We start from the raw sequence: 115,343 nt of genomic DNA, 5'->3' as shown, positions 1-115,343 counted from the left end.
CGGTCGCCCACTGTCTGGCCGCCGCCACGCTCGCTGCCGTGGCCGTCCTCTGCCTCCTGCGACTCCCCTTGTGGAGAGGAAGGACACGCTCGTGGTCCGTTCCACTGGCCGCCGCGACCTGGGCCGGGGTCGCGGTGGCCGTGGTGCTGCTTGCCCTGCCCCGGAACCTGTGGCAGGAGAATCGCGGAGCGCCCTTCACCTACACCCGTCCCGCCGTGCTCGCGAGCTGGTCGGCCGTTTTCCTGCTGCTCGCACCGTGGGTCGTGACGCTGGTGGCGCTGGGCGGCCCACTCGTGTCCCGAAGGCTTCCGCATCGACGGGGCCAGGCGGCCGTCGTGGGTGTCCTGCTCTGCGGGGCGCTGCTCCCCTGGTGGACCCAGTTCCACAAGGAGGTGTATTACGACCTCCCTGCCACTTCCGCCCTGTTCCTCCACCTCACCGGTCAGAGCCCGGGCGACCGGCGGCTTCTCGGCGTACAGACCGTGGCACCCGCCCTCCAAGTGATCTGGCTGGTCTGCACCGTTCTCCTCCTGCTCCACCTCCGCAACACCGGACGGGAAAGCGGCCGTTGGCACACCAGCGCCCGCGGCGGCTGTCTCGCCCTCCTCGTCCTCGCCGCGAGCGCCACCGTGATCGGCGCCCCCGAGAGCTGGCTGCCCTACTGGACCACCGGCGCCGCCCTGTCGACGGCCTGGGCAGGCGGCGCCCTCCTCCTGCTGCCCACGGCCCGCGCGCAACGCGCCGCCCGCCTGCACGCCCTGTCCGGCGACGCGCACGCCCGGCTCGTGACCTTGCTGGCGAGGGCGCTGCTCTTCGCGGAGGGGCGGCACCGCTTCCTGACGTCGTCGCGCGCCACCCTCGCCGACAGCTCACTGCCCCCGGACGACTGGGACGCGAAGTGGCAGAGCCTCAAGCGGCCCACGGCCGCGGACGCATCGGACGAGACCACGCGGCTGCGGGCCGACGCGCTGGGCGGCTCGGCCGGGCGGGACGCCTGGACCAACGGCGTCACGGCGACAGCCGCCACCGCGCTGCTCGCACTGCCCTGGACCGTGTGGACCGCGGTGCAGGCACACGGTTACAGCGGGCTCCCCCAGGCGGTCACCGTTGCAGGCGGGCCGACCTGCGTGTGGCTCGCGCACGGGTTCACGTACGGCTATCTGTATCCGTGGCTGCGCGGCAACAGCCCGGTGGCGAAGGCGGGTTGGCTGTGGTCCGTGATGACGACGGTGCAGTTGCTGCTGCTGGTGCCGAAGCTCCAGGTGCCGGGCGATGCACCCACCCTCTCGGTGTTCCTGCTCCTGGCCCAGAGCACCGTCATGGCCCTCTGCCTCGGACTGTTCTGGGAGATCCGTCTGGTGCGCAGGGCGGATCTCCTCTGGGGGCACATCCGCAACTTCCGCCGACTGTCCTCGCTCGCCACCCCGGCCGCCACCGTCCTCGTGGCGGCGGTCGCCGCGGCGGTCACCGTCCTCGCGACCGCCTGGGCGAACGACGTCACGGCACCCGTCGAGGCCCCGCGCCCTTCGTCGTCGTCCCCGTCGCCCACGCCGTCACCCGGCGCTCCTCCGTGAGGGCAGCCTGCCCGTCTCCGGATCTCGGCCCGTCAGGCAGTACGTCAGACCGGCCGGGTCGCGCATCACGAGCCAGGTCGCGCCGCGCGACACGAAGACGGCGCCGTGGCTCTCGTGCCAGGTGCGCACCGCGTCCGGGTCCGAGCAGGCCAGGTCGAGGTGGGCACCGGCGGGTCCCGCGGATGCCAGGCGCTGGAGCAGGAGGCGGACCGGCAGGTCCGCGGGTGGCGTCACGCGGTGGAACTCGGGGAGGACGCCCACGGTGGACTCCCAGCCCGTGAGCGCCGTCCAGAAGGCGATCTCTGCGTCGTACGACTCCGACGGGACGTCCAGGCACAGCTGGTCGAGGCGGCTGACCGCGCCGTCGGGGGCGGTGACCGGCGCCGGGCGGGACTTCTCGCCGGACCAGGGCACGACGCAGAACAGCACGCCGCCCGGTGAGCGCAGCACTTCGAGGCCGTCCTCCGCGAAGACCGCGGCGGCCCCGAGCGCACGGGCCTCACCCGCGGTCACCGCGATGTCGTCCACGGCGAGGTCGAGGTGCGCGCCGCCGGGCCCCGCCACGGCCTGCGCCTTCACACACGCGTCGGCGCCGCCGTGCGGCAGCAGCGTCACGAACTCGCCCGCCGCGCCGCGCGGTTCGGACAGGCGCGTGCCGGTGACCGCCGACCAGAAGGCGCACGCCTGCGGGAAGCGGCCGCGCGGCCGGTCGATGAACGCGTACGCCCAGCGGATCACCGCTCAGCCCGTCGCGTCCGCGAGAGCCAGTTCGTGCAGTCGGTCCGGCGGGCCGGGGCGCGCGTAGTACCAGCCCTGCGCCGTGTCGCAGCCGAGCTCCCGCAGCTGGTCCGCCTGCGCGCCCGTCTCCACGCCCTCGACGGTGACCGTGAGGTCGAGGCTGTGCGCGAGCGCGACGATCCCCTCGACGATCTTGAGGTCGACCGGGTCGGCGGGGAAGTGCTGCATGCCCTGGGTGAACGAGCGGTCGAGCTTGAGCACGCTCACCGGCAGGCGGCGCAGATTGGCGAGGTTGGAGTAGCCCGTGCCGAAGTCGTCCAGCGCGATGTCCACGCCCATCTCGGCGAGCCTGCGCAGCGGCTTGAGCAGGTCGTCGTCGGCTCCTATCAGAGCGGACTCCGTGACCTCCAGGCACAGGGCGCCCGGCTCCAGGCCCTCGCGCTCCAGGATGTCGACCGTGTCGGAGACCAGGCCGGGGTGCGTGAGCTGCATGGGCGAGAGGTTGACGTTGACGCGGAGCGGGCCCGCCTCGGCGTGCCGCGCCTCCCACCTGCGGGCCTGACGCACGGACTCCTCCAGGACCCAGCGGCCGAGCGGCACGATCAGGCCGGTGTGCTCGGCGAGCGGGATGAAGCGGTCCGGGCCGATGGTGCCGTGCTGCGGATGCAGCCAGCGCACCAGCGCCTCGGCGCCGCGCACGCTGCCGTCACCGAGGTGCACGAGCGGCTGGTACTCGATGAAGAACTCCCCGCGCTCCAGGGCGGCGGGCAGCGCGGTGGTCAGACCGTGCCGGGTGATGGCGCGGGCGTCGGCCTCGGGGTCGGCGAGCTCGTAGCGGTTGCCGCCCGCGGACTTGGCCCGGTACATCGTGATGTCGGCGCTGCGCAGGACCTCCGCGGCGCCGCGCTCACCGGCCGGGCCCTCGACGATGCCGATGCTGCCGCGCACGGTCAGCTCGCGCCCGTCGACGCGGACCGGGCTGGCCAGCGCGTTCATGATGCGCCCCGCGAGCTCGTCCACCTCCGTCTCGGTGTCGGGCCCCGTGGTGAGCGCCACGAACTCGTCGCCGCCGAGCCTGGCCACCATCTCGCCGGGGGCGGTCGCGCAGGACTGCAGCCGGTCGGCGACCTCGACGAGCAGCCGGTCGCCCGCGGCGTGCCCGAGGCTGTCGTTGACGGTCTTGAAGCCGTCCAGGTCGAGGTAGCAGAGCCCGAACCGGGCGTTCTGTCCCGCGGAGAGCGCCTTGTCCAGGCGCTCGAAGAACAGGGTGCGGTTGGGCAGTCCGGTGAGCGCGTCGTGGGTGGCCTCGTACCGCAGCCGGAGGTTGAGGAGGCGGCGCTCGGTGGTGTCCTCCATCAGCGCCAGCTGGTACTGCGGCACACCGTCCGCGTCACGCAGCAGCGACACGGTCAGATTGGTCCACAGGACCGTTCCGTCGGGCCGGTAGAAGGCCTTCTCCACGCGGTAGTGCTCACGCTCGCCGCGCACCAGCTCCTCGTAGAGCTTCCAGACGTGGGGCGAGTCGTCGGGATGGGTCCACTCCCCCACGTTGCGTCCGCGGAGCTGGTTCTCCAGGCCGCCGAACATCCGGATCAGCGCGTCGTTGACTTCGAGGACCGTGCCGTCGAGGTCGGCGATGCCGATGCCGATGGCGGCGCCGTGGAAGACGGCGCGGAAGCGCGCCTCACTGGCGTGCAGGGCCTCGGCGACGGCGCTGCGCGCGCTCAACGCGGCCCGGGAGATCGCCTCCTGCTCGGCGAGGGTGCGCTCGCGCAGCGCCTGGGCGAAGCCCGCGGCCATGGCGTGCTGGATCCGGGCGGAGCGGGCCCGCAGCTCTTCCCGCGGTCCGTCGCCACCGCAGTACAGGACCAGGTAGGCGTCGACGCAGTCGAGCGTGCGGCTGAGCGCCTCGGGGTCCGTGCAGTGCGTGCCGATGAGCGCGGCACCGAGGGCCTGGCTCTCCGCCGCGTCGAAGATCCGCTCCTGCAGCGCGTCGTTCAACCGCCTGGCGAGCGGCACCAGTTGCTGTTCGAATTCGGGACGGGTCAGCGAGGTGGCCGTCACGGGGAAGATCGCACGGCTCCAGATGGTGGCGAACCGGCGAAGTCTGTCCTCGGGTCCGTCCTGCTCGCCGCTCAACGCTTCCGTCCCACGCCCGCGAATCCCGAGAAGGAGTACGGATCCTCCTCCTCGGGCGCAGTGTCGGGCCGCCAGTGCGGCATCGGCACCAAGCCGGGTTCCACCATGTCGTATCCCTCGAAGAACCGCGCGATCTGGTCGCGCGAGCGCATGATCAGTGGATTGCGGATGTCCTTGTATACACCGACCGTCCGGCCGGCTTGTTCGGGGGGAACGGGGATCCCTTCGTACGAGGCGTGGCTGAGGACGACGAGGCTGCCGGGCGCGAGTGCGTCCCGCAGTTCGGCGACCGCCGCGTAAGGATCGTACGCGTCCTCGACGAAATGCAGGACGGCGACGAGGAGAAGAGCCACCGGGCGGTCCAGGTCGAGGACCGAGGCGACCTCCGGACTGCCCAGAATGTCCCGGGGTTTGCGCAGGTCCGCGGCGACGGCCGCGGTGCGCTCGGTACCTTCGAGCACGGAGCGGCTGTGCGCGACGGCGACCGGGTCGTGGTCCACATAGACGACGGCGGCGTCGGGGCTGGCCTGCTGCGCCACCTCGTGGACGTTGCCGAACGTCGGGATGCCGGAGCCGATGTCGAGGAACTGGGTGACACCCTCCCCGACGGCGTGATGCACCGCCCGCCGCATGAAGGCACGGTTCGCCTGCATGATCTTCGGGAGCCCCGGCATGAACTCCATCGCCTTGCGGGCCGCCTCCCGGTCCACCTCGAAGTTGTGCGAGCCGCCCAGGTAGTAGTCGTAGATGCGGGACACGCTGGGCATCGAGAGGTCGATGCCGGGCGGTGCCCAGGCGGGACGCTCCATCAAGACTCCAAGGCGTAGGGGGACGGCGCAGGCGATCCGGTGTTCGAGGGTGAGGCTACTGATCGTCCGCCAAGGGAGCGAGTCAAAACGGAAATTGGCGGTCCGTTCTCGGTCACTGCCTTTGGCAAGTGCCTTATCCCACACCGTCAACCGGCCCGCCCCCTCCATGTGATATGGGAGGGGACGGGCCGGTCTGTCCGTCTGCCGAGCCTGCCTACTTGGCAGCGCCCACCGGCTTGCCCTGCGGGCTCGCCGCGTACCAAGTGCCGCCGACACCTTGCCCGTTGGTGTCGCCGGGCTTCTCGTCCCCGGAGAAGGTGTACATCGGCCAGCAGTCGATCGTCTGCTGCTTCTTGCCGTCCGGCCGGTCGAACACGGTGAAGCCCTTCTTGAGGATTCCTCGAGTGTCGTTCTTGGCCACGGGCGCCACCACGGGCCACTTGTCGAGGCAGGCACCGGTGCAGGCGGACTTCATCGGCCAGGCGGAGTCCTTCGTGAAGCGGTAGACGGTCATTCCGTTCTTGTCGACGACGATCTCGCCGAGCTTCGGGTCCTTGCGGATGGACAGGCCCGCGGGGTCGACGGGGGCGGTGTCGGCCGCGGCGGGCGCGGCCTTCTTGCCGTCGGGGGCCGCGGCGTACCAAGTGCCGCCCACTCCCTGCCCCTTGGCGTCGCCCGCCGCCGCGTCCTGCGCGTACCGGTACATCGGCCAGCCGTCGATGGTCAGCTGCTTGGTGCCGTCAGCGGCGGTGACCTCGCCGAGCAGGGACTCGTCGACGCCCGGGGCGGCCTTGGCGCCGTCGGCGGCGACGGCGGGCCATGCCTTCAGGCAGGCGGTGTCGCAGTTGGACTTGGGCGGCTGGGCGGTGTCCTTGTCGAAGCGGTAGAGCGTGCGGCCCGCGCTGTCGGTGACGACCTTCCCGAGCTTCTTGCTGTCCCACACGGCGAGTTGCCCGGCCGCCTTCGCCTTGTCTCCCGCGCCCTTGTCCGCGGCGTCGGAGCCGGCGCCGTAGCCGTCGTCCCCGCCGTAGCCGTCGCCCTTCGCCGGCGCTTCGTTGCCCACGTTCTGGCCGTTCGGGGACTGGTCGCCCTTCTCCTGGCCGCACGCCGTCGTCAGTGCCAGCAGGGCCGCGGCTGTCGCCACGAGCGAGGCGCTCCGCCAGGCCCTGGGGGAAACCCCACTTGGATACAGCATCGTTGACTCCCACTGTCCGCAGAGGTGTCGTGGCGCCCGTCTGCGTCACGACATGGCCCTAGGTACGGGGCGGCACGGCCGACGCGTTCAACACGGCACAAGATTCTTTGCGGAACGCGTGGTGCGGTCGTGGTGCGCGGCGGGCTCAGTTCGAACACAGGGCGGGCGCGAGGCACCAGGTGTCAAACACGTGTCGCGTGCGGATCCTTCCTTCGGGTCATTCGGCGGCACGCCGGGCGTGGCGCGGGCGCGCGCGGCTCATGCTCCCCGTCGTGCACGGAACTCCGCGAGCCCTATCACCCCTCGTCACACGCGTGTTGGCGCTCCTCGCACTGGCCCTGCTGCTCGGCGCTTCGTCGGCTGTCGGCTCGGCGTCCGCCGACGACTGCGCCTACGCGTCGATCCAGCAGGGCGGCGCCACGAGTGGCGACACGGTGGCCGTCTCGGGCGACGGCGCCGACTGCCACGCCGGTCCCACGCATCGCCCGAAGCCACCGCCGCCACCTCCGAAGCCACCGCCTCCGCCCCCGAAGCCACGCGCTCCGGAGCCGCCCCCGCCGCCCCCGGCCCCCGCGCCTCCCGAGCCGACCGTCCGGCCCACGCCGCCCCCGCCGCCTCCTCCGCCACCCACGCGGGCCGCGGCACCGGCGCCCGAGCCGAAGCCCGAGCCCTCCGTCCGCCCGCCGAAGCCGAAGGCCCCCAAGCCCGTGTCGTATCCGGCGTACCACGCCCCGCCCCACAAGCAGCCGCCCCGCCACGGCCCGTCCCTCGTCTCGCTCACCCTGCTCATCACGGCACCCGCGGTGCTCGCCGTCGCCGCGCTCCGCCCGCGCTGACCGCCGGAGGTTTTCATGTCGGAATGGCTTGTTCTCACCCTCGCGATGGTGGCCGCTTGCGGTGTCGTGCTCATCGTGACCCTCCTGCGGCACCGCAGGACCGGCGCGGACTACGACTCGTCCGAGACCCCGGACGTCATCGAGTACATGACGATGATGATCGGTGTCGTGTACGCCATCGTGTTGGGCCTGGCCATCGCGGGTGCCTGGGAGGCCCGCGGCGGCGCCCAGGATCACGTCCGCAACGAGGCCCAGGCGCTGCACGAGGTCTCGGAGCGCGTGCGCATCTATCCGGAGGACGTGAGGGAACGGATTCGGGACGACGTCCACACTTATGTCAGCCATGTCGTCAGCACGGAGTGGGACTCCATGAAGTCCAAGGGGGAACTCACCGACCGCGGTACGGAACTCCTGTCCCGCGTGCGTCACGACGTGACCGACTACGAACCGAAGTCGGACTTCGAGGCACAGGCGTATCAGCCACTGGTCGACTCGGTGGCGGCCGCCGAAGACGCGCGCAGCGCCCGCGCCGACAGTCTCGGCGCGACGATGCCCGGCGTGGTCTGGTTCGGCCTGATCGCCGGTGGGCTCGTCACCATCGGCATGATCTTCGCGCTGCAGATCCGCCGTACGCCGCGTGAACTCGTCCTCGCCGGACTGTTCTCCGCCCTCTTCGCCTTCCTGCTCTTCCTCATCTGGGACTTCGACGCCCCCTACAGCCGCGGTGTCGCGGTGACAGCGGATCCGTTCCTCACGCTGTTCCCCGGCATCGGAGGCTGATCCCGGTCCGACGTCCGGCGCGGGGAGCCGTCAGCTTCCCGCGTCGCGGCGGCCGAACCGCAGCTTCCACGGGGTGATCGCCGACTCGGCCTGCACGCGCAGGCTGAGCTTCGACTCGCCGTTGACGCGCTCTTCGAAGGTGATCGGCACCTCGACGATGCGCAGGCCGCGGCGGATCGTGCGGTAGTTCATCTCGACCTGGAAGGAGTAGCCGTTGCTCCGGACCGTGGGCAGGTCGATCGCTTCGAGGGCGGCGGCGCGCCACGCCTTGTATCCGGCCGTGGCGTCCTTGACGCCGAGCCGCAGGACGGCGTTGACGTAGAAGTTCGCCCAGGCGGAGAGCGCCCTGCGGTGCCAGGCCCATTCGGTGGCGAGCGCGCCGCCCGCCACATAGCGCGAGCCGAGCACGACGGCCAGGTCGTCGTCGCCCGCGAGCAGGGTGCGCACCATCAGCGGCAGGGTCTCCGCCGGGTGCGAGAGGTCGGCGTCCATCTGGACGACGACGTCCGCGCCGTCGGCGAGGGCGCGGGTCATTCCGGCGACGTAGGCACGGCCGAGGCCGTCCTTCTGCGTCCGGTGCAGGACGGTGACGGTGCCCCCTGACTCCTCGGCGATCCGGTCCGCGAGGGCGCCGGTGCCGTCCGGCGAGCCGTCGTCGACCACGAGGACGTGCAGGTCCGGCATCCCGAGCGCCGTGAGCAGGCCGATGAGGAGGGGCAGGTTCTCGCGTTCGTTGTACGTGGGGACGACGACCACGACCTTCGGGGAGGGCGCGTCGGCAGCTCCGGACACCTGTTCCACGTTGATTCCCCCGTGCGATGCTCCGTGCGGTCGGCTCCACCCTACGGCAGAGATCATGGAATGCCGTCAACACCCGCCCCTGGAGGGCCTGTTGGGGAGATCTACGCCCTCGTTGGCCGTGAACCGTGCTGCGCGGTGCCGCCGGACGGCGCACTCTGGTCCCATGGCCTGGCAAACACCGATCGTCGTCCACCCGCCCGCCGCCGACGGCGGACGGCAGGTCACCGTGCGCGGACAGGACGTCGGCGTCGCGCACAGCGACCGGGAGCTGACGGACCTCCTGCTGGGGGCGGGGCTCGGCAAGGCCGACATCGCGCTGGACGACCCGCACCTGGTCGAGTGGCGCGGCGGCCCGCACGCATGGACACGCGATTGAGCAGTTGACCCGATTTGCGGGCCTCATCCCGATTGCTATCGTTTTGGGACGGGACCGAACGGAACGGGGACGCGCGTGGAGCGGGTGCCGATGGCCGCCGGGCCGCTGGACTGGTCGCTGGCCGACGGAGCGGTTCCGCTCGTCGTGCAGATCCTCGGCTGCCTGGCCCTCGTCACGCTCCTCTTCTCCCGCGACCGCCGCTGGTGGACCCGTCTGCTCCCGCTGGCCGCGGCCGCGGCGGCGCTCCTGACCCTGCTGGTCAAGCTCACCGTCGACGACTGGTGGCAGCCCTTCCCCGACCAGCTCCCCGGCGATGTCGTCGGGTGGATCGGGGTGGCGATCCTCGGGGTGTCCCTGGCGCTGTTCCGGATGCCGGTGCTGCGCTGGCGCGGCCGCGCGGGCGCACTGCTCGCGGGTGCGCTCGTCGTCGTGCTCGGCCTCTCCGAGATCAACATCCACTACGACAACTACCCGACCCTGCGGACCGCGCTCGGCCCGCAGGACACCGTCAGCCTCAAGGACGCCACGGGCAAGAAGGAGCCGACGCTCGACGTACCGGAGGGCAAGGCGCTGTCGGAGGTCTGGCAGGCACCGGGCGGGCTGCCCGCCAAGGGCACCGTGTCGACCGCCTCGATCCCCGGCACGAAGTCGGGGTTCAAGGCCCGCGACGCGTACGTCTATCTGCCGCCCGCCTACCGCGCCTCGCCCCGCCCACTGCTGCCCGTGCTCGTCCTGATGGCGGGACAGCCCGGCGCCCCGCAGGACTGGATCACCTCGGGTCAGCTGCCCGACATGATGGACGGGTTCGCCGGACGGCACGCGGGGCTCGCGCCGATCGTGCTGGTGGTGGATCCGCTGGGGTCTTCGTTCGACAATCCGCTGTGCATGGACTCCAAGCTCGGCAAGGTGCAGACGTATCTCGCCGACGACGTCCCCGCCTGGGCGGCCGACCATCTGCAGACGGCCGAGGGCCGGGCGCACTGGGCGGTCTCCGGGCTCTCCAACGGCGGCACGTGCGCCCTGCAGATGGCGGTGAACGCGCCGCAGCGCTACGGCGCCTTCCTCGACATCTCCGGCCAGGACGAGCCGACCCTCGGGAACCGCAAGAAGACCGTGGACGCGGCGTTCGGCGGCGACGAGGCGGCGTTCGAGAAGGTCAACCCGATGGACGTGATGGCGCGGCAGAAGTTCCCGGACACCGCAGGGACCTTCGTCGCGGGAACCGACGACTCGACGTACCGCCCGCAGGCACTCAAGGTGTACGCGGCGGCGAAGAAGGCCGGGATGCAGGCCGAGCTCGTCGAGCTGCCCGGCGGGCACAGCTGGCAGGTGTGGCGCCCCGGTCTGGAGAAGCAGCTCCCGTGGCTGGCGTCCCGCATCGGCCTGACGCCCTGACACGTCCCCGGGCCCCGACGACGACGCCGCGCCGCCCGGTTCGCCCGACCGGCCCACATGATTGCCCCGTTCGCGCGACACAGATCGCGGCGCCCCGGGGCCGTACCTAGCGTTCTGGGCATCGAGGTGCATTTCAGGCGCCAGCGGAAGAAGGTCCGCAGCTGCTCCTCGGAGACCCGGAGGATTCACCATGCGCGCGATACGCGTTGCTTCGGCCGCTCTGCTCACCGCTTCCGCACTGGCCCTCACCGCGCCGACCGCGTCCGCAGCCGCCGTGGACGAGGAGAACGTCACCGCGTTCGGCTTCAGCATCTCCCCCAAGACGATCGCCGCGGGCGGCCAGGTCACCCTCAACGTCGACGGATGCGACGACGGCGACACCAAGGTCACCTCGGGCGTCTTCGACGACACCACCATCCCCAAGGGCCAGAAGTCCGCCACCGCCCAGGTGTTCTGGGACGCGAAGCCCGGCGCGATGTACGAGGTGACGTTCACCTGCAACGGCAGCAACCCGGGCAGCGACAAGACGGACCTGACCATCGCCACCGGGCGCCCCGACAACAACTCGCACCACAAGGGCGTCAAGGCGGGCATCGGCGGCAGCTTCGGCGGCTTCGACCTGCACGAGATCGCCCTCGGCAGCGCCCTGATCCTGGGCACGCTGGGCGCCGCGTACTACAAGACCCGCCGCCGCACCGGCGAGGACAACTCCTGATCTCCGCCGGGCAGCGCCTCGCCCCCGGGACGTCTCCAGGTCCCGGGGGCGAAGCGCTGTTCACCTGCCGTGCGAGCAGGGTGGTGCCGGGGGCGGGGCGGAAGGGGGTCGCACCGGCCCGACCGCGGGGTCAGACCCGGTTCTCGGAGCGGCGGCGCATCCAGAAGACGCCGCCACCGAGCAGTGCGGCGGTGACCAGGGCGCCGCCGATCGCCATGTCGGTCCCGGTCGCACCGGCGTTCGCGGTGCTGCCGACGCCACCGCGCACACCGCCGTGGATGACGGTGAAGGCGGCCGGGCGGACCAGCGTCTTGCCTCCGCAGTGGGCGGTGATGTCGTAGGCGCCGGGGTTGGCGTGCTGGTGGACGACCGCGGTGCCGCTCGCGGTCGTGCCGCCCGGGATGGCCTGCAGGGGCGTGTCCGGGAAGGCGGGCGACGTGACCTTGCCGCCCGACTGGCAGGAGGACCCGTCGACGGTGACCGTCAGATGCCCCCCTCTCGGGATCACGCTGGGCATCGCCACGATGTTGGTCGGGTCGGCCCAGGCGGACGCGGCCGGGGCGGCGAGCCCGACGACCCCGACGGCCGTGGCGGCGACCGCGAGGGCACGTGTGGTCCGCATACGGGAAGTACGCATGGCAATCCTCCGCGGAAGACGCCCCGGGGATACCGTCCCCGGTCGATCGGCGAGAGCGCCTCCCAGACTGACCCTCAGATGCCGTGCACAGGCCCGCATTTCGGCGATCCGCCGTCCTGGTGAGACGACACGCCGAGGCGCGTCCGCGCAACCTGACATCACCGCAGGTCACGGACCGTCAGAAATTTCCTGTCCGGCGCGACCCGGATGGCGCACGCCCGCCTCCGCGCCACCCGTTCGCTCCCGCCCTTTCGCACGCCGCGCGCCCCGCGCTTAGCGTTTCGGTACGCGCAACGGACACGGCTCTCTGCCGCGTCCGAGAGGGGATAGAGCATGCCTTCGTCCCATCCGGCCGACGATTTCGAATTCCAGGACCACCCGGATCTCCAGGAGGAGGAGAAGCAGAGGAAGCGCGCCCCGTGGGGCGTCATGGCGCTTGTCCTGCTGACCGGACTCGCGCTGATCCGCAATGGTTCCGGGGAATTCGACGTGGGCCCGCCGCAGCCCGCTTCCGCCGCGGCCGCGGACCGTGCGCCCGACGCGGGAGCCGCCGCCCCGGTGCCGCTGGCGTTCTCACCGGCCCAGCGCGTGCGCATCAAGGGCATCCGTGTGGACGCCCCCGTCATGCAGGTGGGACTGGACGCCGAGGGCTGGGTGGATGCGCCGCCGCCCGAGGACCCGAATCTCGCGGGCTGGTTCACCGGCGCCGTCTCGCCCGGCGAGAAGGGCACGGCCGTGGTGGTCGGCCATGTGGACAACCAGCAGGGCCCCGCCGTCTTCTACGGCCTCGGCTCGCTGAAGAAGGGGAACCACATCGAGATCAAGCGCGCGGACAAAAAGACGGCGATTTTCAAGATCTACGGCATCGAAGTCTTCGAGAAGAGCAATTTCCCCGGCAAGCGGGTCTATGGAAACAGCGGAACTCCCGAATTGCGGGTCATCACCTGCGGCGGCGGTTTCTCCAAGCAATCCGGATACGACGGGAACGTCGTGGTGTTCGCCCGTCTGGTCGCCGTGCGCTGAGTGCGCCGGGGACCGGACGGGCGGGGCGCTCGCGACGACCGCGCTCAGGACATGTAGCGGCTCGGCACGGTGAGGCGGTAGCCGGAGTCAAGCAGCTCCGGCAGATACGTGTGCAGCGCCTCGACGCTGCCCGAGCGGTTGCCGCCCGCGTCGTGCGAGAGCACCACGACACCGGGCCCGGCGCCCGCGCGGACGCGCCGCACGATGGTGGCCGCGCCCGGCTCGGTCCAGTCGAGGGTGTCGACGGTCCAGGCGAGCGGCTCCATGCCCAGTTCGGCGCCCAACTGGAAGGCATTGCGGTTCCAGGCGCCGTACGGGGCCCTGAACCACGCGGGGGGCTCGCCGGTGGACTCCTCGATGACGTCGCAGGTGCGCTCGATCTGCTCGCGCATCGCGCGTCGGCCCAGGCGGGTCAGCTGCGGGTGGCTCCAGGTGTGGTTGCCGATCAGATGCCCGTCGTCGGCCATTTCGCGCAACAGGTCCGCGTTGTCGACGGCCATCTCGCCGCAGACGAAGAACATCGCGCGGACGTCGTGCTTGCGCAGCGTCCGCAGGATGCGCGGGGTGTAGCGCGGGTCGGGCCCGTCGTCGAAGGTCAGCACCATCGACCGGTCGCGGCCCGGCATGCGCAGGATCGGCGCCTTGCGCACGTGGGGCAGGGCCCGCTTGGCGCGCTGCGGGCCGTATCCCGCGATGGGCTGCAGGCGGTACGCGGAGGGCTTGAGGGCGCGTGCGGCGGGCGGACCCCCGGCGGGTGCGCCCGCCGAGGCGGAGAGGGCGGGGGTGGACGGCGGCTCCGTTCCCGCGCACGCCCCGGTCGCGGCCAGGCCGAGGACCGCCGCGGCGCGGAGCAGGACCCGCCGCCCTGGAGTCAGCTGATCATCTTTCATGACTAATCCGTCGCATGGCGGAAGCCCGGCGCGGAACATCAACACTGGAGCGGCCCCCGAAAGCACCCGATCAGACGCGGCGGACGAGGGGGAAGGGCAGGGTCTCCCGGATCGTCAGGCCGGTGAGGAACATGACGAGCCGGTCGACTCCGATGCCGAGACCTCCGGTGGGCGGCATCGCGTACTCCAGGGCGTCGAGGAAGTCCTCGTCGATCTCCATGGCTTCGGGGTCTCCCCCGGCGGCCAGCAGCGATTGCGCGGTGAGGCGGCGGCGCTGCTCCACCGGGTCCGTCAACTCCGAGTAGGCCGTGCCCAGTTCGGTGCCGAAGGCGACGAGGTCCCAGCGTTCGGCGAGGCGCGGGTCGGTGCGGTGCTGGCGGGTGAGCGGGGAGACGTCGGTCGGGAAGTCCTTGTAGAAGGTGGGCAGCTGCGTCTTCTCCTCGACGAGCCGCTCGTACATCTCCAGGACGACATCGCCGCGGCCGTCCTCCGTCGTGTACGGGACCGCGGCCCGGTCGCACAGCCGGTGCAGGCCCTCCACCGGGGTGTCCGCGTCGATCTCCTCGCCCAGCGCCTCGGAGATCGCGCCGTACACCGTCTTGACCGGCCAGGGCCCGGAGATGTCGTGCTCGACGCCGTCCTTGTACGCCACCGCCCTGCCGAAGGCGGCGGTCGCGGCGCCCTGGATGAGTTCGCGGGTGAGGTCGAGCATCACGTCGTAGTCGGCGAAGGCCTGGTAGGCCTCCAGCATCGTGAACTCGGGGTTGTGCTTGTAGGAGACGCCTTCGTTGCGGAAGGTGCGGCCCATCTCGAAGACCTTCTCCATGCCTCCGACGCAGAGCCGCTTCAGATACAGCTCGGGGGCGATGCGCAGATACAGGTCGAGGTCGTAGGCGTTGATGTGGGTGGTGAAGGGCCGCGCGTTGGCCCCGCCGTGGATCTGCTGGAGCATCGGGGTCTCGACCTCCAGGTAGCCGCGGTCGAGCAGGCCCTGGCGCAGCGCCTGCACCGCGGTGGAGCGGGCCCGGACCACGTCGCGGGCGCCGGGGCTCGCGACCAGGTCGAGGTAGCGTCGGCGGACCTTGGCCTCGGGGTCGGTGAGGCCGCGGCGCTTGTCGGGCAGCGGGCGCAGGCACTTGCCGGTGAGCAGCCAGTCGGTGACGAAGACGGTGAGCTCGCCCCGGTCGCTGGTGCCGACCGTGCCGGTGGCGGTGATGTGGTCGCCGATGTCGGTGCCGGTGGTGAAGCGGTCCAGGACGTCGGGGCCCGAGGCGTCCCGGGTGAGGGCGAGCTGCAGGTCGCCCGACCAGTCGCGGAGCACGACGAAGACGACGCCGCCGAAGTCGCGTACGAGCATGACGCGGCCCGCGACCGTGACCTGTGTGCCCGTCAGCTCCCTGTTGATTCCGGAGAGTTCGTGGGTGCGCGGGGCCAGGCCCACCGGATAGGGGTCGATACCCGCCGCGCGCAGGCGGTCGAGCTTGCGGTGCCGGATGCGGATCTGTTCCGGGAGCTTCGACGTGGGGTCCGCGTCGGCGTCGGCATCCCGGCCCGCGAGGCCGAGCGCGGCGATCGGCGGGAGGCCCTCGGTGGTCGCGGGCTGGGTGACGCCCCGGGGCTTGTGGCCCTTGCCCCAGAGCTGGCGCAGGGAGGGCACGGAGACGAAGCCCTCGGCGATGCCGGACGCCAGGCTGATGCGGGCGAGGGCGCCGCTGTCGCCGTAACAGATGAACCGCGGGTACCACTCGGGGTGGTACTTGGCGTTGGAGCGGTAGAGCGCCTCAAGCTGCCACCACTTGGAGAAGAAGAGCAGGAGCTTGCGCCACAGTCGGAGCACCGGGCCCGCGCCGATGCGGCCGCCCTCCTCGAAGACCGAGCGGAACACCGCGAAGTTCAGGGAGATGCGGCGCACCCCGGAGCGGGGCGCGGCGGCGCACAGTTCGGCGACCATGAACTCCATGACGCCGTTCGGTGCGGTGCGGTCGCGGCGCATCAGGTCCAGGGAGATGCCGTCCTTGCCCCAGGGGACGAGGGAGAGCAGCGCGAGGAGCTTGCCGTCGGCGTCCAGCGCCTCGACGAGGAGGCAGTCGCCGTCCTCGGGGTCGCCGAGGCGGTCGAGGGCCATGGAGAACCCCCGCTCGGTCTCGGTGTCCCGCCAGGCGTCCGCCTTGTCGACGATCTCCTCCATCTCCTCGTCGGTGAGGGTGGAGTGGCGACGGATGCGGGTGGTGGCACCAGTGCGGCGGACGCGGTTCACGGCCTGGCGGGTCACGCGCATGTCGCGGCCGTCCAGGTCGAAGTCGGCGACGTGCAGGATCGCCTCGTCGCCGAGTTGCAGCGCGCCGAGCCCGGCGCGGGCGTACGCGGTCGCGCCGTCCTCGGAGGCGCCCATCACGGCGGGGGCCCAGGCGTACTGCCTTGCCACGTCCTGCCAGGCGCCGATCGCGTGCGGCCAGGCCTCGCGGTCGCCGACGGGGTCGCCGCTGGCCAGGCAGACGCCTGCCTCGACGCGGTAGGTGACGGCGGCCTTGCCGCTCGGTGAGAAGACGACGGCCTTGTCGCGCCGGGTCGCGAAGTAGCCGAGCGAGTCCTGCTCGCCGTAGGCCCCGAGGAGGGCGCGGATGCGGGGTTCCTCGTCGCCGTGCAGGGCCGCTTCCATGCGCTGGGAGCGGAAGAGCGTGGCGGCGGCGTTGAGCAGGGCGAGGGCGCCGAACAGGCCGAGCCAGAAGAAGAGGCCGCGCGGCGGTGTGCCGTCGAAGTAGTCGTGGCCGTGGATCAGCCCGCCGCAGACCCGGTTCGCCGCCCAGAGCAGGCGCTCGCCGCGCACCAGCGTGCCGGGGAACAGCTCCACCAGGCCCCAGCCGACCAGGATCGCGACGCCGAGTCCGGCGGCGAGGACCGCGATGGCCCGCCAGACGGCCCCGCGCCGGGAGTCCGCGGAGAACTCCTTGCGGGCCAGGATCAGCAGCACGAAGGCGATGCCGCAGATGATGAAGGAGGGCAGCGAATCCGCCCAGAAGCCGAGGGCGGCGCCGAGCACGTCGAAGGCGAGGAGCAGGCCCAGATAGCTGACGACGAGCCACCAGGCGACCTTCTTGCGTGCGGCGGTCGCGGCGGCGAGCAGGAAGAGGAACACGGCGTACGCGAGGTTCGCGCTGACCGGAACCGTGAGGAGGTCGAGAACGCGGATGACGGGCATGAGGAGGCGGCGGAGCGGCGAGACGACCGCGACGACCGCGCAGAAGATGCCGAGCGTGCCGAAGAAGGCGGCGAACCCCTCCGGGACGCGTCCGAGGAAGCCTCCTCGGCTCCGTATCGGTCCTCTGGCCTCGGGCTCCTCCGTGCTGACCGTCATGAGCACGACTCTAGGAAGAGCCGCGCCGTCGCGCGCGTCGAGAGCGGCGAGGCGGGGCACGGCGGCCCGGAACACAGGCGGTAGCAGTGCCTCCGCTAACCTCTCGGCGTGAGTGAAGACCAGTCCCAACAGTTCGAACGCGGCACCGACGGGCCCAAGGTGATCGTCGCCGGAGTCGACGGCTCCGAATCCTCGCTCAGAGCGGCGGCATATGCCGGAGGCCTGGCCCGGCGACAGCGGGCGCTGCTCGCCGTCGTGTACGTCCAGCCGGTGATGGCGGCGGGCGCCGCGTTCGGCGTCCCGGTGGCCGAGACCACCGACGAGATCGCCGAGGGGCTGATCGCGGAGATCCGGGCCGCGACCGAGCGGGTGAAGGGCATATTCGATGTCCGCTGGGAGTTCCACACCTTCCGTGGCGACCCCTACACCGGTCTCGTCACCGCCGCCGACGACCTGAAGGCCGACGCCGTGGTCGTCGGCGCCTCCGAGCAGGCGGGTCACCGCATCGTGGGGTCGGTCGCCGTACGTCTGGTGAAGGCGGGCCGTTGGCCGGTCACGGTGGTTCCGTAATACCCGCATGACCTGGCCTGGTGTGGCTCCTTCCGTAGCACCCCGCACTGGGCCATCATGATCCGCCATCAGCCGACGGCCGTCTGCGAAGAGGTGGAGCTCATGTCGGGACTACGGATGGGACAGGGCGTACTGCGCCGCAAGCCCATCGAGCAGATCGAGGAGACAGAGGCGGGGGCGGGCGGCGGACTCGCCAAGTCCCTCGGGCTCTGGCAGCTCACCGCGATCGGCGTCGGTGGCATCATCGGCGCCGGAATCTTCAGCCTCGCCGGGGCCGTCGCCAACGGCACGGCGGGGCCCGCGGTGCTGGTCTCCTTCCTGATCGCGGGTGTCGCGAGCGCGGCCGCCGCCTTCTCGTACGCCGAGTTCGCAGGCATGATCCCGAAGGCCGGCTCCGCATACACCTACGGGTATGTGGTGCTCGGCGAGCTGACCGGCTGGTTCATCGGCTGGGACCTGCTCCTGGAGTACACCGCGATCGTCGCCGTGGTCGCGATCGGCATCTCCGGCTACTTCGGCTTCCTGGTCGAGGAGATGGGAGCCGAGCTGCCGAGCTGGATGATGGGCGCGCCCGGCACGGGTGACGGGCACAAGGTCGACCTGTTCGCCGCGGTGCTGTGCCTGTTCATCGCGTACCTGCTCACGCTCGGCATCAAGAACGCCGCGCGCTTCGAGATGATCGTGGTCGTCCTGAAGGTGATCGTGGTCCTCGTCGTGATCGTGGTCGGCTTCTTCCACATCGAGACCGGGAACTACGATCCGTTCTTCCCCTACGGGGTCAGCGGCGCGTTCACGGGCGCGGCGACCGTCTTCTTCGCCGTCTTCGGGTACGACGCGATGAGCACCGCCGCCGAGGAGTCCAAGGACGCCCAGCGCCACATGCCGAAGGCGATCCTGTACTCCCTCGCCATCTCCATGGTGCTGTACGTCCTCGCGTGCCTGGTCCTCACCGGCATGCAGAGCTACAAGGACGTCGACCCGGAGAGCGGCTTCTCCACGGCGTTCAAGTCCGTGGGGCTCGGCGGCCTTGCGGACGTCATCGCGGTGGGCGCCATCATCGGCATCCTGACCGTGATGTTCACGTTCATGCTCGGCTGCACGCGCGTGTGGTTCTCGATGAGCCGGGACGGCCTCCTTCCCAAGTGGTTCGCCAAGACGCATCCGACCCGGCACGTGCCGACGCGCGTCACGTGGATCGTGGGGTTCGCCTCGGCCGCCATCGCCGGTTTCCTGCCGATCGGCGAGGCGGCCGAGCTGACCAACATCGGGATCCTGCTGGCGTTCGTCGTGGTGTGTGTCGCGGTGATCGTGCTGCGCTACAAGCGGCCGGAGCTGGCGCGCACGTTCCGCTGTCCCGGCATGCCGGTGGTGCCCGCGATCGGGGTGGTCTTCTCCATCTGGCTGATCACCTTCCTGGAGTGGCAGACCTGGGTGCGGTTCGCCGTGTGGTTCGTGATCGGCCTCGGCGTGTACTTCGGCTACTCGTACCGGAAGTCGGAGCTGGCGAAGACGGACCAGGGCACCTAGGGCGCTGGGCGTGCGGCGGGTCAGGAGCTCCGTTCGATGGACTTCTGGTACTCGCGGGCCATCTGCTCCAGGCCCTTATTCTTCCACTCGGCCCAGAACGGGCGCCACTCGCCGATCTTCTTGCGCCCGCTGACGATGTCGTTGACCAGGTCGGTCGCCTCGGTGGACATGCGCCCGTAGTGCTGGGTGTACGCGTCCGAGTAGTGGCCGACCGTGGGGTTGCGGATCGCGGTCTCCAGGAGCTTCTGCTCGGCGGCGTAGACGTCCTTCACGTCCTGGGCACGGTCCGTGCCCGGGAAGCTGGACGCGATCAGGGCGAAGGGCGAGGTCGTCGACGTCTGCAGCCCGCTGAAGAGGCCCTCGACCTGCTGCTTGCCCTGCTTGGTGCGGTCGGGGAAGCCGTTCTTGTCGTACGTGAAGTCCTCGCCCTCGGTGCCGTACTCCAGGAACTCGCGCTCCTTGCTGCCGAACGGCGCGGCCAGGTAGTCGAGGACGCGAAGGAGCATGCGCACCCGCTTCTCGTCGCCCTTCTTGATCGCGGTGTAGCCGATGGTGCCCAGGTGGTAGTGGTGGTTGGGCTTCTTGCCGCCCGCGGCGAACGGGAGCAGGATCTCGGCCGCGATGGCGGGGTCCTGGACGCGGATCTCCTTGCGCGCGTTGTAGGGGTTGGCGTGCACGGTGGCGCCGATCGTGCCCTGCGCCATCTTGATGTACGCATCGGCCATCTTGGGGTTGCCGGGGTAGAAGACGCCCGCCTTCTTCAGCTTCAGGACGAAGTCGAGGGCCGCCTCGTACTCGTCGGTGTCCTGGAACCAGGTCAGCGAACCGTTTTTGTTCTGCCGCCACTTGTTCGGGGCGCCGAAGCACTGGCTCAGCACGCTGACGGCGTTGACGTAGATCGGCTCCAGGGCCCAGGTCTTGCCGCCGGTGACCTCCTTGCACTTGGCGAGGAACTCCTCGGGGCTGCTCGACGCGATGCCGTCCGCCTTCTCCCAGACCTTCGGGTTGCCCGCGTAGACTTGGCCGAACGCCGGGTAGGGGACGGGCGCGCCCCAGATCTTGCCGTTGACGACCGCCGTCTTCCAGTGCGCGGGGGTCATCGCGGCGAGGTTCGGGTACTTCTTCACCGCGTCACCGGAGACGTACTCCGTGATGTCGGCGCACTTGGCCTCCAGGAGCTCGGCGACGTGCTGGATGCCCTGGTTCGGCGGTATCCACAGGAGGTCGGGCAGGTCGCCGCCCGCGATGGTCGCGGAGAACTTCTCCTCGTAGCCGGGGTCGGTGCCGAGGATGGCGGTGAGGTCGACGCCGAGTTCCTTGTTGAGCTTGCCCCAGTACGCGTTCGAGCCCTTGGGGGTCGGCGGCTGCGTCCAGATCTCCGTGAGCATGGTGATGCCCGAGCCGTCGCCGGGGGTCTTCGCGACGCTGCGGACCAGGTCCTTCGGGTAGGAGAGGAAGCCTGCCGAGAGGCCCTTCGCATTGGGGGCGAGGTCGGGCTTGATCTTGCTGAAGGGGATGTGGGAGGGCAGCTTCACCTTCGACGACGCCGCCTCGCCCGTCTTCTTCGTGCCGGAGCCGCAGCCCGTCAGGGAGGTGACGGCCGCGCCCGCGGCGACGGAGGTGGAGAGGCTGAGGAAGGTGCGTCGGGACATGCCAGGCATGGGAATCTCCGCGGATGAGGTCGTGGTGGGGCGGGGTGGGGTCAGCCCTTGACGGCGCCGGTGAGCACGCCCTTGGTGAAGTACTTCTGCAGGAACGGGAAGAGCGCGAGGATCGGCAGCAGCGCGAGCATGACCACGGCCATGGACAGGGACTGCTGCGGCGGCATGTGGGCGATGCCGAGCTGGTCGCTCGTCATGGACTTGTTCTGGACGACGTACGTCCGCAGGACCAGCTGGATGGGCCACTTGCCCGAGTCGTTCAGGTAGAGCATCGCGTTGAAGAAGGCGTTCCAGTACGTCACCGCGTAGAAGAGGCCGACGACGGCGACGACGCCCTTGGAGAGCGGGAGCACGATGCGGGTGAGGATGCGCCAGTCCCCCGCGCCGTCGATGCGGGCCGCCTGGTAGAGCTCGTCGGGGATGTTCATGAAGAACGCCCGCAGGACGACGAGGTTGAAGGCGTTGATGAGCACCGGGAGGATCAACGACCAGTAGGAGTCGAGGAGTCCGAGCTCCTTGACCACCACGTACATCGGGACCATGCCCGGCGCGAACAGCAGTGTGAAGAGGACCATCAGCAGGATCGGCTTGCTGCCGGGTACGCCTCGCTTGCTGAGGGCGTACGCGAGCGCGATCGTCGTCAGGAGCGAGAGCGCGGTGCCGACCACCGTGATCAGGACGCTCACGACCACCGCGCGCGAGACGATGCCGCCGGACAGGATCGTGCGGTACGCCTCCAGGGTCGGCTCCGTGGGGAAGAGGACGAAGCCGCCGGACTCGGTGATCTCCTTGCGGGAGGCCAGGCTGGTGGAGAGGACCGTGAGGAAGGGCAGGATCATCACGGCGCAGATGACCGTGATGACGACGGCCTTGGCGGCCGACCCGATCTTCGTCGGCGGCTCTTCCCAGGCGGGCCGCTCCTCGGGGACCCGCGGTGTGCGCAGGGGGAATCCGAAGCTGCTCATTTGCTGTACACCCCGTGCTCTCCGAAGGCGTGGGCGACCTTGTTGGCGCCCCAGATCATCAAGGCCCCGATGACTCCCTTGACCAGGCCCGCCGCGGCTCCGACGCCCCAGTCTCCGTAGACGACACCGTGGTAGTAGATGTACGTGTCGAGGACTTCCGCCGCTCTGGCGCCGACCGCGTCGCGCTGGAGCAGGAACTGCTCGAAGCCGACGGAGAGCACGTCGCCGAGGCGGAGCACGAGCAGCATGATCGTCACGCCGCGGACGGCGGGCAGCGTGATGTGCCACATGCGGCGCCAGCGTCCCGCGCCGTCGACGGCCGCCGACTCGTAGAGGCTCTGGTCGACGTTGGCGAGCGCCGCCAGGTAAATGATCATTCCCCAGCCGATGTCCTTCCAGATCACCTGCCCCGTGATCAGGAGCGGGAAGGTGCTGGGGTCGCTCATCACGTCGAGCGGCGACATGCCGTGGTCGCGCAGGTAGTTGCTGAAGAGGCCCGCGCCGCCCAGGACCTGCTGGAAGAGCGCGACGACCAGGACCCACGAGATGAAGTGCGGCAGGTACACGATGCTCTGCACGAACTTCTTGACGCGCGGGCTGACCAAACTGTTGATCAGCAGCGCGAGGGCCAGCGGGGCCGGGAAGAAGAAGATCAGCTGGAGTGCGGCGAAGGCGAGGGTGTTGCGGACCGACTCCCAGAACGCCGGATCGGCGAACAGCTCCTGGAAGTTGGCGAGGCCGACCAGCGGGCTGTCCTTGAAGCCGATGAAGGGCTGGTAGTCCTGGAATGCGATGACGTTGCCCAGCATCGGGACGTAGAAGAACCCGATGAAGAACAGCACGCCCGGGGCCATGAGGGCGAGCATCACCCAGTTGTTGCGCAGCCGGACACGCAGCGGGGCGCGCATGCGCAGCTTCCGACCAGGGTCCCCCGAGGGGGACTTCGACGTCGACTTCGACACGGACGCGGGCGGTGACGCGGCCTGTGGCCTGCGTCGCGTTGCAGGGGATGTCACTCGTTCTCCCTGGCCTGGCGGCACGACGGAATGGGGACACCGGCGAGCGGGCTTCTGGGAGGCGTCCTTGTGGGACGGAATTAAGAAGCCAACTTGCCGAAAGTGAGCCACATCATGGAAGGGCCGCCCGCGCCCGTCAACCACCTGTGAGGCCTAAGGGGTTGGACTTTTCTGCGCGGCGCGTTCGTTGTGTTCCATCTGTTCCAAGTGGTCCAGTGCGAGGCGGGCTGCCCCGGTTGCGGTGGATTCCTCACCCAGCACGGAGGTGCGCACTTCGGGTGCGTACGGGCAGCTCTCGGCGAGGCGCCGGGCGAACGGCTCGCTCAGCAGGGCGCCCGCCCGGGAGATGCCGCCGCCGAGCACGACCGCGCGCGGATCGAGCACGGCGACATGGCGGGTGAGGCTGTCGGCGAGGCATTCGGCGAAGGCCCGCAGGGTGTAGCGGGCGCCGCCGTCACCGGCGGCCGCGGCGGTGACGACCGCGCGCGCCGCGTTCTCGCGGGTGGGCCGCTCCGCGCCCTGATGACCGGCGAACCAGTCGAGAAGCCGCTGGTAGGAGCGTTCCCAGCCGTCCCCTGCGACCATCTCGCCCGCCGCCCCGTGGTGCCCGCGGTGGAGTTCGCCGCGGAGCCACAGACCGATGCCGAGACGGTTGCCGACGTAGAGGTAGACGCAGTCGCGCACGTCGACGCTGACGCCGCCGGTGCACTCGGCGAGGGTGGCCAGCTGGATGTCGTTGCCGATGACGACGGGGCCGTGGACCGTGTCTTCGAGTTCACGGGCCAGGTCGCGGCCGGTCCACTCGGGCAGCGAGTCGCTCACCGCGACGCGCCCCTCGGTGTCGACCATGCCGCTGGTGCCGATGCCGGTGGCGAGCGGGCGCACCCCGGCCGCCGCCGGCTTGGCGAGGCATCCGGCGATCGCGGTGCGTACGGCGTCGAGCCGTTCGCGTGCGGGCAGTTCGGGTGTGACGGCGACGCGCTGGACCGCGACGGTGCGGCCGAGCAGGTCGGCGGCGAGCACCAGGATCTTGTGCGCGCCGATGTCCACGCCGAGGACGTGTCCCGCCTCGGCGCGGAACCGGAACCTACGGGCCGGTCTGCCGACGGCACCGCTGCCCGGGGCCAGCTCCACGAGCCTGCCCTCGCGCAGGAGTTGCGCCGTCAGGTCCTGTGCCGTCGGCCGGGAGACGCCGATCAGCGTGGCCAGCTCGGGCACGGTGATCTCGTCGCGTTCGCGCAGCACACGCAGGGCTGCCGCCGCGTTCAGCCGTCGCAGCAGTGACGGATCGCCACTCAACGGGTCGCCGCTCATGGGTCCCTTCCCCTTGACAGCAAGATCGGTTGCTCCCAGGGTGACCCGGAGCGATTGAGAAACTTACCTAACAAACAGCGCCCTTGGGAGCACAGATGGGTCAGACAGAACCGCAGGCCGGCCATCCCGAGCTGGAGTGCGGCGTCGGCATCTGGGATCAGGACGTCTACGGAAATCATCGCCTGCTGGTGGAGGTCACCGACGCGGCCCCCGCCGTCGCGGCCGAACTCCCGTGGCGCCGCCAGGGCGTGAGCGTACGTTCCGTCATGGGCGACGTGGACGTGATCGTCCTCGCCCCGTCCGGACTGCGGGTGCACAACACGGTGGCCGTCGAGGTGTCCGGCGAACGCGGCCGCATCGCCTTCGAGCCGGTGGAGGGCCCCGGCGCGTACGCCGTGCACTATCTGCCGTACGCACACACGGGCAAGCCGTACTACCCCCAGGCCGCCTACCGGCCGCCGACGCGGACCGCGGACCCTGGGTGGGCGCACCGCTGCGGCCTCGACGGGGGCGGCGTCGAGGGGGCGGGCACCGACGGGGCAGGAACCCCGGGCGAGGGCGACGTCTGGTCGCGGCTCCCCCGCGCCGAGGCGTTCCGCTACGAGGCGGCGAGCGCGGTCGACTCGTTCGCCCCGATGGGCTTCGCCGCGACCGGAGCCGAGTGCGCGGCGCTGCGCCGGGCGCACTCCGGGGAGCGGTTCGTGGTCTTCGCCGAGGATCGCGCGCATCCGCTCGGCCGGTACGGCAGCCTGCCCGCCCGCTGGGCGCGCGCGACGCCGGGCGCGCCCTTCACGGGTACGGCGGACCGTGGCGAGTTCTACGCGGTGCAGATCGGCGTGTACGCGCTCACCGGTCTGACGGAGGTGCGCGCCGAGGTGCGTGGGCTGCCGTTCGCCGTACGGTGCCTCAGCACAGGTGGCATCGACGCGCGCGGGGCCGCCTTCGAACGGCACGTCGAGGTCGCCGAGGGCGGGGTGACCGCGCTGTGGTGCGGCATCGACGTGCCCGAGGGTGCCGACCCCGGCGACTACGAGGGCGAGATCGCCGTCAGCGCCGAGGGCGCCCCGGAACGCACCCTGCCGCTGCGGCTCACCGTCCGCGAGGCCGTCGTCGCCGGGCACGGCACGGGCGACCCGGCGCGGCTCGCCCGGCTCCGCTGGCTGGACTCGACACTGGCGCAGGACGACGAAGTGGTACCGCCGTTCACACCCGTGAAGGTCGACGGACAGCGGCTTTCGATCCTCGGGCGGGCCGTGGAGCTCGGCCCCGACGGCCTGCCCCACCGGATCTCCTCGGCCTTCACCCCGTCCGTGACCCGCGCCGACGGACCCGAGCGTGAGCTGCTCGCCGCGCCCGTCGCGTTCGATGTCGGCCGCGTCCTTGCGCACGGTCCGCTCACCGTCGACCAGCCGGGACCGGCCCGCGCACGCTGGACCACGACGGCCACGGGACCGGACGTACTCCTGCACACGGAAGGGGAGTTGGAGTCCGACGGCTTCCTCGTCCTGCACGCCACCGTCGAGGCCACCGCCGACACCGAACTCGACGTGACCCTGGACGTGCCGATGCGCGAGGACGTCGCGCGGTACGCCATGGGGCTCGGCCTGACGGGCCGCGCTTGCCCGGCGACGTACGACTGGACGTGGGACACCCCCACCCGGAACCAGGACGCCTGCTGGCTCGGCGACCCGGCGGCGGGCCTCCAGCTCTCCCTGCGCGACGAGCACTACGCGCGACCGCTCAACACCAACTACTACCGTGAGAAGCCCCTGGTCACGCCCCGCTCCTGGGCGGGCGAGGGGGACGGCGGGGTGCGGCTGCGCACCGGCGGCGGGGTACGCACGCTCACCGCGTTCAGCGGCCCGCTGCGGCTGCGCGCGGGCGAGAGCCGCCGCTTCACCTTCCGGCTGCTGCTCACCCCGTTCAAGCCGCTCGACCCGGCACGCCAGCTCAGCGAGCGCTACTTCCACGCCTACGCCTCCCCCGGCGAGGTCGCGGCGTACGGCGCGAACGTCGTCAATCTGCACCACGCGACGCCGCCCAACCCGTACATCAACGACCCGCTGCTCGGCGCCGGGACACTGCGCGCCTACACGGACGAGGCACACCGGCTCGGGGTGCGCGTGAAGGTGTACGACACGATCCGCGAACTCACGCGCCACACACCGGAGTTGCCGGTCCTCGCGTCGCTCGGCAACGAGATCTTCGCGCCCGGGCCCGGTGGCGGACACGCGTGGCTGCGGGAGCACATGGGCGGGAGTTACGTGCCGGGCTGGGTGGCGCCCGACGTCGGTGACGTCGCGGTCGTCACGTCCGGCGACTCGCGGTGGCACAACTCCTATGTGTGCGGCATCGAGCGGCTGCGCCGGGTCGTCGGCGTGGACGGCCTCTATCTGGACGATGTCGCGTACGACAGGACCACCATGAAGCGCGTCCGCAAGGCGCTCGCCCGGTCCTGCGACTCCGCGCCGCTGGTCGACCTTCACTCGTGCAACCAGTTCCGCGAACCGGACGGCTTCGCGTCGAGCGCCAATCTCTACGCGGAGCTGCTGCCGTACGTCGACCGGCTCTGGCTCGGCGAGCTCTTCGACTACGACGGCAGGGACGGCGGGGACGGCGCCGACCCCGCCTACTGGCTGGTCGAGATGTCCGGCATCCCCTTCGGGCTGCTGGGCGAGATGCTGGAGGGCGGCGGCAATCCGTGGCGCGGACTGGTGTTCGGCATGACGGCACGGGCCCCGATGACCGACGTACGGCCGCTCTGGCGGGCCTTCGACCTGCTGCGGCTGCCGGAGGCGGAGATGACCGGCTGGTGGGCGGGTGAGCCGCCCGTGCGGACGGGGCGGGACGACGTCCTCGCGACGACGTGGCAGGGTCCTGGCGGGACGGCGACCGCGGTGGCGTCCTGGGCGCCGCGGCCCGCCGAGGTCGTGCTGGCCACGGAGTCGGGCCCGGTGGCGGCGTACGCGCCCGCGGTCGAGGGCTTCCAGCCCGAGCGGTCGTTCGCCGCGGGCGAGCCGGTCCCGGTGGCCCCGGGACGCGGCTGGCTGCTGCGGATCGCGCCGCCCGCGGACGGGCCCGCCGCGCCTACTTCCCCATGACCAGGCCGTCCTTGCCCGCGCCGCGGCTGAGGACGACGCGGCGGATCCGGTCGCGCACGGCGCTCACGTCGGCGCCGCGGTCGAGGGCGGTGTTGAGGTTGACGACACGGCCCGGGTCCGTGTCGAACCACATGGGGAGGAACTCGGCCTTCTTCACCTCCCAGCGGGCACCCGGACGCGCGGGCGGGGCGAAGGTGAAGCGGCCGATGGTGCCCTGGTTGCCCCGCGGGTCGTGCGCCCCCTCGTGGTTGATCATGTCTCCGGCGATCTGGTCGCCCATGCCGTAGATGACCCAGGTGCCGTTGACCTTCTCGTAGGCCTGCGGCACATGGGCGTGAGTGCCGAGGATGAGGTCGATGTCGGGGCGCCCGCCCGTGCGGGACGCCGTGAGCTGCTTGCCGAGCCGCAGCTGCTGCCGGTCGGGCGCGTCCTGCCACTCGCTGCCCCAGTGCAGGCTGACGACCACGACGTCGGCGCCCGCCTTCCGGGCCGCTTTGGCGTCCGCGACGATCTTGCCGCGGTCGATGAGGTCGACCGACCAGGGCTTGCCCTTCGGCAGGGGATAGCCGTTCGTGCCGTACGTGTACGCGAGCTGCGCGACCTTGGCGTCGCCCGCCCGCAGCCACGCCGGGGTCCGGTCCTCGGCGGCCGAGCGGGCCGAGCCCGCGTGCTTGATCCCCGCCTTGTCGAGCGCGTCCAGGGTGCGGCGCACGCCCGCCGAGCCGTCGTCGAGGGTGTGGTTGGAGGCGGTGGAGCACGCGTCGTACCCGGTGGTCCTGAGGGCGCGGGCCACCTGGGGCGGCGACTTGAAGCTGGGGTAGCCGGAGTAGTCGCCGTTGGCTCCGTAGACCGTCTCCATGTGGCAGATCGCCAGGTCGGCCTTGCGGATGACCGGCTTGGCGCCCGCGAGCATCGGCGCGAAGTCGTAGCCGTCGCCGCCCGCGTCCGCGTTGGCCTTGCGGATGATCGAGGAGTGCGGAAGGACGTCCCCGGAGGCGGCGAGGGTGAAGCCGCGCTTTCCGGCCGCGGAACCACCGGCCGGGGAGTGCGCGGGGGCCGGGTCGACGCGCCGGGACTTCCCCTGCGCGGGCTCCTTCCCGGTCGCGTCCTGCTGGGCCGAGCAGGCGGTGGTGCCCGCCATGCCCGCGATCAGGAGGGCCGCGGCGGCGGCCGTCACGGGTCGCGGACGCAGGACGTTCCGCGGGGTTCCGGGTGTGGAGGTGGTAGGTGTGTGCCGTGTGATCCGTGCGCGCTGCTTCATCGGTCGGGCTCCATGGATGGGGCGGTATCCGGCCAGACGAAGTCACATACGGAGCTAATGGTTAATCAAGGACCATTGCCGTCACAGTCCCTGAAACGGAGTCAAACAAATCCACCTGTGACGCGAAGAACACAGGGCGGCCGACCTGCGGTGAAACCGGGGGCCGGGTCAAGGCTCCGTAAAGCGCCTTGCTCAGCACCCCTCGCGGGTAATCGGCTGTTCCTCACCGTGTGCCGGACAGGGGGGCCAGAGGCCGGTGACGCGCACGGACCGGAGGAAGGCGGAGCGGATGCGGCACGAGAGCAGAGGAAACCCCGACGGCACGGACGGCCCCCAGGGCGGCGAACTGGTCGTCCCCATGGCGTGGTTGTACGCCGAGTACATCGCCGACGAGCTGCTGCGCACCGGCGATCTGATGCCGCCCACCTCCTTCGAGTACCGGGCGGGCCGCGACGCCCTCGCCCTGACGATCTTCCTGTCGGACACCAGGGGCGAGCTGTCCGGAATCCGCGTGGTCTCCCAGCTGGAGACCTGGCTGGACCTGACCGCCTACGGCCAGCCGTGGCAGGACTGGGTCCGCGAGCGGATGGCGCTGCTCGTGGCCGACGCCGTCGCCGAGGTGCCCGGGCCCGATCTGGCCCTCGCCGAGCAGGCGTGGCGCTGGCTGCAGGAGACCGAGCTCCTGGCTCCCGACCTGGACTCCGTGCCCGGCCGTGCCGTGCAGGGCGAGGAGGACGGACCGAAGGTGTGGACCCCTGCGTGGCGGCTCGGGCTGCCGCTGGGACATCTGGCGATCCATCTGTTCTGAGGCGGTCCGGTCCTTGAGTGATTCCGCGTTCCGCTGCGTACCGGAGGAGGAACAGCACCCGGCACCGACACGGAACGGCAAGGAACGCCATGGGGCCCCTGGAGCGGCATCGTGACGCGGGCGCCTACGCGCTCGGCGTCCTGGACGAGGCGGACGCCTGCCGCTTCGAGGACCACCTCGCGGACTGTCCCGCCTGCCTCCTGGCGATGGACGAACTCCATACGGCTACACGGCAGTTGGAACTCTATGGACGCGCGACGCCGACCCCTGTGGAGCCGTTCGCCGCCCCCTCCCCCGGCCTTCTGGACCGCCTCCTGAGCGAGGCAGGGAGGCTGCACGGCGTGCGGCACGGAAGACGGCTGTGCGCGGTCGCCGTCGGTGTCGCGCTGGTCGTCGGCGCGCCCGCCGTGGCCGTCATGACGGCGGGCGGCCCCGGGTCCGTGCGGATCAGCGCACACGACGCCCGCAGCGGCCTCTCCGCCACGCTCACGGCCCAGGACCGGGCCTGGGGGACGGAGATCGGGCTCACGGTGCGCGACACGGCGGCCGAGGAGCGGGTCTGCGAGCTGGTCGCCGTCGGCGCCGACGGCTCCGAGCGGACCGTCATGTCGTGGCGGGTCCCCGGGCCGACCGTCTGGATGCAGGGCGCCGCGGCACTGCACACCGCGCAGACCGACCGGTACGAGGTCCGCACGGCGCGGGGGAAGCGGCTGCTGACGCTGCGTCACCCGTGAGCCGCGCTGCTTCGGTGGCCGCGGCGTTTCGACTTCCGCGGCCCTTCACTTCAGCAGCCGCGACATCCTCCGGTCCGCGAGCAGCTTCCCGCCCGTCTGGCAGGTCGGGCAGTACTGCAACGAGGAGTCGGCGAAGGACACCTCCCTGATCGTGTCGCCGCACACCGGGCACGGCTCGCCGGTGCGGCCGTGCACGCGCAGGCCGCTCTTCTTCTCCGCCTTGAGACGGCCCGCCGCGACTCCGCGCGAGCGCTCCACCGCCTCGGTCAGCGTAGCCAGCAGCGCCACATGCAGCCCATGGACTTCCTCCTCGGTAAGGCTCGATGTCAGCCGGAACGGGGACATGCGGGCCGCGTGCAGGATCTCGTCGCTGTACGCGTTCCCGATGCCCGCGATCAGGCTCTGATCGCGCAACGCCCCCTTGATCTGCCGCCGTTCGCCCTCCAGGAGTCGCGCGAACCGTGCCTCGTCGAACCCGGCGGCCAGCGGGTCGGGCCCGAGCCGAGCGATGCCGGGCAGCTCCCCCGGCGCCTCGGTGACGTACACCGCGAGGCGCTTCTGGGTGCCCGCCTCCGTGAGGTCGAAACCCTCCCCTGTCTCCAGGGCGACGCGCAGCGCCAGCGGGCCCTTGCCCGGGCGCGGCACGCCTTCGGGGAGCCTGTCGTGCCACCGCAGCCAGCCCGCGCGGGCGAGGTGGGTGACCAGGTGCGTCCCGTCGGCGTCGATGTCGAGGAACTTGCCGTGCCGCCGCACGGCGGTGACCGTGCGGCCTTCGAGGGCGGTGGGCGGCGGGTCGTACGTCTTCAGGACGCTGACGGCGGTGGGCAGTACGCGCACGATCTCCCGGCCGACCAGATGGTCCGTCAGGAACTCCCGCAGGGCTTCTACTTCCGGCAGTTCGGGCATGTCTTCTCGCTCACTCCCGCGGTTCCGCGGCGGGCACGATGAACTCGCACCACACGGACTTGCCGCCGCCGCGCGCGTCGACGCCCCACACGTCCGCGAGCCGGTCCACCAGGAGCAGGCCGCGGCCCGACACCCCGGACTCGCCCGCGTCGCGGCGGCGGGGCAGGGCGCTCGACGAGTCCTCGACGTCGACGCGCAGCCGCCGCTCGGTACCGGTCAGGACGCGCAGGGTCACGACCGCGGATCCGTCGGTGTGCATCAGGGCGTTGGTGATCATTTCGTCGGCCACCAGCTCGATCTCGTCGGCGCGTTCGCCCGCGCCCCAGGCCCGCACCGCGGCCCTGATCATGTGCCGGGCCTCGGCGAGGGCCTCCGGGTCGCTCGGTGCGACGTGCTGCCGGAGGCGGCCGCCCGCCTGGGGCGTGTCGTGGGTGCGGCGGCGCAGCAGGAGGAGCGCGACGTCGTCGTCCCCGCCGCGGCCGTCGACGATGCCGCAGAGCCGGTCGGCGAGCCGTTGCAGGTCGCGGGGGCCGACGGCGGCGAGCTCCGCCAAGGCCCGCATGCCGTCGTCCAGATCGGCGCCGGGCTCCTCGACGAGGCCGTCGGTGCAGAGCAACAGGGTCTGGCCCGGGTCGAGTTCGAGGGTGGTGACGGGGTAGTCGAGCTGGCCGAACTCCGCCGAGAGGCCGAGGGGCAGGCCGCCGTCCACCGGGACCCGGCCGCAGGAGCCGTCGGCGCGCTGGAGGAGCGGGTCGAGGTGGCCTGCGCGGACGAACTGGACCACGCCGGTCGACAGGTCGGCGTCGGCGTAGAGGCAGGTGGCGAAGCGTTCGGTGTCCAGTTCGTGCAGGAAGCCGGAGGCGCGGGCCATGACGGTGGCGGGTGTGTGGCCCTCCGCGGCGTAGGCGCGCAGGACGATGCGGAGCTGGCCCATGACGGCGGCGGCGTGCGTGTCGTGGCCCTGTACGTCGCCGATGACGGCGCCGACGTGGCCGCCGGGCAGCGGGATCACGTCGTACCAGTCGCCGCCGATGTCCCGCCCGAGCGCCGCCGAGCGGTACCGCACGGCGATCTCTGCGCCGGGCACGCCGGGGATGGTGCGGGGCAGCATCGCCTGCTGGAGCCCCTGGGCGAGGTCCTTCTCCTGCTCGTAGAACATGGCGCGCTGCAGGCTCTGCGCGATGCTGCTGCCGAGCGCGACCAGGACATTGCGCTCGTCCTCGGTGAAGCCGGTCTTGTCCTGGTAGAGCAGGCCGAGCACGCCGATGGGGCGGGCCTGCGCGATCAGGGGCAGATAGGCGGCCGCGGTGATGCCCAGTTCGTCGATGTGCGGCCAGAGCAGCGGATAGGACTCCGCGAAGTCGTCGGCCGTCTCGATGTAGCGCGGCGCGAGGGTGCGCACGACCTCGCTCATCGGGTAGTCCTCGTCGACGCCCGTGAGGCGGGTGCCGGGCACGAAGCTGCCCACGGGCCCCTCGGCGACGAGCCGGATCCGTCCCGCCTCGACGAGGCCCATCACCAGGTTGGAGGCGCCCAGGTACGCGAGGCCGTGGGTGTCCCGCAGCACGTCGATGACGTCCCGCACCGTGCGGGCGTGCGCGAGCGCCGCCGTGGTGCCCTGGACGAGGCTCGTGGTGCGGCGCCGCTCGGCCTCCTCGTCCGCGCGCTCGCGCAGTGCGGCCGGGCTGTCGCCGAGCTCCCGGGTGGCGTCCCTGACGAGGCCCACGATGCGGCGCGGGCGGCCCGTGGCGTCCCGCTGGATGCAGCCCTGCGTGTGGGTCCAGCGCAGCGCGCCGGTGTCGCAGCGGATCCGGAAGTACGCGCCGTAGGTGTCGCTGCCGTCCTTCGGGGCGTGCGAGACGATCTGGTCCAGACGGTGCCCCTCTACGGTCGGCACGCGGAAGGCGAGGGTCTCGGGCCGGTTGTCGTACTGCTCGGGGCGTACGTCGAAGACCTCGTGGGCGGTGGCGTCCATCGTCATCCGGCCCGTGTCGAGGTCCCAGTCGAACCGGCCCATGCGCAGCGCGGCCCCGTACAGCGCGAGGAAACAGCCGGCCGGTTCCCCGGCCGGCTGTCCACAGCGGCATTGCCCCGCCGGGTCGTGCTCCATGGGCCCACGCTAGGCGGAGGCCCCCGAGCGCGCACGCGGGAGCCGCGGCGCGCGGGGCGGGGCCCGGCCGGGGCGGGCAGGGCTCCGCCGTCCAACCGCGGGCCCCGCCCACTTGGACACCGTGCGATCCGTTCCTGTGTCCGCTAGGCCGTCTCCGCGACCTTGCTCTGGACCCGCATCGCCACCTCCGTCCACATCTCCGCGCTCTCGCCGGCGAGGTAGGCGACGATGCCCCTGCAGTGCGGCGGGACCTTCTCGATGATCTGGTCCCACTCCTCCATGCTGATCGTGTGGATGTTGAGCAGCCGCAGCAGGGTGCGGCCGATCTCGCTGAAGCGCAGGGCCGGGTCGGCCTTGAGCCGCTTGACCGCGGCGGCACGGTCCTGGGCCGCGTCCCGGTCGGGCACGGCCGAGGGGCGGGCGACCCGGGGGGCGGGGACGTGGTCCTCGCCGCTCGTCCGCCGCCCGCGCTGCGGCACGGGGTCCTCACCGCGCATCATGCGGTTGCGTACGTCCCGTACCGTCTCCGGCGAGATCGACGCGACGCGGGCCACCTGGCGCAGCGACAGGGCCGGGTTCTGTGCGATGAGCTCGCTGGCGACCCTGCGCCCTTCGGCGCCGTTGATGGGCCGGACCCGGCCGTCGTGGCCGATCCGGCTCTCTTCGCCGTCGCGGCCGCCCGGGGCGCGTTTGCGGATGTCCGCGACGGTGCCGGGCGCGATGCCGCTGACCGAGGCGATCATCCGGTCCGACCACTGCGGGTGCGTGGCGATGATGCGGGCGGCCGCCCGCTTGCGGTCCACCGTGGTCAGCGGCAGGCCGTGGGTGACGTTCGACTCCACGGCGAGCACGAAGGCGTCGTCCTCCGCGCCGTCGAAGTACCGCACCGCGATCTTGCGCTGTCCCTGGAGTTCGGCGGCGCGCAAGCGGTGCAGGCCGTCGATGACCCGCATCGTCGGGCGGTGCACGGTGATGGGCGGCAGCGGGGTCTGTACGACCGCCAGTGCCTGGACGTGCTCCGGATCGACTCCGGACGTCCGCGGTGAATCAGCCGTCGAAAGCGAGCCGATCTCGACTTCGACGACCATTAATCGGTCGATCTCTTCGTGCCCGGGTGTTGCCAACTCAACTCCCCCTAAAGCTCTGATGTCCCCCGTGTGCGCGCCCCTGCACGCCGACCGGTCATGCCGCACCGCCGCGCCGCGCACGCGTTCGCCCTTGGTCGAGGGCCCCTGAAATGAATGCGTTGCGCGCTCTGCAGGCGTGCTCTCCCGGATCACGGCGAAGGGTGCGGCGCGCACGTGTGCGCCCCTCGACGTCTTCAACCACCGCAATCGGATTCCGGAAATTCACGGAATCCGTACCGTCCGGCCGCAGGAGCATTTCCCCGGCCGGGCATGTTCACCTTAACAACGCGCTTTCCGCGCTGGTACCCCTCACTGATGGCGATCCATGGGCTCAGCCACCCCTATTCACCCCTACCGGCCTGCGCACCGGCGGCGGACCGCGCAAGGGTGCGGCCCATCAGTGGCGACAGGGCCCCGACGGCGTCCGCCACCTCGTCGATCTCGGCCCGGGTGAGGGCCTGGTCGCCGTCGCAGAGCGCCGTCCCCGGCTCGGGGTGCACGTCGATCATGACGCCGTCCGCACCGGCCGCGAGGGCGGCCCGGGTCAGCGGCAGGACGAGGTCCCTGCGGCCGCCCGAGTGCGAGGGGTCCACGATCACCGGGAGGTGGGAGAGGCGCTGGACCACCGGCACCGCGCTGATGTCCAGCGTGTTGCGGGTGGCGGTCTCGAAGGTGCGGATGCCCCGTTCGCAGAGCACGATGTCCAGGTTGCCGCGCTGGGCGATGTACTCGGCGGCCATCAGCCACTCCTCGATGGTGGCGCCGAAGCCGCGCTTGAGGAGCACGGGCCTGCCGCTCGCGCCCACTTCCTGGAGCAGGGCGAAGTTGTGCATGTTGCGGGTGCCGATCTGCAGCATGTCGGCGTAGGGGGCGACGAGTTCGACGCTTGCCGGGTCGATGACCTCGGTCACCACCGGCAGCCCCGTCTCCTGCCGCACGTCGGCGAGGATGCGCAGGCCGCGCTCGCCGAGCCCTTGGTACGCGTACGGCGACGTGCGCGGTTTGAAAGCCCCGCCCCTCAGCAGCGCGGCGCCCGCGGCCTGGGCCATCCGGGCGGCGGCGAGGGTCTGGGAGTGCGTCTCCACCGCGCAGGGCCCCGCGATCACGGTGAGGGTGTCGGGACCGATGGGGACGCCCGCCACGCTCACCACGGAGCGGTCGAGGTGGTGCTCCCTGCTGACCAGCTTGTACGGCACCGAGATGCGTACCACGTCCAGGACCCCGCGCAGATGGGCGAGGTTGAGGGCACCGAAGGCGCCCACGTCTCCCACGAGCCCGACGATCGTACGGGTCACCCCTCGGCTGACGAACGCGTCCCCGCCCGCCGTGCGGACCAGGTCGACGACCGCGTCCACGTCTTCCTGCGTGGCCTCCGGAGCCATCACGACAACCAAGGGATCCTCCCGCACATGAGGCCCCGGCAAGGCGGGACCGGTCTCGGATACGCGCTGTCCCCAGGGCGGAACGGAAATCCGTCCGCCGCTGTCCACAAGCCCCGGACTTTCCGGAGGAAAACTTTCCGGAATCCGTACGTGACCCGTCGGGGAATTACGTCGGGCGACCACGGTAGGAGGTGTCCGTGCTTTTCCTCAATGGAGTCCGGCACCCTTGTCCAACTGCGCAATATCCCTTGCCGCAGCGCCGGGCTCTCCGACCCGCCGCGGGAAGGCGACTTCCACGGCGAGACCGCCCTCCGGGCGTGCGCGTGCGCTGATCACCGCCTCGTGGGCGAGGGCGATGGCGTGCACGATCGAAAGGCCGAGACCGGGGTGGCCGTCACCGGCCGTGCGGCCCGTCCGCTGGAAGGGTTCGAAGAGCCGGTCGACCCGCTCCGGCGCCACCCGGTCGCCGGTGTTGGCCACCGCGACGACGGCATGTCCGTCCCGGCAGCCGGTGGTGACCTCCACCCGGCCGCCGGGTGCGTTGTGGCCCACCGCGTTGTCCACGAGGTCGGACACCAGGCGCTGCACGAGCGCCGGGTCGCCCAGGACGGGCGCGGGCCCGATGGCGGTGTCCACCCGCAGCCCGCGCCGCTCGGTCTCCGGGCGCGAGACGTGCAGCGCCCACTCGGCGGCGCGTGCGAGGTCCAGCTCCTCGCGGTGGAGCAGGCCGCGGTGGCTGCCCGCGAGCGCCAGCAGCGACTCCAGGAGGCGTGCCTGCTGTTCGCTGATCGCCAGCAGCCGCTCGGAGTTGGCCCGGAACGTTTCCGCGGTGGCTTCGCGGTCGATGAGCGTCTCCTCGAGGAGCGCGTGCCCCAGGGTGAGCGGGGTGCGCAGCTCGTGCGCGGCGTTGGCGACGAAGCGCCGGTGGGAGTCGAGGGCGGCTTCCAGACGGCCGAGCAGCCGGTCCACGGTGTCGGCGAACTCCTTGAGCTCGTCGGCCGGTCCCTGGACGGCAAGCCGCTCGTGGAGGGTGTCCGCCGAGATGCGCCGGATGGTGCCGGTCAGCGCGCACAGCGGGCGCAGCGCACGGCGGGCGACCAGTCGGCCGAGGACGGCCGAGACCACCAGCATGGCGGCGAGTGCGACGCCCGACTGCACGAGCACCTGCCGCAACTGGGCCGCGTGCTGACGGAGCGCCTGTTCCTGCAGCTGTCCGATGACGTCGCCGGAGCGGGCCGCGGTCTGCGCGCCGGGCAGTCCGCCGCCGGAGCGGCCGACGCCCGCGCCCGAGCCCGTCCCGTCGACGAGGACACGGTCCGCGGGGAACCGGGCGACGAGCAGATACGTGAGGGCGAGCAGGACCGCCCCGGAGGCGACGAACAGCGCGCCGTACAGCAGCGTGAGGCGGACGCCCGCGCGCCGCGAGGGCAGGTGCATGGGCCCCTCAAATCCGGTAGCCGCCCCGAGGAACGGTCTCGATGACGGGCGGGGTGCCGAGCTTCGGCCGAAGGCGGTTGATCGTCGCCTTGACCGTGGTGGTGAACGGGTCCGTCGCCTCGTCCCACACCCGTTCCAGGAGCTCCTCGGCCGATACGACGCGGCCCTGGGCCGCGAGCAGGTATTCGAGGACCGAGAACTCTTTGGGCGTGAGCGCCAGTCGCTCCCCGGCGCGCGAGGCGACCCGCTGCGCCGGGTCGAGTCTCAGGTCGCCGCGTACGAGCACCGGGGGCAGCGCGGCCTGCGAGCGGCGGGCGAGTGCCCGGATGCGGGCCACCAGTTCGGCGTAGGCGAAGGGTTTGGGGAGGTAGTCGTCCGCGCCGAGGCTGAAGCCCGCCACGCGGTGGGCGATGGTGGCGGACGCGGTCAGCATCAACACCCGTGCGTGCACGGGCTGTTCGACCAGTCTTCGGCAGACCTCGTCGCCGGGCACGGCGGGCAGGTCCCGGTCGAGGACGATCACGTCGTAGTCGACCACCGAGGTGCGTTCGAGGGCGTCGGCGCCGTCGAGGACGACGTCGACCGCCATGCCCTCGCGGCGGAGCACCCGCGCCACCGACTGGGCGAGTTCGGCGTGGTCCTCGGCCACCAGGACCCTCATCGCGGCGGCCTCATCGCGGGCCCCTCGTCATTCCGCAGGCGCTGATCATGAAGTCCACGGTGCCCGAACGGCCGTCACGCACCGGTCACAGCCCGGCGGGAGTTCCTGTGTGCCGGTCACAGATCTTCGGACCGCGGTGTGACCGCCCGCCGCGTAGAAACGGAACCGCGCCACCGCAACGGCGGCCAGGGCCTCACCGAGGGGGAGACGGACACATGACAGATGTCCGGTCGCTAGCCCACGTGGAGCCGGTCGCAGGCGTCGTGCGTCCCTGGTTCCTCGCTGTCCCCCGGCCCCGTCACCGGACCGATCTTGGCCGCGAGGTCCGCACGCCGCTGGACGGCCAACTTCCGGTAGGCGCGCGTCAGATGCTGTTCGACGGTGCTGATCGTGATGCAGAGCTTGTCGGCGATCTGGCGATTGGTGTGGCCACGGACGGCGAGCGTGGCCACACGCAGTTCGGCGTTGCTGAGTTCGTCGGGATGTCGGCGGTTCCCGGACGACCACGGCTGTTCGGCGGGGTGCGGACTGCTCGCATCGGCCGCGGACGGCGGCACGGGCATCCCGCACTCCCCCCCGAGCCGCTGCGCCTTGCGGGCCAGCGCCCTGGCCCGGCCGACCTTGCCGAGCTCGCGCTGAGTACGGGCCGACTCGTCGAGGGCGCGGACCAGTTCGATGCGGTGTCCACGGTCCCGCAGGATCTCGATGGCCTCGCCGAGCAGCGGCGGCCGGTGTGCGGCCTTCAGCGTCCCGGCGAGCACCCGCAGCGAGACGGCCCGTGCGCAGCCGTTGCCCCGCCCCGCCAGGGCCAGTTGCTCCTCGGCCAGGGCCCGGGCGCGCTCGCCGTCGCCCAGCGACAGATGGGCCTCGGCCGCGTCGGTGCGCCAGGGGACCAGCGCGGGCAGGTCGAATCGCCAGCGCCGCATGAGGTCTCCGCAGGTGAGGAAGTCGTCGAGCGCGGCGTAGGGACGCCCGGCGGCGAGGTAGTAGTGGCCCCGGGCCCGCAGGTAGAGCAGTCCGTCGGCCGTCTGGAAGGCCGAGTCCGGTACGGGTACCGCGAGTTGGGACGCCGCCTCGTCGAGCCGCCCCATGAGGGTGGCCGTGGACAGGGCGATGGCCACGGGCCCCGCGACGGCCACCCCCCACCCGTCCGCGGGCACGAGCGTGAGCGCCGAACGTGCCAGCTTCCGCGCCGCGACGAGCGCGCCCGCCCTGAGCTCGATACGGGCCTTGGTCGCGGCCAGCAGCGCCTGCCACAGCGGGGCACGCCGTTCGGCCGCCTCGTTGAGCAGCGTCTCGCACCAGAAGGCCGACGCCTCAAGCCGGTCGGCGAGGAGCAGGGAGTTGAGCGCGACCAGGAGCGCCGTCACGGTGCCGTCGTCGAGACGGGTGCCCTGGAGGATCTGCTCGGCTCTGACGACCACGTCCTCGCCCGGCCCGTCGAGGAGGGCCCGCACCAGGGTCGCCGCCCGCTGATGCGGGCTGCGGGCCAGGGCCTCCGCGTGCTGTGGGGTCGTGTCGTGCGCCGTCGTGTGCTCCGGGGTCCCGCCGAGGGAGGCGACGGCGGAGGCGGAGAGGCCCGGATAGGCGTATCCCAGCCAGAGGCGCGGGCAGTCGTACCGGCGGGGCGTGCCGGTGCCGGACCGGCCGGGCGCCGCAGCGTCCTGCCGCTCGACCGCGCGGAGCACCTCAAGGGCCCGCTCCGGCCGCCCGAACCAGAGCAGGTGGCCGACGAGTTCGTCGGTGTGCCGGGTGCCGAGCCTGCCGTCCAGTGCGGCGGCCGTGAGCTCGGGCAGGTGCTGGGCGACTCCCGCCGGGTTGACGCGCCAGAGCGCCCGGGTGAGCGCGGCCCGTATCTCCAGGGACTGGCGTGCGTCGGTGCTGGTGTCGCGGGCGATGCGCAGACAGGTGTGGGCGAGCTCGACCTGGTCGTCGGCGAGAGCGCGCTCGGCCGCCTCGATCAGGGTGCGCCGCGCCCAGGGCGCGTCGACCGTCTCCGCCGCGATCAGGTGCCGCACGACCACGGTCACGGCCGCGCCGTGCTCGTGCAGGACCCGGGCACAGCGGGCCTCGACGCGGGCGCGGTCGGCGGGCTCCAGGCTTCTGAGCACCGCGGCGCGCCCGGCCTCGTGGCGGAACCAGCCCGCGTCGAGGAGGCCCGCCTCGTTCAGCGCGCGCAGGCTGCGCAGGAGCGACTCCCGGCCGGCCCCGAGCACCTCCATGAGCTCGGCGAGCGACATGTCGGGGCCCGCGACCGCCAGGGCCCAGGCGGTGCGGCGGGTGGCGAGGTCGCTGCGGTAGAGACAGGTGGCGACGGCCCGCACGAAGGCCTCGCCCGGCACCGGACCTGCGGAGGAGACGGCCGCGGCGCCCGTGGCACGGTGGTCCTCGATCAGCGCCCGGGTCAGCAGGGGGCTGCCGCCGCCCATGTGGAGCAGTTCGGAGACGAGCTTGCGCGTCCGCCACCCCGGCTCACCGAATACGGAGATCATTTCTGCGACTCCGGACCGCTGGAGCGGGTCGAGCCTGATATTCCGGCAGCCGGGCAGCCGCAGTAAATCAACGCGCAATCGCGTATTGCCCGTCACGAAGTCGCTGTTCTCCCCCAGCACGACCAAAATGCGGCTGACGGCCAGTCGGCGCGACAGGTAGAGGAGGCATTCCAGGGAGTCTCCGTCGGCATGGTGCACATCGTCGATACTGAGCACCACTGGCCTTTCCCTGGCTTTTTCGAGCAGCAGGCCGCAGAGCTCGGGAATCTCGTTCATCGCCACGGCAGGCCGTTCTCCGGCCGCCCGCCGCGCACGGGCCGTTCGCACGCTACGGTCCACGAGTTGCGCCGCGCGCCGTGCGTCCGCGCCCAGCAGACCGGCACCGAGAAGCAGTTGCCCCATGACTCCGAGAGGCAGGTCAGTCTCTGCGGCCGATGCCGTGGCCTGCAGATACAGTGCGCCCGCGACGGTGACGCACGGGCCGAACGCGCGCAGCAGCGCGGTCTTGCCACTGGCGACCGCGCCACTCACCAGAACGACGCCACCATGCCCACTCGCACACGAGTCGAGCATGTGTTCCATGATCGAAAGTTCTTCACCACGTTCCACCACGTTCATGAGCCGACTTCTCCCCCGCGGCTGACGGCTGATCCTCGGGCGGCCTTAAGACCGGCTGGATCAATTCATTGGACTTGACCGGCCACCCGACGGACGACTCTGCCATATTTGAAAATCAACTACCAGCGCCATTTGACTCAATGCCATGCCAATACCGTCGCGAATGCGCCACTTCCCAGCCAATCGGACGCGCCTGCTCCATATCATTCGGAAACTCTTGCGCATTTGCCTGATGACCGAACTCGGCGATATTTGAGAACCCGGTCGCGGGCCGGGCAAATGACATGAGTGGCGACAGGGGCGACAGCGACGAGAGGGCCGGGGAACGATTGGCGCGTTCCGCATGGCCCTCTCACCCACCGTCTGTCCGGTATGGCACTACGAGGGCAGCACCGGCGAGGGGCAGCCGGGCGGGACCGGGGACGCGGGGTCCGGGGGCGTCGCCGTCCGCGGCGGGCAGTCGGTCGAGGATTCGCCGGGGTCCGCGTCCGGGCTGGTGGGGCTGCCCGGGACATCACCCTGGCCCGGACTCTGCTCCTGCTCCTGGTCGCCGGGGGTCGTCCCGTCCGGGCTGGTCTCGTCCGGGCCGGTCTCGTCCGGGCTCGTCCCGTCGGGCTCGGTCTCGTCCGGGCTCGTGCCGTCCGGATCCGTGGGCGTCGGGCTCGACTGGGAAGGGGACGGGGACGTCGGGCTCGGCGACGTCGGAGAAGGGCTGGTGGGAGTGGGGGTCGGCGTGGGAGTCGGCGGCTTGGTCGCGCGGTCGTGGTGCGCCTTGCCGTCGCCGACCTTCCGCTCGATCCAGGTGTTGTTGACGATGTTCACGATGGTGATGTTGACGATCGGCTGCGGCGCCGGGGTCACCACGACGACCCGCGTCGGCTGATACCCGTTCCACGGGCGGCCGTTGTGCCGGGGCGAGCCCTTGAACGCGACCGGCGGCTTCAGCGGATTGCCGCACGCGCAGCGCACCCGGGGCAGGCCTCGCTCGTCGACCAGAACCGCCGTACCCGTCTGCAGAACGGACTGGAAGCTCGTGGGCGATCCACCGCGGAAGCCGTGATTGGTGACGCGCGTGTCGGCCCGCAGCACGACGGGGGTCAGCCCTCGCAGGAAGCTCGGAACGGCGGCCGGGTCGATGCCCGACGCCTCGGCGAAGGCGCGGGCCTTCGCCGCGTCGGCGGTGAGGAAGCGCACCTGCTGGTCGACGTCACAGCTGCCGACGGAGTGCGTGCCCCCGTACAGCCCCGGCGTCCCGCCCGGGATGGAGCGGGTGCCCTGCGGCGTCGCCGACCCGGTGGGCGACGGCTGCGGCGAACGGGTGACGGGCGACGGGGAGGCGTCGGTCCTCGCCGTGGAGTCGGTGAACGGATCGGGGCCCTGTGCGGCGACCGGCTGCATGAACAGTTCACTGCCGCCGTCGGCCGTCTTCTCGTCGCCGTCGCCGGAACAGCCCGCCACCGCCAGGGCCGCGGATATCGCGAAGACGATCACGTGGTTCCTGGTGGGTGCGCGCACCGGTTCTCCTGCCGTTGCCGTGCCGTGTGACCCCTGTTGCGAGGGGTGTTCCGCCATTGTCTGTAGGCCTTCCGCCGGGCCCGCAAGCCGAAAGGGTGGCCCGCCCGGCGCACGGCAAAGGCCCCGCCGCCGCACGGAAGGGCCCGGTCGGCGCACGGAAAGGCCTGGTCGGCAGCACAATGGGCACGTGGAGTGGTTCACGGCGGATGCGTACTGGCTGAGCCGGCTGATCTTCCAGCGGGCCCTGGCGGCGCTCTATGTGGTGGCCTTCCTCGGGGCCGCCCTGCAGTTCCGGGCGCTCATCGGGGAGCGCGGCATGCTGCCGGTGCCGCGGTACGTCGCGCGGGTGCCGTTCCAGAACGCCCCCAGCCTTTTCCAGCTCCACTTCTCGGACCGGTTCTTCGCGCTCTGCTCCTGGACGGGGTGCGCGGTCGCGGTGGCGCTGCTCGCAGGGGCGGACGGCCTGCTGCCGCTGTGGGGCGCGATGCTGCTGTGGCTGGTGCCCTGGGCGCTCTATCTCTCCATCGTGAACGTGGGACAGACCTGGTACGGCTTCGGCTGGGAGTCGCTGCTCCTCGAAGTGGGCTTCCTCGCGGTCTTCCTGGGCAACGACAGGGTCGCCCCGCCGGTCCTCGTGCTCTTCCTGCTGCGGTGGGTGCTCTTCCGCGTGGAGTTCGGCGCCGGGCTGATCAAGATGCGCGGCGACGCCTGCTGGCGCAAGCTCACCTGCCTGTACTTCCACCACGAGACGCAGCCGATGCCCGGGCCGCTGAGCTGGCTCTTCCACCACCTGCCGAAGCCGGTGCACCGGATGGAGGTCGCGGCCAACCACCTCACCCAACTCGTGGTGCCCTTCCTGCTGTTCACGCCCCGGCCGGTGGCGACGGGCGCGGCCTGCCTGATGATCGTGACGCAGCTGTGGCTGGTCCTGTCCGGCAACTTCTCCTGGCTGAACTGGATCACCATCGTGCTCGCGGTGTCCGCCCTCGACCTCTCCGCCTGGCACCCGGCACCCGACGTCGCGGGCACCCCCGTCTGGTACGAGGTGGTGGTCACCGCCGTCGCCGCGCTGCTCCTGGCCATGAGCTACCGGCCGGTGCGCAATCTCCTCTCCCGGCACCAGGTCATGAACCGCTCGTTCGATCCGCTGCACCTCGTCAACGCGTACGGGGCGTTCGGCAGCGTCGGCCGGGTGCGTCAGGAGATCGTCGTCGAGGGCACGGCGGACACCGTGCCGCGGGAGGACTCCGACTGGCTGCCCTACGAGTTCAAGGGCAAGCCCGGTGACGTACACCGCTGGCCGCGTCAGTTCGCGCCCTATCACCTGCGGCTCGACTGGATGATGTGGTTCGCCGGGCTCTCCCCCGCGTACGCACGGTCCTGGTTCGGCCCGCTGGTGGAGCGTCTGCTGGACGGCGACCGGGACACCCTGCGGCTGTTGCGGAGCTCGCCGTTCCCGCCCGGGGCGCCGCCCGCGTACATCCGGGCCCGGCTGTACCGCTACCGGTACACGACATGGCGCGAGCTGCGCGAGACGGGCGCCTGTTGGGAGCGTACGTACGTCCGTGAGTTCCTGGGACCGACACGGATCGCCCCACCAGTCGACTGAGGTCCGGCCCGTCGCCCCGCGCCGCCCGTCAGGTCGCGGTCGACGAGTCCTGGGCGCGGCCCTCCTGCCATTCCCTGGCGATCCCCCGTATCAGCGGCGGATAGACGAGCACGTGCCGGAACGGGCCGATCGCGGCCATGTAGGCCTTCCCGAAGAAGCCGTTGGGCTTCACCAGGACCGCCATCTGGCCTCGATGGCCACCGGCCCCGTCCTCGACCCAGCTGAGGTGCAGCACTCCGTGCACGGTGCTGTTGGCCATCTCGGCGGCCCACTCGTCCTCCGTCAGGTAGACCGAGGTGAAGGGCAGCCGGTCGAACTCCGGCCCCCGCGGACCGTCGCGCAGATCGGCGGGCAGCCGGTCGCGCAGCGTCGGCACCCGGGAGCCGACGCCGGTCGCCGGGTCGTCCCAGCCGAACAGCTTGCCGAGCTTCCAGCGGATCGCGAACAGCGTGCGGGCCACCCACGACGGGTTGTCCGACGTGTCACGGCGGGAGGTCTGCCGCACCAGCCGCGGGAAGTCGTCGGGGCCACCCGGTGTCGGCAGCGCCCACACGTCGTAGAGGCGGAAGTCCGGCGTGATCTCGTGGATCCGCCAGGGCCGGGACGTGTGCGCGGTGTCGGGGAGTTTCATTGCGGGACCTCCAGCTGTTCAGTGCCGCGTCACGGCGATGGGCTCTCTGTCACGGCCATCGGGTCGAGCCCCAGTACGCCCGCGACGGCGCGGGCGGTGAGCAGTTCGTCCAGCGGAGCCAGGTCGGCCAGCGCGGTGACGGTGCCGTCGAGTGCGCCGACGAAGGCGAGCGCGAGGGTCCTGTCCGGCGGGCCCGGCGCGATCGTGCCGTCGGCGCGGCCCGCGACGATGAGTCGCCGACAGCGCTCGACCAGCTGCTCGTAGCGGCGCTCGATCTCGTGCCCGACGGGGTGGTCCTGGCCGCTGAACTCGATCCTCAGCGCGGTCGCCACCCGTGCCCCGGTGCGTCGGCAGTAGACGGCGTGGCCGCGGGCAAGAGCCAGCAGCGCCGCCACCGGCTCGGTCTCCCGCTCGACGAGGGGGCCCACCTGCCGCGTCCAGGTCTCGCCGATCCAGTCGAGCACGGCCAGGGTCAGCTCCTGCTTGCCCTCGAACTGGTGGTAGAGCGCGCCGCGGGTGTATCCGGCGTCGCGTGCCACCTGTTCGAGCTTGAGATGGCTGTAGCCGTAGCGGGACAGGCCCCTTGCCGCCGATTCGAGCAGGGCGCTTCGGGTGCGCGCACTGCGGTCGGCCTGACTCTCACGGTTACGTACATGCATGTATGTATGTTAGCGCGGCAGAGAAACGCCCGCCACAAGGGGCGGACGTTCTCAGAGGCCGTACACGCGCCGGGCCGTGCCGCCGAAGACCTCGCCGCGCTCGGCGGTGTCCAGGGAGGCCGTAAGGAGCCGTGCCGCGTCGAGCACTTCGGTGTAGGCCGCCGCGAGGGTGCTGACGGGCCAGTCGGAGCCGTACATCAGCCGCCCGGGTCCGAAGGCCTCCAGGACCGTGTCCGCATAGGGCCGCAGGTCGTCCACCGTCCACGTGGCGTGGTCGGCCTCGGTGACCATGCCGGAGAGCTTGCACACGGTGTTGGGGCGGGCGGCGAGCGCGCGGAGCGCCGATGCCCAGGGTTCGAGGGCGCCGCGCACGATGGGCGGCTTGCCCAAGTGGTCGAGTACGAAGGTGAGTTCCGGCAGCTCCGCCGCCGTCTTGGCGCAGGCGGGCAGCTGGTGGGGCAGGACGACGAGGTCGTAGGCGAGGCCCGCGGCGGCGAGGGCGGACAGGCCCCTGCGGACGTTCGGGCGCAGCAGCCACTCGGGGTCCGGCTCGCCCTGCACCTGGTGCCGGATGCCCACCAGGTGCTGTCCGCCGGGCAGCGCACGGAGCGCGGCCAGTGCGTCGGCCACGTCCGGGCGGGTGAGGTCCGTCCACCCGACGACTCCGGCGACGAGGTCGCTCTCCGCCGCGAGGGCCAGGAGCTCCGGGGTCTCCTCGAGGACGGTCACCGTCTGGACGGCGACCGTGGCGCCGACACCTGCCGCGCGGGCCTCGGGCGCGAGGTCGGCGAGGGAGAAGTTCCTGCGGATCGGGGCGAGCGCGTCGCCCGTGATCCAGTCCTGGTCGCGTACGGAGAGGTCCCACACGTGGTGGTGGGCGTCGACGAGGAGCGGCACGTTCCCGGAGGTGCCGGGCCCGGCGGCACCGGTCGTGGCGGCACCGGGCTCGGCGGTCCCGGTCATGGCAGCTCCCACACGACGGGCAGACCGGCCTGCGAGCCCTCGGCGGAGTAGTCGTGGACGACGTCGAGGAGCTCGGCCATGCGAGCCTGCCAGGCGATGTTGACCGGCAGCTTCTCCAGCTCGGCGAGCATCCGGCCGTAGTCCTCGCATTCGAGGAGGTGGAAGAGGTCGGTCCCGCTGCGCCAGATGGTCCAGGACGAGGCGCCCGCGGCCCGGATCGCCGCGGTGAGCTCGGCGGGCACCTCGCGGTGCGCGGCGTCGTACGCGTCGATGCGGTCGGCGCGGACCTTGGTGTGCAGCGCGACTCTCACAGCCGGTCCCTTCCCCGTACGTCCCCCGGTATGTCTCCCCGCACGTCCTCCCGCGCCGGTCCGGGGACCGGCACCTCCGGCGGCAGCAGTCCGGCCTCCCGGGCCTCCTGCCAGAAGTCCGCGGGCACTTCGGCGGCGAACTGGGCGGCCGCGTCGGTGACCTGCTCCGGTGCGTGGATGCCGACCAGCACGCTGGCGACGGCCGGATGGCCGAAGGGGAAGGCCAGTGCGGCGGCCCGGAGCGTGGTGCCGTGCCGCTCGGCGAGCGTCCGCAGGGCACGGGCACGCGTCAGCAGGCCGGACGGCGCCTCGGTGTAGTCGAACCTGGCCCCCGGCTTGGGGTCGGCGAGCAGTCCGGAGTTGAAGACGCCACCGATGACGATCGAGGCGCCCCGCTCGCTCGCCGCGGGCAGCAGTTCGGTGAGGGCCTGGTGGTCGAGGAGCGTGTAGCGCCCGGCGCAGAGCACGGCGTCCACGTCCGTGTCGCGCACGAAGCGGGTGAGCATCTCCGCCTGGTTCATGCCCGCGCCTATCGCGCCGACGACGCCTTCGGAGCGCAGCTTCTCCAGGGCCGGGTAGCCCTCGCGGAAGGCCTCTTCGGCGTGGTGGTCGGGGTCGTGCAGGAAGACGGCGTCGACGCGGTCGACGCCGAGGCGGGTGAGGCTGGACTCGATGGAGCGGCGCACGCCGTCCGCGCTGAAGTCCCAGACCCTGTGGTGGGTGCGCGGCACCGCGAAGCCGCCGTCGGCGAGGTCGTCGCCGGACACCTCGTCGGCCGGTTCGAGGAGCCTGCCGACCTTTGTCGAGATGACGTACGAGGAGCGGTCCCGGCCCCGCAACGCCTCGCCCAGCCTGCGCTCGGACAGGCCGAGGCCGTAGTGCGGGGCGGTGTCGAAGTAGCGGATGCCTGCGTTCCAGGCGTGGTCGAGGGCGGTCGCCGCCGCCGCGTCGGTGATCGGCGAGTAGAGGTTGCCGATGCCGGCGGCGCCGAAGGACAGCTCGGTCACCTCGACGCTGCCGGGGCCGAGGGGGCGCCGTGCCAGGGCGGTCACCGGTTCACCGACCGCAGCCGCAGGCCCTGCATGCCGCCGTCGACGGCAAGCGCGGTGCCGGTGGTGGCGCCGGACAACGGGCTCGCCAAGTAGGCGATGGCGCCCGCGACTTCCTCCGCCGTGACCAGTCGCCCTGTGGGCTGGCGGGCCTCAAGAGCGGTCCGCTCGGCGACGGGGTCGGGGGCGGCGTCCAGGAGCCGGCCGACCCATGGGGTGTCGACGGTGCCGGGGTTGACGCAGTTGACGCGCACCCCTTCGCGCACGTGGTCGGCGGCCATCGCGAGGGTGAGGGAGAGCACCGCGCCCTTCGACGCCGAGTACAGGGCGCGCTGCGGGAGGCCCGCGGTCGCGGCTATGGAGCAGGTGTTGACGATCGCCGCGTCGGTGGAGAGGCGCAGGCGGGGCAGGGCTGCGCGGGTGGTGCGGACGATCCCGAGGACGTTGACGTCCAGGACGGTGTGCCAGTGGGCGTCGTCGTTGTCCTCGACGGTGCCCTGGGCGCCGATGCCCGCGTTGTTGACCAGGACGTCGAGGCCGCCGAGGTCGGCGGCGGCCGCCGCGACGGCGTCCCGTACGGCCGTGTCGTCGGTGACGTCGGCCGCGTACGCGCGCAGGGGCTTGTCCACGCCGCTCGGGTCGAGGTCGAGGACGGCGACCTCGGCGCCGCGGGCGGCGAGGAGCTCGGCGGTGGCCCGGCCGATGCCGGAGGCCCCGCCGGTGACGAGGGCCTTGAGCCCCTGGAAGTCGGTCATGCGGCTGCTCCCTTGTCCCGTGAGATGTGGTCCGGTGCGGGGTCGTCCGCGGCGCGGCCGTCCCGTGCGAGGTCCGCGGCCCAGAACGTGCCGTCCGGATAGCTGAACTCGGCGACGGATTCGGCCCGCATCGCCGCGGAGAAGCCCGGTGCGGTCGGGGCCGTGTAGTGGCCCGCGCGCATCACGACCGGGTCGGTGAAGTGCTCGTGGAGGTGGTCGACGTACTCGATGACGCGGTTCTCCGTGGTGCCCGCGAGGGCCACGTAGTCGAACATCGACAGGTGCTGCACGAGCTCGCACAGTCCGACGCCGCCCGCGTGCGGGCAGACGGGAACGCCGAACTTGGCGGCGAGCAGCAGGATCGCGAGGTTCTCGTTGACGCCGCCTACCCGTGCCGCGTCTATCTGCAGGATGTCGATGGCACCGGCCTGGAGGAGCTGTTTGAAGACGATGCGGTTCTGTACGTGTTCGCCGGTGGCGACCTTGATCGGGGAGACCGCCGTGCGGATCGCGGCGTGGCCGAGGACGTCGTCGGGGCTGGTGGGCTCCTCGACCCAGTAGGGGTCGAACTCGGCGAGCGCGCGCGTCCACTGGACGGCCTCGTCGACGTTCCAGCGCTGGTTGGCGTCGACGGCCATGCGGATGTCCGGGCCGATCGCCTCGCGGGCGGTGCGGCAGCGGCGGATGTCGTCGGCGAGATCCGCGCCGACCTTCAGTTTGATCTGTGTGAAGCCGTCGGCGACGGCCTGCCGGGCGAGGCGGGTGAGCCGCTCGTCGCTGTAGCCGAGCCAGCCGGGCGAGGTGGTGTAGCCGGGGAAGCCGTACTCCAGGAGCCTGGCGGTGCGGTCCGCCGCGCCCGCGCGGCCGGCCCGGAGCAGGCCGAGGGCCTCCTCCGGGCCGAGGGTGTCGGCGATGTAGCGGAAGTCGACCTGCGAGACGAGCCACTCGGGTGTGGCGTCGGCGAGGAGCTGCCACAGGGGCTTGCGGGCGCGCTTGGCCGCGAGGTCCCAGACCGCGTTGACGACCGCGCCGATGGCCATGTGCATCACGCCCTTCTCGGGGCCGAGCCAGCGCAGTTGGCTGTCGCCGACGAGGTCGCGGTTGACGGTGCCGGGGTCGGCACAGAGCTCGTCGACCTGGCGGCCGATGACGTGATGGCGCAGCGACCGGATCGCGGCGACCTGGACGTCGTTGCCGCGGCCGATGGTGAAGGTGAAACCGTGCCCCTCCAGGCCGTCGTCGGCGTCGGTGCGCAGCACCACGTAGGCGGCGGAGTAGTCGGGGTCCGGGTTCATCGCGTCGGACCCGTCCAGCTCCCGCGAGGTGGGGAACCGTATGTCGTGGGTGTCTACCGCGGTGATGCGGGCGGGCGTCGGGGACACAGGAGGCCTTTCCGGAAGGGGGCGGGCAAGCGGCGGACCGATGCGGGTCAGTCCTGTGCGCGGCCCGTGGTGACGCGGGCGATCATCAGGGCGACCAGGATGATTCCGCCGTAGATGGCCTGGATCCAGAAGGACGGCACCTGGGCGAGGGTGAGCAGGTTCTGTACGACGCCGAGGAGCAGGACGCCGGTGAGGGCGCCGAACATGGTGCCCTTGCCGCCGTCGAGGCTGATGCCTCCGATGACCGCGGCGGCGAACACCGTGAAGATCATGTTCTGGCCCTGGTTGGCGTTGATGGCGCCGACGTAGCCGGTCTGCATCAGTCCGCCGACCGCGGCGAGGGCCCCGGCGACGACGAACACGCCGAGCATGACCCGGTCGACGCGGATTCCGGCGGCGCGTGCGGCGTCCGGGTTGCCGCCGATCGCGTACAGGGAACGGCCCACGCGGTGGTACTTGAGGACGAAGCCGGTGAGGCCGAAGGCCGCCGCGGCGAGCCACACCGACATGGGGATGCTCAGGAAGGTGGTGGTGGCGAGGGTGTAGAAGGCGTCGGGCATGCCGAAGAGGGTCTTGCCCTCGGTGGCGCCGACGAGGAGGCCGCGCAGCACGATCAGCATGGCGAGCGTCACGATGAACGCGTTGAGCTTGAGTTTGACGACGAGAGCGCCGTTGAAGGCGCCGATGGCCGCGCCGACCAGCACGATGGCGATGATGCCCACGGCGGCGGGCAGGTCCGTGCCGAAACCGGCCTCGACCGCGGGCAGGACGAGGAGTGCGCCGACGGCGGGCGCGATGCCGACGACCGACTCCAGGGAGAGGTCGAACTTGCCGGTGATGAGGACGAGCGACTCGGCGAGGACGACCATGGCGAGCGCGGCGGACGCGCCGAGGATGGAGATGAGGTTCCGCTCGGTCAGGAACGAGTCGTTGACCAGTGCGCCGAGCAGCATGAGCAGCAACAGGGCGGGGACGAGGGCGAGTTCGCGGGCGCGCCGCAGCAGCACGGTCTTCGCTGCGGCCTTGTCGCGGCCCGGGCGTACGGGGGTCGTGGTCGAGGCCGACGGGGCCTTCAAGTCAGCCATGGTCCATTCCTTCGATGGAAGCGATCAGCTCGTGATCGTGGAAGCCCGCCGCGTGTTCGGCGACGATCCGGCCGTGGAAGAGCACGAGCACGCGGTCGCAGCGGCGCAGGTCGTCCAGTTCGTCGGAGACGACGAGGACGGCGGTGCCGTCCTCACGGGCGTTGTCCATGCGGGCGAGCAGGGATTCCTTGGACTTCACGTCCACGCCCGCGGTCGGGTTGATGAGGACGAGCAGGCGCGGGTCCGAGGCGAGGGCGCGGGCCATGACGACCTTCTGTGCGTTGCCGCCGGAGAGGTCGGAGACGGGCTGGTCGGGGCCCTCGGCGTGGATGTCGAGCCGCTCGATGAGGTCGTCGGCGAAGCGGCGCCGGGTGTCGGTGCCGATGAAGCCGTGGCGGCCGAGCCGGTCCAGGACGCTCATGGTGGCGTTGTCGCCGATGGTCATGCCGAAGACCAGGCCCTGGCCGTGCCGGTCGCGGGGCACGCAGCCGACCCCGGCGCGCAGGGCCGCGGTCACATCGCCGAAGGGCAGGGGGCGGCCGTCCAGGAGGGCGGTTCCCGCGGTCGGGGTGTGCAGTCCGGCGAAGCTCTCCGCGAGGTTGATCTTGCCGCTGCCGCTGGATCCGGCGAGTCCGACGACCTCTCCCTTGCGCACGGTGAGGTCGATGCCGGTGTACGACTCGCTGGTGAGGCCGTGGACGTCGAGCAGCACGGGGGCGTCGGCCGGCACTCCGGCGCGGGCCACGGCCTCCTCGGCGCTGGCCTGTTCGGCGATGACCTCGCCCGCCATGGCCTCCACCAGGGCGCCCTTGGGCAGTTCCGCGACGGGGGCGCTGGTGATCCACCGGGCGTCGCGCAGCACGGTGACGGTCTGGCACACCTCGTACACCTCCTGGAGGTGGTGCGAGATGAACAGGAACGTGACGCCGGACTCCTGGAGGGCGCGCATCCGTGTGAAGAGCCGCTCGATCTCGCGGTTGTCGAGCTGCGCGGTCGGCTCGTCCAGGACGATGAAGCGCGCCCCGAAGCTCAACGCCCTTGCGATCTCCACCATTTGGCGGTCCTCGACCTTGAGGTCGGCGGTGCGCGCGTCGGGGTCGACGCGCACGTCCCAGGTGTCGAGGACCTCCGCAGCCTCGGACCGGAGCCTGCGCCAGCTGATGAAGCCGCCGCGGCCCGACGGCTGGCGGTTGATGAAGAGGTTCTCCGCGACGGTCAACTCGGGGACGACGGTGGGCTTCTGGTAGACGCAGGCCACCTTGCGGCGCCACGCGTCGCGGTCGGTGAGCGGCGGCGCGGGCTCGCCGTCGAAGCGGACGGTGCCCGCGTCGGGGGCCTGGAGTCCGGTGAGGACGGTGACGAGGGTGGACTTGCCCGCGCCGTTGCGGCCGACGAGGGCGTGGGATTCGCCGGGCAGGACGGTCAGCCGTCCGTCCCGCAGCGCGACGGTGGGTCCGTACCGCTTGACGATGCCGGACGCCTCGACGAGCGGGGTCGTGTCGGCCCGGTCGGTGGGGGGCTCGGTCGTCGTCATTTGGCCGTGTTGCCCCACAGCTTGGCGTCGTCGACGTTCCCCTTGGTGACCAGCGGGGCGGGCAGCTGGTCCTCGAGGATGCCGCTGGGCAGCTTGACGATGGTCGAGTCGTGGTCGGTCGGGCCCGGCCGGAACTTCTTCCCGTTCATCGCGGCCTTGATGTAGTACATGCCGTACTTGGCGTAGGCGTCGGCGGGCTGCGAGACGGTGGCGTCGATCTGGCCCTTGCGGATCGCGTCGAACTCCTGCGGGATGCCGTCGTTCGAGATGACGGTGATGTGGCCCTTCTCCCCCGCCTTCTTCAGCATCCCCTTGGACTTGAGGGTCTGCACGGTGGGCGCGAGGTACACGCCACCGGCCTGCATGTATATCCCCTTGATGTCCGGGTTGGAGTTCAGCAGGGTGTCCAGCTTGGCGGCGGCCGTGTCGGACTCCCACTTGGCGGGGATCTCCAGGACCTTCAGCTTCGGGTACTTCTTCTTCACGCAGTCGCGGAAGGCCTTGGAGCGCTCGCGCCCGTTGACGGAGGCCAGATCGCCCATGATCTGCACGACCTTGCCGGTCTTGACCTGGTCGCCGAGGTAGTCGCAGGCCTTCTCGCCGTACGCGACGTTGTTGGCCCTGACCACCATCGCGACCTTGCCCTTCTCGGGGGCGACGTCGACGGCGACCACGGGCACGCCCTTGCGCTCGGCCTGGTCGAGGCCCGCGGAGATCGCGGCGCTGTCGAGCGGCGCGACGACGAGGCCCTTCACGCCCTGGTTGAGCTGGTTGTTGATGTCGGTGATCTGCTGCGAAGGGTCACTGTTGGAGTTGACGGTCTTCATCGCGTCGACGTCCTCGGACTTCGCCATCTTCGGCACGTAGTCGTTGTACGACTGCCAGAACGGCGAGGTCAGCAGGGGCAGGACCACGCCGACCTTGCCCTCTCCGCCGCCTCCGGCGCCGGGCGACGCGGTGTCCTTCGTACTACCGCACGCGGCGAGCACGAGGGACGCGCAGGCGGCCGCGGCCGCGGCACGCACCGCCCGCGAAGTCCCCGTCCTGCCGGGCCTGTTGCGCACTGTCCTGCCGACCATCTGACGGCTCCTCATCGAAGGGGGGAACGAGGGGGGAAACCTGATGACGCGAATATTTATCAGACCACTTGCCGCCCACAACACCCCTCGTCGTCAACTTTTCGCGCTTTCAGGCCGTAGTGGTCGGACCACATCTCTGGCTAGACTGCGGCGCACTCGGCCAGTGGAGGAGCGTTACGTGGACCAGCCAGACCAGTCCGCCCCGCAGAAGGGCACCGTGACGCAGCGGGCCATCGAGCAGATCAAGGCGATGATCGGCGGGGGCAGCCTCGAACCGGGCCAACGCCTGCCCACCGAGCGGGACCTGGCGGCCCAGCTGGGCATCTCGCGCAGTTCCATGCGGGAGGCGATCCGCGCGCTGACGGTCCTCGGGGTCCTCGAAGCCCGCCACGGCTCCGGCATCTACGTCACCCAGCTGGAGGCGGGCGACCTCCTGGAGACCTTCGGAGTGGTGGCGGACCTGTCCCGCGGGCCGCGCCTCGTCGAGCTCCTCGAAGTGCGCAGGGTCCTGGAGTCGACGGCGACCGCCCTGGCGGCCGCACGCATCACCGACACGCAACTGGCCGACGTGGAAAAGCACTTGGAGGCGATGAACGCCACCGACGATCCGGAGGAGATCCTCTCCCACGATCTGGCGTTCCACCGCGCTATCGCCTTCGCGGCGGGCAACGACACGATGGCCGCGATACTGGAGGGCCTCTCGTCCCGCACGTTCCGCGCCCGGGTGTGGCGCGGCTACCAAGAAGAGGGCGCCTTCGAACGCACCCGCCGCGAACACGCCCGCATCCACCGCGCCCTCGTGGCACGGGACCCGGAGGCCGCGCGCGCCGCGGCGGCGGCGCACGTGGGCGAGGTGGAGGAGTGGCTGCGGGGGCAAGTGGCCGAGGGGACGGAAAACCAGCGGCGCGATCAGGACGGCCCTGACACCATCCCGGGGTGATCACTGACCCGCACAGCACCCAGCACAGCACCCGGCACACCGAGCGCACCCACGACCGCACCGGCGGCCCCGCCGACGCGGCCGTCCGCAACAACGCCGCCTGGTGCGACGCCGTCTGCCGCTCCCACGGCGTGCCCGGCGCCGTCGAAGGCGGCGTCTGGGCCAGCCCTCGGCGCACTCCCCCGCTGTATCCCGACGCGGTGACGCTCTCCCCCGACGCGACGCCCGACGACGTGGTGTCCCGTATCGACCTCACCTCACCCGGCGCCTCCGTCAAGGACAGCTTCGGTGTGCTCGACCTTTCCGCAGCCGGGTTCGAGGTGCTGTTCGAGGCGCAGTGGATCCACCGTCCCGCGACGGACGGCGGGCGGGCGCCGGGCGTCTGGGAGCCCGTCGAGGGCGGCGAGCGGCTGGCCGCCTGGGAGGCCGCGTGGAGCGGGGACGGTACGAGCGAGGGGTTGTTCCGGGCCGCCCTGCTCGACGACGGCGCGGTCTTCCTCGCGGACACGGCCGACGGGGCGATCAGCGCGGGTGCCGTCGCCTACCCCGGCGCCTCCGTCATCGGCGTCTCCAACCTCTTCGCCGCAGACGACGACCTGGACGGCGCGTGGCGCTCCTGCCTGGACGCCACCGACCGGCTCTGGCCGGGGGTGCCGGTCGTCGGGTACGAGCACGGCGACGACCTGGCGGCCGCCCTCCGCCAGGGGTTCGAGCCCGTCGGCCCGCTGCGCGTGTGGCTGCGGGCCGACGGGTGAGGGGGGCGGTGCGGGGCCTCAGCTCCGCGTGAACCTCAGCGTCACCAGTTCGAACGGCCGCAGCGTCACCGACACCGCGTCGTCCGCGAGCTCCGGTGCCGTCACCCCGTCGAGCGGGCGCTCCAGCAGGTCGGTCACCGCGACCGAGCCCGCGGCGAACCCCGTGGTGAGCGTGGCCTTCGCCCGTCCGCCCCGCGACTCGTGGAAGCGGACGACGACATCGCCGCTGCCGTCGTCGGCGAGCTTGACGGCCGTGACGACGACGGCGTCCTCGTCGACCGTCACCAGCGGCGCCACGTCGGAGCCCCCGGTGATCCTGCGCTCGGGCAGGTTGATGCGGTAGCCCTCGCGCACCGCATCGCCGATCGCCGCGCCCGGCACCAAGGCGTGCCGGAAGCGGTGCACGCCCTGGTCCGTCTCGGGGTCGGGGAAGCGCGGGGCGCGCAGCAGCGAGACGCGGACCGTCGTGGTCGTGCCGGAGTCCTCGGTACGGACCGTGCGGGTCACGTCGTGGCCGTACGTCGAGTCGTTGACCAGCGCGACGCCCCAGCCCGGCTCCTCGATGTGCACGAAGCGGTGGTTGCACGCCTCGAACTTGGCGGCCTCCCAGCTCGTGTTGGTGTGCGTGGCACGGTAGAAGTGACCGAACTGGGTCTCCGAGGCGTACCGCTCCGCGTGGATGTCCAGCGGGAAGGCGAGCTTCAGGAACTTCTCCGTCTCGTGCCAGTCGACCTCGGTGTCGATGTCGAGGCGCTGGGCACCGGGCGCGAGCGTGAGCACCTGGGTGAGGCGCGAGTCGCCGAAGGTGCGCACGACACGGACCGACGCGCCGTCGACCGCCTCCACCCGGTCCGCCTCGACCAGGTCGGTGACAGTGTTGCGGTAGAACTCGTCGACGTCCCACGCGTCCCACATGTTCGGGAAGTCGGCGTGCACCTGGGGCAGGTTGGCCACCCCTCCGGGCGCGACGGTCTCCCGGCCCGCCACCAGGTCGTACGCGGAGACGACCAGGCCGCGCCCGTCGATCTCCACCCGCAGCAGACCGTTGTCGAGGACGTAGCCGCCGTCCGCGCGCGTGGCGATCGCCGAGGCGCCGTCGACCGCCGCGGCGCGGGCACCGCCCGCGGGCACGCCGTCACGGGTGTGCGGCGTGGAGTTGAAGACCAGTGCGCCGGACCCCTCACCCGCGAGGGCGCGCTGCGCCTTGTCGATGATGCCGTTCAGTTCCTGGGCGACGGCCGCATAGGTCGCACGGGCCTCGCGGTGCACCCAGGCGATGGACGAGCCGGGCAGGATGTCGTGGAACTGGTGGAGCAGCACCGTCTTCCAGACGCGGTCCAACTGCTCGTAGGGGTAGGCGAAATCGGGCGCGCGGACGGCGGCCGTGGCCGCCCACAGCTCCGCCTCGCGCAGCAGGTGCTCGCTGCGTCGGTTGCCCTGCTTGGTGCCCGCCTGGCTGGTGAGCGTGGCGCGGTGCAGCTCCAGGTAGAGCTCGCCGACCCAGACGGGGGCGTTGGGGTACTCGGCCTCCGCCTTCTCGAAGAAGGCGGCCGGGGTCTCCCACTGGACGGTCGCCGAACCCTCCAGGTCACGGAGTCGACCCGCCTTGGCGATCATCTCGCGGGTGGTGCCGCCGCCGCCGTCACCCCAGCCGGTGGGCGCGAGGGAGTGCCGGGCGACGCCCTTGTCCTTGAAGTTCTTCGCCGCGTGGGCGATCTCGCTGCCCTTCATCGAGCAGTTGTACGTGTCGACGGGCGGGAAGTGCGTGAAGATGCGGGTGCCGTCGATGCCTTCCCAGTTGAAGGTGTGGTGCGGGAAGCGGTTGGTCTGCGACCACGAGATCTTCTGCGTGAGCAGCCACTTGGACCCGGCCGCCTTGATGATCTGCGGAAGCCCGGCGGCGAAGCCGAAGGTGTCGGGCAGCCAGGCCTCGTCGTTCTCGACGCCGAACTCGTCGAGGAAGAACCGCTTGCCGTGCACGAACTGCCGGGCCATCGCCTCGGAGCCCGGCATGTTGGTGTCCGACTCGACCCACATGCCGCCCGCGGGCACGAACCGCCCGTCGGCGACCGCCTTCTTCACCTTCGCCCACACCTCCGGGCGGTGCTCCTTGATCCACGCCCACTGCTGCGCCTGCGACATGGCGAAGACGAAGTCCGGCTCGTCCTCGATGAGCGCGGTCATGTTCGACGTCGTGCGCGCCACCTTGCGCACCGTCTCGCGCAGTGGCCACAGCCACGCCGAGTCGATGTGGGCGTGCCCGACGGCGCTGATGCGGTGCGCCGAGGGCTCGGCGGGGGTGGTGAGCACCCCTTCGAGCTGCGCCCGTGCCGCGGCGGCCGAGCCGTTCACGTCCTGGAGGTCGACGGCGTCGAGGGCGCGGCCGACCGCGCGCACGATGTCGTAGCGCCGCCCGGAGTCCTGGGGCAGTTCCTGCATCAGTTCGCCGAGGACTTCGAGGTCGATGACGAGCTGCCACACCGTCTCGTCGAAGACGGCGAGGTCCATGCGCTCCAGCTTGTACTGGGGCTCGCTGCCCGCGGTCTCCTTGTCGCCGAGCTGCGTGGGCAGGAAGGGGTGGTAGTCGAGGATGACGGGGTTGGACGCGGCCTCGACGTGCAGCCGCACCTCCTCGCCGCCCTCGGCGGGGGCCGCGACGCGCACCCACTGGTTGCGCGGGTTGAGGCCCTTCACGGGGGTGCCGTCGGGGCGGTAGACGAGGCCCTCGCACTGGAAGCCCGGCATGTTCTCGTCGAAGCCGAGGTCGAGGATGGCCTCGACGGTCTTTCCCGCCCACTCCTTCGGCACGGTCCCGGTCACCCGGAACCAGCTGGTCCCCCAGGGCGCCCCCCACTTCTCACCGGCCGCGGTCGGCGTCGGCTCCGCGGCGAGCCCTTCGGCCACCGGGACCGGCTCGCCCGGCGCGTTCCACACGGCGACGTCGAGCGGCACGGAGACGGGGTAGACGGCGGGCCTGATGCGCTCGTCCAGAACGCGCTTGAGTCGGGCTTCGACGAGGGTGCGGTCGTCATGCATGAGGGGTCTCCCGGTGGTTCTTTGGTGCGAGTGGGTGGGGGGCGGGTGGGCGGTGGGCTTTCCCCGATCCCGCCCCTTCCCGAACTGGGGCTCCGCCCCAGACCCCGCTCCTCAAACGCCGGAGGGGCTGAAAGATAAAGACTCAGCCCGTCCGGCGTTTGAGGACGAGCCCGAAGGGCGATTTGGGGGTCCAGGGGGCGGAGCCCCCTGGTATCGGGAAGGGGCGGGGTCGGGGAAGGAGGAGCGTTCTGGCCTAGCGGACCTCCCCCGGTGTCACGACCTCCGTGATGCCCCGCGCAGCGAGGTGCCCGGAGTCCGCCGCCCGTCCGGCGAGGACCACCGTGGGGCGTACTCCGTCCGCCACGAGCCGTGCGTACGCCTCGAAGACCGCCCCTCCGGGAGCGCACTCCGAGCGCCGGGAAGGGTCGTCGTCCACGACGAGCGCGGTCGTCCGGGGCGCGGGCGCGTACGTGCGGTCGCGCCACGACTCCGCGATCCGGGCGATCGCGGCCCCCGCGGGCTTGACCTTGCCGTCATTGGTCAGCAGGCCGAGGCTGTACTCCAGCTCGGGGAAGTCGGCGAGGTCGCGAGAGACGTCGTGCGAGCACCACCACGTCACGCCCCACACGTCCTGGCAGTCGAGCGCCGACTCCACGGTGTCCTCGGTGAAGGCCGCGGCGTGCTCGGCGGGGATCAGCGGCGCGGGCGCGCCGACCTCCTGCAGCCAGACGGGGCGGTGCGGGTCGACGGCCCAGGCCTTGGACAGCTCGATCATGTACGCGGCGTGCGTACGGGTCGCCACCCCCGTGCGGCCGTGGCGCTGGGCCGTGCCGTTGAACACCCAGGAGTGCACGGCGGTCACCGCGCCCAGCCGGGCGGCCTGCGCCGGGGTGAAGGGCTGGTCGTCCTGGTACCAGGCGGCGTCGTACTCGGCGTGCAGGTGCAGCTTGCCGGGCGCGCCCTCCTCGCAGGCGGCGAGGACGGTGCGCAACCAGCTCTCCGCCTGCTCCTGGGTGATGCGGTCGGGGTCGGGGTGCGGGCCCGCCGAGAACTGGTTGATCTCGTTGCCGATGGTCATGCCGATGAAGTTCGGCCGGTCGGCGAGGGCGGCGGCGAGGGTGCGCAAGTAGTCGGCCTGCCCGGACACCACGTCGGGGTCGGTGAAGATGTTCCGCCGGTGCCAGGTCTGCGTCCACGCGGGCAGGAAGTCGAAGCTGGAGAGGTGTCCCTGGAGGCCGTCGACGTTGACGTCGAGTCCGCGTTCGGCGGCGGCGTCGGCGAGCTGGACCAGCTGGTCGACGGCGCGCGGGCGGATCAGGGTGCGGTTCGGCTGGAAGTACGGCCAGATCGGGAAGACCCGGATGTGGTCGAGGCCGAGCGAGGCGATGGCGTCGAGGTCGGCGCGTACGGCGTCGAGGTCGAAGTCGAGCCAGTGGTGGAACCACCCCTGACCGGGCGTGTAGTTGGCGCCGAAGCGCGGCCGGGCCGAGGGCGGCCGGGAGGGGGTTGCGGAAGGCGATGCGGAAGGCAATGCGGATCCTGGTTCTGGAGAGTTCGGGGTGGTGCCGCTCAGCCCTTGACCGCGCCCTCGCCCACACCGCGGAAGAAGTACCGCTGCAGGCAGGCGAAGAGGATGATCAGCGGGAGCACGGCGATGACGGTGCCGGCGGCGACGAGGCGCTCGTCGTTGGCGAAGGTGCCGTGCAGGTAGTTCAGGCCGATGGTGAGCGTGAAGCGGTCCGGGTCGCTCAGCACGATCAGCGGCCACAGGAAGTCGTCCCAGGCCCCCATGAAGGCGAAGATCGCGACGACCGCGAGGGTGCCCTTGACGGCGGGCAGCGCGATGCGCAGGAACCGCTGCCAGACGTTGGCGCCGTCCACGAACGCGGCTTCCTCGATCTCGTAGGGCACGTTGAGGAAGGCGTTGCGCATCAGCAGGACGTTGAGCGCGGAGACGCAGCCGGGCAGCAGCACACCGATGAGGGTGTTGTTCAGACCGAGCTCACGCATGGTGGTGAACTGGGCGATGATGATGCCCTCGACGGGCACCAGCATGGCCAGGACGAAGGCGATCGTGGCCGCCCTGCGGCCGCGGTAGCGCAGGCGCGCCAGGGCGTATCCGGCGAGCGCGGCGCCCACGCAGTTGGTCACCACGTTGGCGGCGGCCACCTTGAGCGAGTTGAGCGCGTAGTCCCAGACGGGGATGGTGTCCGAGACGCGCTCGAAGTTGTGCAGGGTCGGGTCGTCGGGCAGGAACTTCGGCGGCGAGCTGAAGATGTTCTCGTGCGGGCCCTTGAGCGCGGTGGACAGCTGCCAGAGGAACGGGCCGATCATGAGCGCGAGGACCGCGATCAGGAGCACGTAGCGCAGGACGATCTCCCATACGGGCATCCTGCGGCCGTTCTCGTCGGTGATCCGCCTGCGACGCGGCTTGCGGGCCTTGTCGGTGCGTGTCTCGTGGCGCGCACCGCCGTCGATGGTGGTCACGCGTCCTCCTTCCGGTCCGCCCGCAGGACGAGCAGCATGAGCGCGACGGTGACGACGAAGACGACGACGGAGATGGCCGAGGCGTAGCCCACGCGCCCGGTCAGTCCGGTGCCGACGCGCTGGACGAGCATCACGAGCGTGGTGTCCTCGCCCGCGGGGCCGCCGGTGGGCCCCGCCATCAGATAGACCTCGGAGAACACCTTGAACGCGGCGACCGAGGAGAGGGCGGCGACGAGCACCATGGTGGAGCGCACGGCGGGGACGGTGACGCTGAAGAAGCGGCGCACGGCCCCCGCCCCGTCGACGGAAGCGGCCTCGTGGAGCTCGCGGGGCACGTTGGCGAGCGCCGCGAGGTAAATGATCATGTAGTAGCCGAGGCCCTTCCAGACCGTGACCGCCATGGCGCTCAGCAGGAGGAGCCACTGGTCGCTGAGGAATCCGGCCTTGCCGACCCCCACCGCCTCCAACAGGGCGTTGACCAGGCCCCGTTCGTCGAGCATCCACACCCAGATCAGGCCGACCACGACGATGGACGCGACCACCGGCGTGTAGAAGGCGGAGCGGAAGAACGTGATGCCGGGAATGTGCTTCTGGACCAGCAGGGCGAGCAGCAGCGGCAGGATGACGAGCGCGGGCACGACCCCGAGGACGTACAGCGTGCTGTTGCGCAGGCCGATCCAGAACATCTCGTCGTGCCACAGCTCCTGGAAGTTGGCGAAGCCGACGTAGTCGCCCTCGATGAGGGTCCGTTTGTCGGTGAACGCGTTGTTCAGCGTGCTGAGGAACGGATAGAGGATGAACACGCCGACGATCACAAGGCCAGGCGCCGCGAACAGCCAGGGGCTGCTGGGCAGTTGGCGCCGGATGCCGCGGCGGGGGCCGCGCCCGTCGGGGCGCGGCTCCTTGCGTACGGCGTCTGCGGTCGCGATGTCGGTGGGGGCGGCCTGGGAGGCGGTGGAGCTCTTCATGGCGGTACCGGTTCCTGGTCTCAGCTCTGCTGCAGCAGCCGGTCGCAGTTCTTGACAGCGTTGTCAAGTGCTTCCTTGGGGCTCTCCTTGCCCTGCAGCGCCTTGGCGACGGAGTTGCGCAGCTCGACCTTCATCTGCTCGCTGAAGAGCACGGGGGTGTAGTTCACCGCGGTCTTGATGGACTTGGCGGCCGCCACGCGCACGCGCGTCTCGTCCTTGCCGTCCTGCTTGGTGAAGTACGGGTCGTCGAGGGAGCCCTCGGTGCTCGGGAAGATCGCGACCTTCTTGGCGAACTCCATCTGGCGCTGGGCGTCGGTGACGTAGTGCGCGAAGGCCACGGCGGCGGGCGTCTGCTTCGTCTTGGTGTTCACCATGACGCCCATGACGTACATGTTGTCCTTGCCGGTGCTGCTGATCTGCGGCGTGATGCCGATGTTCTTGTAGAGCCGCGGCGCGTCCTTCTTGAACTTCTCCAGGTCCAGCGCGCTGCCCGGGTTCATGGCGACGGCCTCGGTGAGGAACTTCTTGCCGGTGGACTCGGGCGTCGCGGTGAGGGCCTGCCCGTCCAGGGCCTTCGCGTCGTACAACTTCTTGTACTTGGTGAGGAGTTCGACACCCTTGGCGTCGTTGAAGGTGAAGCCGGTGCCTTCCTTGTTCATCAGCGGGACGCCGTAGCGCCCGAAGTCCTCGACGGTGGGGACGTTGGCGAGCGTGGCGACCTTGCCGTCGCTCTTGTCGGCCAGCTCCAGGGCGTCGTCGAAGAGCTTGTCGTACGTCGTCGGGGGCTTGTTCTCGTCGAGACCCGCGTCCTTGAACAGGCGCTTGTTGTAGAAGAGCGGCCCGGTGTTGAGGTACCAGGGGAAGGCGAACGTCCCCTCCATGCCCGGTATCTGGTGGCTCTTCCAGGCTCCGGGGAGGTACTCCTTCTCGTACTTCCCCGCCGACTTGTCCAGGTCGAGGGCGAGGCCCGCCTTGGCGAGCGGGGCGACGAGGTCGGGCGAGACGTTGACGACGTCCGGCAGGGTGCCAGCGGCCGCGTCGGCGCTGATCTTGTCGGCGTAGCCCTCGCCGGGCTGGTCGACCCACCTGACCTTCGTGCCCGGGTACTTCGCCTCGAAGCCGTCGACGACGCCCTCGAAGTACGACTTGAAGTTCGCCTTCAGGTTCCAGGTCTGGAAGGTGATCTCACCCTCGACCTTGCCCGACGCGTCGGTCGAACCTCCGCCGTCGTCTCCGTCACCACAGGCGCTCAACGGCAGCAGGACGGCGAGGACGGCGCCTGCGGCGACCGCTCTGCGGGGATTACGGGAGATACGCACGGTGAAACGGCTCCTTTGCTCGGCCCAGCGTGAGACGGCGGTGACTGCAACCGTCCGAGCCGGGCAATCCACGCCGAGGCAGACCCTGCATGGAACTGTGGCGCAAAGTCAATGGATTCGTGGAACATAAATCGAAGATCGGTCGATCATCCGGGCAACTGAGCAGGTCAGGAGGGTGCGTTGAAGGTCTTGCGGCGGACGACTAATGCGCTTTAGAGTCTGAGCGCTCAAGCGCATTAGTATCCGGGAGCCAGGAAAGGGGCAACGGGTGCAAGGCAAGCGGTCACCGGCGCGCCGGCCGACCATGAAGGACATCGCGCGCCGCGCCGGGGTCTCCGAGAGCGCCGTCTCCTTCGCGCTCAACGACCGGCCCGGCGTCTCGGACATCACTCGTGACCGGGTGCGCAGGGTCGCCGAACAGCTGGGCTGGCGGCCCAGCACGGCGGCGCGCGCCCTGTCCGGCGAGGGTTCGGCGACGGTGGGCCTCGTGGTGGCGCGCCCGGCGGCGACCCTCGGCGTCGACTCGTTCTTCCTGCAGCTGATCTCCGGGGTCCAGGAGGTCCTCGCGGAGCGGCACCTGGGACTGCTGTTCCAGGTCGTGGAGGACGTCGAGGCCGAGTGCGCGGTCTACCGCCGCTGGTGGGCGGAGCACCGGGTGGACGGCGTCCTGGTGGTGGACCCGCGCACGGACGACCCGCGGCCCGCGCTCCTCGACGAGCTGGGGCTCCCCGCGGTGGTGACGGGCGGCGTGCCCGACCCGGACGCCGGGCACCCCGGCCTGTCCACGGTCTGGGCGGACGACGCGGGTGCGATGGCCTCGGTCGTCGGCCATCTGCATGCGCTCGGGCACCGTCGCATCGTGCACATCGCGGGCCTGGAGGGGCTCGCGCACACCGAGCGCCGCATCCGCACGCTGCGCGTCGAGGCGGCGGGCCGCGGGCTGTCCGGGGTGCGTTCGGTGACGACGGACTACTCCGACACCGAGGGCGCCGCCGCGACCCGGCGGGTCCTGGGGTCCGCCGAGCCCCCGACGGCGCTCGTGTACGACAACGACGTGATGGCCGTCGCCGGGGTCGCCGCCGCCACCTCCCTCGGCTTCACGGTCCCGGACGACGTCTCGGTGGTCGCCTGGGAGGACTCGGCGCTGTGCCGCATGGTGCACCCGTGGCTGACGGCCCTGTCCCGGGACACGGTGTCCTTCGGCAGGACCGCGGCCCGCGAGCTCCTCGCCCTCCTCGACGACGGGCCCGGGGCCACGGTTCAGGTGCCGCTGCCCCGGCTCATCGAACGCGAGAGCACGGGGCGGGCACGAGGGTGACCCGGTGTCACGCGGGCGGCCCGGGAGGCCACGGGAGCCCGGCGAGGATCGGCAGCAGCGACTCCTCCTCGTAGTCGAGGTGGGACGTCAACTCCTGTGACATGCGCGCGAGTTCAGCACGGAACCGTACGGGGTCCGCGCCCCCGACATCCGCCAGGAGCCCGGCGAGTCCGCCCTGGATGCGGGCCACCTTCCGGTGCTCCTCGGCGAGCCGGTCGAAGGTCTCGCGCAGCTCGGGGTGGTAGCCCGCCATGGTGGGGAAGAGATGTGCGTCCTCGCCGGTGTGGTGGAACTCCAGGGCGTCGCAGAACGCCAGGCAGTGCTGCCTGATCTGCAGGCCGAGACCCGGCGACGGCGGCGCGCCCGGCCCCCGGTGACCGGCGAGCGCGGCGAAGTACGCGTCGGTCTCGTCGCGCACGTGCCGCAGCTGGCCGCGCAGCCAGAGGTGGACCTGAATCATCTTGTCGGCGAAGTCGGTGGCCTCTTCGGGGATGTCGGCCTCGTGCGCGGGCCGTTCCAGGACGACGACCGGCAGAATCCGGCTCGTCCGCGCCTGGTACGCGCCGTATCCGGGGTCGGCGGCCACCACCCGCCCGAAGAGCCGGTCGCGCCGCTCCCCTTCGGCGGGGACCGCGACGGCCTCGAACGTCTCGGTGCCGAGCTCCACGCTCACCGTGGGGTGCGCGAGGACGTTGTGGTACCAGTCGGGGTGGCGCGGGCCGCCGAGGTCCGACCCGACGATCAGGAGCAGGCCGCCGTCGCGGACGTAGCCGAGCGGGGTGGTGTGCTGCTTGCCGGACTTCGCTCCGGTGGTGGTGAGCAGGAGGAGGTCGCCGCCCTCGAAGGGGCCGCCGACCTTTCCGCCGCCCGCTCGGAACTCGTCGATGACGGACTGGTTGAAGGGTGTGGGCATGACGGTGTCGCATCTCCGTACGGGGTACGCGGGACCGCGTCGGCAGCATCGGCCGACGGCGTTCGTCGCGGTGTGAACGAGGGGAGTCGCGGGCCACGCAGGAGGCGTGACCGGCGGCGCGCGCAAGGCGCGCGGGTCAGGCGATGGCCTGGCGGTGAGAACTCATGACGTACTCATCGGCGTCGTCCCTGAGTGAAGGTGCTCGCCCGCTCGCCGACCTGCCCACTGCTCTCTGGTCGGCGCCACGCGGCACGAGCACCATTACAGTCACCCACTCCCCCGCATGTCAACGCGGGCCCGCCTCACACCTCCGAGCGGTAGAGGCCGAACTCCGCGATCCGCACCGTGCTCCGCGACCGCGTCACCCGCAGCCGCCACCGGCGTGCCGTCACCGGCCCGGCGAGCGTCAGGACACGGCTCGCCCCCACCGTGTCCACCTCGGTCACGGTCTCCCACCCGTCGCCGACGCGTGCCTCGACGACCGCGTGCTCCAGCTGCTGGCCGTGCCGGATGTCCTCGGCGAGCCGGATCCGGTCGACCTCGTGCGCCCGCCCGAGGTCGACGGTGACCGCACCGGCCGCCCGGTCGTGCCGCGGGTGACTGCCGTGCGCGAGGTCCACGGGGAGCTCGCGCCGGATGCGCTCGCGGAACTCGCGCAGCCGCGCCACGTCCGCGTCCGGGAGCAGGCCGCGCCGGTCCGGCGGAATGTTCAGCAGGAGCACGGAGTTGCGGCCGACCGAGCGGAACCAGATGTCCGTCAACTGCTCGACCGTCTTGGGCTGTTGGTCATCGTGGTAGAACCATCCCGGCCTGATGGACACATCGCACTCGGCGGGCCACCACTGCAGGTACTGGGCGACGGAACGCGCCTCGGCGAGCGCCTCGCGGCTGCCCTGGTCGGGCGCGTCGTACTTGAGGGCGTAGTCGATGCTGCCGTTGCCGGAGTCCTTGACGGGGACGACGCTCCACTCGTTCTCGCGCGCGAGACCGCCTTCGTTCCCGACCCAGCGCACGTCGGGGCCGCGCACCGCCATGGTGGCGTCCGGGGCGAGCGCGCGGATCAGCGCGTACCAGCTGTCCCAGTCGTACGTCTCCACCTTCTCCGGCGGGATGCGGCCCTGTGCCCCGTCGAACCACACCTCGTCCACGGGGCCGTACTCGGTGAGTACTTCGTAGAGCTGGTTGAGCATATGGGCGCCGTAGTCGGTGGCGTCGAGCGTGAAGGAGCGCGGCCGGGAGCCCGCCCGGTCGTCGCCGGGCACCAGGGTGGGGATGGTGCGCGCCGCACGTTTGCTGCCGTTGGCGTAGACGCCATCGAGGTACTGGTTCTCGTCGGCGGGCGAGATGTAGACGCCGACCTTGATGCCGTACCTCCGCAGCGACTTGGCGAACGACCGGAGCACATCGCCCTTGCCACCCTGCCAGCTGCTGCTCACGACGCTGTGCCGGGTGTAGCGCGAGGGGTAGAGCACGAAGCCGTCGTGGTGCTTGACGGTGAGGATGGCGAGCTTGAATCCTCCGTCGCGCAGGGCGCGCGCCCATTGGTCGGTGTCGAGCGCGGAGGGCTGGAAGACGTCCGGGTCCTCGTCGCCCGTCCCCCACTCCAGGCCGGTGAAGGTGTTGACGCCGAAGTGCAGGAACGCGGTCTGCTCCAGTTGCTGCCAGGCGATCTGCCGTGCGGTGGGGCGGACCCGGGCCGCCTTGGCGACCAGCGTGTCGGGGGTGTCGGCGGGGCCGATGCGGATGCGGTGGGGCGGTTCCGCGCCACCGGGCCTTGCTCCACCGGGCCATGCTCCAACGGGCCGAGCGGTGGCGGCCGCGGCGAGCGCGGTGCTCGACGCCGCGACGGACGTGGTGACGGCGGCGGCCATGAAGAGGCGTCTGCTGACGGTCATCAGGTGCCGATCTCCTTCGGGAGTCAGGGGGCGGGGCCGGTCAGTGTGCGGTCAACGTCCAGGTGGTGGGCGGCCGTTGGTCGGCCGGGTACTGGAGGGTCCGCCCGTCGTCCGTGACGTGGGCGGCCATGCGCGTGACGGCGTTGGTGAGCCGGTGGCCGCCCGGCACCCGCGTGATCTCCCACCGCTGCAGCGTGTTCGCGGGGTCGCAGGTCTCCTCGGTGACGGCCGTGCCGGGCTGCAGCGGCACGTTGAGCGTCAGCTTGCCGCTGCGGGTCTCCAGACACTTCCCGCTCGCCGCGTCCTTCAGCGTCGCGTACCCGTCGGCGGTGCGCTCGACCTCGACGTCCCGGGGCCCGGCCAGGCCCTCGCTGTCGCGCAGGGTGTACGTCCCGTCGGCGACCGGCACCTTCGCCAGGTCCCGCCACCCTGGCGCGTGGCCCACGGCTCCGGCGCGGTCGGTGAATTCGGCGTACGTCGGGTCGGGGTGTGCGTCGCCCCAGGTGACCTGGGCGATGTGGGCGAGCGGCAGAGCCATGGCGGCGGCGACCTCGTTCTCGGTCTCGCCGCGTCCGTTGTCGGGCCACAGGCTGATCTTGGCGCCGGTGATGCCGTCGCGGGTGGCGAGCTTCTCGCCCTCGAAGGTCCGGGGGTCCCACTGCTCGTCGTACAGCTTCCGCGTGTCGGTGTGGAAGCCGCCGCGCACCAGGTAGAGGGAGTAGGCGGCGTTCATCAGCGGGTGGCCCTGCTCGATGAGGCGGCTGGGCTTCGTCCGCACGTCCAGCCAGTGCTCGACGGTCGTGCCGGGTGCGACGGGCACGGTGTTGGCACCGGTGAGGCCGTCGTTCCAGATGCGCAGGTCCTTGCCCTTGCCGGTGACGTAGGCGTGCACGCGGTTCACGAAGTCGATGAAGGCGTCCTGCGGGGTGGCGTTCTCGCCGTACTTCTTCTTCGCGTACTCCAGGACGTGCGGGTACTTCGCGAAGTCGGAGCCGAGCATGTACTCGTCGGCGCCCATGTGCCACGAGGTCGCGGGGAAGACCTCGGCGTACTCGTCGATCAGGCTCTTGTAGTAGGCGAAGGACGCGTCCTTGGTGATGTCCAGGCGGGACGGCTGCGGCTTGCCGTCGGAGTCGGTGAGCTGCAGGTCCGGGCGCTTCTCCAGCCACGGGTCCATATGGCCCGGTGAGTTGATCTCCGGGACGATCGTGACGTGGTACTTCTCGCCGAGCGCGACCAGGCGGCGCAGTTCGCTCTTGGTGTAGTAGCCCCAGGAGTTGGCCTCGGGGTGTGCGTCGCTCTTGACCTTGAGCTCCAGGAGCAGCTGGTTCTGCTTGCGGTAGGCCATGTCGCGCAGCAGGTTCTCCAGCCACGGCGTGGAGATGTTGATGTAGCAGGCGCAGACTCCGACGCCGCGCTCCTTGTAGCGCGGCACGTCGACGGTGCGCCCTGCCGGGACGCGGTCGCTCCGGGCCAGGAGCTGGAGCAGGGTCCTGGTGCCGTAGAAGGCTCCGGCCTCGCGGGCGCCGGTGATCTCCAGTCGCTCGCCCGCCCGCAGGTCGTAGCCCTCGGCGCCGAGCGGTTTCCGGGTGCGGTCGACGTCGATCACGACGTCTCCGTCGCGCGCCGCATCGCGGGTCACGGGGACGCGCCCCTTGCCCGCGGCCTTCAGGTCGTCGGCGAGGGTGGCGGCGACCCGGCGCGACGCGGGATCGCGTGCGACGAGGCGGGTGCCGGGGCCGTAGCGGAAGCTTCCCTCGGCGGGGGTCCAGTCGGTGAGCGCGGGGACGGTCGTCGGGGGCGCCTCGGCAGTCTCCTGGGCGGTGGCCGCCGGGAGGGGGACCGCGAGCAGCAGGGCTGCCGCGACGGCCGTGCCCAAGACTCCCAGGACTCCCGAGACACCCGAGACTCCCGAGACACCCAAGAATCGGAGCGAACGCAGTTCGGTCATGAGGTCCGATGATTCAAGCGCCCCACAAGAGTGTCAATGCATCGTGCGCCCCGGGGACTTGGACATTTGCACTGCCTCTCCTCAGCACCCGGCGCCGCGATTCGGCCGGAACCATCGGATGAATGACCCTCCGGACACGCCTGTGCCCCCGGCCATGGAGGGCAGGGGGCACGTGGCGAAGCGGACCGGACCGGTGCCGACTCAGTCGATACCGGGGAGGATGTGCGGCTCGGCGAGGTCGTCCTCGTAGCCGGCCAGACGGATGGGGGCCGCTTTGGCCCACGCCTCCAGATTGCGGAGCTTCTGGGGCCGTCCGACCCCTTCGCCGCCGCGTTCCGCCGGTCGCTTTTCGTGCTTCGTCAGATCTGGTGTCACCGCGCACTCCTTTGTGTCGCGTAACGGAAGGACAAGGGCAGTTCGGTCGCGGTGGCGCCGTTCTCTGGCGGGACCGCGGCCGTGGTGCCGGCCTGTCCCCGGAGCGGCCGGGAGATGCTTGTGGATCTCCCGTGGCCGCCCGTTCGCACTACATTAACCAAATGAGCGCGCCCGCGCTCGATGGGGACCTGAGTCGGAGTGGATTCCGGACAAAGGCGCCCTGGCGGCCTCCTGGGGCCGCGGGGGCCGGGGCTCCCCGAGCCCCGGACGGGACACGCACCCGACGACCCCGCCGGGCGACGGGCACACACGGGTGCATCTCGGCCACCACCTGTGACGACGGCGGGTGTTGGGGCTTGGCGGCGGGTCCGGTCACGGCGGGCACACAACCGCTTACGACTGGCGCAAAAGGGACAGCCGGTCCGGATCCCGCGGTATGCGGCGACCCGGACCGGCTGTCCGAGGGGTGAGACGGCGTCTCAGCCGTTTACCACTTGCCCGGCTCGTAGTCCTTGAGGAAGACGCCGTACACGTCCTCGCCCGCCTCGCCGCGCACGACCGGGTCGTAGACGCGGGCGGCGCCGTCGATCAGGTCGAGCGGCGCGTGGAAGCCCTCCTCGGCAAGACGCAGCTTGTCGTAGTGCGGGCGCTCGTCGGTGATCCAGCCGGTGTCCACCGAGGTCATCAGGATGCCGTCGGTCTGGAACATCTCCTGGGCACTGGTGCGCGTCACCATGTTCATCGCGGCCTTCGCGGCGTTGGTGTTCGGGTGCCCCGCGCCCTTGTAGCCACGGCCGAAGACGCCCTCCATCGCCGAGACGTTGACGATGTGGGCCCGGCCGCTCGGCGCCTTCTTCGCGGCGTCGGCCATGGCCTGGCGCAGCGCGCTGATCAGGATGAACGGCGACGTGTAGTTGCACAGCTGGGTCTCGAGGAGCTCCACGGGGGAGATCTGCTCGATGGTCTGCACCCAGGTGTTGCTGTCGACGACGTCAGGGACGAGGCCGCCCGCGTCGATGGCGGTGCCGTCGAGGTGCCTGGCGACGCTGGCGTTGCCCGCGACGAGGGCGAGGTCGGCGACCTTCTGCGCGTCCAGGCCGCTGGTGCCGAGGGGCAGCGCGGCGAGGCCGTCGACCGCGCCGGAGTTGAAGGCGCCGATGACGGAGTGGGCGGGCAGCTCCCCGGCGGGCAGCGGCGCGCTCTCGCCCTCCACCAGCGCGGCGTAGGCGGAGGGCAGGCGGCGCACGGTCTGCGTCGCGTTGTTGATCAGGATGTCCAGCGGGCCCGCCGCGGTGAGCCGCTCGGCGAGGGCCACGGACTGGGCCGGGTCGCGCAGGTCGATGCCGACGACCTCCAGGCGGTGGATCCAGTCGGCCGAGTCGTCCATCGCCTTGAAGCGGCGGATGGCGTCCTTGGGGAACCGGGTCGTGATCGTCGTGTGGGCGCCGTCCCGGAGGAGGCGCAGCGCGATGTACATGCCGATCTTGGCGCGTCCGCCGGTGAGCAGCGCGCGCTTGCCGGTGAGGTCGGCGCGGGCGTCGCGCTTGTTCCGGTTCAGCCGGGCGCAGTCGGGACAGAGCTGGTGGTAGAAGTAGTCGACTTCCACGTACCGGGCCTTGCAGGTGTAGCAGGAGCGCGGGCGCTGGAGTATCCCCGCGATCCGGCCCTCCTCCGTCTGCGACGAGGGCAGCAGGCCCTCGGTCTCGTCGTCGATGCGCTGCGCGGAGCCGGTGGCGGTGGACTCGGTGACGGCCTTGTCGTGGGCGGTCTTGGCGGCGCGGCGCTCCTGGCGGCGGCGCTGCTTCACCGTCCGGTAGATCCCGGCCGTGGCCCGGCGCACGGCGATCGCGTCCGGGTGGTCGACGTCCAGCTTGTCGAGCTCGTCGAGCACGGCGAGGCAGACGGCGAGACGGTCCGGGTCGATGCCGGGGCCGTACGCCTCGTGCTCGACGGGCCCCTCCTGGCTTGCGTCTGTCACCGTCATCGCCGCTGTCCTCGTGTCCATCCGTGCCACGGCGCATCTGGTCGTCCGCGGAAGCTCCAAAAGGAGGAGTTTACGTAGCGGCGGGCCTGCTCACCAAACCCGTGTTCCTGGCACACACCGCCACGAGGGCGTCGATCTCGTCCCGCAGGCTCTGCGCGAGGAGCGCCAGGTCGGGCACGGCCGCGGCGTCCGCGACCAGCCCGTAGTGCACTCGCCCCCGGTAGGTGGAGACGGCGACGGCGAGCGACTGGCCGCGGGCGAGCGGCGCGAAGGGGTAGACCTCGGCGAGGCGGCAGCCGCCGAGCCGCAGTCCGATGCCGGGCAGCGGGACGCTGGTGACGAGGATGTCGAAGAGCAGCCGGGCGGCCTGCGCGACGACGGGGCCGCCGATCCGGTGGCCGAGCGACGGCACGTGCTCGGCGAGCAGCGCCACGGCTCCGGCGCCCCGCTCGGGGCCCGCGTCCTTGTTGCGGTCCATGGCGGCGCGCACGCTGCGCAGCCTTTCCAGGGGATCCTCGTGGCCGACGGGGAGCCGGACCAGATAGCCGGAGAGCCGGTTGCCCGGGGGCTGCGCGGTGCGGGGCCTGCGCCGGGAGACGGGGATCAGGGCGCGCGGCTCGACTCCCTCGCTGCAGTCGCCGCGCTCGTCGAGCCAGCGGCGCAGGGCGCCCGCGACCACGGCGATCAGTACGTCGTTGACGGTGCCGCCGACGGCTTTGCGCACCTGGTGCACGTCGTCCAGGTCGAGGACGACTCCGGCGGTGCGGCGGGTGCCGGTGGCGGACGAGGCGAGCGCGGCGCAGGAGCGTACGCCCAGGGTCGCGCGCGCCACGGAGGTGCCGATGCCGAGGGCCTGGCCGACTTCCGCGACGGTGCCGCGGACGCGCTCCGGAAGCTTGCGGGGGTCAAGGACCGACCACGGGGAGGCCGTGGGGACCGGCGGGCGTTCGCGGGAGGCGGGCAGGTCGACGGGGTCGAGGAGGGCCGCGCCGAGCGTGAGTGCGCGCAGGCCGTCGGCGAGGGCGTGGTGGAACTTGAAGAGGACCGCGAAGGACGTGCCGTCGGCGCCCGGCAGTACGTGCGCCTCCCACGGCGGCCGGTCGCGCGCCACCGGACGCTGCATCAACTCCCCCGCCGCGGCGTGGAAGTCGGCGACGGGGGCCGTGAGCCGGATGTGTTCCAGCGGGTCGAATGCGGGCATCGGTACGCGCGTCGCGCCGCCGACGGGCAGCAGGACGGAACGTATGCGCATGCGAAGTCCGGGCACGGCCGCCGCGCGGGCCGCGAGCAGCCCGGCGGCGCGGTCCGCCGCGTCGGGTCCGTCGGCCTCGAAGACACCGAGCGCCCCCAGATGCATGGGGTGTTCGGCGGTCTCGATGTTCCAGAAGGCCAGATCGAGAGGTACGAGCAGGTCAGAGCTCTGTGCAGACGATGAAGTCACGGACTCGCTCTCTCGTCGAGGACGATGCGGGGCTGACGGACGTGAGTCAATCGCTCCTGACGACTACGGTCAAGTACGATCATGCTACGCAGAGTTAACAACAGATTAAGGCCTGAACTGCCCCTCGATGTCCGCTTCGGTCACGATTGGGCACGCCTTCAAATAACCTGCACAGCGAATGTGCACTCCGGTCACGCAATTCGGTCCCCGCCGCCCGTGAATTTCCATGCATTGACCACACGGATCACCCTTCGACGGGTAAGTGTCCGATTTGTTGGAAGGAGTCGCTCCGCATCCTGGATTCCCATCTGTGAATCTTGTGAAGGAGCTGCCGCGACGCGGTGAACCTGCCTGCACGCAGCGGTGATACGGCGTCACAACCGCGCCGAACCGTCGCTCCGTCGATTGGATGTACGAGCTGCGAACGTGCTTTGATCCTGGCCGCCGCGGAATTCGAATCCCCAGATTCCGCGGAGCTGGAAACACCTATGCACCATTCATGAGAAGGGCAGTCTCACACCATGAACAACGTCCCCCAGGTCGAGACCCTCGAGATTTCCGACGCCGACCTCGACAACGTCTCCGGCGGCCTCGTTGCCGGTGTCGCGAGCAACGTCACCGGCACCGTTGACTCCATCGCCCCGGTCTCGGGCGTCGTCGGCGGCGTCGTCGGCACGGTCGAGGGTGCCACCGGCCTCAACACCGGCGCCGTCACCGGCCTGGCCTCCGGCCTGACCGCCGGTCTCTGAGCCTTTTCGCTCATCGAGACGCCATGATTCGTGAGCCCCGGAACCTCAGGTTCCGGGGCTCTCGGACGCATCGGCGCAGCAGCCCCAGGCTCAGGCACCGTAGCCCCAGGCTCAGGCACAGTAAGGGAAGCGTTCCGTGCAGTTCCGCCAACAGGCCCTGTCCAAACTGCAGTCGCCCGAGGAACTCGACCTGCCGGTGCGCTACGCCCGTCCCCAGGGCCTGCTCGTCCTCGCCGTCACCCTCGTCGTCATGGCCGCCTCCGGTGTCTGGGCCGTCACCGGATCGCTCTCCTCGACGCTCCGGGCACCCGGAATCCTCACCCACGGCCAGGGCAGTTACGTCCTGCAGAGCCCCGTCACCGGCCAGGTGACCCGCGTCCTGGCCGAGGAGGGCAAACGGCTCGCGGCAGGCGCCCCCGTGCTCAAGGTCCGTACGGAGCAGGGCGACAAGGTCGTGCGCGCGATCGCCGCGGGCCGGGTGAGCGCACTCGTCGCCAGGATCGGGACCGTCGTCACCACCGGCGCCGACGTGGCGACCCTGGAGCGCGTGGCGGGCAGCAACGACCCGCTCACGGCGATGCTCTACGTTCCCTCCGACAGCGCGGCCACCGTACCCGTCGGTGCCTCGGTGGACCTCACCGTCCAGGCCGTGCCCACGGAGCAGTACGGGACGCTGCGCGGCCGGGTGAAGGCGATCGGCCGCGCCGCACAGAGCCGCCAGAAGATCACCGGCTTCCTCGGCGACGGCGAACTGGCGAAGCAGTTCACGAAGGACGGACCGCCCGTGGCCGTCCTCGTACGGCTCGACCCGTCGTCCGCGACCAAGTCCGGCTACGCCTGGTCGACCGCCTCAGGACCGCCCTTCGCGCTCGACTCCATGACCACGGCCACCGGCGCCTTCCACCTCGCCGAGCAGCGCCCGATCGATTGGCTGCTTCCGTGACCGCTCCCAGCCCCTCCCCCGCGCACCAGCAGCAACTGCCGCCCCCCGGCGGCCGTCGCAGGCACCGCCCCGACGACCCACCCCGCAACCGCCGCCGCGCGGCGCCCCGCCCCGCGTCCAAGGGCAGGCGGCCCAAGACCGTCCGCACCCCCACCGTCCTGCAGATGGAGGCCGTGGAGTGCGGCGCCGCCGCACTCGCCATGGTGCTCGCCCACCACGGACGGCACGTCCCCCTGGAGGAGCTGCGCATCGCGTGCGGCGTCTCCCGCGACGGCTCACGGGCCAGCAACGTCCTGAAGGCGGCACGCAGTTACGGTCTGACGGCCAAGGGCATGCAGATGGAACCGGCCGCGCTGGCCGAGGTGAAGGCGCCCGCGATCCTGTTCTGGGAGTTCAACCACTACGTCGTGTACGACGGCGCGGGACGGCGCCTCGGCCGCCGCGGCGTCTACATCAACGACCCGGACAAGGGCCGCCGCTTCGTGCCGTCCGAGGACTTCGACACCAGCTTCACCGGTGTCGTCCTGGTCCTCGAACCGGGCGCGGACTTCCGTCCCGGCGGCCGCAGGCCCGGCGTCATGAAGGCCCTGCCCGCGCGGCTGCGCGGCACCACGGGCACGATGCTCGCCGCGCTCCTCGCCAGCCTGCTGCTCGTCGCGGTCGGCGCGGCGCTGCCCGCGCTCAGCCGGACGTACATCGACCTGTTCCTGGTCGGCCACCAGACCTCGCTGCTCGGCGCGCTGTTCGCCTCGATGGGCGCGATGGTGGCGCTCACCGTGGTGCTGACCTGGCTGCAACAGGCGAACCTGCTGCGCGGCCGCATCATCTCCTCCACCCTCGGCAGCGCCCGCTTCCTGCGCCATCTGCTGCGCCTGCCCGTCACGTTCTACGCCCAGCGCTCCCCCGCCGACCTCGTGCAGCGCCTCGCGTCCAACGACGCGGTCGCCGAAACCCTGGCCCGCGACCTCACCGCCGCCGGGGTCGACGGCATCGTCGTACTCCTCTACGCGGCGCTCCTTTGGACGTACGATCCGCAGCTCACCCTCGTCGGTGTCGGCATCGCCCTGCTGAACATCGTGGCGATGCGCGTCGTCATCCGGCTGCGCGCCACCGGCACCCAGAAGCTGCGCGCCGACAGCGCCAAGCTCACCAACACCTCGTACACCGGCCTGCAGCTGATCGAGACGATGAAGGCCACCGGCGGCGAGAACGGCTACTTCCGGCGCTGGGCGGGCCAGCACGCCACCACGCTGGAGGAGCAGCAGCGCCTCGGGGTGCCGAGCGCCTGGCTCGGTGTCGTCGCGCCGACGCTGGCCACCCTCAACAGCGCGCTGATCCTGTGGATCGGCGGTCTGCGCGCGGTCGAGGGACATCTGTCGATCGGACTGCTCGTCGCCTTCCAGGCCCTCGTCACCCGGTTCACCGCGCCGATCACCCGCCTCAACGGCGTCGCGGGCCGCATCCAGGACTTCGCCGCCGACGTCGCCCGCCTCAAGGACGTCGAGAACTTCCCCGTCGACACGCTCTACTCGCGCCCCGAACCCGCCGCCAGCACCCGCCGCCTCACGGGGCACGTCACCCTCGACGACATCACCTTCGGCTACAGCCCCCTGGACAAGCCGCTCCTGACCGGCTTCTCGCTGTCGGTCGGGCCGGGACAGCAGGTGGCGCTCGTCGGCGGCTCCGGCAGCGGCAAGTCGACGGTCTCCCGGCTGATATCGGGCCTCTACAGCCCGTGGGAGGGCACGATCCGCATCGACGGACAGCGTCTGGAGGACATCCCGCGCGGCGCGCTCTCCGCCTCCGTCTCCTTCGTGGACCAGGACGTCTTCCTCTTCGAGGGCACGGTCCGCGACAACGTCGCCCTGTGGGACCCCTCCATCCCCGACGACGCGGTGGTGGCCGCCCTCCAGGACGCCTGCCTGTACGAGGTGGTGGCCCGCAGGCCCGGGGGCATCCACGGCCGTGTGGAGCAGGACGGGCGCAACTTCTCCGGCGGGCAGCGCCAGCGCCTGGAGATCGCGCGGGCCCTGGTCCGCCGCCCGAGCATCCTCGTGCTCGACGAGGTGACCAGCGCCCTGGACGCCGAGACCGAGCAGGTCATCATCGACAATCTGCGCCGCCGCGGCTGCGCCTGCGTCGTCATCGCCCACCGCCTGAGCACCGTGCGGGACAGCGACGAGATCGTCGTGCTCGACCACGGCCAGATCGTGGAACGCGGCCGCCACGAACACCTCGTCACGGCCGGTGGGCCCTACGCCGACCTGGTCAAGGAGCACTGAGGTGACCTCCGTACCGGAACAGCATGGATACCCGCGGGACACGGCCGACACAGCCGACCCGGTCGCCGTCGCCTTCAACGCGCTGGGCACCCCGGCCGACTGCACGGGGCTGCGCAGCGTGCACCTGGAAGGCCCGCAGGTGCTGTGGCTCGTCGTGGCCGGTGCCCTCGACCTGTTCGCCGTCGACGCCGTGCAGCAGGGCCACTGGCACTACCTGGGCCGCCTCGAACCGGGCACGCTGCTCCTCGGCCCGGTCGAGGGCCCCCAGCACACCCTCGTCGGCCGCCCCCTCCAGGGCTGCGAGCTGCGCCGGATCCCGCTGCGCGAGCTGTACCGCCCGGACTACGGCGACACCTGGTCCTACGAGCAGCAGTACCCGAGCCAGTACGACACCCAGGATGCGGCCCTGAGCCTGCTTGAGCACGCCTTCGCGCTCGGCATCGGACGCGGCCACCGGGTCCTGTTCGAGGCGCCGCTCGACGGCCGCACCATGGGTGAGGACCCCAACGACGCCGTGGCCGACGACGACATCCTCTGGATGCCGGTGGCGCCGGGCAGCGTGCAGTACGGCGCCGCCTACAGCGCGGAGGCCGCGGGCGATCTGCTCGTCGACGCCGCGATGTGGCAGCGGATGGTCAACCAGCAGTACCGGCTGCTCGCCACGCTCGACCGGTGGATCGAGCGCCTGGAGCGGGCCCACGAGGACCGTACGGCCGCCGGAATCAAGGCGGGCGAGAGCGTCCGTGAGCAGGCCGACCGGACGCTGATCGCCTCCATCGGCCGCTCGGGGCGGCGCGGTGCGCGCCGTGCGGAGTCCGGCGGCGGTGCCGACGCGACGTACTCCGCCTGCCGACTGGTCGCGGGGGCGGCGGGCATCACGCTGTCCGGCGCAGCGGAGGGCGGTGCGGTGAGCGACCGGATCGATCCCGTGGAGCAGGTCGCGGTGGCCTCGCGGATCCGCACCCGCGCCGTCCGGCTCGACGGGCGGTGGTGGCGTGAGAACGCGGGCCCGCTCGTGGGGCACCGTGCGGCGAGCGGTGCGCCGGTCGCACTGCTGTGGCGGCGCGGCGGCTACGAGTCGGTGCACCCGACGTCCGGGCGGCGCACCCGCATCGACGCGGCCAACGCCGACGAGTTCGAACCGCAGGGCGTCATGTTCTACCGGCCGCTGCCCGAGCGGCCGTTGACGCCGTGGCGGCTGTTCCGCTTCAGCCTGCGCGGCACCGGCGGCGATGTGCGCAACCTCGCGCTCGCCGGTCTGGTGACCGTGGCGATCGGGGCTCTGGTGCCGATCGCGACGGGGCAGGTGCTCGGGGTGTTCGTGCCGAACGCCGAGAAGAGCCTCATCGTCCAGGTGTCCCTGGCCGTCATGATCACCAGCATCGTCTCGGCGGCGTTCATGCTGCTCCAGAACCTCACCGTGCTGCGGATGGAGGGACGTATGGAGAGCACGCTGCAACCGGCGGTCTGGGACCGGCTGTTGCGGCTGCCCACGCGCTTCTTCGCCGCGCGCTCCACCGGCGAGCTGGCGAGCGCGGCCATGGGCGTCAGTGCCATCCGCCGGATCCTGTCGGGGATCGGCCCCGTCGCGCTGCAGGCAGGCTCGGTCGGCGCGATGAACCTGGTCCTGCTGCTGTTCTACAGCGTCCCCCTCGCCCTGGCCGCGCTGGCGATGCTGGCCGTCATCGCCGCCGTGTTCCTCACACTCGGCCTGTGGGAACTGCGCTGGCAGCGGCGCCTGGTGGAGCTCGGCAACAAGCTCAACAACCAGGCGTTCCAGACGCTGCGCGGGCTGCCCAAGCTCCGGGTGGCGGGCGCGGAGAGCTTCGCGTACGCGGCCTGGGCGGGCGAGTTCGCGCGCAGCAGGGAGCTGCAGCAGCGGGCAGGCCGCATCAAGAACGTCACCACGGTCCTGAACGCCGTCTATCTGCCGCTCTGCACGCTCGTCATGTTCGTACTGCTCGCGGGCCCGGCACGCGGGAGCCTGACCGCGGGTGAGTTCCTCACCTTCAGCACCGCAGTGACGATGCTCCTGACGTCCGTCACCCAGCTCACCGGCGCGCTGATCTCCGCAGCCTCGGTGCTCCCGATGTTCGAGCAGATCAAGCCGGTGCTCGACGAGGCTCCGGAAGTACGCTCCGGCAGCACGCAGCCGGGCGAGCTGCGGGGCGGGATCGAGGCGCGCGGCCTGTCCTTCCGCTATACCGACGACGGCCCGCTGGTCCTTGATGACGTGTCGCTGGCGATCGGGCCCGGCGAGTTCGTGGCCGTCGTCGGCCCAAGCGGCTGCGGCAAGTCGACGCTGCTGCGGCTCCTGATCGGCTTCGACGAGCCGGTCTCGGGCAGCGTGCTCTACGACGGACAGGACCTGTCGGCCCTGGACCAGTCGGCAGTGCGCCGCCAGTGCGGTGTGGTGCTGCAGAACGCCCAGCCGCTCACCGGGTCGATCCTCGACTGCATCTGCGGCGCCGAGTCGTTCACGCAGGAGGAGGCGTGGGAGGCCGCCGCGATGGCGGGGCTCGCCGAGGACATCAAGCGCATGCCGATGGGCCTGCACACGATGCTCTCCGGCGGCGGGGCGGTCTCCGGCGGCCAGCGCCAGCGCCTGATGATCGCCCAGGCCCTGATCCGCCGCCCGCGTGTCCTCTTCTTCGACGAGGCGACGAGCGCCTTGGACAACGAGACGCAGCGCACGGTCATCGACAGCACTCGTGCCCTCAACGCCACGCGCATCGTGATCGCCCACCGCCTCTCCACCGTCATGGACGCCGACCGGGTCGTCGTCATGGCGGAGGGCCGCGTCGTGCAGCAGGGCCCGCCCGCACAGCTGTTGGCCGATACGGGCGGGCGGCTGCACGAACTGGTGCGGCGGCAGCTGCGGTGAGGCCCGCTGTTCCGAGTGGTGCGGGCCGCTATGCGGGGCGGGCCTCGGCCGCGGCGCGGGCCGCGTGCGGAAGCGCGTCGAGGATCCTGGTCACCGCGCGGTCGTCGTGGGCGGCCGTGACGAACCACGCCTCGTACACGCTCGGTGGCAGGGCGACGCCGCGGTCGAGCAGGGCGTGGAAGAACGGCGGGAACCGGAAGGTCTCCTGCGCCTGTACGGCCTCGTAGTCCCGGGCCGGTTCCGGGGCGAACAGGACGGAGAACAGGTTGCCTGCGGACTGGACGGTGTGGGCGACACCGGCTTTCGTGAGCGCCTCGGACACCGCCGCCCGCAGCGTGCCGCTCACCCGGTCGAGTCGGGCGTAGGTCTCCTGGTCCGCGAGCCGCAGCGTGGCGAGCCCGGCCGCGACGGCCAGGGGGTTACCCGACAGGGTGCCCGCCTGGTAGACGGGCCCGTTCGGGGCCAGGTGCTCCAGGACGTCGCTTCTGCCGCCGACCGCGGCCACGGGCATGCCGCCGCCGATGACCTTGCCGAAGGTGACCAGGTCGACGTCGTAGGGCAGTTCGGCGGCGCGCGTCCTCTCCAGGCCCCAGTAGCCGTCCGGCGCGACCCGGAACCCGGTGAGGACTTCGTCGAGGATCAGCAGGGCGCCGTGCTCGTGGGCGATGGAGGCGAGGGCCGCATTGAATCCGGGATCGGGCGCGACGACCCCCATGTTCGCGGCCGCCGCCTCGACGATGACGGCCGCGATGCGTCCCGGGTGGGCCGCGAAGGCGGCGCGCACCGCGTCGGGGTCGTTGTAGGGCAGGACCAGGGTCTGCTCGGCGATCGGCTCGGGGACACCGGCCGACGCGGGCAGGCCGAAGGTGGCCACGCCGGAGCCCGCGGCCGCGAGGAGGCCGTCGGAGTGCCCGTGGTAGTGACCGGCGAACTTCACCAGGAGCGGCCTGCCGGTGAAGCCGCGTGCCAGGCGGATCGCGGTCATGGTCGCCTCGGTGCCGGTGGACACGAGCCGCAGTTCGTCGATGAGGCCACCGGTCGCACGAGTGCCGCCGAGCCGTCGGACGACCAGCTCGGCGAGCTCGGTCTCGGCCGGGGTCGTGGCGCCGAAGGACAGCCCGCGGGCCGCGGCGTCCTGCACCGCGGAGACGACCTCCGGGTGGGCGTGACCGAGGATCGCGGGCCCCCAGGAGGCGACGAGGTCGACGTACTCACTCCCCTCGACGTCGGTGACGTACGGACCGGAGGCGGAGACGAGGAAGCGGGGCGCACCGCCGACCGAGCCGAACGCCCGCACCGGTGAGTTGACCCCGCCGGAGATGACCTTCCGGGCCCGGGCGAACTCTGACTCGTTGCTCGTCCCGCCGGTCGGAGCGGGCGAGGCGGGGGAATTGGTTGGAGCAGCCATGCAGTCAGTCTAGGACGGCGCCCGATGCCGTCACGCGCAGCGGCACGCCGTCAACTTCCTTACTGAGCAGGCCAGTTCGGGCAACGCGCGAGTGGAGCACGGATGGAGTGGCGGTGGAACACGGGTGGAGCAACAACAGCCCCAGCCGTCACTTTCGGACAGGTTGCCGAGCCCGCTCCCCCGCCTGGTGACCCCGCGTCCGGCGCACCGGCGTCGCTGGTGGCGAGCTTGACCACGGCCTCGCGGAACGGCTCCCCGAGGGCCCGCGCTGACTTGAATCGCCGGGTCCCGTGGACACTACACCGACCTCTCGTTACGGTCGGTCGAATGCTGACAGCGAGGCTGCACGGAATCGGGGACCTGCGCGTCGGGGACGAGCCCGCGCCGGAGGCCGGGGCGGGCGAGGTCCTGGTGCGGGTGACCGCGATCGGGATCTGCGGATCGGACCTGCACTGGTACGAGGACGGCGCGATCGGCGACGCGAAGCTGAGCCGACCGCTGGTGCCCGGGCACGAGGGCGCCGGGGAGATCCTGACCGGGCCACGGCGCGGGGAGCGGGTCGCGATCGACCCGGCGTTCCCCTGCGAGGCGTGCCGGGCGTGCCGGGAAGGCCGCCAGAACCTCTGCTACAACATCGTGTTCTCCGGGCACGGAGTGACGGACGGGATGATGCGCGAGGTCATGCCGTGGCCCGCGCACCGGCTGCACCCGCTGCCGGACACGGTGTCCGACGCGGGCGGTGCGATGCTGGAACCCCTGGGCGTCGCGCTGTGGTCGATGGACCTGGGACAGGTGCCGTTCGGCGGCACGGCGGCGGTCGTGGGCTGCGGGCCGCTCGGTCTGCTGCTGATCCAGCTCCTGCGGGCCGCCGGGGTGTCCCGCCTGATCGCGGTCGAACCGCTCGCGCACCGGCGCGAGGCCGCGGCCAAGTGGGGCGCCGACGAAGTCCTTGACCCGACGCCGGACTCCGGGGCGGCCGACGGCGACACTTCCGTCCATGACTTCTCCGCGTACGGCGTCGACGTCGCGTTCGAGATGGCGGGGAACGACGACGCGGTCCACATCGCCATGGAGTGCGTGCGTCCGGGCGGACGCGTGGTGCTCGGCGGCATACCGGGCTCGGACACGACGACGTTCCGTGCCTCGCTCGCGCGCGGCAAGGAGCTGACCGTCGCCATGGTGCGCCGGATGGGCGAGGTGTACCCGCGCGTCATCGATCTGGCCGCGCGCGGTGTCGTGGCGCTCGACCCCCTGGTCTCGTCCCAGGTACCGCTGGCCGACGCGTCCGCCGCATTCGCCGATGCGCAGCGCCGCACCGGCCATAAGGTCGTCATCACGCCTTCTGCGTAAGCTTGTTGCGCGCCGAATCGCGGCATGCCGCGCGGCGTCGCGATGTGCGCGGCGACGGGTCGGACAATGGGCGGAATCGAGGACGCCGGAAGCGGCATGATCCATAACGCTGCTATTCTCGCCGCTTCCGCCCACTGAGAGTCCCACGGCGCCCATGTCGCCGCCGAGTTCGGAGTTCCGGCAGTGCTTTTCGACGTCACCCGCAGCGAGGTCACCGGCATCTTCGGCGAGGACGGGCTCTCCACTCTGCCCGCCACCGCTTTCCCGCCCTCCGCCGCGGACACCGAGGGCGCCCGCCTCCTGCAGACCGTCGGCGTCCCGACCGGGACCTTCTACCTGCGTGAACCCGACGAGGACTCCGGCCTGCTGCCCCTCGTCCAGGACGTCGTCGACGCCGAGGACTTCGAGGACGCTCCGCAGGACGCGGGCCAATGGCCCGTCTTCGGCTGGCTGCTCAACGCCCACATCGCCCTCGACCCCGGTTCCGGCAAGGTGTACGCCTTCGACCCCGACGAGCAGACCGGGCAGGAACTCCACGCGGACGTCTCCTCCCTCGTCCAGGTCGCCGTCCGGCTCCAGCGCCTGCTCGAAGAGTTCACCTTCAGCGGTGGCGACGACGAGGAAGCCGACTTCGAGCGCCTGGAGTGCGAGGTCGAGCGCATCCGCCAGGAGACGAGCAGCATTGACCCGCTGCCTTTCCAGGACGATTCCGGGGAGGACGACACCGTCTGGTCGGTGCTCAGCGAGGAGATCGCCATGGGCCAGCACTTCACAGGCGATGGCTTTCCGACTGCTTGAAGACGTAGGGCCAATGACCTAGTCCCATGGGGTCCATTCAGGTCACACCCATCCTTCTCCAACTGGCTTGTTCCGGCCCGGTGATGACGCCTCTCTAAAGCGACGCCAATCCCGCCCAAGAGCCGGGTTGACCCTCCGCAGCGCGTGTCCCTAGCCTCAAAATGGCCACGCCACGTATGGCTACGGCACATACATAGTCGACAGCCCTTTTGGGGTTGACTCCGGTAGGAGGTGACGATGTCCGATTTAGCGGCGCGCGGTATTGCGAAGGAACCGATCGCGATCATCGGGATGGCATGCCGGTACCCCGGCGGCATTACGACCCCCGACGAACTGTGGGAATTCCTGACGGCGGATTCCGAGGCAATTTCTGATTTTCCCGCTGACCGCGGATGGGACGTCGACCGCCTCCGGTCGGACCCCGCGCGGGCCGGTGCGAGTTCGGTGGACCGCGGTGGATTCCTCGATGCCGCGGAGTTCGACGCCTCGTTCTTCAGCATCTCGCCGCGGGAGGCAGTCGCCATGCACCCCGAGCAGCGCATCCTGCTCGAGGTGTCGTGGGAGGCCTGTGAACGCGCGATGCTGGATCCCCTGTCGGTGAGCGGGACGAACATGGGCGTGTTCGCGGCGCGGCTCTCGACCGAGTACGGGCCACCGATGCACCTGGCGCCGGAAGCGTCCTCCGGGCTGATGCTCACCGGGAACATCCCGAGTGCCATCAGCGGCCGGATCGCCTACACGCTGGGCGTCGTCGGACCTGCGATCACGATCGACACCGCCTCGTCAGGTTCGCTGGTCGCGATCCACCTCGCGGTGCAGGCACTCAGGGCCGGGGAGTGCGACCACGCGCTGGCGGGCGGCGTCTCGGTCATGCCCACGCCGGGGTTCTTCACCGAGTTCACCAAGCAGCAGGGGCTCGCGCCGGACGGCCGGCCGAAGCCCTTCTCCACCGACGCGGACGGCACCGTCTGGTCCGAGGGCGCGGGCATGGTCATGCTCACCCGCCTTTCGGATGCCCGCGCGAACGGCCATCGCGTCCTCGCGGTGATCCGCGGCTCCGCGGTCAACTCCGACGGCGCGACCGAGGGCCTGGTCGTACCGAGCGCCCCGGCCCAGGAACGGCTGATCGTCCGGTCGCTCGCCAACGCCGGTCTCTCGTCCACCGACGTGGACGCCGTGGAGGCACACGGGTCGGGGACCAGGGCCGGTGACCGGGCGGAGGCGGGCGCCCTGATCGCGACGTACGGGGTCGGCCGCCCGGCGGAGCGGCCGTTGCTGGTCGGGAGCGCGAAGTCGAACATCGGTCACGCCCAGGCCGCGGCGGGCGTGGCCGGAGTGATCAAGACCGTGCAGGCGTTACGGCACGGGGTACTCCCCGGCCTGGTGCACTTCTCGTCGCCCACGCGCCACGTGGACTGGGCAGGGGGCGGGGTCACACCGCTGGCCAAGACCGTGGAGTGGCCGAGGCAGGACCGCCCGCGACGCTGCGGGGTCTCCTCCTTCGGCGTGGCCGGTACCAACGCGCACCTGATCCTCGAAGAGGCGCCACGCGAAGACATAGAGGAGACAGAGGAGACAGAGGAGACAGAGGAGACGACCGAGGCCCGCGGCTCCGGCGACGCGGCGGCGGCCGGTGCCGCGCGGCCGACGCTGTTGCCGTGGGTGGTCTCGGCACGGAGCGAGGCGGGGCTGCGGGCGCAGGCGGCAAGGCTGCTCGACGTGGCCGGTACCGAGCGCCCCGAGGACGTCGGCCTCTCACTGGCGGTGACGCGCGCACGGTTCGACCACCGGGCAGTGGTGCTCGGTTCAGGGCGCGAGCCGTTGCTTTCCGGACTGGCGTCGTTGTCTCGCGGAGAGCCGTCCGCCCATGTGGTGCGGGGAACGGCAGCACCGGACGCCCGGCCCGTGTTCGTCTTCCCGGGGCAGGGAGGCCAGTGGCCGGGCATGGCGTCTGCCCTCGCGAAGTCCTCCCCCGTGTTCGCGAAGTACCTCGCCACGTGCGGTGAGGCGCTGGGGCGATACGTTCCCTGGTGCCTGTCCGACGTACTGGAAGAGGTGGAGGGAGCACCCGGGCTCGACCGTGTCGATGTCGTGCAGCCGGTGCTGTGGGCCGTGATGGTGTCGCTCGCCCAGGTGTGGCGCGAGCACGGCGTCGAACCGGCCGCGGTCGTCGGCCACTCCCAGGGCGAGATCGCCGCGGCATGCGTGGCCGGGGCGCTGTCCCTGGACGACGGAGCGCGCGTGGTGGCGCGGCGCAGCCAGCTGGTGGTGCCGCTGTCCGGCAGTGGAGCGATGCTCTCGCTCGGCCTCGGCGCCGCCGAGGCTCGGAAGCGGACGGCCCGTTGGGGCACGCGTCTGTCTGTGGCCGCGGTGAACGGCCCGGGATCCGTTGCGGTGAGCGGCGATCCCGAAGCGGTCGCGGAGCTGCAGGCGGAATGTGAGGCCGACGGCGTCCGTGCCCGCACCATCAACGCTGATTACGCGTCGCACAGCAGCCATGTCGACCCGATCAAGGACGAACTCCTGGACGCGCTGGCCGACGTACGGCCGCAGCAGGGATCCGTGCCGATGATCTCGACCGTGACCGGAGAACCGGTCGGCCACAAGGAGCTCGACACCGACTACTGGTGGCGCAACCTGCGCCGGACCGTGGAGTTCGAAGCGGCCTCACGCCACCTGCTGACGGCCGGTCACCACCTCTTCATCGAGATCAGCCCGCACCCCGTCATGGCCTTCGGCCTGGAGAGCACCATCGAGGCCACCGGCGCGAACGCCGCCGTCATCGGCACCCTGCGCCGCGACGACGGCGGCCCCGACCGCATGACCACCAGCCTCGCCCAAGCCCATACCCACGGCGTGCCCGTCGACTGGAACACCCACTTCACCCACTTCACCCCCGCCCGCCCCCGACGCATCCCCCTGCCCACCTACCCCTTCCAGCGTCGGCGCTACTGGCTCAGCGGGCCCGACGCGTCCGTGCTCGGCGGGGATTCGGCCGACGTCGTCGACGCCGCCGCGGCGGCCGCCGTCCAGGAGCCTGCGACGGCATCCCCCGGTGCCACCGCCACCTCCCCGCGCGACGTGCAGGAACTGCTGGCGGGCGAGATCGCCGCCGTGCTCGGTCTGGAGGCGTCGGCCCAGGTTGCGACGGGCCTCTCGTTCAAGGCGCTGGGGTTCGAGTCGATGACGGGCATGGAACTCCGTAACCGGCTGTGCGGCGTGACGGGGCTCCGGCTGGCGACCACCCTCATCTACGACTACCCGTCACCACGCGAGCTCGTCGACCACCTGCTCACCAGGCTCGGCCCCGACAGCCCCGACAGCCTCGCCAGCCCGAACGAAGCCGACCGCGCCGCCACCGCCCCCGTGCCCGCGACCCGCGGCGAGCACGCCTTCGACGACATGGACAGCGATGAGCTCGTGCGGCTGGCACTGGGCAAGAAGCGCCCGACTGACGTCAGTTGACCGGGGCTGCCTGACCGGCTGTCCGACCGGCCGTCGGCCGACCATTTCCGCGATCGCACATGCTTGAAGGAGTCACGTTGAACACGTCGGTTGACGAGTTGGTCGAGGCACTGCGCGAGTCGTTGAAGGAGAACGAGCGGCTCCGGGCGACGTTCACCGAGCCGATCGCGATCATCGGGATGTCGTGCAGGTTCCCCGGCGACGTGATGTCACCGGCCGACCTGTGGGAGCTCGTGGCGGCCGACGGCGACGCGATCGCGCCGTTCCCCTCCGACCGCGGCTGGGACACCGACAGCCTCTACCACCCCGACGCGAACCACGCCGGAACGACGTATGTGCGCGAGGGCGGATTCCTGCGGGACGCCGCCTACTTCGACGCGGGGTTCTTCGGGATCACGCCGCGGGAAGCCACCGCCATCAACCCGCAGCAGCGGCTGCTGCTCGAATGCGCCTGGGAATCCCTGGAGCGGGCCGGTATCGACCCGACCGCACTCGTCGGCAGCCGCACCGGTGTCTTCGCGGGCGTGATCTACCAGGACTACAGCGTCCCGCTGCAGTCCCCGCCGGACGACGCGGAGGGCTACCTGCTGACCGGTGAGCTCGGGAGCGTCGCCTCCGGCCGGATCGCGTACACGATGGGCCTCCAAGGACCGGCGATCACGCTCGACACGGCGTGCTCCTCCTCGCTCGTCGCGCTGCACTCGGCGGCCGAATCGCTGCGCCGCGGCGAGTGCTCGCTCGCGCTGGCGGGCGGCGCGACCGTGATGTGCCACCCGCGTGTGATCACCGAGATGTCCCGGCAGGGCGCGCTGTCGCCCGACGGCCGCTCCAAGCCCTTCTCCGACAGCGCCGACGGGGCGGGATGGGGCGAGGGCGCGGGCATGCTCCTCCTGGAGCGGTTGTCCGACGCCCGGGCGAACGGCCATCAGGTCCTCGCCGTCGTCCGCGGCTCCGCGGTCAACTCCGACGGCGCGAGCAACGGCCTGACCGCGCCGAACGGTCCTTCGCAGCAACGGGTCATCCGCGACGCCCTGCGCGCCTGCGACCTGTCGCCCGCCGATGTGGACGCGGTGGAGGCGCACGGCACCGGCACCATGCTCGGGGACCCGATCGAGGCGGGCGCCCTGATAGCGACGTACGGGGAAGACCGCCCGGCCGACCGGCCGTTGTGGGTCGGGAGCGTGAAGTCGAACATCGGTCACTCCCAGGCCGCGGCGGGCGTGGCGGGAGTGATCAAGACGGTGGAGGCGTTGCGGCACGGGGTGCTCCCCGGGCTCGTGCACTTCTCGTCGCCCTCGCGCCATGTGGACTGGGCAGGCAGCGGGGTGGCGCCGCTGGCCAAGGCGGTGGACTGGCCGCGTGGTGACCGGCCGCGGCGCTGCGGGGTCTCCTCCTTCGGGGTAAGCGGGACCAACGCGCACGTGATCATCGAGGAGGCGCCGCCCGAGGAGGCAGCGGAATCCCGCGGCTCCGACGACGCTGCGGCAGCCGGTGCCGCGCGGCCGACGCTCCTGCCGTGGGTGGTCTCGGCACGCAGCGAGGCGGGGCTCCAGGCACAGGCGGCGGGACTGCTCCCGGTGGCGGAGACCGAGCGCCCCGAGGACGTCGGCCACTCCCTGGCGGTGACCCGCGCACGATTCGACCACCGGGCCGTGGTGTTGGGCGCCACACGTGAGCAACTGCGCGCAGGTCTCGCGTCGTTGGCGCGCGAGGAGACCTCGCCCGACGTGGTGCGGGGAACCGCATGGGCCGACGCCCGGCCGGTCTTCGTCTTCCCGGGGCAGGGAGGCCAGTGGCCGGGCATGGCGACGGCCCTCGCGAAGTCCTCCCCCGTGTTCGCCGATCATCTTGCCAAGTGCGGTGCGGCGTTGGGGCGTTACGTTCCCTGGTCCCTGTCCGACGTACTGGAGGAGGCGGAGGGAGCGCCGGGGCTCGACCGTGTCGATGTCGTGCAGCCGGTGCTGTGGGCCGTGATGGTGTCGCTCGCCCAAGTGTGGCGGGAGCACGGGGTCGAACCTGCCGCGGTGGTCGGCCACTCCCAGGGCGAGATCGCCGCGGCATGCGTGGCCGGGGCGCTGTCCCTGGACGACGGGGCACGCGTGGTCGCGCTGCGCAGTCGGGCGTTGGTGCCGCTCCTGGGGCGCGGAGCGATGCTCTCGCTGGGCCTCGGCGCCGCCGAGGCACGGAAGCGGACGGCCCGCTGGGGCACGCGTCTGTCGGTGGCCGCGGTGAACGGCCCGGGATCCGTTGCGGTGAGCGGCGATCCCGAAGCGGTCGCGGAGCTGCGGGCCGAGTGCGAGGCCGACGGCATCCTCGCCCGCATCATCAACGTGGACTACGCCTCGCACAGCAACCACGTCGACCCGATCAAGGACGAACTGCTGGACGCGCTGGCCGACGTACGGCCGCAGGCTGGATCGGTACCGATGGTCTCGGCGGTCACCGGAGAACTCGTCTCGCACGAGGAGCTCGACGCGGACTACTGGTGGCGCAACCTGCGCCGGACCGTGGAGTTCGAGGCCGCGTCGCGCAATCTGCTGACCGCCGGTCACCACCTCTTCATCGAGATCAGCCCGCACCCCGTCATGGCGTACGGGCTGGAGAGCACCATCGAGGCCACCGGCGCGAGCGCCGCCGTCATCGGCACCCTGCGCCGCGACGACGGCGGCCCCGACCGCATGACCACCAGCCTCGCCCAAGCCCACACCCACGGCGCGCCCGTCGACTGGGAATCCCACTTCGCCGCCGCCCGGCCGAACCGCGTCCCGCTGCCCACCTACCCCTTCCAGCGTCGGCGCTACTGGCTCGGCGAAACCCCGCGTGCCGGGCTGACCGATCTCTCCGCGGCCGGACTCGAACGTCCCGCCCACCCGCTCATCGGTGCCGGTGTGCAGCTCGCGGACACGGACGGGCACCTGTTCACCGCCCGTCTGTCGCTCGACAGCCATCCGTGGCTGGAGGACCACGGCGTCGGCGACGAGGTGGTCCTGCCGGGCACCGCCGTCCTGGAACTCGCCCTGCGGGCGGGGGAACAGGTCGGTGCGGAATGGGTGGACGAGCTCGTCCTCGAAGCCCCGCTGGTGCTGCCCGACGACGACGCCGTCCAGGTCCAGCTCACCGTCGGCTCCGTGGACGAGGAGGGCAGGCGCGGCCTCAGTGTGCACTCCCGTCAGGGGGGCATCGGCGAGTGGACCCGGCATGCGACCGGCGTGCTGTCCCCGTCGTGGGAGCCGCCGGGCGGCGGGTTCGCCGAGTGGCCGCCGACCGGCGCCGAGCCGGTCGACGTGGACACCGTGTACGAGCTCGCCGACCGGGCCGGACTGGCGTACGGGCCCGGGTTCCGCGGTCTGAAGGGCCTGTGGCGGCGCGGTGACGAGTACTTCGCGGAAGCGCGCCTGTCCGCGGAGAGCGCGGCGGACGCCGAGCAGTACGGGCTGCATCCTGCCCTCGCCGACTCGGTGCTGCACGGCTGCCTCGCCGCACTGGCCGACAAGAACGTGCTCAAGAGCGAAGCCGTCCTGCCGTTCACCTGGACGGGAGCAGGCCTCTACACGTTCGGCGCCGCCGCGGTCCGCGCGCACATCAGGGCGGTGGGCGACACCGAGTTCACCGTCGATCTCGCGGACGACACGGGAAGCGCCGTCGGGCGGATCGGCTCGCTGGCCTTCCGGCCTGCCGGGTCCCTGCTGCGGGGGACGGCCCAGTCGCTGTCCGCCGTCCGGTGGACTTCACTGGCTCCACCGGCAGACGTCACCCTGCCCGACGGGGGCCTCCAGCTCCTCGGCACGGGAGGTGACGCCCTGGGCCGTCTTCTCGCCGACGCCGGAGTCGAGTTCGGCATCTGCGCGGACGCCGCCGCGGCCGCCGCCGGACCGGGTCCGGTACTGCTCGACATCACACCGGTCGCCGGGGCCGTCGACACGGAAGGCCGAGGCGGCCGTGACGCGGCCGTGAGCCTGGCCCGCGCCGCCGTCGACGACGTACGACAGGTCCTGTCCGGCCTGCGGGAGTGGCTCGGCGCCACCGGGGACTCCCCCACCCGGCTCGCGGTGATCACACACCGCGCCGTCGGGACGGCCCCCGACGAGGACGTGACCGACCTTGCGGGCGCCTCGGTGTGGGGCCTGGTCAGAACGGCTCAGGCCGAGTATCCGGGGCGGCTCGTCCTGGTGGACGTCGACGACGAGCCGGCGTCCGTCGACGCACTACCGCTGGCCCTGCAGACCCCGGAGGACCAGATCGCGATCCGCGGCGGCCACCTCAGCACGCCACGCATCGGCCCGCTGCGCACCGAGGCCACCGCCCCGCCCCTCGCCGCCCCGGACCGGACCGTGCTGATCACGGGAGGCACCGGCGGCCTCGGCAGGCTGCTCGCCCGGCACCTCGCGACGGAGCACGGCATCCGGCACCTGCTGCTCGCCGGTCGGCGCGGCGAGAGCACGCCCGGGGCCGGCGAACTCGTCGCGGAGCTCGCCGAGCTCGGGGCAACCGCCCGCATCGCGGCGTGCGACATCGCCGACTACGACGCGGCCGCCGAGCTCCTGGACTCCATCCCCGCCGACCACCCGCTCGGTGCCGTGATCCATGCGGCCGGAGTCCTGGACGACGGCACCGTCGAGACGCTCACCGACGCACAGATCGAACGCGTCATGCGCGCCAAGGTGGACGGCGCCGTGAACCTGCACCAGCTGACCCTGGGCCATGAGCTGACCGGTTTCATCATGTACTCGTCGGTGGCCGGTGTCCTCGGCACACCGGGGCAGGCCAACTACGCGGCGGGCAACGCGCTCCTCGACGCACTCGTGCACCACCGCCGTGCGCAGGGGCTGCCGGGCATCTCGATGGCCTGGGGGCCGTGGGAGCTCGGCACCGGCATGACCGGGGAGCTGACCGAGGTGGACCACGCCCGGCTCGGCCGGTGGGGGCTGCTGCCGCTGGACTCCCAGGACGGCTGCGCGCTGTTCGACGCGGCCCGCGCCGCCGACAGCCCCCTCGCCATCCCCTGCCGCATCCAGTTGAGCAGGGCCCATGACGCCCAGCTCGTTCCGGCGATGCTCCGGGACATGGTCCGGGACGCGCCGCGGCTGCGGCAGGCCAAGAGCGCGGTGACCGCGGACTCCGGCGCGGGAGAGCGCGAGCGGCTGCGTGCCTTCCTCATCGGCCTGCCCGCCGAGGAGCGGCACACCGAACTGGTCGGCATCGTCGCCCGGCACGCGGCCGAGGTCGCGAACCTGCCCTCCGCCGACGACGTCGCCACCGACCTGCCGCTGATGGCGCTCGGCTTCGACTCGCTGGCGTCGCTCGAACTCCGCAACCGGCTCGTCCACCTGCTCGGTCTCACCGGGCTCCTGTCGGCCAACGCCGTCCTGCAGACCCCGACGCCCGACGGGCTCGCGGCACGCATCGCCGCGATCCTGGTCGACGAGGGCGAGACGTCGGCGCCGACGGCCCAGGCGGCCGCCGAGTCGCACGTGCGGCTGGCCGAGGACATCGTGCCCGCCGCGGACACGGCCCCCGCCGCCCTGACGGACGCCGGGCACCTGGTCGTCACGGGCGGCACGGGGTTCCTCGGCGCCTTCCTGCTGCGTGCACTGCTCGACCGCACATCGGCCACGCTGCACTGCCTGGTCCTTGCGGCCGACGCCGACGAAGGCGCGGCACTGCTGCGGGAGACGATGCGCCGCTACCGGCTGCGGGACGACGACCTGTCCGGGCGGCTCGTCGCGGTGCCCGGGGATCTCACCGAGCCCGAACTCGGCCTGACGGAGGCGGAGTTCGACACGCTGGCCAGGACGGCCGACGGCATCTTCCACTGCGACGCCTCCGCCGAGGAGCTGCAGGGTGCCGGGACCTTCGCGCCCGCGTACACGACCGGGACCGAGGAAGTGCTGCGCCTGGCCGCACGGCACCGGACGGTACCGGTCCACCACGTCTCGGCGCTGGACGTCTTCGCACAGCCGGGCCCCGACGGCCAGCCGTTGGCGGAGACTTCGCCGACCGGCCCGTTCTCGGCCCTGCCGCCCGGCCATGAGCAGGGCCTGTGGGAGGCGGAGGAGCTGGTCGCCCTTGCACGAGGGCGTGGACTGCCCGTCTCGGTGTACCGGCCGTCCCGGCTGTTCGGCGATCACGAATCGGGGGCCTGCCGGGCGGACGACCTGCTCTGGCGCGTCGTGAAGGGCTGTGTGCAGGCGGGCGCCGCCCCCTTGACGGAGCTGACCAGCGACATCGTGCCCGTCGACCACGCGGCGGCCGCCGTTGCCGCCCTGGCCTGCCAAGGGGATTCGCTCGGCGGGACGTTCCACCTGTCCAACCCGGAGCGGGTGCCGTTCGCGGCGGTCGTCGCCGCCCTCACCGCCCGCGGATACGCCTTGGCGGAGCTCCCGCCGGGGCTGTGGGCCGACATGGTGGGCGGCGATCCGGACAACGCGGCCCACCCGGTCCTCGAAACCTTCGCCGAGACCACCCTGGACCCCGAGGGACGCGGCCATCTGGCCTTCGGGTGCACCGCCACGCGCGACGCGCTCGCGACCGTCGACGTGTCCTGCCCTCCGGTGACCGCGGGGATGCTCGCCGCGACCATCGACTACTTCATCGAGACGGGTTACCTGCCGACGCCTTAGGAGGCTTCCAGTCGATGAGCGCCAAATACCACCTCGCGCAGGCGAACATCCTCTACGCGGTCGACTCACTGAAGTCGGAGACCCTCGCGAGTTTCCACGAGTTGGCCCTGACCATCGACGCGCTCGCCCGCAAGGCGCCCGGGTTCGTCTTCCGCCTCGAGTCGCTGTTCGACCTCCCTGAGGACCCGTACATGCTGAACGTATCGGTGTGGGAAACCATGGAATCGCTCCGGGACTTCACCTATCAGGGGGAGCACGCCGACTCCCTGCGGGTACGCCGGAGTTGGTTCAAGCCGCCCCGGGGCGCCCCGTCGGTCCTGTGGTGGGTGCCCGAGGGCAGCCTCCCCGACGTCGACGAGAGCATGGCCCGGCTCGGGATGCTCAACGCCAAGGGGCCGACGCCGGATGCCTTCACGTTCCGGCGCCCCTTCCCGCCGCCCCAGTCATGAGAGGACGAACCGATGCACCCTGAGAACCCTGTGCGGCCCGCCTCGCCGGACGAGGCGCTGCGGGCCTTCCGCGAGTTCGCCCGGGACGCCCTCCTCGGCCGCGACGCGGAGCTGGATTCGGGCGCGGAGCCGCCCTTGGAGCTCTATCGGCCGCTGCACAAAATGGGGCTGCTGAACTGGTGGATCCCCACGGAGTACGGAGGCGCGGGGCTCGGCCTGACGGACAGCGTCGACATCGTGTCGGAACTCGCCTACGCCGACGCGGGGTCGGCCTTCACGCTCCTGATCTCCGTCCTCAGCAGCTCGATGGTCTCGCTGTACGGATCGCCGGAGCTGAAGGACGAGTTCCTCACGGCGATGACGCGCGAGGGCGGCTATTCGGCGGCGCTGGGCAGCGAGCAGGAGGCAGGCAGCGAGCTGATCAACCTCACGACCACGCTGACCAGACGCGGCGACGAGGTGGTGCTCGACGGCGAGAAGATGTTCTCGACCAATTCCGGTTTCGCCGATTACCTCATCGTGTTCGCCAAGTCCGCAGCGGAGAAGGGAAAGGGCGCCGCCTATCATGCGGTGCTCGTGCCCCGCGGAACTCCGGGCGCCCGCGTGGTCAAACGGTGGGACATGATCGGCCTGCGTTCGGCCGGTACCTATCAGGTGTCTTTCACCGACTGCGCCGTGCCCAGTGGAAACGTACTGAACGGGCCCGGCCTCAAGATTATCGAGATCGGCCTGAATTCCAGCAGGATCCTGATCGGGGCCATCGCCCTCGGGGTGGCCAGGAGGATCCGCGACATCTGCCTGGATTACGCGATCACGAAACCGCTGGGCGGTCACAAGCTCATCGAGAACGCCGTTTTCGCGAGCAAGATCGGGCAGATGGAGATGCAGATCGAGGTCATGCGCAGTCAGTGCCGTGCGGCCGCGCGTGAATACGACGAGATCATGGCGATGCCCGACCCGCCCGCCGAATTCCTCCGCCGGGGCGCGCTCCGTTCCGCGTTGACCACGAAGATGTTCTGCGGCCAGACCGGCTGGCAGATCGCCACGGTGGGCTCGGAGATGTTCGGCGGCCTGGGCTATACGACGGACATGCCGATCTCCAAGTACCTCCGGGACATCCGGGCGGTGACCATCGTCGAGGCCGGGGACGACGTGTTGCGCGAGCTCGTGTTCCGGCGTTTCGTGCTCCCTCCCAATCGACGGATCTGAGGTACCGGCAGTGGGTCAGAGGTCGTTGAAGAAGCCGTCGCCGGGGCTCCAGCACGTGGTGTCCGGGTCGGGCCGTGGCCGTGTCTGTCTGGTGTGCGTGCCCCCGGCCGGTGGCGCCGCGGGCCCGTACTGGGCGTGGACGCAGTGGCTGCCGCCGCAGGCGGACCTGCTCCTCGTACAGCCGCCGGGCCGGGAGGACCGCTCCGCGGAACCACCGGAGTGGACGCTCGACCACCTGCGCAAGGAGTTCGAGTTCGCGCTCGCCGACCTGCCGGACATCCCCCATGTCGTGCTCGGCCACAGCATGGGGAGCCTGGTGGGCACGCACATCGCGACGTGGCTGGCGCCCCACAGGGACCTGCGGCGGCTGATCGTCAGCTCGTACCGTCCCGACCCGGGCGAGAGCCGCTTCTCCCGGGTGTTCCCCGGCGGCGGGATCGACTCGATCGACCTGGCGCAGTTCGCGGAACTGAGCGGAATCGGGGCGAAGGAGTGGCAGAGCCTGCCCGCGGAATTCCGGGAGCCGCTGGCGCGGCGCTGGTACGCGGACCTGAAACTCTCCGTCGACCTGCCCGTGCCTTCCGAACCGGTCCTGGACTGCCCGGTGACCGCGTGGCTCGGCGACGGCGACTTCATGGCCGAGGACGAGATGGCGGCCTGGTCGAAGCTCACCACGGGGACCTGCGAGGTGGAGTCCTGGCCCGGCGGCCACGACTATCTCTTCGCGCGGCCCTCGCCGGTGAGGGAACGGCTCGTCGAGCTCATCGAGAACGAGGGGTTGTAGTCACGCCGGTACTTGGTGGGAGTAAGACCGAACGCGCGGGCGAAGTGGGCGCGGAGGTTGGGCGCGGTGCCGAGCCCGCTGCGCTCGGCGACGGAATCGACCGACAGGCCGGTGCGCTCCAGGAGTTCCCGCGCCCGCGCGAGGCGCTGGAGGAGGAGCCAGCGGCTGGGCGTCGTGCCCAGCTCCGCCTGGAACCGGCGGATCAGGGTGCGGCCGGACACCCCCGCACGGTCGGCGATGTCCTCCACGCCGATCGGCTGCCCCAGCCGGTCCGCGGCCCACTCCAGGACCTCGCCCAGGCCCGCGCCGTTCCGCGGCGCCGCCATCGGCGCCTGCGCATACTGGGCCTGGCCGCCCGCGCGGTGCGGCGGGACGATCATCCTGCGTGCCACGGCGCTCGCGACCCCGGCCCCGAGATCCTCACGGATCAGGTGCAGGCACAGGTCGATCCCGGCCCCGAGGCCCGCGCTGGTGAGCACGTCGCGGTCGTTGGTGTACAGGATGTTCGGGTCGACCTTCACCTCCGGGAAACGGCTGGCCAGGATGGGCACGTGCGACCAGTGGCTGGTGGCCGTCCTGCCGTCGAGCACCCCGGCCGCCGCGAGCACGAAGGCGCCCGAGCACAGCGAGACCATCCTGGCGCCCCTCTCGTGGGCGGCGCGGACCGCGTCGAGCACCGGGGCGGGCGGATCACCGTGCACGTCGCCGGTGCCCGGCACGAGCACCGTGTCCGCGCCCACCAGGCCGTCGAGCCCGTGGGTGGCGCCCGACCCGAAGGCGCCGACGGGCCCGGAGTGATCGAACCAGGCGCGCAGCGGCACCAGGGATCCGGCCCCTCCGGCGCCGCACAGCCGTACGTCGTACCAGTCCCCCGCGTGGCCGACCGGTGGGGTGCCGAAGGCCTGGCATGCGATCGCGACCTCGATCGCGGCCTGCTGGTCCAGGAGCAACACCGCCACGGTGCCGGGAAGTCTGGTCATGTCGCGAAACTATCGGATGATGGCAAGGACGCCGCTCGTGATCGAAAATGCTGCTCTGTACGGTGCCGAGACGTGACAGCTCACCACACGGAATCCCCTGCCGTGGCACGTACCGACATCCGGCGCTGGCGAATCCTCGCCATCGCGTCGGCCGCCCAATTCCTGGCCATCCTCGACCTGTTCGCGGTCAGCGTCGCCTTCCCCGCGCTGGAGAGATCCTTCCACGGCGCGAGCCTCGCCGAGGTGTCGTGGGTGCTCAACGCGTACACGATCGTGCTGGCGGCGATGCTGGTACCGGCCGGGAGACTCGCCGACGACATCGGCCGCAAACCCGCGTTCCTGCTGGGGATGACCCTGTTCGGGGTGGCGTCGCTGGGCTGTGCGGTGGCCCCCGCGCTGCCCGTCCTCGTCGCGGCGCGGGTCGTGCAGGCAGCGGCGGCCGCGGTTCTCATCCCGACCTCTCTCGGGCTCGCGCTGCCCGCGTTCCCCCAGCACGAGCACGCCAAGGTGATGGGCATCTGGACCGCGGTCGCCGCGGCCGGTGCCGGGTCCGGGCCGGTGGCCGGAGGGCTGCTGCTGACCGCCGGATGGCGGTGGATCTTCCTGATCAACATTCCCGTCGTGGTGATCGCGGTGCTGGCCGGGCGCCGGGTGCTCCCGGCGTCCCCGCGGGGCGTGCGCGCGCGGCTCGATCTGCTGGGGGCGGCGCTGGTCCTGGCCACCGTGGCAGGCCTGACGACCGTGTTCACCCAGGCCTCCGTGTGGGGGTACGGCTCACCGGCCATCCTCGGGAGCGCCCTGGCGACGGTCCTGGTGGCGGCGCTGACCGTGCGCCACCTGCGCCGGGCCGCCGATCCGGTGGTGAGCTTCGACCTGTTCCGGCACCGGCTGTTCGCCGTCGCCTTCAGCGGTGTGTTCCTGTACTACCTGGCGTTCGCCGCGATGATCCTGGCGGCCACCCTCTTCCTCACGGGCCGCTGGCACTACTCCGTGGTGAACGCGGCGCTCGCGCTCGCCCCGATGCCCGCGAGCACCATGGCGACCGCGCCGCTGTCGGGCCGCATCGTGGCGCGCTTCGGCGCACGGGCCTCGGCGGTGCTCGGCGGGCTGACCCTGGCGGCGGGCTGCGGCTGGTGGGCGCTGACCGCGACGGACCGGCCGCAGTACCTCGTCGTGTTCCTGCCGGGCGCGATCCTCGCCGGGATCAGCACCGCACTGCTGCAGCCTCCGCTGTTCGGTGCGGCCGCCGCGCTGCCGTCGCGTCAGATCTCGCTGGCCAGCGGGGTGCTCATGATGTCCCGGCAGATCTCGTCGGCCCTCGGGGTCGCGATCCTCACCGCGATCCTCGGGCACCAGGCGCTGCACGGCTTCCGGGTCGCCTGGCTGGCGATGTGCGGGGCCGCGGTGGCGTCGGCGGCCGCCGGAATCCTGTTCCACGAGTCGAGGACGAGCCAAGGACGAGACGAAGGAGCTGCATGCCCATGACCGGACCATCCGAGGACGTCGTCCCGTTCCGGATCAGCATCCCGGAGTCCGCCGCGGCCGATGCGCGCGAGCGGCTGCGCCGGACCCGGTGGCCCGAGCCCGAGACCGTCGACGACTGGTCGCAGGGCACCCGGCTGACGTACGTCCAGGAACTGTGCCGGTACTGGCTGGAGGAGTACGACTGGACCGCGGCCGAAGCGCGGCTGAACCGTTTCCCGCAGTTCACCACCGACATCGACGGGCTGCGGATCCACTTCCTCCATGTCCGCTCCCCGCACCCGGACGCGGTCCCGCTGCTGATCACGCACGGCTGGCCGGGATCGACGGCCGAGTTCCACAAGGTCATCGGTCCGCTGGTCGATCCCGTCGCGTTCGGCGGCAGCGCGGCCGACGCGTTCCACGTGGTGTGCCCGTCCCTGCCGGGGTTCGGGTTCAGCGGCAAGCCGTCCCGGCCGGGGTGGGGCACGGAGCGGATCGCCGATGCCTGGGACCGGCTGATGCGGGGGCTCGGCTATCCGCGCTACGGCGCGCAGGGCGGCGACTGGGGCGCCCGCATCACGATGACGCTCGCGCAGCGGCATCCGGGGAACGTCATCGGCATCCACCTGAACATGGTGCCGTTCCCGGTGCCCGAGGACCCGAAGGTCGTCGTCGACCTCACCGAGGCGGAGCGTTCGGCCCTGGACCGGCTCGCCCGCCACCGTACGCAGGGTTCGGCGTACGCCGCCGTGCAGGCGACCCGCCCGCAGAGCATCGGCTACGGCCTGACCGACTCGCCCGCCGCGCTGGCCGCCTGGCTGATCGAGAAGTTCGAGGAGTGGAGCGACTGCGACGGCGACCCGGGCACCGCCTTCACCCACGACGAACTGCTCGACAACATCCTGATGTACTGGCTGCCCGCGACCGGGGCGTCGGCCGCCCGCCTCTACTGGGAGAGCTTCGCCGGAGCCACCGGGGACGAGGCGCCCGTCCCGGTGCCCACCGGATGCTCCGTCTTCCCGGCGGACTACTACCGGCCGTCCCGCCGTCTGGCCGAGCGCCGGTTCCCCGACCTGCGGCACTGGCACGAGCTCGACAAGGGCGGGCACTTCCCCGCCCTCGAACAGCCCGCCGCGCTCGTCGCCGAACTCCGCACCGCTTTCCGGCTGTTCGCCGACTGACAGCCGGAAAGCGGCGGCGTTCCCCGGCCCGCCCCGACAGCGGGCGGGCCGGAAACCCCGGGGCTCAGGACTTCGTACAGCCCGGCACCGTGGCCTGCGACGCGTCACGGATCAGCGCTTCGTGCGCCGCCTTCACCCGCTTCACATCGGGCTTGACGACCTTCCGGTCGTAGGTGAGCAGACCGTTCAACTCCCCTTCCACGTCAGTGATCTGGGTGTAGACGGCGCCGTTGTTGCCCTTGCAGGCGAGGGCGCGCACTTCGCCGAGCTTGGCGATGTAGTCGTCCGTGTACGTCGCCGGGTCGACGTCGACGTAGCTCTGCTGCACGGCCCAGGCATGGCCGGGCACCGCGAGTCCGAGGCCGCCGTATTCGCCGCTCACCAGGGCCCGTTGGCCGTCGGGTCGCGGTGGCAGAGCCGGGCTCGGATAGCCGTGCTCGTCCATGATGTCGCCGGTGCCTCCGTCGGCCCCCAGGTTGAGCCCCGACATGTTGTTGACCAGCCGTGTCGGGTCCCAGGCCTTGGCCTGTTCGGCGATGCGGCCCACGTCGTACTGGCCCCACCCCTCGTTGAAGGTCACCCACATGACGATCGAGGGGCTGCTGGCGTGCTCGTCGATCATCTGCTTCATCTCGCGCTCGTACTGGGCGCGGGCCGCCGCGTCCGGGGTGCGCCCCGCCTCCATCGCGGGCATGTCCTGCCAGACGAGGAGTCCGAGCTTGTCGGCCCAGTAGAACCAGCGGTCGGGCTCGACCTTGATGTGCTTGCGGACCGAGTTGAAGCCCATCTCCTTGTGCATCTTGAGGTCGTACGCGAGAGCCTCGTCGCTCGGCGCGGTGTGCAGGCCGTCCGGCCAGAAGCCCTGGTCGAGCGTGGCCATGAGGAAGACGGGCTTGCCGTTGAGGATGGTGCGCGGGGTGCCGTTCACCTTCTCGACGGCGATGGACCGCATGCCGAAGTAGCCGGTGACGCGGTCGCTGCCGACCCGGACCTGGAGGTCGTAGAGGAACGGGTCGTCCGGCGACCACAGCCGAGGATCACTGATCTTGAGCTTGAGCGGCTTTCCGGTCCGTCCGCTGAGCTCCGCGACCTTCTTGCCGCCTTCGTACGCGGCGGCGGTGACCGGCACGCCGTCGCGCACGCCGCGCGGCTCGACGGTGACCTGCTTGCCCGGCACATCCGGCGTGATCTTGAGGGAGTCCGCGTGGTCGGCGGCCACCGGCTCCATCCACACGGTCTGCCAGATGCCGGACGACGGGGTGTACCAGATGCCGCTGGGGTCGAGACGCTGCTTGCCGACGGGCGGGTTCGCGCCGTTGTCGGCGTCCGTCGGGTCGTACACGCCCACGATGAGTTCCTGGGTGCGGCCCGGCTTCAGTGCGTCGGTGACGTCGGCGGTGAACTTGTCGTAGCCGCCCTTGTGTTCGGTGACCTTGCGGCCGTTGACGTACACCTCGGACTGCCAGTCGACGGCCCCGAAGTTCAGGTTGAGCCGCTTGCCGTCACCGATCTGCCAGTTCTTGGGGACAGTGAAGGTGCGGCGGTACCACATGCGGTCCTCGTGCCGCTCGATCCCGGAGAGCTGGGACTCCACGGGATACGGGACGAGGATCTTCTCCTTGAGCTGCTTGCCGACCGGGGGCTTCTCGCCCGCCTGGGCGGCGGCGAACTGCCAGGAGCCGTTGAGGTTCTGCCAGTCCTTGCGCTTCAGCTGCGGCCGGGGGTACTCGCGGTGGGCGTTGCCTGGCGTGACGTCGTCGGCCCACTTGGTACGCAGCTGGTGCTCGGAGTGGTTGGGGCCGCTGGTCCAGAACTGGCCGACGGCGTCGCCGTCCGTGCCGGTCAGGCCGCCCTTGCCGTCGTAGCTGATGTCGGCGAGGCCAGGGGCGTTGCCGCCCTTCTTGCCGACGACGGGTTCCTTCAGCGCGACCAGGAGGCTGCGGTCGTCGGAGGGGTCGGCCTTGGCCGTGCCGAGGGGCCACTTGGCGCCGCCGATGACGGCGTCGAGGTGGTCGGTGAGTCCGGCGGGCGGGGCGGCGAGCCGCTGGGCGAAGTCGAGCTTGAGGCTGCGGCCGTCCTTGAGGACGGTGGCGTTGACGGCGCCGTCGTAGTCGAAGTCCTCGGGGATGCGCAGGGCGGTGCGCGGGACCGCCTTCTTCTCGCCGCCCGGCGGGGTCCACTTCAGGCGCAGGTTGGAGCCGCCGTAGTGCTCGAAGTACTCGACCTTGATGTCGTAGGCCTTGCCTGCCGTCAACTCGACCGGGGCGGACGTCTGTTCCTTGTCCCAGTCGTCCTGCCAGTGGTCGATGGCGATCTTGCCGTCCACCCAGAGGCGGAAGCCGTTGTCACCGGTCATGGCGAAGGTGGTGGCGCCGGTCTTCTCGGGCACGATCCGGCCGGTCCAGCGGACGCTGACGTCGTCGGCCCGGCCCGTGGTGGCCTTGAGGCGGGATTCGAGGTTGCCGAAGTCGATGTTCGGGTCGAGTCCGGTGGCCTTGAGCTCGTCGAAGTCGAAGGCTCCGGGGGCCGATTGGGTGTAGTACTCGCCCTTCAGGCCCTGGATCTCGACGGGATCGTCGGCGGCGTTCGCGGTGGGGGCCGCGGTGAGCCCGGCGACGCCGAGGGCCCCTGCGAGCAGCAGGGCGAGGTGTCGGCCCAGGCGTGCGGGGCGTCTGGGATGTCGTTTGGTGCGCACGGATCCTCCTTGATGAGGAAGGGTGGCGGCTTGTCGCTGCAGTCGGTACAACGAGTCTGTACAACGTTGGAAGGAACGACAGTTGGCATGACAGCACGCGCTCCGGCGCGCTGTCCAGGGTCATGACAAACGCCCCGGCGGGCCGGGGCGGCCACCGACGCAGGGAGATCCAGTGCGGGTTAGCCTCAAGGACGTCGCGGAGCACGCGGGCGTCTCGATCAAGACCGTCTCGAACGTGGTGAACAAGTACCAGCACGTCACCCCGGCGATGCGGGCCCGCGTCCAGGAAGCCATCGACGAACTGGGCTACCGACCGAACTTGACGGCGCGTCACCTGCGCAAGGGCCGCACCGGGATCATCGCGCTCGCCGTCCCCGAGCTGGGCAACCCGTACTTCGCCGAGCTCGCGGGCGCCGTCATCGACGCGGCCGCCGAGCACGACTTCACGGTGCTCCTCGACCACACCCGCGGCGAGCGCGAGCAGGAGGTGCTCGTCAGCCAGGGATTCCGGGCCCGGGTGATCGACGGGCTGATCCTCAGTCCGCTGGAGCTGGAGGCGGAGGACCTGCGCGCCCGCGAGGACGACGTGCCGCTGGTGCTGCTCGGCGAGCGGCAGTACGACCTGAGCTACGACCACATCGCGATCGACAACATCGCCGCGAGCCGCACCGCGGTGCGCCACCTCATCGGGCGCGGCCGCACCTCCATCGCCTATCTGGGCGCCCGCACGGATTCCGCGAACCGCCCCGCCCACCTGCGGCTCCAGGGCTGGCGCGAGGAGTTGACGGCGGCCGGGATCGCCGCACCGGAGAGCCTGGTGGGTCCGGTCGGCGGCTGGGACCGGTGGGACGGGGCGAAGGCCATGGCGCGGATGCTGGACGCGGGGGTGCGGCCGGACGCGGTGTTCGCGTACAACGACCTAGTGGCGATCGGCGCGATGCGGGTGCTGCACGAGCGCGGCCTGCGGGTGCCGTGGGACGTGGCGGTGGTGGGGTTCGACGACATAGCGGAAGGGCAGTTCGGGGCAGTCACGCTGACCACGGTGGCGCCGGACAAGCAGGCCATCGCGCGTCTCGCGGTCGAGTCGCTGCTGAGCAGCCTGGCTCATCCGGAACGGACCGGCGGGCGCGAACTCGCCGCAGCGTTCCGGCTGGTGGAGCGGGAGAGCACGCTGGGCCGACGCTGAGCGCGGGCCGCGCGGTCCGGGTGCCGGGCGCCCCCGCGAAGAGTGCGCGGAGGGTTTACAGCCTCCTTTCAACGATGTAAAAAGCTCCCCGTACCGACGAGTTGACCGCAAGTGCCGTCTCTCCCGTGAGCGCTCTCAGTGCCGGGGCCGTGCCGTTTGGGGATCCAATGAAGCCGACCACTCTGCTCAGTCGTACCTCCGCGAGGACCCTCGTCGCCACCGGTCTCGCCGCGAGTCTCCTGTTCGCCGCCGGATGTGCGAAGTCCGAGGACGACGACTCCGGCGGCGACAGCGCCGCCTCGCAGGACCAGGGCGATGCCGGGCAGGAGGTCGCGGCGGACGGCGCGGGCGGCAAGACCTGCACGATCGACGCGTACGGCGGCAAGAAGCTGGATCTGAAGAACGCCACCGTGGGCTTCTCGCAGTCCGAGAAGGAAGCCAACCCGTTCCGCATCGCGGAGACGGCCTCCATCAAGGCCGAGGCCGAGAAGCGCGGCGTCAAGCTCCTCACCGCCAATGCCCAGTCGCAGTTCTCCAAGCAGATCAGCGACGTCCAGGACCTGATCGCCAAGGGCGCCGACCTGCTCGTCATCGCACCGCTCAACTCCGACGGCTGGGAGCCGGTGCTGCGCGCCGCGGGCGCCAAGCACATCCCGATCGTCACCATCGACCGCAAGATCAACGCGACGGCCTGCAAGGACTACGTGAGCTTCATCGGCTCCGACTTCGTCGAGCAGGGCAAGCGCGCCGCGGACCGGATGATCGAGACGACCGGCGGCAAGGGGAAGATCGCGATCCTGCTCGGCGCCGCGGGCAACAACGTCACCACCGAGCGCACCAAGGGCTTCCAGGACCGGATCAAGGAGAAGGCCCCCGACCTCAAGGTCGTCTTCAAGCAGACCGGCGAGTTCGCGCGCGAGAAGGGCCAGCAGGTCACCGAGCAGCTGATCCAGTCCAAGCCCGACATCACCGGGATCTACGCCGAGAACGACGAGATGGGCCTGGGTGCCGTGAACGCGCTCAAGGGCGCGGGCAAGAAGGCCGGCGACGTGAAGATCGTGACGATCGACGGGACGAAGGGCGCCGTGCGCGGCATCGTCGACGGCTGGATCGACGGCGTCGTCGAGTCCAACCCCCGCTTCGGCCCCCTCGCCTTCAAGACCCTGGACACGTTCACCAAGGGCGAGAAGGTGTCCCAGGACATCGTCATCAAGGACAACGCCTACACCAAGGACAACGCCAAGTCCGACCTCAACAAGGCCTACTGACATGCTGTCAGTGACCGGTCTGACCAAGACGTTCCCGGGCGTGCGCGCCCTGGACGAGGTCGACTTCACCGCACGTGCGGGCGAGGTGCACGCGCTGATCGGTGAGAACGGCGCGGGCAAGTCCACGCTCATCAAGGTCCTGACGGGGGTGTACGGGCCGGACGCGGGCGACCTGACGTACGACGGGAACCCGGTGCGCTTCGCCACCCCGCTCGAAGCGCAGCACGCGGGCATCTCCACCATCTATCAGGAGGTCAACCTCGTCCCCCTGATGAGCGTGGCCCGCAATCTGTTCCTCGGCCGCGAGCCCCGCGGACGGCTCGGCCTCATCGACTTCGGGCGGATGCACCGCGAGGCCGAGGAGGCACTGCGGGGGCTGGGCGTCCGCGTCGACGTGCGCCGCCCGCTGCGCGAACTCGGCCTCGGGGCACAGCAGATGGTGGCGCTGGCCCGCGCGGTCTCGGTCGACGCGCGGGTGGTCGTGATGGACGAGCCGACGTCGTCCCTCGAACCCCGCGAGGTGCAGACCCTGTTCGGTGTGATCCGGATGCTGCGGGAGCGCGGCATCGCGGTGATCTACGTCAGCCACCGCCTCGACGAGCTGTACGAGGTGTGCGACGCCGTCACCGTGCTGCGCGACGGCAAGGTGGTGCACACGGGTGCGCTCGCCGAGCTGGACCGGCTGCGGCTGGTCGCGCTGATGCTGGGCCGCGAGATCCAGGACGTACAGGAAGAGGGCCTCACCCAGTTCACGGGGGCACACGAGACGACGACCGAACCCGTGCTCCGAGCGGAGGAGTTGACCGCCCGGCACCGGCTGCACGGAGTGTCGGTCACCATCAGGCCCGGGGAGGTGGTGGGCCTCGGCGGGCTGCTCGGCTCGGGCCGCAGCGAGACGGCGAAGGCCATCGCAGGGGCCCTGCCGACCGACTCCGGAACGGTCGCGATCGGCGGCACCCGCATCCGTACGGGCTCCACGCCCGCCGCCATCCGCGCGGGCATCAGCCTGCTCCCCGAGGACCGCAAGGCGGAGGGCATCGTCCCCGGCCTCTCGGTCCGCGACAACATCGCCCTGGCCGCGCTCCCCCGCCTCTCCCGCCTCGGCCTGGTGAACGAACGCAGCATCGACGACATCGTCGACACCTTCGTACGGCGCCTGCGCATCAAGGCGTCGAGCCCGCTGCAGAAGGTGGGCGAGCTCTCCGGCGGCAACCAGCAGAAGGTGCTGCTCGCCCGCTGGCTCGCGATGCACCCCAAGGTCCTGCTGCTCGACGAACCGACCCGCGGCATCGACATCGGCGCCAAGGCCGAAGTGCAGGGGCTCGTGGACGAGTTGGCGGCGGACGGCCTCGGTGTCCTCCTCATCTCATCGGACATGGAGGAGCTCATCGAAGGCTCGGACCGAGTGGTCGTCCTGAAGGACGGCACGGCCGTCGCGGAACTCACCGGCACCGCGGTGACGGAGGAGAACCTGCTGCGCGCCATGGCGACGGACCCCGCGAAGTCGGACGCATGACCACCCACGACCGGCAGGCCCCGCACCCACGGAGCTCCCCATGACCGACCTCGCCCTCGGCCGCACGGCCGCCGACCGCGACCGCCTCCTGCGCCTCCTCCAGAACTACGGCGTGTACCTGGGCGTCGCCGTGCTCCTGCTCGTCAACATCGCCTTCACCCCGCACTTCCTGTCCGGCGAGAACTTCCGCACCCAGGCCGTCCAGGTCGCCCCCGTCCTCGTCGTGGCGCTCGGCATGGCCCTGGCCATCGGCAGCGAGGGCGTCGACCTCTCCGTCGGCTCGGTGATGGCGCTCGCCACCTCCCTCGTCTCGCTCTACCTCGGGTACGGGATGTGGATCGCCCTGATCGCGGCGCTGCTCGGCGGCATGGTGGTCGGCCTGGCGAACGGGTCGCTCGTCGCGTTCATCGGCGTCCAGCCCATCGTGGCGACGCTCGCTCTGATGGTCGCGGGCCGGGGCATCGCGCTGGTCCTCCTCCCCCAGCTCAAGGACGTGCGCGACCCGACCATGGCGTCGCTCGGCTCCGGCGACCTGCTCGGCATCCCGTATCTGGTGCTCATCGCGGCGGCCCTCGCGCTGCTCGTCGCCTTCGTCGTGCGGCGCACCACCTTCGGCCGACAGCTCCTCGCCATCGGCGACAGCCGCCCCGCCGCGCTCCTCGCGGGCCTGCCGGTGCGCCGCGTCCTCATCATCGTGTACGTGGTCTGCGGCGCCCTCGCCGCGCTCGCCGGGGTCCTCGCGACCGCGCGCCTGAGCGCGAGCGACCCGACGTCGCTCGGCAACCTGATGGAACTCTCCGCGATCACCGCCGTGGTGGTCGGCGGCACCCCGCTGAGCGGCGGACGGGTCCGGATCGGCGGCACCGTGGCGGGCGCGGTCCTGATCCAGCTGCTCACGGCCACGCTCATCAAGCACGACCTGCCGCCGTCGTGGACGCAGATCGCCCAGGCCGTGGTGATCGTCCTCGCGGTCTACGCGGCACGCGAGAGGGGCAAGCGATGACCATCGACACGAAGAGTCCGGCGGATCCCGTGGACCACACCGCCCAGGAGGAACAGGCCGCGGGCCCCTCCCGCTCGGAGCGGCTGAGCGCCCTGGCCCAGCAGCACGGCGCGCTCGTCACCCTGATCGTCGCGGTCATCGCCGCCTCGGTCAGCTTCGACACGTTCATGACGAGCGACAACCTGCAGAACATGGCGGTGTCCTCCGCGTTCCTCGCGGTGGTCGCGCTCGGCATGACGTTCGTGATCGTCACCGGCGGCATCGACCTGTCGGTGGGCTCGCTGTTCGCCCTCGGCGGGGTGCTGGCCGCCTGGGGCTCGCAGTACGGCACGGCCGTGGCGCTGCTGCTGCCCCTCGCGGTCTGCGGACTCATCGGTCTGGTCAACGGGCTGCTGATCGCCCGCGCGCGCCTTGCGCCGTTCATCGTGACGCTCGCCGCGATGCTGGCGGCCCGCGGGATCCTCCTGTCGGTGACGGACGAGGGGTCCAAGACGTACCTCGTCGACAAGGACTCCTTCTTCGCGACGCTCGGCCAGGGCAAGGTGCTCGGCATCGGCGCCCCGGTCTGGATCACGGTCGCGCTGTTCGTCGCGGGCGCGGTCGTACTGCGCCGCACCCGCTTCGGCCAGTACGTGTACGCGGTCGGCGGGAACGAGGACGCGGCGGCGCTGATGGGCGCCCCCGTGGCCCGTACGAAGATCGCCGTCTACACGGTGTCCGGGCTCTGCGCGGGACTCGCCGGTGCCCTCAACGCGGCCTGGCTGGTGTCCGGGGTGACGATCCTCGGCTCCGGCATGGAGCTGGAGGCGATCTCCGCGGTCGTCATCGGCGGCACGCTGCTCACCGGCGGATTCGGGTTCATCAGCGGCTCGCTGGTGGGTGTGCTGCTCCTCAAGGTCATCCAGAACGTCATCAACCAGATCGGCTCGCTCGACTCCGCCTACCAGCAGGTGGTCAGCGGCGCCTTCCTGGCGGTCGTGGTGATTGCGCAGACATGGCTGGGCCGCAGGCGCCGGGTGCTGTGACCGGGGCCCTCACATCGGTACGGTCTGCCCCTTGCCCAGGGCGATCACCCCGCCCTTGGACACCGTGTACAGCTCCTCGTCCCGGTCCGGGTTGACGCCGATCGTCGCGCCCGGCGGTACGTCGACGTTCTTGTCGAGGACGGCGCCCCGCACCACCGCGCCGCGACCGATCCGTACGTTGTCGTGCAGCACGGAGCCCTGGACGACCGCGCCCTCCTCGACGGTCACGCCGGGCGACAGGACGGAGCGGGTGACCTGGCCGCGGATGACGCAGCCGGGGCTGACGATCGACTCGCCCGCGATGCCGCCCGCGCAGAACTTGGCGGGCGGCAGGCCGTCGGAGTGGGTGTAGATGGGCCAGCGCCGGTTGTCCAGGTTGAAGACGGGGTGGTCGGAGATCAGGTCCATGTGGGCTTCGTAGTACGAGTCGAGGGTGCCGACGTCGCGCCAGTAGCCGTGGTCGCGCGGGGTCTCGCCGGGGACGTGGTTGCCGTCGAAGTCGTACACCTGGGCCATGCCGCGCTCGGTGAGCAGCGGCAGGATCGAGCCGCCCATGTCGTGCGCCGAATGCTCGTCCTCGGCGTCCTGCTGGAGGGCGTCCACGAGGGTCTTGGTGGTGAACAGGTAGTTGCCCATCGACGCGTAGACCTGGTTCGGGGCGCCGGGCAGGCCCGGCGGGTCGGTGGGCTTCTCCAGGAAGCGCTCCACCTTCGTCCCGTCCCGCGCGGGGGTGATGACGCCGAACGACGACGCCTCGGCGCGCGGCACCCTGATGCCCGCGACGGTCACCGCGGCGCCGTTCTCGATGTGCTGCTTGAGCATCTGCCGCGGGTCCATGCGGTAGACGTGGTCGGCGCCGAACACCGCTATGTAGTCGGGCTGTTCGTCGTGGACGAGGTTGAGGGACTGCAGGATGGCGTCGGCGCTGCCCAAGTACCAGCGCGGGCCCAGGCGTTGCTGGGCGGGCACCGGGGTCACGTAGTTGCCGAGCAGGCTCGACATGCGCCAGGTCGTCGACACGTGCCGGTCCAGCGAGTGCGACTTGTACTGCGTGAGGACGCAGATGCGCAGGACGTCGCCGTTGACGAGGTTGGAGAGCACGAAGTCGACGAGGCGGTAGGTGCCGCCGAACGTCACCGCTGGTTTGGCCCGGTCGGCAGTGAGCGGCTGCAGCCGCTTCCCCTCTCCACCGGCGAGCACGATTCCGAGCACCGAAGGTCCACCGCGCATCCGAGCCCCCTACTTGTCGGCTATCTGTAGGCGTGCAGGATCTCCTCGTACACCTCGACCGTGCGGCGGGCGACCGTGTCCCAGCCGAACTCCCTGAGCACCCGGTGGCGCCCGGCCCTGCCCATCGCGCCGGCCCGCTCCGGGTCGGTGGCCAGCCTGTTCAGGAGCAGCCCGAGGTCGTGCTCGAAGTCGGCCGGTGCGCTCTCCCGGTACGGCACGAGCAGCCCCGTCGTGCCGTCGCTGACGACCTCCGGGATGCCGCCGACCCGTGAGGCGACCACGGCGGTGCCGCACGCCATCGCCTCCAGGTTCACGATGCCCAGCGGTTCGTACACGGAAGGACAGACGAACACCGACGCATGCGTGAGGAGTTGGATGATGTGCGGGCGCGGCAGCATCTCGGGAATCCACTGGACGCCCGCCCTGGTCCGGCTCAACTCCTCGAAGAGTGTGCGGAACTCGTCGTCGATCTCCTTGGTGTCGGGGGCCCCGGCGCACAGGACGAGCTGCACGTCCCGGTCAAGCTGCCGAGCGGCGCGCAGCAGCTGGGGGACGCCCTTCTGGCGGGTGATGCGCCCGACGAACAGGACGTAGGGCCGCCCGAGGTCGATGCCGAGCCGCTCCAGGACGTCGGTGCCGGGGTCGGGCCGGTACAGCTCGGCGTCGATGCCGTTGTGCACGACGTGGACCTTCGCCGGGTCGATGGCCGGGTAGCAGGACAGGATGTCCTCGCGCATCGCGCCGGACACCGCGATGACGGCGTCGGCGGCCTCGGCCGCGGTGCGCTCGGCCCAGCTCGACAGGGCGTACCCGCCGCCCAGCTGCTCGGCCTTCCAGGGGCGCAGCGGCTCCAGGGAGTGCGAGGTCAGCACGTGCGGGATGCTGTGCAGCAGCTTGCCGACGTGGCCCGCGAGAGCGGCGTACCAGGTGTGGGAGTGGAGCAGCTCGCGCCCGGCGAGCGCCGCCGCCATGGACAGGTCGACGGAGAAGGTGCGCAGTGCGTCGTTGGCTCCGTCGAGCGCGGGCCACGCCCGGTGCCGCACGAGCCCGTCGGACGCGCCCTCCCCCCAACAGTGCACGTCGAGGTCCGTGAGGGAGCGTAACTCCCGTGCGAGGAACTCGACGTGGACGCCCGCTCCGCCGTAGACGTCCGGTGGATACTCCCGGGTGAGCAGCCCCACTTTCACGTAGAACCCTCCGTCGTCCGCCCGATGTCGGCCGCGCCACCTCATGGTCACCCAGACGCGGCCCCGGGGGAAGACCGCGTCGGCGGCCGTTCGAAGCAGCAGTCCCCGCACAGCCCGCCGCTGGGACACCGGTAGTAGAGGCAGCAACTGCGGCGCCGGAATGCGGTGCCCTGCAGGGTGCCGGTGCCGCGCAGGTCGGGGTGGTCGAAGAGCTCGGCGGCCAGGCGCAGGGCCCGCTTGCCGACCTCCTCGCGCCCCGACCGCGCGGCCCAGCCGTGCAGTTCGCGGGCGGCGCCCGCGAGCGCGGATCCCGCGTTGCCCCACAGCAGCCCGGCGGAGATCCGGTACCGGGTACGCAACGCGTCGGAGAGCGGCGCCAGATGTCCGTACTGCACGACGTCCCGGACCGTCGCGGCGTCGCCCGGCAGCGGGCGTACGCCGGTCAGCCACAGGTCGTCGGGCGAGGTGCCGTCGGCGTCCCAGTGCAGCAGCGCCGGGTCCAGGTCGGGCACCCGGCCGTAGAGCGCGGCGGAGCCGAGCGCCACGGACCAGAGCCGGGCGGCGAGCCCCAGCTGGGCCACGGAGACGGCGATGCGGTCCTCCGGGGCGCCGAGACGGCCCGCCACCTTGCCGACGCGGAAACCGATCGGATCACCGGATTCCGGTGCTGAGTACACCTCCGTGAACGGTCGTGTGCCGCCGCGTGCCGGGCCCGTGCGCAGGGCGAAGAATCCGCCGACGGAGCCGAGTTCTGCCAGGTCGATGAGGGTGGTCACGACAGAAGTAGAGCAAGTGCGGCCGCTCTTCCGCGCCCTGGGGTCCCCCTTGAGGTCACTCTCCGCGCCCATCGGGTAACCCCTCCGGGGGAGGACATGGGCAAGGTCGTACTCCATCGGTAGTAGGACGGATTGCCTGCTCAGGTACGACGACGCAGAGGCGTTCCGGCGTCATCGTTGTCATCATGGAAGCAGACCGTTCGCCAGACCGGGTTCACCGGACGCACCGCACCCCGCGGAGCACCTCATGAGTGCTTTGGCACTGTCCGTGCTGCTCTCCCTCGTCTCAGCCGTCGCGTACGCAGGCGGGGCGATCCTTCAGGAGCGCGTGGCGGCGACGACTCCCGGGCAGCGGTACGCGCCGCTGCGGCGCGGTGCCTGGTGGGTCGCCATCGCCCTGAACGGCCTCGGCGCGCTGCTGCACGTGGTGGCGCTGGCCTACGGCCCGCTGAGCCTGGTGCAGCCGCTGGGCGCCCTGACCATCGTCTTCGCCCTGCCCATGGCTGCCTTGTTCGTACGTCGCCGGGCCGGGGCCACCGCCTGGCGGGGCGCGCTCATGGCGACGGTGGGGCTCGCCGGGCTCCTCTCGCTCACCTCGTCGTCCGACTCCCAGACCCTGGCCGACGCGGAGCGCGTCATGCTCGCCCTGGTCACCGGCGGCGCCGTGCTCGGCCTGATGGTGGCGGCGCACGCGGCACACCGGCACCCGGTCGTGCGCAGCGTGCTGCTGGCCTGCGCGGCCGGTGCGGCCTTCGGCATCGCTTCGGTGTTCACGAAGACGGTGGCGGTGGACCTGGACCAGAACGTCGCGATCCTCGATCAGCTCCCCACCGTCGGGGCGATCGCCGTGCTCGCGGCGGCCGGTGTGCTGCTCTCGCAGGCCTCGTACCGCGGTGCGGGCCTTGCCGCGCCGCTGGCAACGGTGACCGTCGTGAACCCGGTGGTCGCGGCGGCGGTCGGGCTGACCCTGTTCGGAGAATCCTTCCGCCACGGCGCCACGGGCACGGTCCTGGCCCTCGGCAGCGGGGTCGTGGCCGCGTGCGGCCTGATCCTGCTCACGACGGAGCGGATCGCGCGGGAGACGTCCTCTGTGACCGTCGCCCAGGGGCGCCCTGCGGCGCAGGACGGGCCGTCGTCCGCCGATGCGGCGGACGCTGCGGGAACGGCGGGCTCGACCGGCTCGGCGACCGGTTCGGCCGACGCGGCGGACCGGCCCGAGCCGGAGCCCCGTCCCGCCACGGACGGGCTGTCCGCGGTGCCCACTCAGCAGCCTGTGGTGGCCCATCGCAGGACCCGCCCCCGGCAGCAGGGACACCGCGAGCGCATGGTGTCCTGACCCGTGTGATTCAGATGCGCACGCCGCGTGCCCGCAGGTAGGCGAGCGGGTCGACGTCGGAACCGAAGCCGGGCCCCGTCCGCACCTCGAAGTGCAGATGCGGGCCCGTGCTGTTTCCGGTGGACCCGGACCGGGCGATGCGCTGCCCGGCACCGACCTGCTGGCCCGCCCTCACCGAGAGCGCCGACAGGTGCCCGTACTGGCTGTACTTGCCGTCGGCGTGGCGGATGACCACCTGGTAGCCGTAGCTGCCGCCCCAGCCCGCCGAGACGACGCGGCCCGCGGCGACGGCCTTCACGGAGGTCCCGGTGGACACGGGGAAGTCGACGCCCGTGTGGTAGCCCTTCGACCAGGAGCCGCCCGCCGCCCGGTAGGGGGTGCTGGGCGAGGCGGCGACAGGGGCGACGGCGCCGGGTGCGGAGGCGCGTGGGGCGGCGTTCTTCGCCTGCGGCGCGGAGGTCTGGTGCCGCTTCTCCCGCTGCTTCTCACGCTTCTCGGCGGCGGCCTTTTCTGCCGCCTGTTCCTCGGCTGCCTGCTTCTCGGCCGCTTGCTTCTCTGCGGCCCTCTTCTCGGCCGTCTTCCTCGCCGCGGCCTTCCTCTCGGCCGCTTTCCTCTCGGCCGTCCTGCTCTCGGGGGCCTGCTTGGCGGGTGCCTTCTGCCGCCCGGCGGCCTGGCCGTGGACCGAGAGCCGCTGGCCCGGCGTGATCAGGTCGGGGTCGGCGCCGACGACGCGCCGGTTGGCGTCGTAAAGACCCTGCCAGCCGCCCCGGACCCTGCGCTCGTCGGCGATGCCGGAGAGGGTGTCTCCGTGGACCACGGTGTACATCTCGGCGGTGCCCGCGGCGGACTGCGGGGTCACCTCGGGCTTGACGTCCCTGACGTCGCGCTTGGGCCGCTCGGGCTTGCTCGGGGCCTTGGCCTGGGTCACGTCGGGCGAGCCGCCGCCGCGGGCGAGACCGGCCTTCGGCCCGCACGACGGCCAGGCGCCGGGCCCCTGCGCGTCGAGAACCTTCTCGGCGACGGCGATCTGCTGGTCCTTGGCGGCGCGGTCGGCCCGCGAGGCGTAGGCAGTACCGCCGTACGCCTCCCAGGTGGACTGCTTGAACTGCAGCCCGCCGTAGTAGCCGTTGTTGGTGTTGATGCTCCAGTTGTTGCCGGACTCGCAGGCGGCGACCTTGTTCCACGTGTCGACGTCGGCCGCGCCCGCGGTGCCCGCGACGGTCAACGGGAGCGCCATGCCCGCGCCGCCCGCCGTGACGGTCAGCGACGCACGGTTGATGCGGTTCGGCTGATACCGGCGGTGCCGGCCCCGTACGGCCATTGGGAGCTCCCTCAGACACACGTCATCACGGATTGCGCACAGCGGACACACGACAAGCCCGCAAGCTAGCCGGTCGATCAATCCGTGACAAGAGCGTGCAGAGGAGCAGTCGTTGCGCGATTCACCCCGTCAAGTACTGCTGCAGCCACCTCAGTTGGACACCTTGCTGGTAGGGACCGCCGCCCTCGTGATCGTTGAAGGAGTACACCTCCATCGAACGCTCCCTGCCCGCGTACGCGTTGAAGGCCGCGAACACCGTCGACGGCGGGCAGGTCATGTCCTGCAGGGCCGCGGAGAAGAGGGCGGGCGCGCGCCCCCGGGCGGCGAAGTGCACCCCGTCGAAGTACGACAGTGTCTGGAAGACGCGCTCCTCGCCGCCCCGACGGGCCTTCAGATAGGCCCCGATCTCGCTGTAGGGAAGCCGGTCCGTGAGGGTGGCCGCCCGTGGAAAGTCGCAGAGGAACGGTACGTCGGGCGTGATGGCGGCCAGATCGGGCACGAGCCCGCCGACGGCGAGGGCGAGCCCGCCTCCCTGACTGATCCCGAGCGCGGCGACCCGCCCCTCGTCCACGAGCGGATGGGACCGGGCGGCCTCGACGGCCCGCACCGCGTCGACATACAGGCGCCGGTAGTAGTACTCGTGCGGGTCCTCGATGCCGCGGGTCATGAAGCCGGGGTGCGCGGGCCCGCTCCCCACCGGGTCGGGGGTGTCGCCCTGCGCCCATCCGCCGCTGCCCTGTCCCCGCGTGTCCATCACGAAGTGCGCGAATCCGGCCGCGGCCCAGAGCAGGTGCATGTGGGGCAGTCCGCGCCCGCCGCCGTACCCGATGTACTCCACGACCGCGGGCAGCGGGGCCCCTCCTTCGGCGCCCGCGGGCAGGACCAGCCACCCCTTGACGGGGTGGCCGCCGAACCCGGCGAAGGTGACGTCGAAGATCCGCACCCCGGGCAGCGGCAGCTCCACCGCCTCGAACCGCGCGTCCAGTTCGTACTGCCGCGCCTCCAGCAACGTCTTCTCCCAGAAGGCGTCGAAGTCATCGGGCTCGGGCAAGTCGGGACGGTAGTGGCGCAGTTCTTCGAGGGGCAGGTCGAAATGGGGCACGGGCGGCTCCTCCTTCGGGGGGGGGTGGGGCTCGGGAGGGTCACGCTATGCCAGTGGTTCGGCGGTCGACAGCGAGTATTCGCCGGGGGGGTGGGGCCGGGCGGGGGGGGGGGGGGGGGGCCCCCCCCCCCCCCCCCCGCCCCGGCGGGGGGGGGGGGGGGGCCCGAACCAGAGAAAAAGAGGGACAAGACGGTATATAAAGTTATGGGGAAGTAGGATGTATAA

85 protein-coding genes (1 of these 85 running past the window's edge) are annotated in these 115,343 nt (G+C 71.3%); 35 read left to right on the top strand and 50 right to left on the bottom strand.

The window, feature by feature from the left end:
* A protein-coding gene (locus ABZV77_RS38590) for a hypothetical protein (RefSeq protein ID WP_356267353.1) crosses the window boundary here: on the top strand, positions 1-1,574 show its 3' portion. Its footprint begins 1,300 nt before the window's first position; only the last 1,574 of its 2,874 coding nucleotides appear in the window; the start codon falls outside the window, past its left edge; its stop codon occupies positions 1,572-1,574.
* On the opposite strand, the gene ABZV77_RS38585 is transcribed toward ABZV77_RS38590, so the two are convergent.
* The 4 genes from ABZV77_RS38585 to ABZV77_RS38570 form a co-directional block, all read right to left on the bottom strand.
* Positions 1,554-2,312, bottom strand: coding sequence for a VOC family protein (locus ABZV77_RS38585; protein WP_356267352.1), 759 nt, complete (start codon positions 2,310-2,312; stop codon positions 1,554-1,556). The genes ABZV77_RS38590 and ABZV77_RS38585 overlap by 21 nt on opposite strands.
* Positions 2,313-2,315: 3 nt before the next feature.
* On the bottom strand, positions 2,316-4,451 hold the full coding sequence (locus ABZV77_RS38580; RefSeq protein ID WP_356267350.1) for an EAL domain-containing protein: 2,136 nt from the start codon (positions 4,449-4,451) through the stop codon (positions 2,316-2,318).
* Positions 4,448-5,260, bottom strand: a complete 813-nt coding sequence (locus tag ABZV77_RS38575) for an SAM-dependent methyltransferase (protein ID WP_356267349.1) — start codon at positions 5,258-5,260, stop codon at positions 4,448-4,450. Before ABZV77_RS38575 ends, ABZV77_RS38580 begins: the two co-directional genes overlap by 4 nt.
* Positions 5,261-5,474: 214 nt before the next feature.
* Positions 5,475-6,455: an SCO0930 family lipoprotein gene (locus ABZV77_RS38570; RefSeq protein WP_356267347.1), complete on the bottom strand. Its 981-nt coding sequence runs from the start codon at positions 6,453-6,455 to the stop codon at positions 5,475-5,477.
* A 314-nt stretch (positions 6,456-6,769) separates the two neighbouring features.
* Between ABZV77_RS38570 and ABZV77_RS38565 the strand changes: the two genes are divergently transcribed.
* A complete protein-coding gene (locus tag ABZV77_RS38565; RefSeq protein ID WP_356267345.1) occupies positions 6,770-7,291 on the top strand; it encodes a hypothetical protein in 522 nt (173 codons plus the stop codon).
* A gap of 15 nt (positions 7,292-7,306) precedes the next feature.
* Positions 7,307-8,071, top strand: a complete 765-nt coding sequence (locus ABZV77_RS38560) for a hypothetical protein (RefSeq protein ID WP_356267343.1) — start codon at positions 7,307-7,309, stop codon at positions 8,069-8,071.
* A gap of 30 nt (positions 8,072-8,101) precedes the next feature.
* Here ABZV77_RS38560 and ABZV77_RS38555 read toward each other — a convergent pair whose 3' ends face one another.
* Positions 8,102-8,872: a polyprenol monophosphomannose synthase gene (locus tag ABZV77_RS38555; RefSeq protein WP_356267342.1), complete on the bottom strand. Its 771-nt coding sequence runs from the start codon at positions 8,870-8,872 to the stop codon at positions 8,102-8,104.
* A gap of 163 nt (positions 8,873-9,035) precedes the next feature.
* On the opposite strand from ABZV77_RS38555, the gene ABZV77_RS38550 reads away from it, so the two are divergent.
* From ABZV77_RS38550 to ABZV77_RS38540, 3 genes are all read left to right on the top strand, one after another.
* On the top strand, positions 9,036-9,248 hold the full coding sequence (locus ABZV77_RS38550; RefSeq protein WP_356267340.1) for a hypothetical protein: 213 nt from the start codon (positions 9,036-9,038) through the stop codon (positions 9,246-9,248).
* Positions 9,249-9,338: 90 nt separating this feature from the next.
* On the top strand, positions 9,339-10,643 hold the full coding sequence (locus ABZV77_RS38545) for an alpha/beta hydrolase-fold protein (protein WP_356267338.1): 1,305 nt from the start codon (positions 9,339-9,341) through the stop codon (positions 10,641-10,643).
* Positions 10,644-10,833: 190 nt separating this feature from the next.
* The gene (locus tag ABZV77_RS38540; RefSeq protein ID WP_356267336.1) at positions 10,834-11,358 is read left to right on the top strand and encodes a hypothetical protein; all 525 of its coding nucleotides are present in this window, start codon (positions 10,834-10,836) and stop codon (positions 11,356-11,358) included.
* 130 nt (positions 11,359-11,488) lie between these two features.
* Here ABZV77_RS38540 and ABZV77_RS38535 read toward each other — a convergent pair whose 3' ends face one another.
* Positions 11,489-11,980, bottom strand: coding sequence for a hypothetical protein (locus tag ABZV77_RS38535; RefSeq protein ID WP_356267334.1), 492 nt, complete (start codon positions 11,978-11,980; stop codon positions 11,489-11,491).
* Positions 11,981-12,328: 348 nt separating this feature from the next.
* Between ABZV77_RS38535 and ABZV77_RS38530 the strand changes: the two genes are divergently transcribed.
* Entirely contained in the window at positions 12,329-13,018 is a 690-nt protein-coding gene (locus ABZV77_RS38530) for a class F sortase (protein ID WP_356267332.1), read from the top strand.
* 44 nt (positions 13,019-13,062) lie between these two features.
* Here the strand turns inward: ABZV77_RS38530 and ABZV77_RS38525 are convergent, their stop codons facing one another.
* Positions 13,063-13,908: a polysaccharide deacetylase family protein gene (locus ABZV77_RS38525; protein ID WP_356267330.1), complete on the bottom strand. Its 846-nt coding sequence runs from the start codon at positions 13,906-13,908 to the stop codon at positions 13,063-13,065.
* Positions 13,909-13,978: 70 nt separating this feature from the next.
* Positions 13,979-17,263: a bifunctional lysylphosphatidylglycerol synthetase/lysine--tRNA ligase LysX gene (gene lysX, locus ABZV77_RS38520; RefSeq protein WP_356267328.1), complete on the bottom strand. Its 3,285-nt coding sequence runs from the start codon at positions 17,261-17,263 to the stop codon at positions 13,979-13,981.
* Positions 17,264-17,371: 108 nt separating this feature from the next.
* Here lysX and ABZV77_RS38515 point away from each other — a divergent pair, with 108 nt between their 5' ends.
* Both ABZV77_RS38515 and ABZV77_RS38510 read left to right on the top strand, forming a co-directional pair.
* On the top strand, positions 17,372-17,833 hold the full coding sequence (locus ABZV77_RS38515; protein ID WP_356267327.1) for a universal stress protein: 462 nt from the start codon (positions 17,372-17,374) through the stop codon (positions 17,831-17,833).
* A gap of 102 nt (positions 17,834-17,935) precedes the next feature.
* A complete protein-coding gene (locus tag ABZV77_RS38510; protein ID WP_356267326.1) occupies positions 17,936-19,360 on the top strand; it encodes an amino acid permease in 1,425 nt (474 codons plus the stop codon).
* A gap of 20 nt (positions 19,361-19,380) precedes the next feature.
* Here ABZV77_RS38510 and ABZV77_RS38505 read toward each other — a convergent pair whose 3' ends face one another.
* From ABZV77_RS38505 to ABZV77_RS38490, 4 genes are all read right to left on the bottom strand, one after another.
* Entirely contained in the window at positions 19,381-21,012 is a 1,632-nt protein-coding gene (locus tag ABZV77_RS38505; RefSeq protein ID WP_356267324.1) for an extracellular solute-binding protein, read from the bottom strand.
* A 50-nt stretch (positions 21,013-21,062) separates the two neighbouring features.
* On the bottom strand, positions 21,063-21,986 hold the full coding sequence (locus tag ABZV77_RS38500; protein WP_356267322.1) for a carbohydrate ABC transporter permease: 924 nt from the start codon (positions 21,984-21,986) through the stop codon (positions 21,063-21,065).
* Entirely contained in the window at positions 21,983-22,894 is a 912-nt protein-coding gene (locus ABZV77_RS38495; protein WP_356267320.1) for an ABC transporter permease subunit, read from the bottom strand. Before ABZV77_RS38495 ends, ABZV77_RS38500 begins: the two co-directional genes overlap by 4 nt.
* A 261-nt stretch (positions 22,895-23,155) precedes the next feature.
* Positions 23,156-24,316: an ROK family protein gene (locus ABZV77_RS38490; protein ID WP_356267319.1), complete on the bottom strand. Its 1,161-nt coding sequence runs from the start codon at positions 24,314-24,316 to the stop codon at positions 23,156-23,158.
* Positions 24,317-24,411: 95 nt separating this feature from the next.
* On the opposite strand from ABZV77_RS38490, the gene ABZV77_RS38485 reads away from it, so the two are divergent.
* Entirely contained in the window at positions 24,412-27,417 is a 3,006-nt protein-coding gene (locus tag ABZV77_RS38485) for a glycoside hydrolase domain-containing protein (protein ID WP_356267317.1), read from the top strand.
* Here ABZV77_RS38485 and ABZV77_RS38480 read toward each other — a convergent pair.
* On the bottom strand, positions 27,404-28,678 hold the full coding sequence (locus ABZV77_RS38480; protein ID WP_356267315.1) for a CapA family protein: 1,275 nt from the start codon (positions 28,676-28,678) through the stop codon (positions 27,404-27,406). The genes ABZV77_RS38485 and ABZV77_RS38480 overlap by 14 nt on opposite strands.
* Before the next feature lie 289 nt (positions 28,679-28,967).
* On the opposite strand from ABZV77_RS38480, the gene ABZV77_RS38475 reads away from it, so the two are divergent.
* The gene (locus tag ABZV77_RS38475; RefSeq protein WP_356267401.1) at positions 28,968-29,486 is read left to right on the top strand and encodes a hypothetical protein; all 519 of its coding nucleotides are present in this window, start codon (positions 28,968-28,970) and stop codon (positions 29,484-29,486) included.
* A gap of 89 nt (positions 29,487-29,575) precedes the next feature.
* A complete protein-coding gene (locus ABZV77_RS38470; protein ID WP_356267313.1) occupies positions 29,576-30,220 on the top strand; it encodes a zf-HC2 domain-containing protein in 645 nt (214 codons plus the stop codon).
* Between the two features lie 45 nt (positions 30,221-30,265).
* On the opposite strand, the gene ABZV77_RS38465 is transcribed toward ABZV77_RS38470, so the two are convergent.
* The 8 genes from ABZV77_RS38465 to ABZV77_RS38430 form a co-directional block, all read right to left on the bottom strand.
* Positions 30,266-31,126, bottom strand: a complete 861-nt coding sequence (locus ABZV77_RS38465; RefSeq protein ID WP_356267312.1) for a DNA-formamidopyrimidine glycosylase family protein — start codon at positions 31,124-31,126, stop codon at positions 30,266-30,268.
* 10 nt (positions 31,127-31,136) lie between these two features.
* Positions 31,137-33,236: a SpoIIE family protein phosphatase gene (locus tag ABZV77_RS38460; protein ID WP_356267310.1), complete on the bottom strand. Its 2,100-nt coding sequence runs from the start codon at positions 33,234-33,236 to the stop codon at positions 31,137-31,139.
* A 143-nt stretch (positions 33,237-33,379) separates the two neighbouring features.
* Positions 33,380-34,324, bottom strand: coding sequence for a ParB/RepB/Spo0J family partition protein (locus tag ABZV77_RS38455; protein ID WP_356267308.1), 945 nt, complete (start codon positions 34,322-34,324; stop codon positions 33,380-33,382).
* Between the two features lie 380 nt (positions 34,325-34,704).
* Positions 34,705-35,745 (bottom strand): 3-deoxy-7-phosphoheptulonate synthase, encoded by a 1,041-nt coding sequence (gene aroF, locus ABZV77_RS38450; protein WP_356267399.1) that lies wholly within the window; start codon positions 35,743-35,745, stop codon positions 34,705-34,707.
* Between the two features lie 207 nt (positions 35,746-35,952).
* On the bottom strand, positions 35,953-37,182 hold the full coding sequence (locus tag ABZV77_RS38445) for an ATP-binding protein (RefSeq protein WP_356267306.1): 1,230 nt from the start codon (positions 37,180-37,182) through the stop codon (positions 35,953-35,955).
* 7 nt (positions 37,183-37,189) lie between these two features.
* Positions 37,190-37,843 (bottom strand): response regulator transcription factor, encoded by a 654-nt coding sequence (locus tag ABZV77_RS38440; protein ID WP_356267305.1) that lies wholly within the window; start codon positions 37,841-37,843, stop codon positions 37,190-37,192.
* Between the two features lie 233 nt (positions 37,844-38,076).
* Positions 38,077-40,953 carry an AAA family ATPase gene (locus ABZV77_RS38435; protein WP_356267303.1) on the bottom strand — a complete coding sequence of 959 codons (2,877 nt, stop codon included), beginning with the start codon at positions 40,951-40,953 and terminating at the stop codon, positions 38,077-38,079.
* Positions 40,954-41,331: 378 nt separating this feature from the next.
* Positions 41,332-42,468, bottom strand: coding sequence for a DUF6777 domain-containing protein (locus ABZV77_RS38430; RefSeq protein ID WP_356267301.1), 1,137 nt, complete (start codon positions 42,466-42,468; stop codon positions 41,332-41,334).
* A gap of 187 nt (positions 42,469-42,655) precedes the next feature.
* Here ABZV77_RS38430 and ABZV77_RS38425 point away from each other — a divergent pair, with 187 nt between their 5' ends.
* Positions 42,656-44,077 (top strand): lipase maturation factor family protein, encoded by a 1,422-nt coding sequence (locus ABZV77_RS38425; protein WP_356267300.1) that lies wholly within the window; start codon positions 42,656-42,658, stop codon positions 44,075-44,077.
* 28 nt (positions 44,078-44,105) lie between these two features.
* On the opposite strand, the gene ABZV77_RS38420 is transcribed toward ABZV77_RS38425, so the two are convergent.
* From ABZV77_RS38420 to ABZV77_RS38375, 10 genes are read right to left on the bottom strand one after another with little or no spacing between them, the layout of a single operon-like run.
* Positions 44,106-44,708, bottom strand: coding sequence for a DUF2867 domain-containing protein (locus ABZV77_RS38420; RefSeq protein ID WP_356267298.1), 603 nt, complete (start codon positions 44,706-44,708; stop codon positions 44,106-44,108).
* Positions 44,709-44,737: 29 nt separating this feature from the next.
* Complete coding sequence (locus tag ABZV77_RS38415) at positions 44,738-45,367, bottom strand: TetR/AcrR family transcriptional regulator (RefSeq protein ID WP_356267296.1); 630 nt, start codon at positions 45,365-45,367, stop codon at positions 44,738-44,740.
* A 51-nt stretch (positions 45,368-45,418) separates the two neighbouring features.
* Positions 45,419-46,330 carry an amidohydrolase family protein gene (locus ABZV77_RS38410; protein WP_356267294.1) on the bottom strand — a complete coding sequence of 304 codons (912 nt, stop codon included), beginning with the start codon at positions 46,328-46,330 and terminating at the stop codon, positions 45,419-45,421.
* Positions 46,327-46,641, bottom strand: a complete 315-nt coding sequence (locus tag ABZV77_RS38405; protein ID WP_356267292.1) for an L-rhamnose mutarotase — start codon at positions 46,639-46,641, stop codon at positions 46,327-46,329. Before ABZV77_RS38405 ends, ABZV77_RS38410 begins: the two co-directional genes overlap by 4 nt.
* Positions 46,638-47,693, bottom strand: a complete 1,056-nt coding sequence (locus ABZV77_RS38400) for an aldo/keto reductase (RefSeq protein WP_356267291.1) — start codon at positions 47,691-47,693, stop codon at positions 46,638-46,640. The genes ABZV77_RS38405 and ABZV77_RS38400 overlap by 4 nt, the downstream gene beginning before the upstream one ends.
* Positions 47,690-48,445 (bottom strand): SDR family oxidoreductase, encoded by a 756-nt coding sequence (locus tag ABZV77_RS38395; RefSeq protein ID WP_356267289.1) that lies wholly within the window; start codon positions 48,443-48,445, stop codon positions 47,690-47,692. Before ABZV77_RS38395 ends, ABZV77_RS38400 begins: the two co-directional genes overlap by 4 nt.
* Positions 48,442-49,827: an L-fuconate dehydratase gene (locus ABZV77_RS38390; RefSeq protein ID WP_356267288.1), complete on the bottom strand. Its 1,386-nt coding sequence runs from the start codon at positions 49,825-49,827 to the stop codon at positions 48,442-48,444. The genes ABZV77_RS38395 and ABZV77_RS38390 overlap by 4 nt, the downstream gene beginning before the upstream one ends.
* 47 nt (positions 49,828-49,874) lie before the next feature.
* Positions 49,875-50,912: an ABC transporter permease gene (locus ABZV77_RS38385; protein WP_356267286.1), complete on the bottom strand. Its 1,038-nt coding sequence runs from the start codon at positions 50,910-50,912 to the stop codon at positions 49,875-49,877.
* Entirely contained in the window at positions 50,905-52,446 is a 1,542-nt protein-coding gene (locus ABZV77_RS38380) for a sugar ABC transporter ATP-binding protein (protein ID WP_356267284.1), read from the bottom strand. Before ABZV77_RS38380 ends, ABZV77_RS38385 begins: the two co-directional genes overlap by 8 nt.
* On the bottom strand, positions 52,443-53,525 hold the full coding sequence (locus ABZV77_RS38375) for a sugar ABC transporter substrate-binding protein (RefSeq protein ID WP_356267282.1): 1,083 nt from the start codon (positions 53,523-53,525) through the stop codon (positions 52,443-52,445). Before ABZV77_RS38375 ends, ABZV77_RS38380 begins: the two co-directional genes overlap by 4 nt.
* Positions 53,526-53,703: 178 nt before the next feature.
* On the opposite strand from ABZV77_RS38375, the gene ABZV77_RS38370 reads away from it, so the two are divergent.
* Both ABZV77_RS38370 and ABZV77_RS38365 read left to right on the top strand, forming a co-directional pair.
* Positions 53,704-54,465: a FadR/GntR family transcriptional regulator gene (locus ABZV77_RS38370; protein WP_356267280.1), complete on the top strand. Its 762-nt coding sequence runs from the start codon at positions 53,704-53,706 to the stop codon at positions 54,463-54,465.
* A 131-nt stretch (positions 54,466-54,596) separates the two neighbouring features.
* Positions 54,597-55,220, top strand: a complete 624-nt coding sequence (locus ABZV77_RS38365) for a hypothetical protein (protein WP_356267398.1) — start codon at positions 54,597-54,599, stop codon at positions 55,218-55,220.
* 18 nt (positions 55,221-55,238) lie between these two features.
* Here ABZV77_RS38365 and ABZV77_RS38360 read toward each other — a convergent pair whose 3' ends face one another.
* From ABZV77_RS38360 to ABZV77_RS38340, 5 genes are all read right to left on the bottom strand, one after another.
* Positions 55,239-58,256 (bottom strand): glycoside hydrolase family 38 C-terminal domain-containing protein, encoded by a 3,018-nt coding sequence (locus tag ABZV77_RS38360; protein ID WP_356267278.1) that lies wholly within the window; start codon positions 58,254-58,256, stop codon positions 55,239-55,241.
* A 253-nt stretch (positions 58,257-58,509) separates the two neighbouring features.
* Positions 58,510-59,787, bottom strand: a complete 1,278-nt coding sequence (locus ABZV77_RS38355; protein ID WP_356267276.1) for a glycosyl hydrolase — start codon at positions 59,785-59,787, stop codon at positions 58,510-58,512.
* A gap of 38 nt (positions 59,788-59,825) precedes the next feature.
* Positions 59,826-60,647 (bottom strand): carbohydrate ABC transporter permease, encoded by an 822-nt coding sequence (locus ABZV77_RS38350; RefSeq protein ID WP_356267396.1) that lies wholly within the window; start codon positions 60,645-60,647, stop codon positions 59,826-59,828.
* A gap of 92 nt (positions 60,648-60,739) precedes the next feature.
* Positions 60,740-61,711 (bottom strand): sugar ABC transporter permease, encoded by a 972-nt coding sequence (locus ABZV77_RS38345; protein ID WP_356267274.1) that lies wholly within the window; start codon positions 61,709-61,711, stop codon positions 60,740-60,742.
* Positions 61,712-61,731: 20 nt separating this feature from the next.
* The gene (locus tag ABZV77_RS38340; protein WP_356267272.1) at positions 61,732-63,030 is read right to left on the bottom strand and encodes an extracellular solute-binding protein; all 1,299 of its coding nucleotides are present in this window, start codon (positions 63,028-63,030) and stop codon (positions 61,732-61,734) included.
* Positions 63,031-63,298: 268 nt separating this feature from the next.
* Here ABZV77_RS38340 and ABZV77_RS38335 point away from each other — a divergent pair, with 268 nt between their 5' ends.
* Positions 63,299-64,348, top strand: a complete 1,050-nt coding sequence (locus ABZV77_RS38335; protein ID WP_356267270.1) for a LacI family DNA-binding transcriptional regulator — start codon at positions 63,299-63,301, stop codon at positions 64,346-64,348.
* A 7-nt stretch (positions 64,349-64,355) separates the two neighbouring features.
* Here ABZV77_RS38335 and ABZV77_RS38330 read toward each other — a convergent pair whose 3' ends face one another.
* From ABZV77_RS38330 to ABZV77_RS38305, 6 genes are all read right to left on the bottom strand, one after another.
* Positions 64,356-65,261, bottom strand: coding sequence for a nitroreductase/quinone reductase family protein (locus ABZV77_RS38330; protein WP_356267268.1), 906 nt, complete (start codon positions 65,259-65,261; stop codon positions 64,356-64,358).
* A gap of 302 nt (positions 65,262-65,563) precedes the next feature.
* Positions 65,564-67,156, bottom strand: a complete 1,593-nt coding sequence (locus tag ABZV77_RS38325) for an alpha-L-fucosidase (protein ID WP_356267266.1) — start codon at positions 67,154-67,156, stop codon at positions 65,564-65,566.
* Positions 67,157-67,196: 40 nt separating this feature from the next.
* The gene (locus ABZV77_RS38320; RefSeq protein WP_356267264.1) at positions 67,197-69,107 is read right to left on the bottom strand and encodes a family 20 glycosylhydrolase; all 1,911 of its coding nucleotides are present in this window, start codon (positions 69,105-69,107) and stop codon (positions 67,197-67,199) included.
* A 201-nt stretch (positions 69,108-69,308) separates the two neighbouring features.
* A complete protein-coding gene (locus tag ABZV77_RS38315; protein WP_356267262.1) occupies positions 69,309-69,482 on the bottom strand; it encodes a hypothetical protein in 174 nt (57 codons plus the stop codon).
* A 487-nt stretch (positions 69,483-69,969) separates the two neighbouring features.
* The gene (locus ABZV77_RS38310; protein WP_356267260.1) at positions 69,970-71,466 is read right to left on the bottom strand and encodes an SDR family NAD(P)-dependent oxidoreductase; all 1,497 of its coding nucleotides are present in this window, start codon (positions 71,464-71,466) and stop codon (positions 69,970-69,972) included.
* A 70-nt stretch (positions 71,467-71,536) separates the two neighbouring features.
* Complete coding sequence (locus tag ABZV77_RS38305; protein ID WP_356267258.1) at positions 71,537-72,907, bottom strand: wax ester/triacylglycerol synthase family O-acyltransferase; 1,371 nt, start codon at positions 72,905-72,907, stop codon at positions 71,537-71,539.
* Positions 72,908-73,428: 521 nt separating this feature from the next.
* Between ABZV77_RS38305 and ABZV77_RS38300 the strand changes: the two genes are divergently transcribed.
* The 4 genes from ABZV77_RS38300 (at position 73,429) to ABZV77_RS38285 (ending at position 79,765) form a co-directional block, all read left to right on the top strand.
* Positions 73,429-73,656, top strand: coding sequence for a type A2 lantipeptide (locus tag ABZV77_RS38300; RefSeq protein ID WP_356267256.1), 228 nt, complete (start codon positions 73,429-73,431; stop codon positions 73,654-73,656).
* A gap of 136 nt (positions 73,657-73,792) precedes the next feature.
* Positions 73,793-74,599, top strand: coding sequence for an HlyD family efflux transporter periplasmic adaptor subunit (locus ABZV77_RS38295; protein WP_356267254.1), 807 nt, complete (start codon positions 73,793-73,795; stop codon positions 74,597-74,599).
* Positions 74,596-76,881 carry an NHLP family bacteriocin export ABC transporter peptidase/permease/ATPase subunit gene (locus ABZV77_RS38290; protein WP_356267252.1) on the top strand — a complete coding sequence of 762 codons (2,286 nt, stop codon included), beginning with the start codon at positions 74,596-74,598 and terminating at the stop codon, positions 76,879-76,881. The genes ABZV77_RS38295 and ABZV77_RS38290 overlap by 4 nt, the downstream gene beginning before the upstream one ends.
* An 82-nt stretch (positions 76,882-76,963) precedes the next feature.
* Entirely contained in the window at positions 76,964-79,765 is a 2,802-nt protein-coding gene (locus tag ABZV77_RS38285; RefSeq protein ID WP_356267394.1) for an NHLP bacteriocin export ABC transporter permease/ATPase subunit, read from the top strand.
* Between the two features lie 28 nt (positions 79,766-79,793).
* On the opposite strand, the gene hemL is transcribed toward ABZV77_RS38285, so the two are convergent.
* Complete coding sequence (hemL, locus tag ABZV77_RS38280) at positions 79,794-81,173, bottom strand: glutamate-1-semialdehyde 2,1-aminomutase (RefSeq protein WP_356267251.1); 1,380 nt, start codon at positions 81,171-81,173, stop codon at positions 79,794-79,796.
* A gap of 327 nt (positions 81,174-81,500) precedes the next feature.
* Here hemL and ABZV77_RS38275 point away from each other — a divergent pair, with 327 nt between their 5' ends.
* The 7 genes from ABZV77_RS38275 (at position 81,501) to ABZV77_RS38245 (ending at position 95,848) form a co-directional block, all read left to right on the top strand.
* Complete coding sequence (locus ABZV77_RS38275; RefSeq protein WP_356267249.1) at positions 81,501-82,523, top strand: alcohol dehydrogenase catalytic domain-containing protein; 1,023 nt, start codon at positions 81,501-81,503, stop codon at positions 82,521-82,523.
* Between the two features lie 183 nt (positions 82,524-82,706).
* A complete protein-coding gene (locus ABZV77_RS38270) occupies positions 82,707-83,321 on the top strand; it encodes an SUKH-4 family immunity protein (RefSeq protein WP_356267247.1) in 615 nt (204 codons plus the stop codon).
* A 237-nt stretch (positions 83,322-83,558) separates the two neighbouring features.
* A complete protein-coding gene (locus ABZV77_RS38265) occupies positions 83,559-86,786 on the top strand; it encodes an acyltransferase domain-containing protein (protein WP_356267245.1) in 3,228 nt (1,075 codons plus the stop codon).
* 98 nt (positions 86,787-86,884) lie between these two features.
* Positions 86,885-93,406 (top strand): thioester reductase domain-containing protein, encoded by a 6,522-nt coding sequence (locus tag ABZV77_RS38260; RefSeq protein ID WP_356267393.1) that lies wholly within the window; start codon positions 86,885-86,887, stop codon positions 93,404-93,406.
* A gap of 14 nt (positions 93,407-93,420) precedes the next feature.
* The gene (locus ABZV77_RS38255; protein ID WP_356267243.1) at positions 93,421-93,855 is read left to right on the top strand and encodes a DUF3291 domain-containing protein; all 435 of its coding nucleotides are present in this window, start codon (positions 93,421-93,423) and stop codon (positions 93,853-93,855) included.
* Positions 93,856-93,867: 12 nt separating this feature from the next.
* Entirely contained in the window at positions 93,868-95,064 is a 1,197-nt protein-coding gene (locus ABZV77_RS38250; RefSeq protein ID WP_356267242.1) for an acyl-CoA dehydrogenase family protein, read from the top strand.
* Between the two features lie 10 nt (positions 95,065-95,074).
* Positions 95,075-95,848 (top strand): alpha/beta fold hydrolase, encoded by a 774-nt coding sequence (locus tag ABZV77_RS38245; protein ID WP_356267240.1) that lies wholly within the window; start codon positions 95,075-95,077, stop codon positions 95,846-95,848.
* Here ABZV77_RS38245 and ABZV77_RS38240 read toward each other — a convergent pair.
* Complete coding sequence (locus ABZV77_RS38240) at positions 95,779-96,828, bottom strand: helix-turn-helix domain-containing protein (RefSeq protein ID WP_356267238.1); 1,050 nt, start codon at positions 96,826-96,828, stop codon at positions 95,779-95,781. The two genes, ABZV77_RS38245 and ABZV77_RS38240, sit on opposite strands and share 70 nt — an antisense overlap.
* A gap of 102 nt (positions 96,829-96,930) precedes the next feature.
* Here ABZV77_RS38240 and ABZV77_RS38235 point away from each other — a divergent pair, with 102 nt between their 5' ends.
* Both ABZV77_RS38235 and ABZV77_RS38230 read left to right on the top strand, forming a co-directional pair.
* Positions 96,931-98,313 (top strand): MFS transporter, encoded by a 1,383-nt coding sequence (locus tag ABZV77_RS38235; protein ID WP_356267236.1) that lies wholly within the window; start codon positions 96,931-96,933, stop codon positions 98,311-98,313.
* Positions 98,310-99,473: an epoxide hydrolase family protein gene (locus ABZV77_RS38230; RefSeq protein WP_356267235.1), complete on the top strand. Its 1,164-nt coding sequence runs from the start codon at positions 98,310-98,312 to the stop codon at positions 99,471-99,473. The genes ABZV77_RS38235 and ABZV77_RS38230 overlap by 4 nt, the downstream gene beginning before the upstream one ends.
* A gap of 64 nt (positions 99,474-99,537) precedes the next feature.
* Here the strand turns inward: ABZV77_RS38230 and ABZV77_RS38225 are convergent, their stop codons facing one another.
* Entirely contained in the window at positions 99,538-102,168 is a 2,631-nt protein-coding gene (locus tag ABZV77_RS38225; RefSeq protein ID WP_356267233.1) for a PA14 domain-containing protein, read from the bottom strand.
* Between the two features lie 172 nt (positions 102,169-102,340).
* Here ABZV77_RS38225 and ABZV77_RS38220 point away from each other — a divergent pair, with 172 nt between their 5' ends.
* From ABZV77_RS38220 to ABZV77_RS38200, 5 genes are all read left to right on the top strand, one after another.
* Positions 102,341-103,354 carry a LacI family DNA-binding transcriptional regulator gene (locus ABZV77_RS38220; RefSeq protein ID WP_356267231.1) on the top strand — a complete coding sequence of 338 codons (1,014 nt, stop codon included), beginning with the start codon at positions 102,341-102,343 and terminating at the stop codon, positions 103,352-103,354.
* 167 nt (positions 103,355-103,521) lie between these two features.
* A complete protein-coding gene (locus ABZV77_RS38215) occupies positions 103,522-104,622 on the top strand; it encodes an ABC transporter substrate-binding protein (protein ID WP_356267229.1) in 1,101 nt (366 codons plus the stop codon).
* Position 104,623: 1 nt separating this feature from the next.
* On the top strand, positions 104,624-106,138 hold the full coding sequence (locus ABZV77_RS38210) for a sugar ABC transporter ATP-binding protein (protein WP_356267227.1): 1,515 nt from the start codon (positions 104,624-104,626) through the stop codon (positions 106,136-106,138).
* Positions 106,139-106,178: 40 nt separating this feature from the next.
* Positions 106,179-107,141, top strand: coding sequence for an ABC transporter permease (locus tag ABZV77_RS38205; RefSeq protein WP_356267225.1), 963 nt, complete (start codon positions 106,179-106,181; stop codon positions 107,139-107,141).
* Positions 107,138-108,166 (top strand): ABC transporter permease, encoded by a 1,029-nt coding sequence (locus tag ABZV77_RS38200; RefSeq protein WP_356267223.1) that lies wholly within the window; start codon positions 107,138-107,140, stop codon positions 108,164-108,166. The genes ABZV77_RS38205 and ABZV77_RS38200 overlap by 4 nt, the downstream gene beginning before the upstream one ends.
* A 9-nt stretch (positions 108,167-108,175) precedes the next feature.
* On the opposite strand, the gene glgC is transcribed toward ABZV77_RS38200, so the two are convergent.
* Genes glgC through ABZV77_RS38185 form a run of 3 tightly spaced genes read right to left on the bottom strand, consistent with a single transcriptional unit; the run spans position 108,176 to position 111,359 of the window.
* Entirely contained in the window at positions 108,176-109,396 is a 1,221-nt protein-coding gene (gene glgC, locus ABZV77_RS38195; protein ID WP_356267221.1) for a glucose-1-phosphate adenylyltransferase, read from the bottom strand.
* Between the two features lie 20 nt (positions 109,397-109,416).
* Positions 109,417-110,583 (bottom strand): glycogen synthase, encoded by a 1,167-nt coding sequence (gene glgA, locus ABZV77_RS38190; protein WP_356267219.1) that lies wholly within the window; start codon positions 110,581-110,583, stop codon positions 109,417-109,419.
* 47 nt (positions 110,584-110,630) lie between these two features.
* A complete protein-coding gene (locus ABZV77_RS38185) occupies positions 110,631-111,359 on the bottom strand; it encodes a (2Fe-2S)-binding protein (RefSeq protein WP_356267217.1) in 729 nt (242 codons plus the stop codon).
* Between the two features lie 247 nt (positions 111,360-111,606).
* Here ABZV77_RS38185 and ABZV77_RS38180 point away from each other — a divergent pair, with 247 nt between their 5' ends.
* Positions 111,607-112,695 carry a DMT family transporter gene (locus tag ABZV77_RS38180; RefSeq protein ID WP_356267215.1) on the top strand — a complete coding sequence of 363 codons (1,089 nt, stop codon included), beginning with the start codon at positions 111,607-111,609 and terminating at the stop codon, positions 112,693-112,695.
* Between the two features lie 10 nt (positions 112,696-112,705).
* On the opposite strand, the gene ABZV77_RS38175 is transcribed toward ABZV77_RS38180, so the two are convergent.
* A complete protein-coding gene (locus ABZV77_RS38175; protein WP_356267213.1) occupies positions 112,706-114,016 on the bottom strand; it encodes a transglycosylase family protein in 1,311 nt (436 codons plus the stop codon).
* A gap of 121 nt (positions 114,017-114,137) precedes the next feature.
* Positions 114,138-115,118: an acetylxylan esterase gene (locus ABZV77_RS38170; RefSeq protein WP_356267211.1), complete on the bottom strand. Its 981-nt coding sequence runs from the start codon at positions 115,116-115,118 to the stop codon at positions 114,138-114,140.
* Positions 115,119-115,343 lie beyond the last annotated feature (225 nt).

This window comes from Streptomyces sp. NPDC004732 (genome assembly GCF_040609235.1).
GTDB lineage: Bacteria > Actinomycetota > Actinomycetes > Streptomycetales > Streptomycetaceae > Streptomyces.
The sequence above is the reverse complement of the archived record's forward strand: the minus strand, read 5'-3'. Positions and strand labels throughout refer to the sequence as shown.

Excerpts from the sequence above, each read along its gene's own strand:
- ABZV77_RS38575 (WP_356267349.1), bottom strand. The coding sequence starts at position 5,260 with ATGGAGCGTCCCGCCTGGGCACCGCCCGGCATCGACCTCTCGATGCCC.
- ABZV77_RS38570 (WP_356267347.1), bottom strand. The coding sequence starts at position 6,455 with ATGCTGTATCCAAGTGGGGTTTCCCCCAGGGCCTGGCGGAGCGCCTCG.
- ABZV77_RS38560 (WP_356267343.1), top strand. The coding sequence starts at position 7,307 with ATGTCGGAATGGCTTGTTCTCACCCTCGCGATGGTGGCCGCTTGCGGT.
- ABZV77_RS38550 (WP_356267340.1), top strand. The coding sequence starts at position 9,036 with ATGGCCTGGCAAACACCGATCGTCGTCCACCCGCCCGCCGCCGACGGC.
- ABZV77_RS38545 (WP_356267338.1), top strand. The coding sequence starts at position 9,339 with ATGGCCGCCGGGCCGCTGGACTGGTCGCTGGCCGACGGAGCGGTTCCG.
- ABZV77_RS38540 (WP_356267336.1), top strand. The coding sequence starts at position 10,834 with ATGCGCGCGATACGCGTTGCTTCGGCCGCTCTGCTCACCGCTTCCGCA.
- ABZV77_RS38535 (WP_356267334.1), bottom strand. The coding sequence starts at position 11,980 with ATGCGGACCACACGTGCCCTCGCGGTCGCCGCCACGGCCGTCGGGGTC.
- ABZV77_RS38530 (WP_356267332.1), top strand. The coding sequence starts at position 12,329 with ATGCCTTCGTCCCATCCGGCCGACGATTTCGAATTCCAGGACCACCCG.
- ABZV77_RS38525 (WP_356267330.1), bottom strand. The coding sequence starts at position 13,908 with ATGAAAGATGATCAGCTGACTCCAGGGCGGCGGGTCCTGCTCCGCGCC.
- lysX (WP_356267328.1), bottom strand. The coding sequence starts at position 17,263 with ATGACGGTCAGCACGGAGGAGCCCGAGGCCAGAGGACCGATACGGAGC.
- ABZV77_RS38510 (WP_356267326.1), top strand. The coding sequence starts at position 17,936 with ATGTCGGGACTACGGATGGGACAGGGCGTACTGCGCCGCAAGCCCATC.
- ABZV77_RS38505 (WP_356267324.1), bottom strand. The coding sequence starts at position 21,012 with ATGTCCCGACGCACCTTCCTCAGCCTCTCCACCTCCGTCGCCGCGGGC.
- ABZV77_RS38500 (WP_356267322.1), bottom strand. The coding sequence starts at position 21,986 with ATGAGCAGCTTCGGATTCCCCCTGCGCACACCGCGGGTCCCCGAGGAG.
- ABZV77_RS38495 (WP_356267320.1), bottom strand. The coding sequence starts at position 22,894 with ATGCGCGCCCCGCTGCGTGTCCGGCTGCGCAACAACTGGGTGATGCTC.
- ABZV77_RS38490 (WP_356267319.1), bottom strand. The coding sequence starts at position 24,316 with ATGAGCGGCGACCCGTTGAGTGGCGATCCGTCACTGCTGCGACGGCTG.
- ABZV77_RS38485 (WP_356267317.1), top strand. The coding sequence starts at position 24,412 with ATGGGTCAGACAGAACCGCAGGCCGGCCATCCCGAGCTGGAGTGCGGC.
- ABZV77_RS38480 (WP_356267315.1), bottom strand. The coding sequence starts at position 28,678 with ATGAAGCAGCGCGCACGGATCACACGGCACACACCTACCACCTCCACA.
- ABZV77_RS38475 (WP_356267401.1), top strand. The coding sequence starts at position 28,968 with ATGCGGCACGAGAGCAGAGGAAACCCCGACGGCACGGACGGCCCCCAG.
- ABZV77_RS38470 (WP_356267313.1), top strand. The coding sequence starts at position 29,576 with ATGGGGCCCCTGGAGCGGCATCGTGACGCGGGCGCCTACGCGCTCGGC.
- ABZV77_RS38465 (WP_356267312.1), bottom strand. The coding sequence starts at position 31,126 with ATGCCCGAACTGCCGGAAGTAGAAGCCCTGCGGGAGTTCCTGACGGAC.
- ABZV77_RS38460 (WP_356267310.1), bottom strand. The coding sequence starts at position 33,236 with ATGGAGCACGACCCGGCGGGGCAATGCCGCTGTGGACAGCCGGCCGGG.
- ABZV77_RS38455 (WP_356267308.1), bottom strand. The coding sequence starts at position 34,324 with ATGGTCGTCGAAGTCGAGATCGGCTCGCTTTCGACGGCTGATTCACCG.
- aroF (WP_356267399.1), bottom strand. The coding sequence starts at position 35,745 with ATGGCTCCGGAGGCCACGCAGGAAGACGTGGACGCGGTCGTCGACCTG.
- ABZV77_RS38445 (WP_356267306.1), bottom strand. The coding sequence starts at position 37,182 with ATGCACCTGCCCTCGCGGCGCGCGGGCGTCCGCCTCACGCTGCTGTAC.
- ABZV77_RS38440 (WP_356267305.1), bottom strand. The coding sequence starts at position 37,843 with ATGAGGGTCCTGGTGGCCGAGGACCACGCCGAACTCGCCCAGTCGGTG.
- ABZV77_RS38435 (WP_356267303.1), bottom strand. The coding sequence starts at position 40,953 with ATGAACGTGGTGGAACGTGGTGAAGAACTTTCGATCATGGAACACATG.
- ABZV77_RS38420 (WP_356267298.1), bottom strand. The coding sequence starts at position 44,708 with ATGAAACTCCCCGACACCGCGCACACGTCCCGGCCCTGGCGGATCCAC.
- ABZV77_RS38415 (WP_356267296.1), bottom strand. The coding sequence starts at position 45,367 with ATGCATGTACGTAACCGTGAGAGTCAGGCCGACCGCAGTGCGCGCACC.
- ABZV77_RS38410 (WP_356267294.1), bottom strand. The coding sequence starts at position 46,330 with ATGACCGGGACCGCCGAGCCCGGTGCCGCCACGACCGGTGCCGCCGGG.
- ABZV77_RS38395 (WP_356267289.1), bottom strand. The coding sequence starts at position 48,445 with ATGACCGACTTCCAGGGGCTCAAGGCCCTCGTCACCGGCGGGGCCTCC.
- ABZV77_RS38385 (WP_356267286.1), bottom strand. The coding sequence starts at position 50,912 with ATGGCTGACTTGAAGGCCCCGTCGGCCTCGACCACGACCCCCGTACGC.
- ABZV77_RS38380 (WP_356267284.1), bottom strand. The coding sequence starts at position 52,446 with ATGACGACGACCGAGCCCCCCACCGACCGGGCCGACACGACCCCGCTC.
- ABZV77_RS38375 (WP_356267282.1), bottom strand. The coding sequence starts at position 53,525 with ATGGTCGGCAGGACAGTGCGCAACAGGCCCGGCAGGACGGGGACTTCG.
- ABZV77_RS38360 (WP_356267278.1), bottom strand. The coding sequence starts at position 58,256 with ATGCATGACGACCGCACCCTCGTCGAAGCCCGACTCAAGCGCGTTCTG.
- ABZV77_RS38350 (WP_356267396.1), bottom strand. The coding sequence starts at position 60,647 with ATGCCCGTATGGGAGATCGTCCTGCGCTACGTGCTCCTGATCGCGGTC.
- ABZV77_RS38345 (WP_356267274.1), bottom strand. The coding sequence starts at position 61,711 with ATGAAGAGCTCCACCGCCTCCCAGGCCGCCCCCACCGACATCGCGACC.
- ABZV77_RS38330 (WP_356267268.1), bottom strand. The coding sequence starts at position 65,261 with ATGCCCACACCCTTCAACCAGTCCGTCATCGACGAGTTCCGAGCGGGC.
- ABZV77_RS38325 (WP_356267266.1), bottom strand. The coding sequence starts at position 67,156 with ATGACCGTCAGCAGACGCCTCTTCATGGCCGCCGCCGTCACCACGTCC.
- ABZV77_RS38320 (WP_356267264.1), bottom strand. The coding sequence starts at position 69,107 with ATGACCGAACTGCGTTCGCTCCGATTCTTGGGTGTCTCGGGAGTCTCG.
- ABZV77_RS38310 (WP_356267260.1), bottom strand. The coding sequence starts at position 71,466 with ATGACGGTGACAGACGCAAGCCAGGAGGGGCCCGTCGAGCACGAGGCG.
- ABZV77_RS38300 (WP_356267256.1), top strand. The coding sequence starts at position 73,429 with ATGAACAACGTCCCCCAGGTCGAGACCCTCGAGATTTCCGACGCCGAC.
- hemL (WP_356267251.1), bottom strand. The coding sequence starts at position 81,173 with ATGGCTGCTCCAACCAATTCCCCCGCCTCGCCCGCTCCGACCGGCGGG.
- ABZV77_RS38275 (WP_356267249.1), top strand. The coding sequence starts at position 81,501 with ATGCTGACAGCGAGGCTGCACGGAATCGGGGACCTGCGCGTCGGGGAC.
- ABZV77_RS38265 (WP_356267245.1), top strand. The coding sequence starts at position 83,559 with ATGTCCGATTTAGCGGCGCGCGGTATTGCGAAGGAACCGATCGCGATC.
- ABZV77_RS38255 (WP_356267243.1), top strand. The coding sequence starts at position 93,421 with ATGAGCGCCAAATACCACCTCGCGCAGGCGAACATCCTCTACGCGGTC.
- ABZV77_RS38250 (WP_356267242.1), top strand. The coding sequence starts at position 93,868 with ATGCACCCTGAGAACCCTGTGCGGCCCGCCTCGCCGGACGAGGCGCTG.
- ABZV77_RS38240 (WP_356267238.1), bottom strand. The coding sequence starts at position 96,828 with ATGACCAGACTTCCCGGCACCGTGGCGGTGTTGCTCCTGGACCAGCAG.
- ABZV77_RS38230 (WP_356267235.1), top strand. The coding sequence starts at position 98,310 with ATGACCGGACCATCCGAGGACGTCGTCCCGTTCCGGATCAGCATCCCG.
- ABZV77_RS38215 (WP_356267229.1), top strand. The coding sequence starts at position 103,522 with ATGAAGCCGACCACTCTGCTCAGTCGTACCTCCGCGAGGACCCTCGTC.
- ABZV77_RS38210 (WP_356267227.1), top strand. The coding sequence starts at position 104,624 with ATGCTGTCAGTGACCGGTCTGACCAAGACGTTCCCGGGCGTGCGCGCC.
- ABZV77_RS38205 (WP_356267225.1), top strand. The coding sequence starts at position 106,179 with ATGACCGACCTCGCCCTCGGCCGCACGGCCGCCGACCGCGACCGCCTC.
- ABZV77_RS38200 (WP_356267223.1), top strand. The coding sequence starts at position 107,138 with ATGACCATCGACACGAAGAGTCCGGCGGATCCCGTGGACCACACCGCC.
- glgC (WP_356267221.1), bottom strand. The coding sequence starts at position 109,396 with ATGCGCGGTGGACCTTCGGTGCTCGGAATCGTGCTCGCCGGTGGAGAG.
- ABZV77_RS38180 (WP_356267215.1), top strand. The coding sequence starts at position 111,607 with ATGAGTGCTTTGGCACTGTCCGTGCTGCTCTCCCTCGTCTCAGCCGTC.
- ABZV77_RS38175 (WP_356267213.1), bottom strand. The coding sequence starts at position 114,016 with ATGGCCGTACGGGGCCGGCACCGCCGGTATCAGCCGAACCGCATCAAC.